107 protein-coding genes, 1 tRNA gene and 8 pseudogenes (1 of these 116 only partly in view) are annotated in these 112,890 nt (G+C 59.3%); 55 read left to right on the top strand and 61 right to left on the bottom strand.

Annotated elements, in window-relative coordinates:
• The 3 genes from selA to AC3CBN_RS15000 form a co-directional block, all read left to right on the top strand.
• Positions 1-771 carry the 3' portion of an L-seryl-tRNA(Sec) selenium transferase gene (selA, locus tag AC3CBN_RS15010; RefSeq protein ID WP_488633809.1) on the top strand. 663 nt of this gene lie to the left of the window's left edge, so only the last 771 of its 1,434 coding nucleotides appear in the window; its start codon lies beyond the left edge, outside the window; the stop codon is at positions 769-771.
• Positions 768-2,702, top strand: a complete 1,935-nt coding sequence (selB, locus tag AC3CBN_RS15005; protein ID WP_488633808.1) for a selenocysteine-specific translation elongation factor — start codon at positions 768-770, stop codon at positions 2,700-2,702. The genes selA and selB overlap by 4 nt, the downstream gene beginning before the upstream one ends.
• 11 nt (positions 2,703-2,713) lie before the next feature.
• Positions 2,714-2,809: transfer RNA gene (locus AC3CBN_RS15000), tRNA-Sec, on the top strand.
• A gap of 17 nt (positions 2,810-2,826) precedes the next feature.
• Here AC3CBN_RS15000 and selD read toward each other — a convergent pair.
• Positions 2,827-3,867 carry a selenide, water dikinase SelD gene (gene selD / locus AC3CBN_RS14995; protein ID WP_488633807.1) on the bottom strand — a complete coding sequence of 347 codons (1,041 nt, stop codon included), beginning with the start codon at positions 3,865-3,867 and terminating at the stop codon, positions 2,827-2,829.
• Positions 3,868-4,087: 220 nt separating this feature from the next.
• Here selD and AC3CBN_RS14990 point away from each other — a divergent pair.
• The 3 genes and pseudogenes from AC3CBN_RS14990 to AC3CBN_RS14980 form a co-directional block, all read left to right on the top strand.
• Positions 4,088-4,228: pseudogene (locus tag AC3CBN_RS14990) on the top strand (transposase); the annotation flags it as partial.
• A gap of 164 nt (positions 4,229-4,392) precedes the next feature.
• Positions 4,393-4,486: pseudogene (locus AC3CBN_RS14985) on the top strand (transposase); the annotation flags it as partial.
• Between the two features lie 524 nt (positions 4,487-5,010).
• Entirely contained in the window at positions 5,011-5,430 is a 420-nt protein-coding gene (locus AC3CBN_RS14980; protein ID WP_488633806.1) for a hypothetical protein, read from the top strand.
• Here the strand turns inward: AC3CBN_RS14980 and AC3CBN_RS14975 are convergent.
• Both AC3CBN_RS14975 and AC3CBN_RS14970 read right to left on the bottom strand, forming a co-directional pair.
• Positions 5,382-6,122: an SDR family oxidoreductase gene (locus AC3CBN_RS14975; protein WP_488633805.1), complete on the bottom strand. Its 741-nt coding sequence runs from the start codon at positions 6,120-6,122 to the stop codon at positions 5,382-5,384. The two genes, AC3CBN_RS14980 and AC3CBN_RS14975, sit on opposite strands and share 49 nt — an antisense overlap.
• A gap of 84 nt (positions 6,123-6,206) precedes the next feature.
• The gene (locus AC3CBN_RS14970) at positions 6,207-6,788 is read right to left on the bottom strand and encodes a TetR/AcrR family transcriptional regulator (protein WP_488633804.1); all 582 of its coding nucleotides are present in this window, start codon (positions 6,786-6,788) and stop codon (positions 6,207-6,209) included.
• Between the two features lie 343 nt (positions 6,789-7,131).
• On the opposite strand from AC3CBN_RS14970, the gene AC3CBN_RS14965 reads away from it, so the two are divergent.
• From AC3CBN_RS14965 to AC3CBN_RS14955, 3 genes are all read left to right on the top strand, one after another.
• Positions 7,132-8,240 (top strand): IS3 family transposase gene (locus AC3CBN_RS14965; protein ID WP_488633476.1). Its coding sequence is split into 2 segments (ribosomal slippage): positions 7,132-7,384 and positions 7,384-8,240, totalling 1,110 coding nucleotides; the frame shifts between segments, so codons are not numbered across the junction.
• A 181-nt stretch (positions 8,241-8,421) separates the two neighbouring features.
• Positions 8,422-9,327 carry a TolB-like translocation protein gene (locus AC3CBN_RS14960; RefSeq protein ID WP_488633803.1) on the top strand — a complete coding sequence of 302 codons (906 nt, stop codon included), beginning with the start codon at positions 8,422-8,424 and terminating at the stop codon, positions 9,325-9,327.
• A gap of 128 nt (positions 9,328-9,455) precedes the next feature.
• Positions 9,456-9,986 (top strand): DUF3455 domain-containing protein, encoded by a 531-nt coding sequence (locus AC3CBN_RS14955; RefSeq protein WP_488633802.1) that lies wholly within the window; start codon positions 9,456-9,458, stop codon positions 9,984-9,986.
• Positions 9,987-10,235: 249 nt separating this feature from the next.
• Here the strand turns inward: AC3CBN_RS14955 and AC3CBN_RS14950 are convergent, their stop codons facing one another.
• From AC3CBN_RS14950 to AC3CBN_RS14920, 7 genes are all read right to left on the bottom strand, one after another.
• Complete coding sequence (locus AC3CBN_RS14950) at positions 10,236-11,627, bottom strand: sugar porter family MFS transporter (protein WP_488633801.1); 1,392 nt, start codon at positions 11,625-11,627, stop codon at positions 10,236-10,238.
• Between the two features lie 66 nt (positions 11,628-11,693).
• Positions 11,694-12,602, bottom strand: coding sequence for an SMP-30/gluconolactonase/LRE family protein (locus tag AC3CBN_RS14945; RefSeq protein WP_488633800.1), 909 nt, complete (start codon positions 12,600-12,602; stop codon positions 11,694-11,696).
• A complete protein-coding gene (locus AC3CBN_RS14940) occupies positions 12,599-13,363 on the bottom strand; it encodes an SDR family NAD(P)-dependent oxidoreductase (protein WP_488633799.1) in 765 nt (254 codons plus the stop codon). The genes AC3CBN_RS14945 and AC3CBN_RS14940 overlap by 4 nt, the downstream gene beginning before the upstream one ends.
• 2 nt (positions 13,364-13,365) lie before the next feature.
• A complete protein-coding gene (gene dgoD / locus AC3CBN_RS14935; protein ID WP_488633798.1) occupies positions 13,366-14,514 on the bottom strand; it encodes a galactonate dehydratase in 1,149 nt (382 codons plus the stop codon).
• The gene (locus tag AC3CBN_RS14930) at positions 14,511-15,158 is read right to left on the bottom strand and encodes a 2-dehydro-3-deoxy-6-phosphogalactonate aldolase (RefSeq protein WP_488633797.1); all 648 of its coding nucleotides are present in this window, start codon (positions 15,156-15,158) and stop codon (positions 14,511-14,513) included. Before AC3CBN_RS14930 ends, dgoD begins: the two co-directional genes overlap by 4 nt.
• Positions 15,155-16,081: a 2-dehydro-3-deoxygalactonokinase gene (locus AC3CBN_RS14925; protein WP_488633796.1), complete on the bottom strand. Its 927-nt coding sequence runs from the start codon at positions 16,079-16,081 to the stop codon at positions 15,155-15,157. The genes AC3CBN_RS14930 and AC3CBN_RS14925 overlap by 4 nt, the downstream gene beginning before the upstream one ends.
• Entirely contained in the window at positions 16,078-16,803 is a 726-nt protein-coding gene (locus AC3CBN_RS14920) for a FadR/GntR family transcriptional regulator (protein ID WP_488633795.1), read from the bottom strand. Before AC3CBN_RS14920 ends, AC3CBN_RS14925 begins: the two co-directional genes overlap by 4 nt.
• A gap of 404 nt (positions 16,804-17,207) precedes the next feature.
• Between AC3CBN_RS14920 and AC3CBN_RS14915 the strand changes: the two genes are divergently transcribed.
• The 5 genes from AC3CBN_RS14915 (at position 17,208) to AC3CBN_RS14895 (ending at position 25,256) form a co-directional block, all read left to right on the top strand.
• Entirely contained in the window at positions 17,208-18,359 is a 1,152-nt protein-coding gene (locus AC3CBN_RS14915) for an aldose epimerase family protein (protein WP_488633794.1), read from the top strand.
• Positions 18,360-18,489: 130 nt separating this feature from the next.
• Positions 18,490-19,674 (top strand): cellulase family glycosylhydrolase, encoded by a 1,185-nt coding sequence (locus AC3CBN_RS14910; RefSeq protein ID WP_488633793.1) that lies wholly within the window; start codon positions 18,490-18,492, stop codon positions 19,672-19,674.
• A gap of 117 nt (positions 19,675-19,791) precedes the next feature.
• Entirely contained in the window at positions 19,792-22,584 is a 2,793-nt protein-coding gene (locus AC3CBN_RS14905; protein ID WP_488633792.1) for a TonB-dependent receptor, read from the top strand.
• Between the two features lie 96 nt (positions 22,585-22,680).
• Positions 22,681-24,294 carry an exo-alpha-sialidase gene (locus AC3CBN_RS14900; protein WP_488633791.1) on the top strand — a complete coding sequence of 538 codons (1,614 nt, stop codon included), beginning with the start codon at positions 22,681-22,683 and terminating at the stop codon, positions 24,292-24,294.
• Entirely contained in the window at positions 24,291-25,256 is a 966-nt protein-coding gene (locus AC3CBN_RS14895) for a glycoside hydrolase family 43 protein (RefSeq protein WP_488633790.1), read from the top strand. Before AC3CBN_RS14900 ends, AC3CBN_RS14895 begins: the two co-directional genes overlap by 4 nt.
• Before the next feature lie 201 nt (positions 25,257-25,457).
• Here AC3CBN_RS14895 and AC3CBN_RS14890 read toward each other — a convergent pair whose 3' ends face one another.
• Together AC3CBN_RS14890 and AC3CBN_RS14885 are read right to left on the bottom strand one after the other, a co-directional pair.
• Positions 25,458-25,628, bottom strand: coding sequence for a hypothetical protein (locus AC3CBN_RS14890; protein ID WP_488633789.1), 171 nt, complete (start codon positions 25,626-25,628; stop codon positions 25,458-25,460).
• A 443-nt stretch (positions 25,629-26,071) separates the two neighbouring features.
• Positions 26,072-27,988, bottom strand: a complete 1,917-nt coding sequence (locus tag AC3CBN_RS14885) for a dipeptidyl-peptidase 5 (RefSeq protein ID WP_488633788.1) — start codon at positions 27,986-27,988, stop codon at positions 26,072-26,074.
• Between the two features lie 448 nt (positions 27,989-28,436).
• Here AC3CBN_RS14885 and AC3CBN_RS14880 point away from each other — a divergent pair, with 448 nt between their 5' ends.
• Complete coding sequence (locus AC3CBN_RS14880; RefSeq protein ID WP_488633787.1) at positions 28,437-29,342, top strand: LysR family transcriptional regulator; 906 nt, start codon at positions 28,437-28,439, stop codon at positions 29,340-29,342.
• 620 nt (positions 29,343-29,962) lie between these two features.
• Positions 29,963-30,337 carry a hypothetical protein gene (locus AC3CBN_RS14875; protein ID WP_488633786.1) on the top strand — a complete coding sequence of 125 codons (375 nt, stop codon included), beginning with the start codon at positions 29,963-29,965 and terminating at the stop codon, positions 30,335-30,337.
• A gap of 10 nt (positions 30,338-30,347) precedes the next feature.
• Here AC3CBN_RS14875 and AC3CBN_RS14870 read toward each other — a convergent pair whose 3' ends face one another.
• Both AC3CBN_RS14870 and AC3CBN_RS14865 read right to left on the bottom strand, forming a co-directional pair.
• Positions 30,348-31,430 carry a pyridoxal-phosphate dependent enzyme gene (locus AC3CBN_RS14870; protein WP_488633785.1) on the bottom strand — a complete coding sequence of 361 codons (1,083 nt, stop codon included), beginning with the start codon at positions 31,428-31,430 and terminating at the stop codon, positions 30,348-30,350.
• A gap of 148 nt (positions 31,431-31,578) precedes the next feature.
• A complete protein-coding gene (locus tag AC3CBN_RS14865) occupies positions 31,579-32,055 on the bottom strand; it encodes an Lrp/AsnC family transcriptional regulator (RefSeq protein WP_488633784.1) in 477 nt (158 codons plus the stop codon).
• A 120-nt stretch (positions 32,056-32,175) separates the two neighbouring features.
• Between AC3CBN_RS14865 and AC3CBN_RS14860 the strand changes: the two genes are divergently transcribed.
• Both AC3CBN_RS14860 and AC3CBN_RS14855 read left to right on the top strand, forming a co-directional pair.
• The gene (locus tag AC3CBN_RS14860) at positions 32,176-33,612 is read left to right on the top strand and encodes a M20/M25/M40 family metallo-hydrolase (RefSeq protein WP_488633783.1); all 1,437 of its coding nucleotides are present in this window, start codon (positions 32,176-32,178) and stop codon (positions 33,610-33,612) included.
• Positions 33,613-33,674: 62 nt separating this feature from the next.
• Positions 33,675-34,292 carry a glutathione S-transferase family protein gene (locus AC3CBN_RS14855; RefSeq protein WP_488633782.1) on the top strand — a complete coding sequence of 206 codons (618 nt, stop codon included), beginning with the start codon at positions 33,675-33,677 and terminating at the stop codon, positions 34,290-34,292.
• A gap of 117 nt (positions 34,293-34,409) precedes the next feature.
• On the opposite strand, the gene AC3CBN_RS14850 is transcribed toward AC3CBN_RS14855, so the two are convergent.
• From AC3CBN_RS14850 to AC3CBN_RS14830, 5 genes and pseudogenes are all read right to left on the bottom strand, one after another.
• Positions 34,410-35,048, bottom strand: a complete 639-nt coding sequence (locus AC3CBN_RS14850) for an IS3 family transposase (RefSeq protein ID WP_488633781.1) — start codon at positions 35,046-35,048, stop codon at positions 34,410-34,412.
• Between the two features lie 183 nt (positions 35,049-35,231).
• Entirely contained in the window at positions 35,232-36,341 is a 1,110-nt protein-coding gene (locus AC3CBN_RS14845; protein ID WP_488633780.1) for a serine hydrolase domain-containing protein, read from the bottom strand.
• Between the two features lie 226 nt (positions 36,342-36,567).
• Positions 36,568-36,730: pseudogene (locus AC3CBN_RS14840) on the bottom strand (LysR family transcriptional regulator); the annotation flags it as partial.
• Positions 36,731-38,104 carry an aspartate aminotransferase type Ic gene (locus AC3CBN_RS14835; RefSeq protein ID WP_488633779.1) on the bottom strand — a complete coding sequence of 458 codons (1,374 nt, stop codon included), beginning with the start codon at positions 38,102-38,104 and terminating at the stop codon, positions 36,731-36,733.
• 64 nt (positions 38,105-38,168) lie between these two features.
• Entirely contained in the window at positions 38,169-39,575 is a 1,407-nt protein-coding gene (locus AC3CBN_RS14830; RefSeq protein ID WP_488636740.1) for an MFS transporter, read from the bottom strand.
• Positions 39,576-39,692: 117 nt separating this feature from the next.
• Here AC3CBN_RS14830 and AC3CBN_RS14825 point away from each other — a divergent pair, with 117 nt between their 5' ends.
• Together AC3CBN_RS14825 and AC3CBN_RS14820 are read left to right on the top strand one after the other, a co-directional pair.
• Positions 39,693-40,634, top strand: a complete 942-nt coding sequence (locus tag AC3CBN_RS14825; RefSeq protein ID WP_488633778.1) for a LysR family transcriptional regulator — start codon at positions 39,693-39,695, stop codon at positions 40,632-40,634.
• Positions 40,621-41,334, top strand: a complete 714-nt coding sequence (locus AC3CBN_RS14820; RefSeq protein WP_488633777.1) for an alpha/beta fold hydrolase — start codon at positions 40,621-40,623, stop codon at positions 41,332-41,334. The genes AC3CBN_RS14825 and AC3CBN_RS14820 overlap by 14 nt, the downstream gene beginning before the upstream one ends.
• A 22-nt stretch (positions 41,335-41,356) precedes the next feature.
• On the opposite strand, the gene AC3CBN_RS14815 is transcribed toward AC3CBN_RS14820, so the two are convergent.
• Together AC3CBN_RS14815 and AC3CBN_RS14810 are read right to left on the bottom strand one after the other, a co-directional pair.
• The gene (locus AC3CBN_RS14815) at positions 41,357-41,731 is read right to left on the bottom strand and encodes a DUF3363 domain-containing protein (protein WP_488633776.1); all 375 of its coding nucleotides are present in this window, start codon (positions 41,729-41,731) and stop codon (positions 41,357-41,359) included.
• A gap of 37 nt (positions 41,732-41,768) precedes the next feature.
• Positions 41,769-42,287 (bottom strand): lipocalin-like domain-containing protein, encoded by a 519-nt coding sequence (locus AC3CBN_RS14810; protein ID WP_488633775.1) that lies wholly within the window; start codon positions 42,285-42,287, stop codon positions 41,769-41,771.
• A 154-nt stretch (positions 42,288-42,441) separates the two neighbouring features.
• Between AC3CBN_RS14810 and AC3CBN_RS14805 the strand changes: the two genes are divergently transcribed.
• Together AC3CBN_RS14805 and AC3CBN_RS14800 are read left to right on the top strand one after the other, a co-directional pair.
• On the top strand, positions 42,442-42,783 hold the full coding sequence (locus AC3CBN_RS14805; protein ID WP_488633774.1) for a LysR family transcriptional regulator: 342 nt from the start codon (positions 42,442-42,444) through the stop codon (positions 42,781-42,783).
• A 48-nt stretch (positions 42,784-42,831) separates the two neighbouring features.
• Positions 42,832-42,972 (top strand): annotated as a pseudogene (locus tag AC3CBN_RS14800) (transposase); the annotation flags it as partial.
• A gap of 741 nt (positions 42,973-43,713) precedes the next feature.
• On the opposite strand, the pseudogene AC3CBN_RS14795 reads toward AC3CBN_RS14800, so the two are convergent.
• Together AC3CBN_RS14795 and AC3CBN_RS14790 are read right to left on the bottom strand one after the other, a co-directional pair.
• Positions 43,714-43,815 (bottom strand): annotated as a pseudogene (locus AC3CBN_RS14795) (IS110 family transposase); the annotation flags it as partial.
• Positions 43,816-44,118: 303 nt separating this feature from the next.
• On the bottom strand, positions 44,119-44,637 hold the full coding sequence (locus AC3CBN_RS14790) for a lipocalin-like domain-containing protein (RefSeq protein ID WP_488633773.1): 519 nt from the start codon (positions 44,635-44,637) through the stop codon (positions 44,119-44,121).
• Positions 44,638-44,761: 124 nt separating this feature from the next.
• Between AC3CBN_RS14790 and AC3CBN_RS14785 the strand changes: the two genes are divergently transcribed.
• Both AC3CBN_RS14785 and AC3CBN_RS14780 read left to right on the top strand, forming a co-directional pair.
• Positions 44,762-45,637 carry a LysR substrate-binding domain-containing protein gene (locus AC3CBN_RS14785; RefSeq protein WP_488633772.1) on the top strand — a complete coding sequence of 292 codons (876 nt, stop codon included), beginning with the start codon at positions 44,762-44,764 and terminating at the stop codon, positions 45,635-45,637.
• A 233-nt stretch (positions 45,638-45,870) separates the two neighbouring features.
• The gene (locus AC3CBN_RS14780) at positions 45,871-46,158 is read left to right on the top strand and encodes a hypothetical protein (RefSeq protein ID WP_488633771.1); all 288 of its coding nucleotides are present in this window, start codon (positions 45,871-45,873) and stop codon (positions 46,156-46,158) included.
• A gap of 646 nt (positions 46,159-46,804) precedes the next feature.
• Here AC3CBN_RS14780 and AC3CBN_RS14775 read toward each other — a convergent pair.
• From AC3CBN_RS14775 to AC3CBN_RS14740, 8 genes are all read right to left on the bottom strand, one after another.
• Entirely contained in the window at positions 46,805-47,611 is an 807-nt protein-coding gene (locus AC3CBN_RS14775) for an arginase family protein (protein ID WP_488633770.1), read from the bottom strand.
• Between the two features lie 404 nt (positions 47,612-48,015).
• Positions 48,016-48,747, bottom strand: a complete 732-nt coding sequence (locus tag AC3CBN_RS14770) for an aspartate/glutamate racemase family protein (protein WP_488633769.1) — start codon at positions 48,745-48,747, stop codon at positions 48,016-48,018.
• A 368-nt stretch (positions 48,748-49,115) separates the two neighbouring features.
• On the bottom strand, positions 49,116-50,105 hold the full coding sequence (locus tag AC3CBN_RS14765) for an alpha/beta hydrolase family protein (protein WP_488633768.1): 990 nt from the start codon (positions 50,103-50,105) through the stop codon (positions 49,116-49,118).
• A 423-nt stretch (positions 50,106-50,528) separates the two neighbouring features.
• Positions 50,529-51,167: a glutathione S-transferase family protein gene (locus AC3CBN_RS14760; protein WP_488633767.1), complete on the bottom strand. Its 639-nt coding sequence runs from the start codon at positions 51,165-51,167 to the stop codon at positions 50,529-50,531.
• Positions 51,168-51,479: 312 nt separating this feature from the next.
• Positions 51,480-51,845 (bottom strand): cupin domain-containing protein, encoded by a 366-nt coding sequence (locus tag AC3CBN_RS14755; RefSeq protein WP_488633766.1) that lies wholly within the window; start codon positions 51,843-51,845, stop codon positions 51,480-51,482.
• 368 nt (positions 51,846-52,213) lie between these two features.
• Positions 52,214-53,077 carry an MBL fold metallo-hydrolase gene (locus tag AC3CBN_RS14750; protein ID WP_488633765.1) on the bottom strand — a complete coding sequence of 288 codons (864 nt, stop codon included), beginning with the start codon at positions 53,075-53,077 and terminating at the stop codon, positions 52,214-52,216.
• A gap of 179 nt (positions 53,078-53,256) precedes the next feature.
• Positions 53,257-53,523: a hypothetical protein gene (locus AC3CBN_RS14745; RefSeq protein ID WP_488633764.1), complete on the bottom strand. Its 267-nt coding sequence runs from the start codon at positions 53,521-53,523 to the stop codon at positions 53,257-53,259.
• Positions 53,524-53,910: 387 nt separating this feature from the next.
• Positions 53,911-54,786, bottom strand: coding sequence for a LysR substrate-binding domain-containing protein (locus AC3CBN_RS14740; RefSeq protein WP_488633763.1), 876 nt, complete (start codon positions 54,784-54,786; stop codon positions 53,911-53,913).
• Between AC3CBN_RS14740 and AC3CBN_RS14735 the strand changes: the two genes are divergently transcribed.
• From AC3CBN_RS14735 to AC3CBN_RS14725, 3 genes are all read left to right on the top strand, one after another.
• Positions 54,785-54,919: a hypothetical protein gene (locus AC3CBN_RS14735; RefSeq protein WP_488633762.1), complete on the top strand. Its 135-nt coding sequence runs from the start codon at positions 54,785-54,787 to the stop codon at positions 54,917-54,919. The genes AC3CBN_RS14740 and AC3CBN_RS14735 overlap by 2 nt on opposite strands.
• A 54-nt stretch (positions 54,920-54,973) precedes the next feature.
• Positions 54,974-55,924, top strand: a complete 951-nt coding sequence (locus AC3CBN_RS14730) for an alpha/beta fold hydrolase (RefSeq protein ID WP_488633761.1) — start codon at positions 54,974-54,976, stop codon at positions 55,922-55,924.
• A gap of 91 nt (positions 55,925-56,015) precedes the next feature.
• Entirely contained in the window at positions 56,016-56,630 is a 615-nt protein-coding gene (locus AC3CBN_RS14725; RefSeq protein WP_488633760.1) for a glutathione S-transferase family protein, read from the top strand.
• A gap of 456 nt (positions 56,631-57,086) precedes the next feature.
• Here AC3CBN_RS14725 and AC3CBN_RS14720 read toward each other — a convergent pair whose 3' ends face one another.
• Complete coding sequence (locus AC3CBN_RS14720) at positions 57,087-57,617, bottom strand: hypothetical protein (RefSeq protein WP_488633759.1); 531 nt, start codon at positions 57,615-57,617, stop codon at positions 57,087-57,089.
• Positions 57,618-57,722: 105 nt separating this feature from the next.
• Here AC3CBN_RS14720 and AC3CBN_RS14715 point away from each other — a divergent pair, with 105 nt between their 5' ends.
• Positions 57,723-58,751, top strand: coding sequence for a GlxA family transcriptional regulator (locus AC3CBN_RS14715; RefSeq protein WP_488633758.1), 1,029 nt, complete (start codon positions 57,723-57,725; stop codon positions 58,749-58,751).
• 271 nt (positions 58,752-59,022) lie between these two features.
• On the opposite strand, the gene AC3CBN_RS14710 is transcribed toward AC3CBN_RS14715, so the two are convergent.
• The 4 genes from AC3CBN_RS14710 to pdxR form a co-directional block, all read right to left on the bottom strand.
• Positions 59,023-59,448 (bottom strand): hypothetical protein, encoded by a 426-nt coding sequence (locus AC3CBN_RS14710; RefSeq protein WP_488633757.1) that lies wholly within the window; start codon positions 59,446-59,448, stop codon positions 59,023-59,025.
• Positions 59,449-59,534: 86 nt separating this feature from the next.
• Positions 59,535-59,675, bottom strand: coding sequence for a hypothetical protein (locus tag AC3CBN_RS14705; protein WP_488633756.1), 141 nt, complete (start codon positions 59,673-59,675; stop codon positions 59,535-59,537).
• Complete coding sequence (locus AC3CBN_RS14700) at positions 59,672-60,193, bottom strand: hypothetical protein (RefSeq protein ID WP_488633755.1); 522 nt, start codon at positions 60,191-60,193, stop codon at positions 59,672-59,674. The genes AC3CBN_RS14705 and AC3CBN_RS14700 overlap by 4 nt, the downstream gene beginning before the upstream one ends.
• Before the next feature lie 327 nt (positions 60,194-60,520).
• Complete coding sequence (gene pdxR, locus AC3CBN_RS14695; protein ID WP_488633754.1) at positions 60,521-62,002, bottom strand: MocR-like pyridoxine biosynthesis transcription factor PdxR; 1,482 nt, start codon at positions 62,000-62,002, stop codon at positions 60,521-60,523.
• 249 nt (positions 62,003-62,251) lie between these two features.
• Here pdxR and AC3CBN_RS14690 point away from each other — a divergent pair, with 249 nt between their 5' ends.
• Positions 62,252-62,683: an HIT family protein gene (locus AC3CBN_RS14690; protein WP_488633753.1), complete on the top strand. Its 432-nt coding sequence runs from the start codon at positions 62,252-62,254 to the stop codon at positions 62,681-62,683.
• A 129-nt stretch (positions 62,684-62,812) separates the two neighbouring features.
• On the opposite strand, the gene AC3CBN_RS14685 is transcribed toward AC3CBN_RS14690, so the two are convergent.
• The 4 genes from AC3CBN_RS14685 to AC3CBN_RS14670 form a co-directional block, all read right to left on the bottom strand.
• Complete coding sequence (locus tag AC3CBN_RS14685; RefSeq protein WP_488633752.1) at positions 62,813-63,373, bottom strand: LysE family translocator; 561 nt, start codon at positions 63,371-63,373, stop codon at positions 62,813-62,815.
• 695 nt (positions 63,374-64,068) lie between these two features.
• Complete coding sequence (locus AC3CBN_RS14680; RefSeq protein WP_488633751.1) at positions 64,069-64,947, bottom strand: CPBP family intramembrane glutamic endopeptidase; 879 nt, start codon at positions 64,945-64,947, stop codon at positions 64,069-64,071.
• Positions 64,948-65,170: 223 nt separating this feature from the next.
• Positions 65,171-65,371, bottom strand: a complete 201-nt coding sequence (locus AC3CBN_RS14675) for a hypothetical protein (RefSeq protein WP_488633750.1) — start codon at positions 65,369-65,371, stop codon at positions 65,171-65,173.
• A gap of 72 nt (positions 65,372-65,443) precedes the next feature.
• Positions 65,444-66,094 (bottom strand): hypothetical protein, encoded by a 651-nt coding sequence (locus AC3CBN_RS14670; RefSeq protein WP_488633749.1) that lies wholly within the window; start codon positions 66,092-66,094, stop codon positions 65,444-65,446.
• 100 nt (positions 66,095-66,194) lie between these two features.
• Here AC3CBN_RS14670 and AC3CBN_RS14665 point away from each other — a divergent pair, with 100 nt between their 5' ends.
• Positions 66,195-66,596 (top strand): winged helix-turn-helix transcriptional regulator, encoded by a 402-nt coding sequence (locus AC3CBN_RS14665; protein WP_488633748.1) that lies wholly within the window; start codon positions 66,195-66,197, stop codon positions 66,594-66,596.
• Between the two features lie 578 nt (positions 66,597-67,174).
• On the opposite strand, the gene AC3CBN_RS14660 is transcribed toward AC3CBN_RS14665, so the two are convergent.
• Positions 67,175-67,618: a DP-EP family protein gene (locus AC3CBN_RS14660; protein ID WP_488633747.1), complete on the bottom strand. Its 444-nt coding sequence runs from the start codon at positions 67,616-67,618 to the stop codon at positions 67,175-67,177.
• A 22-nt stretch (positions 67,619-67,640) separates the two neighbouring features.
• The gene (locus tag AC3CBN_RS14655; protein ID WP_488633746.1) at positions 67,641-71,123 is read right to left on the bottom strand and encodes an nSTAND1 domain-containing NTPase; all 3,483 of its coding nucleotides are present in this window, start codon (positions 71,121-71,123) and stop codon (positions 67,641-67,643) included.
• A gap of 78 nt (positions 71,124-71,201) precedes the next feature.
• Here AC3CBN_RS14655 and AC3CBN_RS14650 point away from each other — a divergent pair, with 78 nt between their 5' ends.
• The 8 genes and pseudogenes from AC3CBN_RS14650 to AC3CBN_RS14615 all read left to right on the top strand — a co-directional run.
• The gene (locus AC3CBN_RS14650; protein ID WP_488633745.1) at positions 71,202-71,879 is read left to right on the top strand and encodes a LuxR C-terminal-related transcriptional regulator; all 678 of its coding nucleotides are present in this window, start codon (positions 71,202-71,204) and stop codon (positions 71,877-71,879) included.
• 293 nt (positions 71,880-72,172) lie between these two features.
• Positions 72,173-72,724, top strand: coding sequence for a hypothetical protein (locus tag AC3CBN_RS14645; RefSeq protein WP_488633744.1), 552 nt, complete (start codon positions 72,173-72,175; stop codon positions 72,722-72,724).
• 86 nt (positions 72,725-72,810) lie between these two features.
• The gene (locus tag AC3CBN_RS14640; RefSeq protein WP_488633743.1) at positions 72,811-73,413 is read left to right on the top strand and encodes a hypothetical protein; all 603 of its coding nucleotides are present in this window, start codon (positions 72,811-72,813) and stop codon (positions 73,411-73,413) included.
• Positions 73,414-73,422: 9 nt separating this feature from the next.
• Complete coding sequence (locus AC3CBN_RS14635) at positions 73,423-76,404, top strand: hypothetical protein (protein WP_488633742.1); 2,982 nt, start codon at positions 73,423-73,425, stop codon at positions 76,402-76,404.
• On the top strand, positions 76,401-77,105 hold the full coding sequence (locus AC3CBN_RS14630) for a phage tail protein (protein ID WP_488633741.1): 705 nt from the start codon (positions 76,401-76,403) through the stop codon (positions 77,103-77,105). Before AC3CBN_RS14635 ends, AC3CBN_RS14630 begins: the two co-directional genes overlap by 4 nt.
• Positions 77,106-77,327: 222 nt before the next feature.
• Positions 77,328-78,281 carry an SRPBCC family protein gene (locus tag AC3CBN_RS14625; protein WP_488633740.1) on the top strand — a complete coding sequence of 318 codons (954 nt, stop codon included), beginning with the start codon at positions 77,328-77,330 and terminating at the stop codon, positions 78,279-78,281.
• Between the two features lie 904 nt (positions 78,282-79,185).
• Positions 79,186-80,739, top strand: coding sequence for a hypothetical protein (locus AC3CBN_RS14620; protein ID WP_488633739.1), 1,554 nt, complete (start codon positions 79,186-79,188; stop codon positions 80,737-80,739).
• A gap of 307 nt (positions 80,740-81,046) precedes the next feature.
• Positions 81,047-81,169: pseudogene (locus AC3CBN_RS14615) on the top strand (IS3 family transposase); the annotation flags it as partial.
• 225 nt (positions 81,170-81,394) lie between these two features.
• Here the strand turns inward: AC3CBN_RS14615 and AC3CBN_RS14610 are convergent.
• The 5 genes from AC3CBN_RS14610 to AC3CBN_RS14590 form a co-directional block, all read right to left on the bottom strand.
• Entirely contained in the window at positions 81,395-82,291 is an 897-nt protein-coding gene (locus AC3CBN_RS14610; protein ID WP_488633738.1) for an MFS transporter, read from the bottom strand.
• A 152-nt stretch (positions 82,292-82,443) separates the two neighbouring features.
• Positions 82,444-83,340: a haloalkane dehalogenase gene (locus AC3CBN_RS14605; protein WP_488633737.1), complete on the bottom strand. Its 897-nt coding sequence runs from the start codon at positions 83,338-83,340 to the stop codon at positions 82,444-82,446.
• A gap of 46 nt (positions 83,341-83,386) precedes the next feature.
• Positions 83,387-84,136, bottom strand: a complete 750-nt coding sequence (locus AC3CBN_RS14600; RefSeq protein WP_488633736.1) for an NAD-dependent epimerase/dehydratase family protein — start codon at positions 84,134-84,136, stop codon at positions 83,387-83,389.
• Positions 84,137-84,138: 2 nt separating this feature from the next.
• Positions 84,139-85,335: an MFS transporter gene (locus AC3CBN_RS14595; RefSeq protein ID WP_488633735.1), complete on the bottom strand. Its 1,197-nt coding sequence runs from the start codon at positions 85,333-85,335 to the stop codon at positions 84,139-84,141.
• Positions 85,326-85,814, bottom strand: a complete 489-nt coding sequence (locus AC3CBN_RS14590) for an isochorismatase family protein (RefSeq protein ID WP_488633734.1) — start codon at positions 85,812-85,814, stop codon at positions 85,326-85,328. Before AC3CBN_RS14590 ends, AC3CBN_RS14595 begins: the two co-directional genes overlap by 10 nt.
• Before the next feature lie 112 nt (positions 85,815-85,926).
• Here AC3CBN_RS14590 and AC3CBN_RS14585 point away from each other — a divergent pair, with 112 nt between their 5' ends.
• From AC3CBN_RS14585 to AC3CBN_RS14570, 4 genes are all read left to right on the top strand, one after another.
• Entirely contained in the window at positions 85,927-86,679 is a 753-nt protein-coding gene (locus AC3CBN_RS14585; RefSeq protein WP_488633733.1) for a helix-turn-helix transcriptional regulator, read from the top strand.
• A 174-nt stretch (positions 86,680-86,853) separates the two neighbouring features.
• The gene (locus tag AC3CBN_RS14580; protein ID WP_488633732.1) at positions 86,854-87,804 is read left to right on the top strand and encodes a hypothetical protein; all 951 of its coding nucleotides are present in this window, start codon (positions 86,854-86,856) and stop codon (positions 87,802-87,804) included.
• 460 nt (positions 87,805-88,264) lie between these two features.
• Entirely contained in the window at positions 88,265-89,092 is an 828-nt protein-coding gene (locus AC3CBN_RS14575; RefSeq protein ID WP_488633731.1) for a PhzF family phenazine biosynthesis protein, read from the top strand.
• 370 nt (positions 89,093-89,462) lie between these two features.
• Positions 89,463-91,163, top strand: a complete 1,701-nt coding sequence (locus AC3CBN_RS14570) for a M28 family peptidase (protein WP_488633730.1) — start codon at positions 89,463-89,465, stop codon at positions 91,161-91,163.
• Between the two features lie 295 nt (positions 91,164-91,458).
• On the opposite strand, the gene AC3CBN_RS14565 is transcribed toward AC3CBN_RS14570, so the two are convergent.
• The 9 genes from AC3CBN_RS14565 to AC3CBN_RS14525 form a co-directional block, all read right to left on the bottom strand.
• Positions 91,459-92,661 (bottom strand): hypothetical protein, encoded by a 1,203-nt coding sequence (locus AC3CBN_RS14565; protein WP_488633729.1) that lies wholly within the window; start codon positions 92,659-92,661, stop codon positions 91,459-91,461.
• Positions 92,662-92,848: 187 nt separating this feature from the next.
• Complete coding sequence (locus tag AC3CBN_RS14560) at positions 92,849-93,703, bottom strand: sigma-70 family RNA polymerase sigma factor (protein WP_488633728.1); 855 nt, start codon at positions 93,701-93,703, stop codon at positions 92,849-92,851.
• 2 nt (positions 93,704-93,705) lie between these two features.
• A complete protein-coding gene (locus AC3CBN_RS14555; protein ID WP_488633727.1) occupies positions 93,706-94,179 on the bottom strand; it encodes a carboxymuconolactone decarboxylase family protein in 474 nt (157 codons plus the stop codon).
• Positions 94,180-94,484: 305 nt separating this feature from the next.
• On the bottom strand, positions 94,485-94,619 hold the full coding sequence (locus tag AC3CBN_RS14550) for a hypothetical protein (protein ID WP_488633726.1): 135 nt from the start codon (positions 94,617-94,619) through the stop codon (positions 94,485-94,487).
• A gap of 233 nt (positions 94,620-94,852) precedes the next feature.
• A complete protein-coding gene (locus AC3CBN_RS14545) occupies positions 94,853-95,218 on the bottom strand; it encodes a hypothetical protein (protein WP_488633725.1) in 366 nt (121 codons plus the stop codon).
• Positions 95,219-95,436: 218 nt separating this feature from the next.
• The gene (locus AC3CBN_RS14540) at positions 95,437-96,708 is read right to left on the bottom strand and encodes an amidohydrolase family protein (protein ID WP_488633724.1); all 1,272 of its coding nucleotides are present in this window, start codon (positions 96,706-96,708) and stop codon (positions 95,437-95,439) included.
• Positions 96,705-97,280 carry a TetR/AcrR family transcriptional regulator gene (locus AC3CBN_RS14535; RefSeq protein ID WP_488633723.1) on the bottom strand — a complete coding sequence of 192 codons (576 nt, stop codon included), beginning with the start codon at positions 97,278-97,280 and terminating at the stop codon, positions 96,705-96,707. Before AC3CBN_RS14535 ends, AC3CBN_RS14540 begins: the two co-directional genes overlap by 4 nt.
• Positions 97,281-97,636: 356 nt before the next feature.
• Complete coding sequence (locus AC3CBN_RS14530; protein WP_488633722.1) at positions 97,637-97,798, bottom strand: hypothetical protein; 162 nt, start codon at positions 97,796-97,798, stop codon at positions 97,637-97,639.
• An 840-nt stretch (positions 97,799-98,638) separates the two neighbouring features.
• Entirely contained in the window at positions 98,639-99,007 is a 369-nt protein-coding gene (locus AC3CBN_RS14525) for a nuclear transport factor 2 family protein (protein ID WP_488633721.1), read from the bottom strand.
• A 183-nt stretch (positions 99,008-99,190) separates the two neighbouring features.
• On the opposite strand from AC3CBN_RS14525, the pseudogene AC3CBN_RS14520 reads away from it, so the two are divergent.
• A pseudogene (locus AC3CBN_RS14520) lies at positions 99,191-99,319 on the top strand (LysR family transcriptional regulator); the annotation flags it as partial.
• 165 nt (positions 99,320-99,484) lie between these two features.
• A complete protein-coding gene (locus AC3CBN_RS14515) occupies positions 99,485-100,072 on the top strand; it encodes a LysR substrate-binding domain-containing protein (RefSeq protein WP_488636739.1) in 588 nt (195 codons plus the stop codon).
• A 293-nt stretch (positions 100,073-100,365) separates the two neighbouring features.
• On the opposite strand, the gene AC3CBN_RS14510 is transcribed toward AC3CBN_RS14515, so the two are convergent.
• Positions 100,366-101,295 carry a LysR family transcriptional regulator gene (locus AC3CBN_RS14510; RefSeq protein WP_488633720.1) on the bottom strand — a complete coding sequence of 310 codons (930 nt, stop codon included), beginning with the start codon at positions 101,293-101,295 and terminating at the stop codon, positions 100,366-100,368.
• Here AC3CBN_RS14510 and AC3CBN_RS14505 point away from each other — a divergent pair.
• On the top strand, positions 101,290-102,207 hold the full coding sequence (locus AC3CBN_RS14505; RefSeq protein WP_488633719.1) for an NAD(P)H-binding protein: 918 nt from the start codon (positions 101,290-101,292) through the stop codon (positions 102,205-102,207). The two genes, AC3CBN_RS14510 and AC3CBN_RS14505, sit on opposite strands and share 6 nt — an antisense overlap.
• 353 nt (positions 102,208-102,560) lie before the next feature.
• Positions 102,561-102,974, top strand: coding sequence for a VOC family protein (locus AC3CBN_RS14500; RefSeq protein ID WP_488633718.1), 414 nt, complete (start codon positions 102,561-102,563; stop codon positions 102,972-102,974).
• Positions 102,975-103,095: 121 nt separating this feature from the next.
• Here the strand turns inward: AC3CBN_RS14500 and AC3CBN_RS14495 are convergent, their stop codons facing one another.
• A complete protein-coding gene (locus tag AC3CBN_RS14495) occupies positions 103,096-103,257 on the bottom strand; it encodes a hypothetical protein (RefSeq protein ID WP_488633717.1) in 162 nt (53 codons plus the stop codon).
• A gap of 492 nt (positions 103,258-103,749) precedes the next feature.
• On the opposite strand from AC3CBN_RS14495, the pseudogene AC3CBN_RS14490 reads away from it, so the two are divergent.
• Positions 103,750-104,009, top strand: a pseudogene (locus AC3CBN_RS14490) (helix-turn-helix domain-containing protein); the annotation flags it as partial.
• Between the two features lie 188 nt (positions 104,010-104,197).
• On the opposite strand, the gene AC3CBN_RS14485 reads toward AC3CBN_RS14490, so the two are convergent.
• Entirely contained in the window at positions 104,198-104,812 is a 615-nt protein-coding gene (locus AC3CBN_RS14485; protein WP_488633716.1) for a LysE family translocator, read from the bottom strand.
• Positions 104,813-104,925: 113 nt separating this feature from the next.
• Here AC3CBN_RS14485 and AC3CBN_RS14480 point away from each other — a divergent pair, with 113 nt between their 5' ends.
• Positions 104,926-105,384 (top strand): Lrp/AsnC family transcriptional regulator, encoded by a 459-nt coding sequence (locus tag AC3CBN_RS14480; protein WP_488633715.1) that lies wholly within the window; start codon positions 104,926-104,928, stop codon positions 105,382-105,384.
• A gap of 88 nt (positions 105,385-105,472) precedes the next feature.
• Here the strand turns inward: AC3CBN_RS14480 and AC3CBN_RS14475 are convergent, their stop codons facing one another.
• Complete coding sequence (locus AC3CBN_RS14475) at positions 105,473-106,066, bottom strand: TetR/AcrR family transcriptional regulator (RefSeq protein WP_488633714.1); 594 nt, start codon at positions 106,064-106,066, stop codon at positions 105,473-105,475.
• Positions 106,067-106,237: 171 nt separating this feature from the next.
• On the opposite strand from AC3CBN_RS14475, the gene AC3CBN_RS14470 reads away from it, so the two are divergent.
• The 4 genes from AC3CBN_RS14470 (at position 106,238) to AC3CBN_RS14455 (ending at position 108,321) form a co-directional block, all read left to right on the top strand.
• Entirely contained in the window at positions 106,238-106,864 is a 627-nt protein-coding gene (locus AC3CBN_RS14470) for a peroxiredoxin-like family protein (RefSeq protein WP_488633713.1), read from the top strand.
• Entirely contained in the window at positions 106,857-107,336 is a 480-nt protein-coding gene (locus AC3CBN_RS14465) for a hypothetical protein (protein ID WP_488633712.1), read from the top strand. Before AC3CBN_RS14470 ends, AC3CBN_RS14465 begins: the two co-directional genes overlap by 8 nt.
• A 245-nt stretch (positions 107,337-107,581) precedes the next feature.
• A complete protein-coding gene (locus AC3CBN_RS14460; protein WP_488633711.1) occupies positions 107,582-107,872 on the top strand; it encodes a hypothetical protein in 291 nt (96 codons plus the stop codon).
• 164 nt (positions 107,873-108,036) lie between these two features.
• Positions 108,037-108,321: a carboxymuconolactone decarboxylase family protein gene (locus AC3CBN_RS14455; protein WP_488636738.1), complete on the top strand. Its 285-nt coding sequence runs from the start codon at positions 108,037-108,039 to the stop codon at positions 108,319-108,321.
• A 34-nt stretch (positions 108,322-108,355) separates the two neighbouring features.
• Here the strand turns inward: AC3CBN_RS14455 and AC3CBN_RS14450 are convergent, their stop codons facing one another.
• Entirely contained in the window at positions 108,356-109,396 is a 1,041-nt protein-coding gene (locus tag AC3CBN_RS14450; RefSeq protein WP_488633710.1) for a patatin-like phospholipase family protein, read from the bottom strand.
• A 614-nt stretch (positions 109,397-110,010) separates the two neighbouring features.
• On the opposite strand from AC3CBN_RS14450, the gene AC3CBN_RS14445 reads away from it, so the two are divergent.
• Genes AC3CBN_RS14445 through AC3CBN_RS14435 form a run of 3 tightly spaced genes read left to right on the top strand, consistent with a single transcriptional unit; the run spans position 110,011 to position 112,120 of the window.
• Positions 110,011-110,379: a nuclear transport factor 2 family protein gene (locus AC3CBN_RS14445; protein WP_488633709.1), complete on the top strand. Its 369-nt coding sequence runs from the start codon at positions 110,011-110,013 to the stop codon at positions 110,377-110,379.
• Between the two features lie 51 nt (positions 110,380-110,430).
• Positions 110,431-111,246: an alpha/beta fold hydrolase gene (locus AC3CBN_RS14440; RefSeq protein ID WP_488633708.1), complete on the top strand. Its 816-nt coding sequence runs from the start codon at positions 110,431-110,433 to the stop codon at positions 111,244-111,246.
• A 34-nt stretch (positions 111,247-111,280) separates the two neighbouring features.
• Positions 111,281-112,120 (top strand): helix-turn-helix domain-containing protein, encoded by an 840-nt coding sequence (locus tag AC3CBN_RS14435; RefSeq protein WP_488636737.1) that lies wholly within the window; start codon positions 111,281-111,283, stop codon positions 112,118-112,120.
• Positions 112,121-112,890 lie beyond the last annotated feature (770 nt).

Here is a 112,890-nt window from a genome sequence, read left to right as displayed (position 1 = left end):
GGCATCGTGCTCAAGGTGCATACCTCGAACTACCGCATCCAGGGTTTTACCGCGGAAGTGGGTGCGCGCGAACTGGCGGCCATTGCCGATGCCGCCGGCGTGCCGCTGCTGAACGATCTCGGTTCCGGCAGTCTGGTCGATCTGTCGCGCTACGGTCTCGCCAGGGAACCCACCGTGCGCGAAGCGGTGGGCGAGGGCGCGCAGCTCGTCACCTTCTCTGGCGACAAATTGCTGGGCGGCCCGCAGGCCGGATTCATCGTCGGTCATCGTTCTCTCATCCAACAGATCAATCGCAATCCACTGAAGCGCTCGCTGCGCGTGGACAAGCTTCGCCTGGCTGCCATCGAGGCCACCCTGAATCTGTATCGCGATCCCGATCGTCTTGCCGAGCGGCTGCCGACCCTGCGATTCCTGGCGCGCAGCAAGAGCGATATCCAAGCGCAGGCGCAACGCTTGCAACCCGTTGCGGCCGAGCGCTTCGGCGATGCCTTTGTGGTTGAGGTGGGTGACTGCGTCAGCCAGGTTGGCTCCGGCGCATTACCGCTGGATACGCTTGCCAGTGCCGCCCTGGTGATCCGTGCGCGCGGGAGCCAGGGCGCGTTGGAACACTTGGCTGGCGCGCTACGCAAGTTGCCACGTCCGATCATCGGCCGCGTTGCCGACGGGGCGCTGCGCCTGGACCTGCGCTGCCTGACCGAAGCCGATGAATCCTTGTTTCTGGCGGCACTTGCCCAGCTCAACACCGACGACCCCGCCGTGCACGCTCCATGATCGTTGGCACGGCGGGCCATATCGACCACGGCAAGACCGCGCTAGTAAGGGCCTTGACCGGTGTCGATGGCGATCGCCTGAAAGAGGAAAAAGTCCGCGGCATCACCATCGACCTGGGCTTTGCTTTTCTTCCGTTGCAAGACGGCAGCATCCTCGGCTTCATCGATGTGCCCGGTCATGAGCGGTTTGTACGCACCATGGTGGCCGGTGCCAGTGGCATCGATATCGCTCTGCTGGTGGTAGCAGCCGACGACGGCGTGATGCCACAGACCCTGGAACATCTGGCGATTTTGGACCTGCTGCACATCGAGCACGGCGTCATTGCGCTCACCAAGGCCGACCTGGTCACGCCCGAACAACTCGCCAATGTGAGCGCGCAAATTCGCCAAGCGACCGCTGGCACCGTGCTCGCAGGGGTGGACATTGTGTCGGTCTCATCGGTCACCGGCCTCGGCATCGAAACGCTGCGCCATCGACTCGCCGCCGACGCGCACGCGCTGGACCAGCGTGCCAGCGAAGGCCTTTTTCGCCTGGCCGTCGACCGAGTGTTTACGTTGCCTGGCATCGGCGTGGTGGTGACCGGCACCGTGTTGTCCGGCATGGTGCAGGTCAAGGATCAGGTACGGATCAGCCCTTCAGGGCAGGCCGCGCGAGTGCGCTCGGTGCACGCGCAGAACCGTGAAGTGGAGCGCGCGACCGCCGGTGACCGTTGTGCGCTTAACCTCGCTGGCGATGGCATCGCTAAGGATGCGATTCATCGCGGCGACATGGTCGTCGACCCTTTCCTTCATGCGCCTACCGACCGCATCGACGCGCGCCTGAAACTCTTGCCCGGCGAACCCAAGCCCATCGGCCAGTGGTTTCCCGTGCGCCTGCATCATTGTGCTGTCGAGGTCGGTGCACGCGTCGTCTTGCTTGAAGGCGAGCATCTGTTGCCCGGTGGCACGACAGACGTCCAATTGGTATTGAGCCGACCCATCGCCGCCGCTGCGCTTGATCGCTTCGTGCTGCGCGACGTATCCGCCCAGCGCACGATAGGCGGCGGCCAGTTCCTCGATCTGCGCGCACCTTCGCGCCAGCGACGCACCGCGGAACGCGAAACCCAGCGCGCGGCGCTGGCCATGGCCGACCCGCGAGAGGCCTTCGCCGCCTTGCTCCAGGCACCTCCGTTCGCATGGGATCTCTCGGCCTTCGCCCGGGATCGCGCGCTGTCTGTGGCCAGGTGCAGTGACATCGCCGCCGTGCTCTCGCCAGTGGTATTCCCGGTCAGCGAGGTGCGCATCGCCATCAGCCAGGCACAGTGGCAGCGCTTCGTTGCTGCCCTGGTCGAATGTCTGCAGACCTTCCATGCGACGCATCCCGATGTGCAGGGCCTGGGAAGGGAGAAACTGCGGTTGGCACTGCAACCCAGGCTGCCGGCGGCCGCCTTCGCACAGGCCCTTCAGCATGCAGATTTTGCTGGCCGCGTGGTTCGCGCTGGCGCCTTCGTGCGGATGGCCGACCATTCCCTGCAGTTGAGTCCGGCACGTGCAGCGTTATGGCAAACGATCGCCCCGTTGCTGGGTGGAGAGGTCCGTTTTCGCCCGCCACGGGTGCGCGACATCGCTGGAACGCTTGCGCGTCCGGAGCAGGACATCCGACAGCTGATGATATTCGCAGCGCGGTTGGGCCTGGTCGACGAAGTGGCGCACGACCATTTCTTCCTTCGCGCCGCGGTGCATGAAATGGTGCTGATCGCCGCGGACATCGCCGCACATGCGACTGACGGGCGGTTTACTGCGGCGCAGTTTCGCGACCGCATCGACAGCGGTCGAAAAGTCGCCATCCAGATATTGGAGTTTTTCGACCGGCACGGCGTTACGCTCAATCACAGCACCCTGCGTAGGATGCAGGTACGGTATCTCGACCTGTTCGGACCTGCCCCGATGTAACCGTGCCAAATGGAAGAGAATCGTCTCCGGTGGGACGTCCGGACTTCAAATCCGGGTGAGGCAGCCAGACTGTCTCGGGTGGGTTCGACTCCCACTCTCTTCCGCCAACCCATTCGTGGCTTTGTCAGATGACCTGGATGCCCGGAGTGCCCGCCGCTACCGCGCCCATGATGCTCACGCGCGGATAGCCAGCGGCCTCGATCATCGCGCGGATTGCCTCAGCTCGCTCCGCCTTACACGCGACCAACAGGCCACCCGAGGTCTGTGGATCGGTCAATAGCGCGCGGCGCCATTCCGGCAGGTCCGGGGGCAGGGTGACGCCATCGCCGTAGCTATTCCAGTTTCGCTGGGAAGCGCCCGTCACATAGCCCGCTTGCGCCAAAGCCTCGGCCTGGGTAAGAAAGGGAATGCGTGCTTGTTCAATCCTGAGTTGCAATCCGCTGGCAACAGCCATTTCCAGGCCGTGCCCCAGCAAGCCGAAGCCGGTGACATCAGTGATTGCATGCACGTCCTCATCCTTGGCCAGCTCGCGCCCGATGCGGTTGAGCAACGTGGTCGAGGCGAGCATCTCTGCGTACGCATGGGCCGGCAGGGCCAGCTTCTTGAATGCAGCCGAATAGATGCCGACGCCAATACCCTTGGTGAGGATAAGGGCGTCGCCCGGTTGCGCGCCGGAATTTCGGCGCACGTTGGCGGGCTCGCACAGCCCAATCGCCGCGAGACCGTAAATGGGCTCGGCCGAATCGATCGAGTGTCCGCCGGCAATGGGGATGCCGGCCTCCGCGCAGATCGCTTCGCCTCCAGCAAGAATCGCGCGCACCGTCGACACGTCTATTTTGTTCAGCGGCATCCCCAGAATGGCCAATGCCATGATCGGGTTGCCACCCATTGCGTACACATCGGACAGCGCATTGGCCGCGGCGATACGGCCGAAATCGTAGGGGTCGTCGACCACCGGCATGAAGAAATCGGTCGTGGCGATTACGCAGGTGCGCTCGTCCACCTGCCAAACGGCTGCATCGTCGCTGGACTCGGTACCCACCAGGAGCTGAGCGAACGGCATCGCAGCAGGCTTGTTGGCAAGCAATTCCTGAAGCACGGAAGGTGCGAGCTTGCAGCCACAGCCGCCACCATGGGCGAGGTCGGTCAAACGAACGGAGGTCATATAGATCCTACGAAAGTTCGGATGGCGCGAAATCCAAGTGCCGCCAAGCATAGCGAAAAGCCAAAGAACTTAAAGCATGCGAGGGGCTGCTCTATGTCGGCACCGTTCCAGGGCTGGCCGTCTCTGCCTCGACCACCTGACTATTGCCCTAATCCGTCGCCCAGTGGTGCGCCCCAGTTCCGTAGACAACGGATAGTGTCTTTTGAGAATCGGAGGATCTATGACCAACAAGCGTTTTACCGACGAGTTCAAAGCCGAGGCGGCGAAGCAAGTCAGTGAGCGCGGCCATCCGATGGCCGAAGCCGCCGAGCGACTCGGTGTGTCGTCGCACAGCCTCTATTCATGGCTTCGTGAGCGCGGCGTCAGCGCGATGCACGCAGGGCCCAGAAGGAAGTCGACCTGCTGCTTTATGAAGGCACGGATTGGCGAGTATTTGAGAAACCTTGTCAGGACAAATTCAAGCAAATGAATGACCGACGCGATCATCAATCGGAAGACACGGTTTGAAATTCGCGACTCCGAGACTCGGTCGCTGAAGTCGCTGCCCGCCTCGGCGTGTCGACCCACAGCCTGTATCAATGGGTTAAGGCCGTGAAGCCCGACAAGACCGAGCAGCAAACTGCCGAGTTGACCGAGGCAAAGAGTGGACTGCCCCGGACTGACTCAGCGCTTCGGAGCCCCACTGGAGGTCAGCACGCAGGCGGCACCGTCGTGAACTCCCTTCGATCGGAGGCGAATAAGCGGGCAATCGTGCAACAACTGAGCGAGCAGATACGAGTGATTCGCCCTTCCGAAGCCGCGCAGACATTTTGAACAGGGGCTAATAGACACGGCGTTAACCGACGGCGTTGTATTCAGGCGGGACGGTACGCTTCTCTGCGGGTCATGGGGTTGCCTTTTGGCAGCGCCTGATAGGGCAGCTACCGGCCTTCGCGTCATCGCGGGTCGGAGATCCGTTATCTATGTTTCGTGAGCCAGTGGTGCACGGGCTAGGTCCGCGGATGCAGGCGGAGTGTCAATCCCCATCGGCTCGGGGGCGTAGTGGCAGGATACATACGGTGTCCGCGATGAGCGCTTTTCGCACCACTCGTTGGAGCCTGATCCCTGGCGACGAGTTCACCTTCTCTCCAGGCGCAGTCCCGCGTGTTCAAGGTTCATGCCTGGATCGTCGGCGATTACACAAGCGAGGCAGGAGAAAGCCAGGATCACTTTGTGCTACGCGTTGCTGAAGCATTGAAGCAATGGACGGATGACACCGGCACTGAAGCATGTGGACCAATATTGCGCGCAACCGACGGCTCGCTTCGCGTCCAGCTGACGACCGAGAAGGCACAGACGGTCTGCCTGCTCTCGGTGAAGGCGCTAGCCGGTTACATGCTCACCGGAAACAGCATCCATAGCCACCCCCACACGCGCGCAGGCTCAGTGCGACTGACCGCCGAGGATGAAGCCGCCCTGTCAGCGCTAGGCGAGGAGAAGATGCTCAATGACCTGCTTTCGACCGCGAGCATGAGTCAAAGCGTCATGCCACCATCGATGGTGAGGCTTGAACCGGTCATGTAGCGGGACGACGCACCGGCCAGGTAGGAAACGAGTTCGGCAATGTCTTCGGTCTGGCCCACCTGTCCCAGCGGCACTATGCCCTTGATGTGCTCGATATGCTCAGCGGTCATGTCTGTTTCGATGGGACCGGGTTGGATGTTGTTGACGCGGATGCCGCGGGGAGCCAGATCCAGAGCGAGGCCTTTGACCATGGCGGCCACCGCAGCCTTGCTCATGCCGTAAACCGTCCCGATCGGGGTCAGTGGCCGTACGGCACTATTGCTGCCGATGGTGATGACTCGTCCGTTGTCGCCCATGTGCGCCACCGCCGCCTGGATCGCCACGTAAACACCGCGCACGTTCACTTGAAGCACCTCGTCGAGATCCGTAAGGGAGAAGGCGTCGACCAAGCCTAGACGCAGGATGCCGGCGTTGACCACCACGACGTCGAGGCGGCCGAAATGCGCCAGCACCGTTTCAACGGCCGCCCGGATCGCGGTTGCATCGGCGCTGTCTGCTTGCACGGCGAGGGCCCGGCCACCATCGGCCACGACGGCGTCCACGACGTGCTGCGCGCTGTCGGGACGTGACACGTAGGTGAGGCCGACGGAGAAGCCGTCGCGCGACAATCGGCGCACGGCGGCCGCACCGATACCTCGTGATCCGCCGAAAACAAGGGCGACTTTCTCGTTGTTACTGGCATCAGTGTTCATGGATATCCTAGTTATGGAATGATCGATCAATAATTTGTGATAAAAAAGCGCCGTGCAAGACGACGCCATCCAGGAAAGCGGTGACTACGCGAGCAGGCGATCGACTGCAAAGCGGGCAAGGCGGCGCAGCTCCGCCACCTTCGCACCGCTACGAGCGGCAAGCTGAATGCCCGTCATGCTCATCATTAGATAGTCGGCCGTCTCCCTCGCGCTCAAAGTTGGGTCGATCTCACCTGCTGTCTGTCCTTCGCGAATCCGCTTGACCAGTCGCGAGTGCAGGTAAGTCGATCCTTTCGCGCGCAGCTCCGACAATTGCGGCTCGGCCGATCCAAATTCGCACGCGGAGACAACGCCCATGCAGCCCAGCGCTCGCATCGCATCGTCATCAACCGCCAGGCCTTCGAGCATGTCTCGGAAGCCTTGTAGAGCAGACGCGGGAGCCTGCAAACGCTGCGCGTGAGATGACGTCGTACGTTGCTGGTAGTCGGTAAGGGCTTCCACATACAACTGCCATTTGTCGCCAAAGGTGTTGTACAGGCTCTGGCGTCCGATGCCCATGGCCTTCACCAGTTCGTCAGTGGACGTGCCGGCGTAGCCCTTGCTCCAAAAAACGAGCCGGGCTTGCTCAAGGGCGGTTTCACGATCGAATTCGCGTGGTCTAGCCATGGGTCTATGGTGAACGTTATGGACTGATGTGTCAATAACATGCCTGCGATATCGAACTTTGGCGTCAGTCGAGACCGAGGCGGCGATTGCAAGGTCTCAAGTGGAGCGCCTATAGGCCGCTTGATACAGGCCTATGGAGTGGCGCGCAGTGGGAGCCAACCACGTATTCACCACTGAATTGGACCAATTCAGAAGTCGCGGGGCAGCGTAGGGAGGTTTACCAAGAGCAGGTGACTTCCGGCAGGCGAAGCTTTCTTGGACTGACCCACCCCCGGAAAACTGGGCCATCGTAAAGTAGAGACTTCGCCACCATGGGCCCCCGTAGCCAACGAGGAGTCAGGCAGTGAAGAAGTCACGGTTTACCGAAGAGCAGATCGCCTACGCGCTCAAGCAGGCCGAGCTGGGGATGACGGTTGGCGAGATCTGCCGGAAGATGGGCGTGGCCGAGGCCACGTTCTATGTCTGGCGCAAGAAGTACGGCGGATTGGGGCCGTCAGAGCTGAAACGGCTACGCTTGCTGGAAGAGGAAAATCGCAAGCTCAAGCAGCTGGTCGCCGACCTGAGTCTGGACAAGGCAATGTTGCAGGAGGTGGTGACAAAAAAGCTCTGAGGCCTGCCCAGAAGCGCACCTGGATAGGCCGGTTGTGTGAGCGCTTCGGCGTCAGCGAACGATGCGCATTGCGGCTCATGTCGATGTCGCGTTCGAGCTTTTCCTACAAGGCCAAAGCGCGTGACTGCAGCGTCATCCGCATGCGAATGCGCGAGATCGCGTTGAACCGTGTCCACTACGGCTGTGAGCGGGTGTTTGTCATGCTGCGGCGTGAGGGATGGCGCGACAACCACAAACGGGTTCATCGCATTTACAAGGAAGAAGGCCTTTCCCTGCGGCATTGCCGGCCTCGTCGCAGCCGTAGTGCCCGTCGTCGGCAACCGATCAAGGTAGCTACAGCACCCAACGCGCTGTGGGGAATGGACTTCGTCAGTGATGCCCTGTTCGATGGGCGTCGTTTTCGATCGCTGACGGTGGTGGATCACTTCACCCACGAGTGCCTGGACATCGTGGTGGATCAGTCACTGCGTGGCGAGCACGTGGCGCAGGCGATGGTCAGGCTGGTGGCACAACGTGGCAAGCCTGCGGCGATTAAGGTGGACAACGGAAGCGAGTTCGCCGGGAAGGTGATGGATCGCTGGGCCTACGAGAATGGCGTGGAGCTGGACTTCTCCCGACGCGGTACGCCGACCGACAACGCGTTGGTAGAAAGCTTCAATGGACGGCTTCGGCAGGAGTGCTTGAACGAGCACTGGTTCTTGTCGCTGGAGGATGCACGGAGCAAAATCGCAGCATGGCGGCGCTTCTATAACGAGGATCGTCCCCACTCTGCACTGGCATGGAAAACACCTGCCGAATTCGCCCGAGAACACGGGTCCCAAGCGAATTCACAGGAGCCGTAACAGGTCGGATTCTCTACCGACTGTTGGCCTAGAAAACGGGGGTGGGTCAGGACGAGCCCTAGTCTGCCTGCCGGGTGTTCGATCAAAGGGGGTGACGGGTTGCCGTCCTTGGGATGTCACGATCGTCACTTCGACCCGTTGTACCGATGCGTTTTCACGCTCATTCGCGAGGTTATGACCTATGAAAGGCATGCCGGCGATTATCTGCTCGCTGTGTGTTGCCGTCAGTGCGCTAGGGATCACGCCTCTCGCTTCCACGGCAGCTCCCGCGAATGCAACGCCTGAGCTGATCACACTGGGAGGCATCATTCATTCCGACAGCGATGACACGCTCGCTTTCACTCCCGATGGAAACACGGTGTTCTTTGATCGCAGCAACGGGCCTCACAAGACGATCATGGTGTCACACAAAGTGAACGGCTCGTGGTCGACGCCGCAGGTCGCAAGCTTTTCCGGTCACTGGTTCGACCAAGATCCGCTCGTCGCGCCGGATGGAAGCTATCTATTGTTCGATTCCAATCGGCCAGTTACTCCGGGTGGAAAGTCATTGGTGCAGAATTACTTCAACGGAGGCAAGTCCGCGCCGGGAGCCAACATCTGGAAGGTCGAACGGAAGGGTGACGGATGGGGCGCTCCCGTATGGCTCGGCCCCGTCGTCAATAACGATGTGTTTATCGATTTCGCGGGTGTTGCTTCCGACGGAACCTTGTACTTCATCCGTTGGGACGCGAACGAAAAGATCATGCACATGTGGCGATCAATCTATCGCGATGGACACTATCTTGCGCCGGTGAGCGTAGGAGTAGGAGACTCCACCGTTTCCATACACGACCCTGCCATCGCACCGGATCAATCATTCATCCTGTTCGATTACGGCAAGGTGAAGGGAGGCCTCGGTCGCCTATCCATCGCGTTTCGTGAGGGAGACCATTGGGGCAGGCCCATCGACATGGGCGATGTCATAAACAAAGACATTCCATGGGGAGCGCATCTCGCACCTGATGGCCGCACGGTCTATTACACCGGGCAGTCGGGTATCTGGAAGCTATCGCTCTCCCGGTGGTTACAAGAACCTGGTCGCCAATGACGTGCTGAGGTCTCCACTTTGGAGAGCGGCTGACGTCGCTAGGCAATGTCTTTCTCTTGCCCACGGATACTCCGTAGCGGGCATTTCGTATACACCAAGAACTTCGCACTGTTGGACAGGACACTTCGATGACTGAGAAAAAAATCTTTGCCTTTGTCACAGCGGCCATCTTGCTCTTTACGGGAGCAGAGGCTTTGCGAGCGGCCGAAGCGGTGCCGGCCGCATTGCAGCCACCCGCCGGATACACCGTCGCTTTCACGGCCAAGGCCGTGGGGGTCCAAATCTATACGAGCACGGCCGATGCCGGCACAGTACCCAAATGGACCTTCGAGGCCCCTCTGGCTGAGTTGGCCGGGAAAAACGGCACGATCCATCACTACGCGGGACCTGCTTGGGAAGCATCCGATGGCAGCAAAATTACGCGTGATATCGATACGCCGGTAACAACGGTGCCTGCGCAACAGTCTTTGACTGACATTCCCTGGCTTCTTGTGAAAGTTGTGGCCGATCCCGCGGCGGGCGTGTTGAGTAAGGTCGGTTTTGTTCAGCGGATCTCGACGCAAGGCGGCGTTGCACCCGCTAAACCGCCTGTGCGAGTGGGCACAAAAGTGGGGGTGCCTTACACCGCGACCTACGTGTTTTACAGCAAGTCAGGCTAAAGGCCCGGGATACGTGTTCGCAGGTCCGTGGAGAAGACGGACCACGCGCGGGTAGAGCGTACTGCCCTGTAATACCGTTCCGGTCGTCGCCTGCGCCAGGCTCATGCAGGCGACGAATACCAGGAACAAGAGAGAAACCAACCGCCGATACGACCAGAAGCGAAAGCACCGCATACAGACCTCTCTTGCCGCGCGAGGCGGCCACAGAAATAGGAAATGGGTACTACGTCGGTGAAGCGATGGAGCGGATTACCTGCCGATGTCGCGCAACCGCTTGCCGCTGAACAGGTTGCGTTCGATCTGTTCCAGCGTGATGCCCCTGGTTTCCGGCACCAGCCAGAACGTGAGCGCGATGAACACGAGGTTGAGCGCGGCGTAGAGCCAGAACGTGGCGGCGTTGCCGATGCCGTTGAGCAGGCTCAGGAAAGTGAAGCCAACGATCATGTTGCCGATCCAGTTGGTGAACGTGGAGCAGCCGATGCCGAAGTCGCGCCCCTTGAGCGGCTGGATCTCCGAGCACAGCGTCCACACCAGCGGACCGGCGGACATGGCGAAGCCCACGATGAACACCAGCAGCATCCCCACCGTAAAGATCTGCGCGCCGTGGCTGCTGATACCGCCATGCATCATGCTGCCAACCACGCCTAGACCCACGGCCATCACGGTGAAGCCGGTGTAGAGGATGGGCTTGCGGCCCCAACGATCGATCAGCGCGATGGCGATGAAGGTGGCCAGCACGTTTGTGAGACCCACCAGTGCGGTAAACCACATCTGCGCGGCAGTGTCGTAGCCCATGTTCTGAAAAATGCGCGGCGCGTAGTACATCACCACGTTCATGCCGGTGAACTGCTGCATCAACTGCAACAGCACGCCCAGCCACACGGAGCGGCGGAAATTGCGGTTCTCCAGGAACAGGTGCCAGCCACGCTGAGGCGTCTTGAGCTGTTCCTCGATGTCGGCCGCTTCGCGAGCGACGATGACCGCGTCACCGCGCAGGCGATGCAGCACGTTGATCGCTTCGTCGCGTCGGCCGCGCATCATCAGCCAGCGCGGGCTGTCGGGCAGCAGCAGCACACCGAGCAGAAACAGCGCACCGGGAATCGCAATGACACCCAGCATCCAGCGCCAGGCGCCGTTGTAGCTCAATGCAGTGTCAGACAGGAAAGCCACCAGGATGCCGATGGTGATCATCAGCTGGTAGGTGGAAATCATCGCGCCGCGGATATGCTCGGGTGCTACTTCGGCCAGATACAGCGGCGCAGTGAAAGTGGCCACGCCGATGGCGAGACCGAGCACCAGGCGTGCGGCGATCAGTGTCTCCGGCGACCAGGCCAGGCCTGACAGCAGCGAGCCCAACACGAACAGCACCGCACCCAGGATGAGCGAGCGCTTGCGCCCAAGCGAGGCCGACAGCCAGCTGGCGCCCACCGCACCCACTGCTGCACCGAACATCATGGCGCTGACGATCCACTCGATGGTGTGGTCACTGACCTTGAACTCGGCCTGGATGAACTGCGTGGCGCCCGAGATCACGCCGATGTCCAGGCCGAACATGAGTCCGGCCAGCGCGGCGAGTATGCAGGTGAAAATGACAGTTGCCCTGGATTGCACCGTGGGTGATGCGACGGCATTGGCGTTCATTGGTTGACTTCCCCCGCTTGCGATGATGGGTGCCCTTTGGGCTGTTGTGGGACGGCGCCGTGGCGCCTAGGCGGATGCGATGACGTGAGGTGGCGGGCCGGCGAACCGAGGTTCGGGCAGGCCGCCAATGTCCGAGTGCGCGGCGAACAGCGCACCGGCGAAAGGCTGTGCCGCCAACGCTGTGGTATCGAGTCCGTCGCGAGCACTGGTGATGTAGATCGTCGAAAGATCCGTGCCGCCGAAGGCGACTCGGGTGGGTTGCGAGGCAGGCACGTCGATGCAACGGTCCATGCGTCCTTCGGCCGTGTACCGGACGATGCGGCCCAGTCCCCACTGGGCATTCCACAGGCCACCTTCACTATCTACGGCCGAGCCGTCGGGTTCACCGCGCGGATCGTCGAGTTGCACGAAGGTGAGCGATGGACCGCAATGGTCGCCGTAGTCGCAGCACTGGATGGTGCGCGTGGTGGAGTCGCAGTAATAGAGCGTGTCGCCGTCGGGACTGAACGCCACGCTGTTGCTGATCGCCACGCCGGCCAGCGGCAGGCGTTCCAGCGAGAGATCCGCATTAAGGCGATAGAAGTTGCCCAGCGGCTGCTTGCTGCCACCACCCGGCGGTTCGTGCAGCGTGCCGAACACGAAGCGGCCATCGCGATCGCAGGCACCATCGTTGAGACGTGTCGGCAAGTCGGCTTCCACATCGGTGACGGGCACCAGCGTGTGGCTTGCGAGATGAAAGAATGCCAGCCGTGTGGCGAGTCCCAGCAGCAGCCAGCCGTCGGCTTCGCACAAAGCAAAGCACGCCAACCGCTCGGGCAGCTCCCACTGGTGCAGCGCACCGTCGTGCGGGCAGTAGCGCCACAACGTGGATGCCTGGATGTCGGTCCAGTACAGCGCCTGCTCGCGATCGCACCACACGATGCCTTCGCCGAGTGTGTTGTGCACCTGCATGGCGACGGTGGCGCGCGCGTTCATACCCAGCCGCCATCCACGATGAAATCTTGCCCCGTGCACATGCGGCTGTCGTCGGCACCGAGGAAGAGCGCGGCACGAGCTAGATCGTCCGCCATCAGGTAACCGGGCAGGCATTGCACACGCGCAATCTCCGCCTCGCCGTCAGCGTCCAGCCACAAGCGCCGCTGCTTCTCGGTGATGACCCAGCCGGGTACCAGCGCGTTGATGCGGATGCGGTCGCGCCCCAGCTCGCGCGCCAAGCCGTTGACCAGGCCATGCACGGCGGCCTTCGCCATGGCGTACATGGGGTAGCCCGCGTTCTTCTTCATCCACCCGGTGGAGCCGAGGCAGATCACCGAGCCGCCGCCCAGTGCGCGCATGTCCTCGCGCACGGCCTGCGTGGCGAAGTACTGGTGACGCAGGTTGATGGCGATGTTGCGGTCGAACTCTGCGGCTGTGGTGGTGCCGAAGCTGTGGCGCACATCGTTGGCCGCATTGTTCACCAGTACGCCAATAGGGCCATGTGTCTCTCGCGCGGCTGCGATGGAGGCCTGCAGGGCATCGAGATCGGTGACATCGCAAGGCAGGAATAGCGGACGATGGCGTTCGCCCGCAAGGCTCTCCGCAAGCTGTACACCGTGCGTCTGATCGATATCGATGAACGACACGCGGCTACCCTGGCGTGCAAAGTGCTCCACGAACGCTGCGCCGATACCGGTGGCGCCACCGGAAACAAACACGTGGCGATCGCCAAGGCTGGGATATTGCGCAAACGCCGACATGCTCACCACTCCGCCACGCTTCCGTCACTATGGCGCCACACCGGATTACGCCAACGGTGGCCCACAGCCGCGCGTTCGGCCACGTAGTTTTCGTTCACCGAAATGCCGAGGCCCGGGCCACCGGGGATCGCCACGAAGCCGTCCTGATAGGCAAACACGCTACGGTCGTTGACGTAATCGAGCAGGTCGTTCGCACCGTTGTAGTGAATGCCCAGGCTCTGCTCCTGGATGAAGGCGTTGTGGCATACCGCGTCGAGCTGCAGGTTCGCCGCCAGCGCAATCGGACCCAGCGGGCAGTGCAGCGCAATGGCCACGTCATACGCTTCGGCCATCGCGGCAATCTTGCGAGTTTCGGTGATGCCGCCCGCATGCGAGGGATCGGGCTGCAGGATGTCCACGCCGCCGATGGCAAGCACACGCTTGAAGTCGAAGCGTGTGTAAAGACGCTCGCCCAACGCGATGGGCGCGGGGGAGATGGCAGCGAGCTCGGGCAGGGATTCCAGATGTTCGGAAAGCACGGGCTCCTCGATGAACATCAGCTTGAAGGGTGCCAACTCGCGCATCAGCACCTTGGCCATCGGCTTGTGCACGCGGCCGTGGAAGTCGAGCCCGATGCCAATGTGCGGGCCGACCGCATCGCGGATCGCCTGCACGTTCGCCAGCACCTGCTCGACCTTGTCGTAGCTGTCGACGTACTGCATTTCCTCGGTGGCATTCATCTTCACCGCGGTAAAGCCGCGCGACACGGCTTCCTTCGCTGCGCGTGCGGTGTCCGCCGGGCGATCGCCGCCAATCCACGAATACACGCGGATGCGATCGCGCACTGGCCCACCGAGCAGTGCATGCACGGGCTGGCCCAGGTCTTTGCCCTTGATGTCCCACAAGGCCTGGTCGATGCCGGCGATGGCGCTCATCAACACCGGGCCGCCGCGATAGAAGCCGCTGCGATACATCACGTTCCACAGGTCTTCGATGTGTCGCGGGTCCTTGCCGATCAGGTAGTCGGACAATTCGTCCACTGCGGCGGCGACGGTATGTGCACGGCCCTCGACGATCGGCTCGCCCCAACCGCACACGCCGGTATCGGTATCGATACGCAGGAATAGCCAGCGCGGTGGAACAACGAACGTAGTGAGGCGAGTGATCTTCATGCAACAGGTCCTTTCGAAACGTGGTGGCCCTGCCAGGCATCAGCGAACGCGCGGGCGCGCGCCGCGACGTCGTTGGCCGGGCGGCCAGGTGCATAGAGTGATGAGCCGATACCGAAACCGGCTGCGCCCGCGGCGAGCCATGGCGCCATGGTGTCCGGTGCGATGCCACCCACGGGCAGCACGGCGGTACCAGTGGGCAGCACGGAGCGCCATGCCTTGAGAACGGTGGGGCTGGACTGTTCGGCGGGAAAAAGCTTCAGCGCGTCGGCGCCGGCAGCGAGTGCGGCAAACGCCTCGGTGGGCGTGGCCACGCCGGGCACGCAGTAGAGGCCCGCTTCTTTCGCAGCGCGGATCACCGCCACGTCCGCATGCGGCATCACGATCAATCGCCCACCAGCGGCGGCGACGTCTTTCACCCAGGCCGGATCGAGCACGGTGCCCGCGCCGATGAGATGGCCGTCGCCGAGTGCGTCGACCAGGCGGCGGATGCTGTCGAACGGTTTAGGCGAATTGAGCGGCACTTCGAGCATGCGAAAGCCCGCGCCGGTAATCGCGTGGCCGATGTCGACGGCTTCGTCGGGATGCAGGCCGCGCAGGATCGCGACCAGCGGTAGAGGTTCAAGCCAGTACTTCATGGTGTTCATGCCGTTGCGTGCGCGGGAACAAGACCAGCCTCGACGGCGATGCGCCAGAGTCCGCTTGCGGTGGTGGTGTCGGGTGCGTTGGTCAGGTGCAGGTCGAATGCTTTGGCGGCTTTCAGGTAGCGTGCGCACAGCACGCCATCGCCCACCATCAGCACGGGTTCAGTCGCGTCGACCCAGTTGGCCGCGAGCGCCATGCGCAGCTCATCACCGATGAGCAGGCCCGACAGATAGTCCGCGACCGATGAAGGTGCTAGCACGCCGTCGAGCATCAGGGTTCGCGCCGAAAACACACGCGAGAGCGCGCCTGCGGCACCGCTATCACGCGCGGTCGTGACACCACGCACGAAGGCATCGTCATCCGAGGTGGGCGCCTCAGCAAGCTGAGCGCCGAGGACTGAATGCTGGCGAAGCAGCCCATACAGCTCACCCGTCATCACGGTAGCGAAACCGGTGACGGCGCCATTGCGCACGCTCACCCACTTGCTATGGGTACCGGGCAACAACAGCTGTCCTCGCCGCGCTGCGTCGGGAAACTGTGCCAGCACGCCCGCCACCTGAGTTTCCTCGCCGCGCATCACGTCGGGTCGGCTTGGATCGCGCAGTCCAGGCACGAGATGCAGGGTGCGCCCGTCGGGCGTGGTGAGTGGCGTCAACGCGGCGGCAAGGCGATCCATGCCAACGGGTGTATCAAGGTAGGGCACCTCAAGCCAACCGTTGCGACTACCGACCATGCCGCAGGCCAGCATGGGCGTCACCGGCCAGCTCGCGACTGCCTGGGAGAATGCCTCGGCAAAACCGCCCGATGGAAGATGGCGTATGCCATAGGGCAGGGCACGCATATCCTCGACCCGGCCGTGCTCGTCAAAGCGGTACGCGCGCAGATGCGTACTGCCCCAATCGAGGCCGATCAACCGCGTGGTCACGCCTTGGCCTTCTTGCGGGCACGGCCGCGGCTGCGCTGCAGGTTGGCCTGCGAGTCGGCGATCATCGTCTGCATGGCTTTGCGTGCCACCTCGGGCTGCTTGCGCCGGATGGCTTCGAGCACCTTCTGGTGGTGCGGCAGCGAATACTTGAAGTTGCTTGCGTTGCGTGCAGACAGCGCGAAGAACGTGCCGAGCGAGCTTTCCACTACCGAGAACAAAGACTGCAGCAGTTCGTTGCAAGTGGCATGCAGCACGGCATCGTGGAAGAGCAGGTCCGCCTCGGTCCACTCTTCCAGCGTCTGCGCTGCATCCATTGCCTTGTAGGCTGCATCGATGGCGGCAAGTTGTGCGGTCGTGCGTCGACGGGCGGCGGCAGCGGCGGCAGCTGGCTCGATGATCTCGCGCATCTCCACCAGCTTGTCGACGAAATCGTCGGTGGGCATGGAGGCACAGCGCCAGGCAAGCACGTCGGCATCGAGCTGGTTCCAGTGACGTTCCTCCAGCACGCGCGCGCCCACGCCGGTACGCGACTCGATCAAACCCTTGGCGGATAGCACCTTGAGCGCTTCGCGCAAGGCGGTGCGGCTGACTTGCAGGCTTTCGGCGAGGGTCTCTTCACGCGGCAGCACGTCACCCGGCTTTACCTTGCCGCTGACGATGCGCTGCCCCAGTTCGTGCATGACATGCCCGTACAGGCTGCGAACTGCGATCGGCTTCTTCATGAAATCCTCTGCCCCCGGTCCTGGTGATGATCGATCCGTGCTCTATCAAGCCTTTGGCTGGCTCGATCCAATTGTCATACAAACCGACTATAAGCACTTTGTTCGTGTCCTGCCAAGGTGTTTTTTGTTGTCTTGAGAGTGTCATGCGACACCGCTACCGCCGTCCCCGCGCAACGCGCCATGACGCATTGCAGAAAGTTGCGCCCGTCACCGGATCGTGCGAGGCGTGTCGTCATGTCTCGCATCGCGCGACATGACGCCAATCGTGATTCACGAACCGCGTGCGTCGCTAGCAATGGCGCATTGCACAAAGAAATTTTTGGTGCCGAAGAACACTTGCACGATAATCATACAATGTGTTTGCATGCCCCATCCCGTGATACGGCAAAGGGGACAAGAGGGACATGCAGCGAGCAGGACTGATAGGTTCGATTCTTGGCCTGGCGACACTGTCGATGGCCGCGCATGCCACGACGGATGCGAAGCGCGAGACGTTTGGCAAACTGTCCGACGGCACGCATGTGGATGCCGTGGTGCTGGACAATGGGCATGGTATGACGGCGCGTATCATCGCGCTCGGTGCCAGCCTGCAATCGCTGACCGTACTCGACCGTGATGGCAAGCCGGCCAACGTAGTGCTTGGCTATGCGTCGTTGGACGGCTATCTGAAAAAGCCGCAGTACTTTGGTGCGACGGTAGGACGCTATGCCAACCGCATCGCAAAAGGTCACTTCATGCTCGATGGCCATGCTTACGACGTGCCCATCAACGACGGTGCCAATACGTTGCATGGCGGCACACGCGGCTTCGACAAGGTGCTGTGGACCATCGGCGAGGTGAAGCACGACACTGGCAAGGCGAGCGTCATGCTCACCTATGTGAGCCCCGACGGTGACATGGGTTATCCGGGCAAGCTCACCGTAACGGCGGTCTATACGCTCGACAGCGAGAACCGACTGTTGATCGACTATCGCGCTACGACCGACAAGCCGACCATTGTCAACCTTAGCAATCACGCGTACTGGAATCTCTCCGGCGAAGGCGCGGGCACGGTGATGGATCATCGCCTCACCATTGCGGGCGACGCTTACCTGCCGGTGGACGCTGGGTCGATTCCCACCGGCGAGATCCGCAAGGTGGACGGTACGCCGTTCGACTTCAGGCAAGGCAAACCGATCGGGCGTGACATCCGCACGAACGACACGCAGCTGCTCAACGGTCGCGGCTACGACCACAACTGGGTAATCAGTCGTTCGGAGGCTGCCGCGCCGCGCGTTGTCGCGCGCGTGGAAGATCCGGCATCCGGGCGCGTACTTACTCTGAAATCGGCGCAGCCCGGTCTGCAGTTCTACTCGGGCAACTTCCTCGATGGCACGACGGTCGGCACCGGCGGACACGTATACCGCCAGGGTGATGCTTTCGTGCTCGAACCACAGCTTTACCCGGACACGCCGAACCAGGCGTCCTTCGGTTCGGCACGGCTGGAGCCTGGCCATGTCTATCGCAACCTGATCGTTTACGAATTCACTAACGAGTCGGCGCGCAGCGCGCACTGACCCAGCGTGTTTCCGTTGCAAGGACGCCCTGCGAAGGGCGGCCACGGGGTCGCTTTGCCCAAGGCAGGCGCGACCATGCATCAATCAACGCGTCGCGGTCGTCATGCCGCGACCCCTGAGGGGAGAAGTCATGAAGTACGCACTACTGGCAATGGCGATGGGACTGGCGGCGACTTTCGCCACACCTGTCTCTGCGCGCGATGCCGATGCGCGCTGGACGCCCACTGAAGCCAAGGCTTGGTACGCGAAGCAGGCGTGGCCGCTGGGCAGTAACTATTTGCCCGCCAACGCCATCAACGAGCTGGAGATGTGGCAGGTCGACACCTTCGACGCCGAGCGCATCGACCGCGAGATGGGTTGGGCACAGCAGCTTGGCATGAACACCATGCGTGTGTTCCTGCACGATCTCCTGTGGCAGCAGGATGCCGCCGGCTTCAAACAGCGCATCGACCGCTTCCTCACCATCGCCAGCAAGCACGGGATCAAGCCGATCTTCGTGCTGTTCGATTCGTGCTGGGATCCGGAGCCGAAGCTCGGTCCGCAGCACCCTCCCATTCCGGGCGTGCACAACTCCGGCTGGATGCAGAGCCCGGGCGTGGCCATGGCCGACGCCACGCAGTACCCGCGCTTCGAGCAATACGTGAAGGACGTGGTGGGCAGCTTCGCCAAGGACCCGCGCGTGCTGGCCTGGGACGTGTGGAACGAACCGGACAATCCGGGCGGCGGCAACTACGATCCGAAGGAACCGAAAAACAAGGTGGAACTGGTGGCCAAGCTGTTGCCGCAGGTGTTCGCCTGGGCGCGCAGTGCGTCGCCCTCGCAGCCGCTCACCAGCGGCCTGTGGCATGACGATGACTGGTCCGATCCGTCGCGCCTCAACTCGGTGGAACGCACGCAGGTCGAACAGTCCGACGTGATCAGTTTCCACAACTACGGGTGGCCCGAGGAATTCGCCAGCCGTGTGCAACAGCTCAAAGGTTATGGACGTCCGCTGATCTGCACGGAGTACATGGCGCGCGGCGCTGGCTCGACCATCGACGGTGTGCTTCCGCTGGCCAAGAAGCTCGACGTAGGCATGGTGAACTGGGGCTTTGTGGAAGGTCGCTCACAAACCATCATGCCGTGGGACTCGTGGCTGCGACCGTACACGCAGCAGCCGCCGACGCTGTGGTTCCACGACCTGTTGCACGGTGACGGTAAGCCGTATCGCCAGCGCGAGGCCGAAATTCTGCGGGCGCTATCGCATGCACCGCGCGGTGTCGTACCCGCCGAGGCAGCGAGCTATCCCGCCCAGCTCACCAGCAAGACACATTGAATGTCCAGCAAACCCTTTCGATAACAACCCGCCGCGACCACAACGCGGCGCATCCAGCACAACGACAGCCGTCGGCTTGAGCCGGCAGGCAACGACCTCTGAGGGGAGGCTTTACCCATGAATCGCAATTGCATTCCCATGACACTCCTGGCGGCGATGATCGCCGCGTCCTTTGCGTCAGCGCACGCTGCCGATGCTCCGGCCCCACCGGCACCGGCCAGTGATCCGCAGCAGACGACCGACACGGCCACCGGCCAGCCGCAGGCTGCACCCGCCAAGAAGGCGGCGACCACCGGCGATGCTTCGCAGAAAGAGGCCGTGAATCTTTCGGGCGTGGTGGTGACGCCGTTGCGCGAGAGTTTGCAGGGCGCGCAGTCGATCAAACAGGACTCGCGCATGATCGTGGACTCGATCGTGGCCGAGGACATCGGCAAGCTGCCGGACAACAGCGTGGCCGATGCGCTCCAGCGCATCACGGGCGTGCAGGTAGCGCAAGGTTTTCAGGGCGAGACCAGCTCGGTGGTCATCCGCGGCCTGCCCAATGTAGTCACCACGCTGAACGGTCGCGAGATCTTCAGCGGCGTCGGTCGTGCATTTGCGTTTCAGAACCTGCCCGCCACGGCGGTGAAGACCGTGCAGGTCTACAAGACCAGCGAAGCGAGCCTGCCCGATGGCGGCATCGCCGGCATGGTCGACATGCAGCTGTATCGTCCTTTCGATTTCGACGGCCCCAAGGTGGCCGCGACACTTACCGGCACGCATAGCAAGTACGGCGACCATACCGATCCCAATGGCAGCCTGTTGCTCAGCGATCGCTGGAAAACCGATATCGGTGAATTCGGCGCCCTGATGAACGTGGGCTACGACCGCCAGCACTACGACTACAACGCGGTGTGGAATGACTTTCCGAAGGTGCTGACGGGCGCCAATGGTGACCCCGTCCGCACGTCGAGCGGCAACCTGATCTCGGCACCCAATGGCTTCGGCGCGGACTATAACATCGGCGATCGCAAGCGCCAGGAATTCAACTACGCGTTGCAGTGGAAGCCCAACGACAGCACCGAGGTTTACGTCGAAGGCCTGTACGATTGGGATTCGGACCAATACAACCAGCCGTTCTACTTCAGCTTCCCGGTCGGCTCGGTCAATCCGTCGTCGATATCGGCAAGCAACCACTGCTACGCCAACCAGCTCACCGGCTCGCCGTACGAAGGTCAGACCATCTGCGATGCGAGCAGCGGCAGCTGGACCGGCAACACGTACGCAGCCACCAGCACGCAGGCGCATCAGCAGTGGGGTCACGACATTCAGAACTCTATCGGCGCCAAGTGGCACGGCGATCGCCTGAATCTTTCCACCGACCTGTCGTTCAACTCCAGTTCGTTCCACGACCAGACCATCATCGTCGACACCTTTCTCAAGGCGCCGATCACCACGGTGTGGAGCGGTGGCAACAACTGGGCGCTTGCTGGCAACCCGGCGAACGATCCATCGGCCTACTACCTCAATGGCCTGTTCCAGACCTGGAACAACCAGCGCGGCACGCAGACGGCATGGCGCGGTGACGGCAATTACGACCTCAACGGCAGCTTCTTCCAGTACGTCGATTTCGGCCTGCGCTATTCCGACCACAAGGCCGAGTACACCGGCAGCATGGAAATCTCCACGCCGCCGCCGGGTGGCACGGGCGCCATCTCGGCCAACCCCAATCCTGCGAACCAGGTGATTGCGCGCTTCCCCAGCGGCTACTTCTGCAGCCAGCCGACCACGGACGCCATCCCGGCGACGTGGCTGAGCGGTTGCTACAACTACCTCGTCAACAATGCCGACGCGATCCGCCAGTTGTACGGCCTGCCCAGTGGTCTGGCCGCCGTGAACCCGGGCCGCTTCTACCAGATCGACGAGAAGTCGTACACCGGTTACGCGCAGCTTGGCTACGGCAACGAACTGTTTGGCTTGCCGTTCGACGGCCTGATGGGCATGCGCGTGGAGCGCGTAAAGCGCAACCTCGATGCGTTCTCCTATGACGCATCCACCAACGTCTATTCGCCGCTGTCGGACAACACCAGCTCGCCGGTCTATCTGCCCAACCTGAGCTTCAACCTGCACTTGCGTGACAATTTGCAGCTGCGCCTGGTGGCGGCGAAGACGCTGACCTATCCCGACTTCGGCCAACTCAATCCATCGCTGTCGCTCAACCCGGGCACCATCAACCGCGCGGGTGTCGCCAGCAGCGGCAATCCAGACCTCAAGCCGATTCGATCGAACAACTACGACGCGTCGCTGGAGTGGTACTTCGCACCGGCCGGCTATGTCAGTGGCGGCGTGTTCTATCGCGACATCAATGGCTACATCCAGAACTACGTGACGGATGTGACGATTGGTGGTCAGCCGTATCAGCTCAACTCGCCGCAGAGTGCGGGCTCCGGCCATCTGGCCGGTGCCGAGGTGGCCTATCAGCAATTCTTCGACTTCCTGCCGGAGCCGTTGAGCGGTTTTGGCGTGCAGTTCAACTACACCTACATCGATGGCTCCACCCGCTCGCCGCAGTTCATCGGTGGTCCGGTCGTTACCTCGCCGCTGCAGAACGTGTCCAAGAACAACGGCAACGCGGTGCTGATGTACGAGAAGTACGGCTGGTCCGCCCGAATGGCTTACAACTATCGCAGTCGCTTCATCGACGGCTTCAACCAGCCGACCGTGGCGGGCGTCAACGACGAGATCAAGCCGGCCAACCAGGTTGATTTCTCGCTTGCCTACGACATCAACAACTACTTCACCGTGGTGTTCAACGCGACCAACATCTTTGGCGCGAACCTGCACCAGTACTGGGGTGACGGCGATACCCGCCCGCGTGACGTCCGTTATCAGGACCGCACCGTCGGCCTGGGCGTGCGCTTCAAGATGTAACACCTCCCACTTGGCGGGCGGCGGTAGTGACATGCCGCCGTTCCGCCTATTTTTTTGAGGAGGCCACGTTTGCATGATGGGCTTGATGGAGTTTGCATGAATGGCTTGAAGACATCGGTATCTCTCCTGGGTCTGTGCATGGCTGCAGCATTTGCATCCATCGTCATCGCCGACGATGCGCCGGATCCCGTGGTTGGAACGCACATGGCCGACGGTGCTGGCTACGTATCAGTGACGCGCATCGAGCACGGTGAAGCGCAGGATCGCGGCCGACTGTTGATGGCCTTCGAACAGGAGGGCATGGCGGGCGTTGCGCTTTGGGAGAGCCGCGATGGTGGCGACCACTGGCGCTTCCTGATGAACGTCACCGATCAGTCGCATGCAAGCGATAAACGCTGGCAGCTGCGCTGGCAGCCGCACATCACTGAACTGCAGCGTGCCAGCGGCGATCTGCCGGCGGGCGCGTTGCTGCTGTCCGCCAACGCCACGGGCAACGACGCGAAAGGGCGCGTGATCACCGAAGACCTTCAGGTCTACGCCTCGCTCGACGGCGGCAAGACCTGGCGCTACCGCAGCTCCATCATCAAGGGCGGTGGGCGGCCCGAGGACAAGGACAACAAGGGCGTGTGGGAGTCCAACATCCATGTGCTCGACGACGGCCGCATGGTCGCCTACTACTCCAGCGAACAGCACAAGGCCGAGGGTTACAACCAGGTGCTGGCGCACAAGGTGTCCGACGATGGTGGCCGCCGTTGGGGCAAGGAGACCTTGGACGTGGCGATTCCCGGCGGCGTGCAGCGGCCCGGCATGGCCATCGTCACGCGCCTGCCGGACCATCGCTATGCGATGACCTACGAGAACATCGACGGCCAGCGCAACGGCCAGGTGTTCATCAAGTTCAGCCGCGACGGCCTCGACTGGGGCGATGCGCAGCGACACGGCGAGCCGGTGATGACACTCTCGGGCTTCTGGCCCGCAGCGTGCCCGGTGGTGCGCTGGTTCCCGCTGGGTGGTCCTGAAGGCGTGATTGTGGTGTCTGCCGAGCGTGCGGGCGGCGGTGGCGACGAAGGTGGTCGCGCACTGTATTGGAACAACGCCTCCGGTCGCGGCCCCTGGTGGGAGGTGCGTGCGCCGGTGCAGAAGCGCACGGGCAACATTCATGCAGGCTGGACGCAGGCATTGCTGCTGCGCGACGACGGCAAGTTGCTTCACGTCACGACCTCATCGTCGCCGGAGGCGCCGATGAGCGTGGGTCACAACGAAATTCTCTATCGCGCGGAGGCCCTGCGCTTTGACCGCTATGAAGCGGAAGACGCAGAGTTCACCGGCGCCGTAGCCGTGCCCGATCCTAAAGCTTCCAATCTTCGCAAGGCACGCCTGAGCGATGGCCCTCAAGGACGACTGCGTTTCGTCGTCAACAGTACCGGCGGTGCACACACGCTGCACGTGCGCTACGCCGATCTCGGCCTGGCCGCGCAGCCGTCACTTGTGGTGAATGGCGCCCACCAGCCGGCGCCGCAGGTCAGCGATGCGGAGAACGGCTGGCACGAAGTCACCATCTCTACGACCTTGCTTCCGGGCTTCAATGTCATCGACGTAGATGGCGGCGCCCATGTGCTCGATATCGACTATCTGCAGCTCGATGGTGATGTGGAAGGCGCGAAACACGGCGAAAGTGCGCCGCCAAGTAAGGAGAGCAATCACGCATGAAGCGATATGCCGTGCTGTTCCTATTGTCGATCTCCGGCCTGGTTCGCGCCGAGGCGCCCGTCGTGCGGCAGCCCTTGCTTCCGTCCGGCCCCGATCCGTGGGTCGCGCAGCGCGATGGTTTTTACTACTACACGAACACGCAGGGCGATCGTATTTCGCTGTGGAAGACGAAGGACATGGCGCGCCTTGCCGAGGCCAAGCCCGTAGTCGTGTGGCGGCCACCGGCTGAGGGCGGCAACTCTGCTTCCGTGTGGGCGCCCGAGTTGCACTTCCTCGACGGCAAGTGGTACCTGTACTACACCGCCGCAGACAAGACGCATAACGACGATGCGCATCGTCATGTGTACGTGCTGGAAAATGCCTCGCCTGATCCCACGCAAGGGCAATGGGTGGACAAGGGCATGCTCAAGACGCACTACACGGGCATCGACGGCACGGTGTTCGATCACCACGGCAAGCGCTACTTCGTTTACTCTGCTTATGTGGACGATCACAGCGACCTGGTGATCGCGCCCATGAGCAACCCGTGGACGCTCACCGAGCCGCAGGTGGATATCGCGCATCCCACGTACGCCTGGGAGATGCAGGGTGGGCGAAAGATTCTGGAGGCGCCGGAGTTTCTGGAGGGCCCGGGCGGCAAGGTATTTCTCAGCTATTCGGCCAGCGCCTGCTGGTCCGATGGGTACTCGCTGGGCCTGCTCAGCGCAAACAAGAATGCCGATCTGCTCGATCCATCGTCATGGAGCAAATCGGCAACACCCGTGCTGGCCAGCACGCCAGCCCAGGGCATTTTTGCACCGGGACACAACGGCTTCTTCAAATCGCTGGACGGCAAGCAAGACTGGATCATCTTTCACGCCAACGGCGGCGCCAACTGGAAATGCACCTCACGCAGGGCGCCTTACATCGAGCCATTCCACTGGAATGCGCAGAGCGAACCGGTCTTTGGTGGCGCGGATTGAATGGCCGATTTCTGGTTGTCCAACACCGGTTTGCTGTGAGTAAACCGCGTGCCGGCTGTCATTCTCATAGAGCAGAATATCGGAGCAACGAACTCCCTTCTCCAGACCCAGGTTAGGGCCATTGAAGGAGACGACAGCGACATTGCCTTGCAGGAGTACGTGAGTGCCGATGGGGTAGGTCTTCATCCACGCATCTACTTTCTACTTCTCAGTATCCGAGTCTTTGTTGTTCGCCGCGCCAGCAATGATCCATTCGAGCGAGTGCATGATTCCGTCGGCATCGATCGACCGAAAGCCCGGTAGCAGCTGCTGCTCCAGAAAGGCCGTATCGCCGCTCACTTCGGCACGCAACCAATGGTCCTCCGCTGCCATTGCGTCATCCTCTGCGGGCCCGCGTGTGGGACCACTGGCGGCCAAGCCGTTGCTGACACGGCAGCCAAACGCTATTTCAATGGACTAGGGATCGAACACGTTACGGTATAGGCATCTGCAACGATCTCGTCTAGTTTTCGATTTGGAAGCGGATCCGTATTCGGCTAAAGGCGCCAGCACCGCTCGTGAAAGGCAGATCATGGAATGTCTGCTTGCGCGTCTATCGTGTGTTGCGTCCACCGGCTGAAATCGCAACCCATAGTGGACATCTCAGAATTCGCACTTGGCCGCATGCGGATATTCGGGGCAGGGTGATTAGCCCGTGTTATCGGGGGTAGGGGAGGGGCTCGCTGTGGCTTTATGCGCTCCGATCCAGCCTTACGTTTTGGCCGGGCCCACGCGGCGCCAATAGATGCCGAGATGGAGCCCGAAGAGCAAAGTTTTCACCGTCCCGACCTCACCGAACGGACTGGCTGCGTTGCGCTCCCGTTGCCCTTGGATGTCCACTCGTCCATCCATTTGAAGACCTCGTCGTACCACTGAATGCTGTCTACTGCCTTTACTTCGTAATGGCCTTCGTCAGGGAATACGAGCAAGCGGGAGGGAATGTTTCGCTCCTGTAGCGCCGTAAACGCTGCCACGGCTTGTCCGGTCGGACTTCTGAAGTCCTTTTCGCCTGTGATCACGAGTTGAGGCGTCCACCAATTGGCAACAGCGTTGACAGGATTCCAGCGCTCGTATTCAGTGGGGTCGGCATAGTACGGCTTGTTTCCGAAGTCCCAGTGATCCTCGGCCAGTTCGTCCGTCTCGTAAGTCATACCACGCTCATCGAAGATGCCGTCATGCTGGACGATGCATTTGAATCGGCGTGGCCAATGACCTTCAATCCAGTTCATCATGTAGCCGCCATATGAGGCGCCGACGGCGCAGGCGTTATCCCCATCAAGGAAATCGAAGCGCTCGATCGCTGCCGCCAGACCAAGCTGGATGTCTTCAAGGGGCATGCCACCCCAGTCGCGATTGACCGAGTCGGTGAACGTCTGGCCGTGCCCCGTGCTTCCATGGAAGTCGATCGACACCACGCCATACCCATGTTCCGCGTAGAGAGCCAAATTCAACGGCCATCGCGAATACCAAATGTCGCCGAGAGTGGATTGCGGGCCGCCGTGAACAACAAGCGCGACGGGTGCCTTCTTGCCTCGTGCCAGCTTGGGTGGGCGTAGCGCCAAGCCCCAAACCTCGTCGCCCCCTGCGCCGACAAACTTGAACCGGGATACATGTGGCCAGTCCACGCCCGCCAGTTTTGTGGCGTTGACGTTCGTGAGTCTCTTGAGTTCTCCCTCAGCGCTGCGACGCCACAGATCCGGCGGCTCTGTCAGGCCATCCTTCTTGAGAATCAGCGACCCGTCGGGCTCGGCTGCAATCAGCGTGACATGCCCAGAAGCTGTCAGCCGCCGAACGATCCCATCTGCTGCACCAACGCTAAAGACAGGATGGTCCAGCGTGTCACTGGCAGTGGCATAGAGCGTTCTTGAATCGGGAGACCAAAGAATGGCGTCCGGAGATCGATCCCATGCTTGTGTGAGCGGGCGAACCAATCCCGTCGCCAAATCGCGAAGCCATATCACGCGCCTGTCATCGGCGTATCCCGGTCGCGAGGCCGCGAGCCACGCCAGCCACTGCCCGTTGGGCGACACCGTCGGCAACTCGTCCGCCGCTGCGTTCGCCGCGGTCAAGTCGATCGGACCATTCGAGCAGTCGGCGGACCCGGCGTAGATGTCCGAATTGGTCGACAGCGGCTCGATCCGACCCGCGACTCGCAGCGAGAAGTAGATCGTCTTTCCGTCCGGACCCCACGTCGTCTCCTCCTTTCCGCCGTTCGGTTTTGATGGAACGTCTCCGACGAGAGTGGGTGCGATCGCGCAACCTGGTCCATTTGCCTGTCCGTTGCGCAGGGGCACCAGGAACAACTGGGATCGGTTGCCATCCGCCCATTGATTCCAGTGCCTTATGGGGAGGTGATCGAAGATCCGCGCGCCGCCGGTGGCGTTGGAGGCTCCGCCCTTGTCATCGAGGAATCGCGCATGCGGCGGTCTATCCGCCCAGACAAGAACGCCATCGCTACGGGGAGAGATCCGAAATCCTGCGAGACCGTCGGCCGCCAACACCGCCGTTGGCCGAGTGTCGTCCATCGAGATCCGCAAGATCGCCGGAGTCGCCGACGGCCGTTCCGATAGGACGTACAGCGCACCGTCTGCCCCGAACTCGGGAGCAGACGGTGCGGCGTCATCGAGGAAGGTGACTCTCTCGGGCTCACCGCCGCTTCTTGCGAGATCAAGGCGCCACAGTGCGTGTTGCATTCGCTTCGTACGCGAGTCCTCCGAGGACTCGTCCCACACGAGCCACCTACCGTCGCTCGAGACGGTGACACCACCGATCTGAGTTAGGTAAGCCAGATCTGACTGAGTGAAGGTGCGGGCGAGGGCAGGGTTTGCTACCGCCATCATGAGCCCAAAGGCGAAGACGCATCTCTTCATTTTTTCCTCGCCAAAGTGATCTCTTCGATCTCGATCAGGCGCCATGGATTCAGCCGGTCATGGGGGTGTCGGGTATTTCCATCTATCCATCCGGTCGAAGTCGAGGGTCAAGCAGCAGGGTGCCTGTAGCGTGTCGAGCGACTGCCGCTCATTCGACGATCCGCAGCGACGGGTTGCTTTCGCTCACTACCAACCATCCACTCACATCATTGCAACTTCTGCGGGAAGCTACAATTAATGACGATGCGATCCTCTATTAAGGTTGAACTTAATGTTGAACTCGGATGACCTGGCGTTCTTTCTCGCAATCTCGAGATCTCGCTCACTCGCGGAGGCAGCTCGCAAGCTTGACATCACCCCGTCGGCAGTGACGCAGCGGCTGCGAACCCTGGAGGCGCGTGCGGGCGTGCGGCTGCTTGATCGCTCCAGTCGCCATTTGGCCATGACGGATGACGGCGCCATGGTCGCCGAGCACGGGGCCGCCGTCACTGGCGCGATCGAGACGCTCATGGAGGCGCTACGAGATAGAGCCAGCGTTGTGAGTGGACATCTCCGCGTCGTCGCACCGACCGGCTTCGGAAGAACGCACATCGCGCCGATCGCCGCCGAGTTCGCCCGGGTGCATCCCAAGGTGACGCTGACGCTCGATCTCTCGGACCATCCCAGTGCCCGCCTATTGGACGCCTACGACATCATCGTTCACATCGGTCCGTCTCCGGCCCCGAACGTAATTGTCACGACGCTCGCCGAGAACCGGCGCGTGCTGTGCGCAAGCCCCAACTACTTGCGGAACGCTCCGCCGATTCGCTCGCCAGAAGACCTTCTCGGCCACCCTTGCCTGGTGCTCCGCGAGAACGACGAGGACGTGACTCTCTGGCGCCTCAGCAAAGGCAAGCGGGCGACCTCGATCCGGATACGGCCCACGATGTCGACCAACGATGGCACGGTGATCCGCGACTGGGCTCGGGCGGGCCTTGGCGTCGCGATTCGCTCCGAGTGGGACGTTGCGAACGATCTGCGCCGCGGCGACCTTCAAATTGCCCTCGCAGGCTGGGAGCCGCCCTCGGCGAATGTCATTGCCATACCCGGTGTGCGCCTCGGACGCAGCGCGCGTACTTCTGCATTTCTCGCGATGATGCGATCGACCCTCTCGCCGCCCCCGTGGAGGCGAGGGTAACGAGGAGCGCACGGAGCAACTTACGACGTTGGAGTTGAGATCCCTGTCCGTACTGCCAGAGCTCCCGGTCAGCACGAATTGCGTAGGCCCCGGCGCGCCACTGCCGGGGCACTGAAAGTATGGCATTTAGTCCTGCGGGACCTGAGGCTCAGAAGGGCAGGCTTTGCAGGATTTCCATCCTGCCGCGCACCTGGCTGCAGCATCCGCTGAGTCTCCATATGACTCGAGCGGCCGCGTGCCCCGCTGGCGATTAGGGATCGTTATCGGGGGTAGGGCACGGGGTTCGGCAGGTAGTCATCCGGCTTGAACTCCCTTCGCATTCGCTGGGTGGCGAAATCGACAAAGGCGCGAAGTTTCGGCAATGACTGACTTCGGCTTGGATCCTGCGCCGCTGGAGAGTTGTCATTATCGTTACCGGCAAGATGGAACACGATTACCGGCAGGATGTCTCCATTCTTAGGGGATAAGGACAGACGACAACAGAGGCAAGGCGCGTGCCGAGGCTTCGCAGCCATCTTATGCAATTTGACATAATATACATTATGCGAACTTAAACGTGCCCGGAAATGGCTTGGCACAGCGCTCGCATGGCTGCGCTCCCTCACGCACGGAATGCGTTCATGCCTCGCCGCCGTACCCGTTTGAACTGGGTCTACCACGAAGATCGCCAAGAATTCACCACGCGAGCCGGCCGCATCATCTCAGTACATGAGATTGCGGCCATGCTGCACGACCAACTGACGTGTACCCATGATTTCGCCGGCCCCTGGTCGGGCTGGCGAATGCGTCAAAATCGGTTGATCGCCCCCGGTGCCAGCTTTCGCTCGATCGCCATCACTCCACAAACTCTGCGTGCATTCACTCGCTGGCTTGCGAGCTATCAGGGCGAACAGGCTCAGCTCGAATTGCACATCGTCGTGACACTCGCGCCATTCGTCCGGACGGCAAATCTGACGTCAGGCGTCGCACATTGGGTTGCTGTGAACAATCATTGAGCGGCAACGACTATGGGGGCGACAGCCGTTCCTGATCCATGCCAGTGAAGACACCTTCGGTGGCGACGAGCAGCACTGTGCTATCCGCATCAAGTTCGTGCGCTAGACGTAGCGCAGGCTCGGTCGCCACTTTAAGGAATCCAGCGAGACCCGCAGCACCAGAAGGTGTCGTGGCGGGGCCACCCGCATCACGCAATACGTCCACTGCGCTCTGTAGCTGTTCTTCGTTTACAACGACCGAACGAGCCTCGTGCCGCAGCAGTGTCCTCAACGCCGAAGCTGACACGAGACCGCATGCCAGCATCTCCGCGGATGTGTGTAGATCACCCCTGATGCGTTCTGGCCGCCCTATCGCCAGCGCATGACCTACGCATGCGGCTGAGGCCGGCTCGACAATGATGAGCTGTCCAGGACCCTCCATGAGGTCGCAAAGACCGTCCGCCATGGCTGCTGCCAGGCCACCCACCCCAGCTTGAACAAACAGGTGTGTGGGATAGCCGGCTAATTTCTCTTGAAATTGCGTGACAAGCTCTCTAGTGAGCAGTGCATATCCCGCCATGACATCGCTGACGACAATGTCTTCAGGGTCGGCGCTTGTGTCTGCTATGAGCAGGCCATCACCACGCAATGCTGCGTCCGTAGCTTCAATGACGGCGTCGTCATACGTTCCTTCAATCCAAATGATGTCGGCACCTTGAGCCTCGATCCGCTCCGCTCTGTATGGACTCGCGCTCATCGGAAGATAAATGGAAGCGCTCGCACCCGCGCGCCGCGCCGCCGCCGCTACGGCCAAGCCGTGATTGCCGTCGCTAGCGCAAATCAGCCGGGGCAACGTTTCCCGCCCGATTTGACTTAAGAGCAGTTCTTCTATGGACGTTGCGCCGACAGCACGCGCGAGTGCGCATAACCCGGCAATCATGCCGCCAAGCACCTTAAAATTGCCGAATGGGCGCCCTCCCTCCACCTTAACGACAACGCGCCCTACCTTAGCCTTGCGCGCAAGCGCCGGGAGGTCGATCAGTTGCGTAGGCCGGTAACTCCCCCACAAAAATGTGGCCGCCGCCGCGTCAGCATGCAATTGCGATTCGTTCATGCATTCAGTCTGCCGGAGTGCGTCGAAACTTGGCCGCAATATTGTCGGCGCTTTTGCAGAGAATAAGTGTGTTTGACAATGTCGACGCTTAAGAAACGCCAAATGCGCTCACATCCACGTGGAAGCTAAGGCCTGCTACGACCGCGGCCTAGTCATCGATCTGAAGCGGAACGGGTATCGCCAAACCACGCTTGACGATACCCAGAGCAACATTGGTCGTGAAGCGTTTCACATTCGGGTTTTCACTAACCAAGCGTGACATAAGCTCATCATAGACTTCCGTATCTGGCGCAGTAATGATCAGGACGAAATCTGCCTCGCCTGTTACGTAAAATGCTTGCTGGATATGCGCTTGGGCTGCCATCCAATTGCGAAGCTGCGAGAGCAGCTCTGGCCTCTCGCGCTCGACCTGCAGCGACACGACATAAAAGGTCGGCTTCCCAATTTTCTTGGGATCGACAATGGCTGCATCCCTGATGATCACGCCCTGCTCGCGCATGCGACGGAGTCGTCGCTGCACTGCCGATGGTGAAAGGAAGACCTGCTCGGCCAGACGCTCCGCCGTTAGCCCCGAATCCTCCTGAACTAGATTCAGGAGTTGACGATCGAATCTGTCCAGTTCCATTTACGACGGGTCCTTAGCGCTGACTGAAACGCAGAAAAAAAGCGAAGCAGATACAGATGTTGCCATGAATATGCGTTGTAGCGCCCCTAGGATCGTAACCTCATCACCTCGGCGCAATCCATGGACTTCGCAAAGTTACGTATCTGTATCGACCATATTTGGGAGGTAGACATCACGCCTGCCCTGCTTGCCTACGTTGCCATCCCCTGCCAGTCCCCCGCATTCGATAGCGCCTGGGCGGAAAATGGTCACATGGATCGCGCAGTGACTTTGTTGACGCATTGGGCTCGCGAACAACTCCGTGATGTGCCGAACGCCACGGTGGACGTCGTCACGCTGCCGGGGCGCACTCCGGTCATCTTCGTGAACGTCCCTGGGGAAGGAAGTTCACCCGTGCTCATCTATGGTCACCTCGACAAGCAGCCACCCATGGATGGCTGGATGCCCGGACGAAGTGCCTGGTCCCCCGTCATGGAAGGTGACCGCCTGTACGGGCGCGGCGGTGCGGACGACGGATATGCAATCTTCAGCGCGATCGCAGCCATTCGGTCACTACGGGAGCAAGGCCTCGAACATCCGCGATGCATGATCCTTATCGAAGCCTGTGAGGAATCGGGAAGCGAAGATTTACCGCACTACATCGAATCCCTCGCATCAGAAATCGGCGTGCCTTCGGTCATCATTGCGCTTGATGCCGGTTGTGCCAACTATGATCAGCTTTGGATGACAACGTCTCTTCGCGGCCAAGTGGCGGGCAAGCTGACAGTCCGCGTGCTCAACGAAGGTGTGCATTCAGGCGATGCATCAGGCGTGGTTCCATCGCCTTTTCGAATAGCCTGCCAATTGCTATCGCGTCTGGAAGATCCGGTCACCGGCAAGGTTGTCCCAGACTTCCATGTGAACATCCCCGATGACCGCCAGCAGCAAGCCGCTGATGCAGCAGCTGCACTGGGTTCCGCATTCTATGATTCATTGCCGCTACCCAAGGGCATGACGCCAATCTGCGACGATGTCTCAGAGCTGATGCTCAATCGTTCCTGGCGCCCGCAGTTGACCATCACGGGCCTCGATGGCCTCCCGGCGGTAATGAATGCTGCAGCGGTCATGCAGCCATTCATCACACTGAAGCTCAGTCTCCGCCTCCCTCCTCTGTTGGAGCCTGAGTCTGCGGCGCGGCGGATGAAGGCGATTCTCGAGTCCAATCCACCCTACCAATGCGAAGTAACGTTTCACATCGATATGGCTTCTAAGGGATGGCATGCACCAGCGACATCGCCATGGCTTCAGGCGAGCCTGGACAAGGCGTCGCATCGTTCCTTTGGGCTACCTGGAGCGCTGATGGGCGGAGGTGGCGGCATTCCATTTTTGGCAATGCTAGGTGACCGGTTTCCCGCGGCGCAATTCGTTGTCACTGGCGTGCTTGGGCCGCAATCCAATGCACACGGGCCAAATGAGTTTCTGCACGTACCAACTGCCAAGCGAATCACCGAAGTCGTCGCGCAAGTGCTAAGTGGTGCGCGCGACCAAAACTTCACGCTTGGGAAAGTTGAAATTTAGTGCGACAGCTGGATCTTCCAACCGAGCTCACTGTCCGGTTCCATCAACCACCATTGACGACGATGAAACTCCTCTATCAAACACATTCGCCTTATGCGCGAAAAGTTCTTGTATTTGCCTATGAAGCTGGCATCGCCGACCGGCTCGAAGTCATCCATCACGAAACTAGCCCCTTGCAACGCAATGAGCTTGTCTTTGCCGAAAATCCGCTTGGAAAGGTACCCGCCCTGATACGGCCCGGGCTGATGTCAATCTTCGACTCTGATGTCATCTGTGCCTACTTGGATACTTTGCATGACGGTCGCAAGCTGATTCCCGCCGATGAGGAGGCGAAGTGGCAGGCGTTGCGCGTTCAGGCCGTTGCACAGGGTCTTGCCGACGCCGGCATTGCCATCCGCTGGGAGACAACGCGAAGGCCCGAGGCGTTCCGATATGAATTGTTGCGTGACGGCTATATCCAGAAGCTAACAACCAGCTATGACTGGCTTGAACGCGAGTTAGATACGGCGTCACCGACTCACATCGGTCATATCGCCTTGGCCACGACGTTGAGCTGGATCGCGTTTCGGGAGCTACCTACGTTTCGCGAGGGCCATCCACGGCTCGCCTCCTGGTTTGATGAGTTTGAGAATAGGCCGTCGATGCGCGCTACACCGCTTTCGGGTGAAACGCACGACTAAGTAAAGTCCCCTGGGCATGCTCGCTGCGCGATGTCGCTTGGCGAGCACTGCCATTTACCTCCGAAGGGCGCATTGGCACTGACTTCGTCTCGATTGTTGAAGCATTTAAAACTGGAGCTAGGCCACTTCTGTGGCAGTGATCTGACCTCTTCGCGCGAATTCACTCGGGGTCAGTTTGCCGAGTGCGTCATGCGGACGGTGATGATTGTAATCCAGCCACCAATGGTCGATTCGTGTCTGCGCATCTTCCAGTGACACGAAGTCAAAGACGTTGAGATATTCGTCGCGCAGGCGACCGTTAGAGCTTTCGATAAACGCGTTTTCCGTGGGCTTTCCAGGCCGAATGAAGTCCAGCTTTACCCCTCGCTGATAGGCCCAAGCATCGAGTACCTTCGAGGTGAATCCGGTTCCATGATCAACCGTGATGGCCTTGGGAGGCGGTCGCGATCGGGACAACGTTTCCAAGACGTCGACGACGCTCTGTCCGGTCAACGCGAACTGGGTCTCCAGCAACACACTCTCGCGACTCCACTGATCGATTACGGTGAGCACCCAACACTTGCGGCCCGTCGCCAGCTGATCGTGCACGAAGTCCACCGACCAGTACTGGTTCGCGGCGATTGGCTTGGGCACGGCACCGCGATGCAGGCTTAGTCGTTTCGTTCGACGCGGGCGCATGCGGACCTGTAGGCCTTCCAGGCGGTAGAGCCGATGAACCCGGTTACGTCCGTCCTTCCACCCCTCCCGCCGGAGCATGATCCAAAGCCTGAGCGACGGTGGCGTTATCACGGGCCCAGTGAAGCAACGAGTTGATCTCGGCGAGCCTGGGTGACAGGAAACGGGCATCGCCACTTTCGGACCGAGTGGTAAACATATTGATGCTGTCAGTCGAAAGTGGAGTTGCCCGCGTGTTTTTCGGCGCTGTGCCGACCAGGCGCATCATTTATTGCAAGCGGGCTCCGCACCTTGAGCAGCGGCCTCGTGAAGATAGCGAGTGACGATCGCCTTAAGTCGCGGATAGTCGGATCGATCAGTTACGGCTCCGGCGATCGTTTGTCCAGAAATTGGCTCCTGAGCAACGATAGTGCCCCAAAAGCCCGAGTGCCCTATCGCTGCAACGCCTTCAAAATCGTATGCGAACACACCTGATCGATAAGGGCTGCCCTGCGGCAGGCCCTCACTCGACTTCATAAGCGCTAGTGTTTCTGGATGGCGAAAAATTCTCCCGCCGAGCAAGGCATTGAAGAAGGTCGTCAAATCCTTCGTCGAGGCCACAATGCCGCCGCCGCCATAGAGGTCCATGGTAGGACTCCAGTTGTAGGTGTCGATGCCCTCATACAGCTGATGCGCCCGCACACGCCCCTTTGCGGGCTCGTATTGTTCCCAATAGGTGCTTGGAACCCCGAGCTTGTCCAATGCTAGTTCCTTGCGCACCGCGCTAGGTAGACTCTCTCCGGTTACTCGTTCGACAATCGCACCCAGCAAAACATAGCCCGTATCAGAGTAAGAATACCGCTCGCCAGGAGCCCCCACTGGATGAGTCCATTCGATCAGACGCTGTATGTCCGAAGACCTCGACCATACTGTCTGCGGATCGGCCTTTATCGTCTCCATGAACTGAGGCGCTTGTGCGTGATCGGCCAACCCTGAGGTGTGGGTCAACAAATGGCGAACCGTAATCTTGCTCGGGTCATAGCCACCACGAACGAGCAACTCTAACCAATCTGCCGGCAACCATTGCGTTATCGGGGACTGAAGATCAATCCTGCCGTCCTCCCATAGCCTCAGCACGGTGGCTGCCACATATGTCTTGGTAATACTCGCAATCCGAAACCCTTCGGCCCCCGTAATCTTGCTCGCCCCGGGTGGCTTCGCCTGGAAGACCTCGGTATCCCGTCCTCCGAGACGCGAAAGCGTGGAGACAACGATCTGGGCATGGAGCTCTGAAATTTCGGGCGCGCTGCCGGTAGCCTTCATCAGGCAACGGTCCGCAGCGAAGGAAGGCACAACCCAGACGAGCAGCGCGCAAACACCGAGTGTTCTTTTCATATGATGATTCGTAGGCCAATGAAAATCGTAGAGAGGACCGGCGCCTGCAAGGCGGCCGACTGATCATGTCGCATGAACTGAGGAAGGATCGCGAAATAGACCATCCTTCCCTTGGGATTGAGGACGGCAGTTAGAAATCCCTTGCGGAACTGATTCGTTATCCGCCGAGCCGGCAGACGAACATCTCCGGGCTTCATGGCCGATTTGAGCAACGGTGGGGCCAGGCGGCACGAGTCAGGCGAGTGCTGCGAGTGGTGCGGGAAAAAAGCTGCGCTCCCAGTTCCTCCTCCAATTCCTTGATGGCACGCGACAGCGGCGATTGCTCGATATGCAACCGCTCGGCCGCACGAGCGAAGAGCCGGAAAGCAGCGTAGATGGCGAAACTCAATTCACCCTCCCGACACTAGGCGAGACGCGACGTTCTTCAGAGAGTGCTGTGGGCTGGCTTCGCCCATGAGTTCTAATTCTCCAATGATCGCGTCGGCGCCGGCCTTGAGAACGCATGCCGCGATAACTTCAACCGCAATCGAGAGATCATCCAGCGCTGGATACGAGGGGGCTATCCTCAGCTGCGCGTCCTGCGGATCCCTGCCGTAGGGAAAGCAAGCCCCTGGCTTGGCGAAGGTCACGCCAAGCGATTGGGCCAGACTGGCGACGTGCTTGGCGGTGCCAGGCACCACTTCCAGACTGATGAAGTAGCCACCGCCCGGCTCTGTCCAACGCGCAAGACCACTTGGGCGCAATTCACGTTCAAAGATTTCTTGCACACGGTCGAACTTTGGCCCGAGCAGACGCCGATGCTTTTCCATCAAAGTCTTGATCGTGTCCAAGTCCCTAAGGAACCGCGCCTGACGAAGCTGATTGAGCTTGTCGGGGCCTACGCTTCGCAGTGCCGCAGCCGCCAGCCACCATCGCACGTTGGCCGGAGACGCGCCCAGTATCGCGATGCCCGCGCCGGGATGGGTCATCTTCGAGGTCGATGTGAAGATCAGCGCGCGATCGGCATTTCCGTGGCGGACACACGCGCCGTACAGGTCGGCAACATTCTGGTCTGTCTCCGCCAAGGGATGCACCGCATAGGCGTTGTCCCAAAACAGCCTGAAATCGGGCGCGGCGGCTGGCATCGAGGCCAGGGCCTCGACGACGCTTTCCGAATACACCGTACCCGTCGGGTTACTGTATTTGGGCACGCACCACATGCCCTTGATCGTCGGGTCATTGGCAACCAGCCTGCGGGTGGCCTCAACGTCCGGTCCATCGTCCAGCATTTGGACGGGGAGCATGCGGATGCCGAAGTCCTCGCACATGGAGAAGTGCCGGTCATAACCCGGAACCACGCATATGAATGCCGCGCCACCCTCCTGCTCGGCCCAGGGTGCCTTGCCGCCGGGAACGCCTTTTCGCCATGCCAAAGCCAGACATTCGTACATGAACGAAAGACTGGAATTCCCATGCACAATCACCTGGTCTTCTGGAACGCAGACCAGCGGAGCGAACAGCCGTCTAACGTCCAGTATCCCTTTGTGTCCACCATAGTTGCGGCAATCTAGATCATCGGCGGACAGCGGGGGCTCGACCAACGCGGCGTCGAGTAGACCATCCGACAGGCACAGTTGCTCCGGGGAAGGCACGCCCCTGGACATGTCGATCCGCAGATTCAGCTTTCCCAGTTCCACGATGCGGCGCTCGGCCTTTGCTCTGATGGTCCGCAGGAAGTCCAGCGATCTTGTTTCGGCTATGGGGCTGTTGAGGGAGTGGGTCATGGCGGGTCCTTGGTGTAGAAAGCGAAAGCGGCCTATAAACAATGCAATGGGTGGAAGCGAGGCTTCATGGGCCGACGGCCCCGCTGCTGTCGTTCCCGTGCAAGCGCATCACACTGAACACGCTACCGAGAAGGGCGCAGCTGCCTCCAAGCCATAGCGCCATCACCGGCCCTGCGGCCTGCCACCAGTGGAAACACTGGGCGACCAGGGCGGCGCCACAGGTCTGCCCCATCAAACGTGAAATCGCCACCAAACCGCTGGCGCCGCCGCTTCGATTCGCGGGGGCCTTGCTCATAATTTCGCGCACGTTGGGAGCCTGAAAGAGGCCGAATCCGGCGCCGCACAGCGCCAGACGCAAAGCGACGCTGGCCTCTGTGGCGTCGTGAGGCATCGTCGCCAATGCCCACATTCCAACTGTCAGAGCAAGGAGGCCGACGCTGCACAACACGCCCGGCGAGAGCCGGCCTCGGTCACTCAACGGGGCCGCAATCAGCGCCATGAGCGCGACGACGAACGGCCAAGCGGCAAGGAGAAATCCTGTCCCGACCACCGACACACCCAGCGACCGCTGAAGGAAGAACGGCAAGGAAACCAGCGCGAGCGACTGCGTGGTGAATGCGCAGATCGAGGTGAGCGACGAGAGCCGGACAACTCGGATGCTCATCAGGTCCACGGCCAGCATTGGTGCTTGATGGCCTCGTTGCTTGCGCAGCAGCAACGCAAGACAGAGGCCGGCCAAGGCCACCGAGCCTATCGCGAAGCCTGCTCCTCCCCCGTTCTCGACCGAGCACAACCCCAGGGTGAACACGGTCAGGAATGCGGCGCATAGCGCGGCAGACACTGCATCGAACCGATGCCGGCTGCCTGCGGCATCTGGCAAGTGCCGCAAGGACAGCGCGATGGATAGGGCCGCAATAGGCAGATTGATAAAGAACAACCAGTGCCAACTGGCGACCGTCAGCACCGCCGAGGTGATAACGGGTCCCAGAGTGAAGCCGATCGCGACGAACAGCGCGTTCATTCCAACCCCTCGGCCCAGCATGTGAGGGGGATAGATATGGCGAATGAAGGCGGTAATGACGCTCATGATGGCCGCCGCGCCGATCCCCTGCATTGCTCGGCCGCCGACGAGCAGTGGCAGTGTCGAAGCTGCTCCGCAGATCGCCGATGCAGCCGCAAAGACGATGAGGCCCCCGACAAATACTTTCCGGTAGCCAATGGATTCACCCAGCGCAGCAAACGGCAACAAGGCCGCGATCATTGCGATCTGGTACGCATTGGCGACCCAGATGATGGTTGCCTCGCTGGATCGGAGGTTCGCCGCGATCTGAGGTAAGGCCGTGTTGGCGATGGTGGTATCGAGCGCAGCCATGATTGCTGCGCTCATCAGCGCGACCGTGCACAGGATGCGCTCGCGCGCGGGATCTGGCTGGTCTGCGATCACTGCCAAACGGGGTGGAGACGTGGTCACGATAGCCAAGGATTTCGGGTCACCCAGTTCTTGAGAACTTGATGATTCCAGAGCCACTATTATCTGTACAATGAATATTGATGATATTCACATTCATAGTACGGATGAAGTATCCAGATGAACCTTCGACGGGTAGATCTGAACCTCTTGGTCGCACTCAATGCTCTGCTAACGGAGCGACATGTCACTCGTGCTGCTTCGCAAATCGGGCTTAGCCAGCCCGCGATGAGCAATGCGCTGCGCAGGTTGCGTCATGTGATGAAGGACGAGCTTTTGATCCGAACGCCTTTCGGCATGGAGCCCACGTCGCGGGCACTCGAACTCGTTGAGCCAGTTCGCCAAATCCTGCGGCAAGCCGAGCGGGTTCTTGAGTCACCCAGCCATTTCGATCCGGGGACATCCACCACGCGGTTCCGGGTTCGCATGTCGGATGTTCTTGGCTACCTTCTCATGCCAGGACTTCTTTGCTCGATACAGCGCGAAGCCCCAGGCGTCATGCTCGACGTGGTTCATCTTCCCCCCGTTGATACGGTCAGCGCGCTGGAGTCCAACGACATCGACCTGGCCGTGAGCATGGACCTTGAGCTGCCCTCCTCCATCCGCAGCAACGCATTGCTCCATGACAGGATGGTGTGCGTCATGTCGGAGCATCATCCGCTAGCTCGAAAGCGCCTCACACTGTCGAAGTTTCTGGAGCAGGATCACATCAAGGTTTCGATCAGTCCCCTCGATGGCCGGTACGTGGACAGCGCACTGGCGAAAATGGGGAAGGCCCGGAGAGTTGCCGTGAATGTTCCGCACTGGTTGCTTGTCCCTCATCTCTTGAGAAGTTCGACCATGATATCGGTGCTGTCCGAACGTCTTGCCGAGCGCGCCGGCGCAGGCTTGGCGCGCTGTGACCTGCCGTTCTCCAGCGACAATTTCAGTTGGTCCTTGTATTGGCACAGGCGCAATGACGTGGCGCCGGCCCAACGCTGGCTCCGGACAAAGTTCACCGAGACGGCTACGGAATTGGCCGACACCAAGTTCGCCCCAGGCAACTCGCATGGTTCTCTCTAAATCATTCATCCCTCTAGTGTTGCTCCCGGGCTTCATGTTGGACGAATCGCTATGGGACGACATGGCTGCCCGGCTCGGACAAGATGCACCGATCCATCGCCCTCGCTTGGCGCCGGGGGCGACGATCCAGGCGATCGCGGAAGGCGTCGCAAGGGCGGCACCCGAGCGATTCGTTCTGGTCGGATTCTCCTTGGGGGGATACATCGCCCGAAAAGTGGCGGAGCTGTACCCAAACCGAGTCGCCGCATTGATCCTGATTGCCACGTCTTTGCGGGTCGATAGCGACGAGCAAGCAAAACCCAAGCACGATGCCGTCGCCTCCCTCAACGCCACCAGCTTTCGTGGATTGAGTGCGGCGTCGATTGGCAAGTCGCTGCATCCGGACAGGCGCGGTGACAAGGCGTTGGTGGACAGGATCAAAGCGATGGGCGCGCGTCTCGGCTATGAGTCACTGGCCATTCAAACGAACCTAAGGCGTGATCGAATCGCCGCCGCATCGTTGACGTGTCCCACCCTGGTGATCGCAGCTGCTCAGGACGCGTTGCGGACTCAAGAGGAAGCCAACGAACTTGCCGAAACGATCCCGAACGCGACCCTCAGATTCATAGACCAGTCCGGCCACATGCTTCCGCTGGAGCAGCCCGAGGCGCTGGCCTGCGAAATTGAGCAGTGGCTCAAGTCGCTAAAAGGTCTTTCATAGTCGGGGATTGCTAGCGTCCGCTTTATCCGACGGCTGGTCCACGTTGCCGCCCGATCTCCCATGACACTCCACCGCCGCGCACCGTCGCGGCGATCTGTTGACCTAGCCGCTGTTCGATCACCGACCGCCACGGCACCAGGCCGAATCCCATGCCGTCATCGAGCATGGCGTAGCGCCCGCTGGCGAGCATGATGCTACGCCGGTAGATGCCGGCCACGCGCTGCTCGTCGGCCACGGGCCGATGTTCCTGGCCGGTTTCCGCAGCGATCTTCTGCGCGGCCTGCACAAGCTCGAGCCCGCGCAGCGTTGTCAGCAGGTTTGGGGTGCGGGAGAGGTGTTGATGCCATGGCTTTATCCGGTCACCGCCCGGGCAAGCACCACGCTGCGGACTTCTCATCCAGAGCGGGTGCGTGCAACCGGTCGGTTCGTCGCTTTTACTCGACCTTCCGCCAAACCGAGATCGGCACATCGCCGTTGGGGCGTGGCGCCACGCGATAGCTGAGGATGCTGCCCTTGAGCTCGTACTGCCTACGTTGGTCTTGCCCCTCCGAATTGGGGAACGATGCGCCCTGGATGTGAATGACGATAACGTCGGGATCCTGTTCGATGCTGAGCGTGCCGAAGCTGGTGCTTGAACCCATCACGGCTGATTTGTACTCATCGGGCGTTCCCTTCGCTTTGTCCCCCGAACGGAAGGCTGGCCGCTCGGCCTTGAAGATCTGCAATGAGTAGTGTCCCTGGTTGTCGACCAGCAGCAGACCTTTGGGCTGGGCGCCGTAGTCGGCTACGCGCGAACCATCAGGGTGCTGGACGTCGGCTGCCACCAAGGTCCAGGTGCCAGCCAGCGACGGCACCTCGCGGGCCGAGCCCGCTAAGGTGGCAGAGCTCCAGAGCGCACATGCCGAGAGGAGCGCTACGATGATGCGACCGGTGTTTGCTGTACGAAAGTTCATGCGTGAATCCCGAGGTTGGGGGGCGCCGTGGCGAATGGCCTGCCAGGGCTACTGGATGCTAGGCTCGGGATACGCTTAAGAAAATCTGATAATTCGAAATCGACCCATCGAAAAAGCGAAAGTAATGTCCCTGCCGAACCTGGATATGGACGCCATGCGAACGCTCGTTGCGATTCTGCAATCGGGTAGCCTGGGACGCGCGGCGGAAAGGGTCGGCCGTTCGCAATCGGCGGCGAGCCAACAGATCAAAAAGCTGGAAAGCCAACTGGGCCAGCCCCTGTTTCGCAAGCAAGGGCGAAGCATGGTGCTGACGGAAACCGGAGAGCTGGTGCACTCCTATGCGCGTCGCATCCTTGAGCTCAATGACGAAGCTGCCCGTAGCGTGGCCGGCATATCGGTGGAAGGTGTCGTGCGCTTTGGCCTGCCCGGCGATTTTGCGGAGACATGGCTACCTGCAGCGTTGGGGCAGTTCAAGGGTAATCCCCCCTCAGATTAGCTGACGCCAAAAGTGGAATTTCCTCGTAGGTTTTCCCGAGGAGGTTCCATGAAGAAGTCCCTTTTCACCGACAGCCAGATCCTAGCCGTGCTTAAGCAAGCCGAGTCCGGCACGCCGGTGCCACAGCTGTGCCGCGAGCACGGCATCAGTTCGGCAACGTTCTACAAGTTGCGCAGCAAGTTCGGCGGACGAGTTCGGCTGCAACGCGAATAAGGTGGAGGGGTGGTCGCGGTCGAGGCGAGGGGGACTTTAGGCGCGCGACCGCCCCTCCGAAACTTTTGAGCGTTAGCCAGGGTGGCTGATGTATGGAAGCGCTGTCATGGAGCCCCGATACTTTGAGGTGCAAGCCGGATCATAGTGGTCGTACTGCCTCGTCGCCGAGGACGCGTGGCGAGCTGCGATTCCAAATCTTTATGCGTTGACTGCCGCTACAAATCGTCGGCAGCGGAGATCACCAATGTGCAGATGTGGTGTTGGCCGAGAGACTCGAGAGCATGCTGACGTTTCACAAATCGCCAACCCCGCACTAGACCATCCGGGCGTGCTACTCCGGTAGGTCTATGCTGACTTCAAAGAGTAAGAGCGCCTCCGGCGCACGCCCAATACTCATGCCGTTGCCCAGCTATTTGCCGAACGAGCGTCCTTGGGGATAGTCGAATGGATTGCAACTTCGTCCTTTCTCACTTGCGACGCTCGACACCTTTCGACTGAAAATCGCGGCGCCTCCGAGGAACAAAATGGCCGTGACTAAATTCCATCCGAGGATCATCGCGGTAGCATCGAGTGGATGAAACATTGATAGAGCGGTTGCGGTGATCGCTGAAACTGCGAGGCTCCCCATCAGGATGATCGATGTGGGCCCGAGTGCAGCATCCTGGCTCTGCGGCCTCGCTGACCGCCTGTCTCGCTGACCGCCTGTAACCACCGCTCGCGTGGCAAACGGCGACGCCAAATAGCCGTCTCATGCCGATCAACACCGTAGACCTGGAAGACCTGCTTGGCCACGTCGCCCCCAATGCGCGTTAGCTTCATGGCGGACTCCTCCTCGCTGTGGACTGGTTGTGTCGCAACTCCAGTCTGGCACTCTTAGATGCCGAGGGCGGGAGGAGTCCATATACGGACACCCATAGATCAGCGGGCGATCCATATCGTTTGCTTCAGCACGCGTTTGGAGCGTGGCGCTACTCGTTGGCGAATCGCTACTCAGTAGCGCGGCGCTCCCTTGAGATGCGGGATAGGTGTTGACGCTATGGCTTTATCCGGTCACCGCCCGGGCGAGCACCAGACTGCGGCCTCTCATCCAGGGCGGACGTGCGATCGGTCGGTTCGTAGTTTCTACTCGACCTTCCGCCAAACCGAGATCGGCACATCGCCGTTGGGGCGTGGCGCCACGCGATAGCTGAGGATGCCACCCTTGAGCTCGTACGGCCTACGTTGGTCTTGCCCCTCCTGATTGGGGAAGGATGATCCCTGGATGTGGAAGTCGAGAACGTCATGATCCTGTTCGATACTGAGCGTGCCGAAATGGGTGCTTGTACCCATCACGGCTGATTCGTACTCGTCGGGCGTTCCCTTCGCTTTGTCCCCCGAACGGAAGGCTGGCCGCTCGGCTTTGAAGATCTGCAAAGAGTAGTGCCCCTGGTTGTCGACCAGCAGCAGACCTTTGGGCTGGGCGCCGTAGTCGGGCACGCGTGAACCATCAGGGTGCTGGACGTCGGCTGCCACCAAGGTCCATGTGCCAGCCAGCGACGACACCTCGCGAGCCGAGCCTGCGAAGGTGGCGGAGCTCCAGAGCGCACATGCCGAGAGGAGCGCTGCGATGATGCGACCGGTGTTTGCTGTACGAAAGTTCATGCGTGAATCCCGAGGTTGGAGGGCGCGCTGGCGAATGGCCTGCTAGGGCTACCGAATGCTAGTCTCGGAATACGCTTAAGAAAATCTGATAATTCGAAATCAACCCATCGGAAAAGCGAAAGTAATGTCCCTGCCGAACTTGGATATGGACGCCATGCGAACGCTCGTTGCGATTCTGCAATCGGGTAGCCTGGGACGCGCGGCGGAAAGGGTCGGCCGTTCGCAATCGGCGGCGAGCCAACAGATCAAAAAGCTGGAAAGCCAACTGGGCCAGCCCCTGTTTCGCAAGCAAGGGCGAAGCATGGTGCTGACGGAAACCGGAGAGCTGGTGCACTCCTATGCGCGTCGCATCCTTGAGCTCAATGACGAAGCTGCCCGTAGCGTGGCCGGCATATCGGTGGAAGGTGTCGTGCGCTTTGGCCTGCCCGGCGATTTTGCGGAGACATGGTTACCTGCAGCGTTGGGGCAGTTCAAGAAGGCCCACCCGGCGGCTCGAGTGGAAGTCGAAGTGGAGCGCAACGGGCTCTTACTAGAGCGCCTCGATCGAGGTGAATTCGATCTCGTCCTCGCCATGGGCTATGGCAGCCGCTTGGATGCCAGGCGCCTGGCCACGTTGCCCATGACGTGGATAGGGCCGGTAGGGTCGGAGGTGATCCTGAAACCCGGCGTCCCTCTGGATCTGGCGCTCTATAACTCACCCTGTTTCTTCCGCCGTGCAGGCATCGAGGCGCTCGACAAGATCTCCGTTCCCTGGCGACTGGCCTACGCCACGGCAAGTTTGCAGAGCCTATGGGCGGGAGTGGCGGCCGGCCTCGGCATCACGCTGAGAACAACGGCGGGTATACCGCCGTCTCTCATGCGGCTCGATGAAAGACACGGCTTGCCTCCACTTCCCGTCGTTGAACTGTGCTTGCACTCGGGGAAGAACACAGCAAACCCCGCGTTGAGCCAGCTCGAGCGCGTGGTGATCGACCATGCTGTCGGCAACCTTGGGTTGTAGTGGAACGCCGCCAGGTAACCACGGATGTCGGGCAATGTGGCCCTCGATATCTGTGTGATTTGCTTGGCTGCCTGCGTGTGGAAGGTACGTTTGACTTGGGCGTGTTCGCCAATGCCACACCCAAGAGCAGCACAAGTACCGCGTGGATGATCATAGGCATGGTCGGCCAGGCCATATTCTCCGCTCGATTCGTCTTGTAACGGATCCATAGCGAGTATCGACGCGAAAGCACGATGCCCAAGTCGTTCTGGTACTCGAGCATCGTTGGCGGGGCGACGCTGTTTGCCCATGCCGTGTATCGACGGCCTCCTAGGCATCAGCCCGCCCTCACCGCCACTGCGAAGGTGGCTGGAACAACATGGCACACGGGCAAACTGGCGTCCTTTTTCAGAAGAGCGCGACACTGGCGAGTCACTTCACGCCAAGGCAAACGCCATACGAGCAGATCTGTTGGTGATGGGCGCTTGGAGGTGGCCACGAATGAGCGAGCTGGTGTTGGGCGCCACGCGCTGGCTGCTTAACCATGCCTCCATCCCGCTGTTCCTGGCGCACTGATGCGCGAAGCAGACCATGCACCGGCACGTGCGGCGGAGACACGTACGCCTCTCAGATCATCTCATTGCTTCGGGTCAAAAGCGGACGTGCCACGAGTGTGGTTGGCGTGCAAGGTATCGCATAGGGGCACCACCCTGCCCTCGCCCCCTGGATGCTCCGCACCCCCGACTAGGGTCCACGCGGTGCAACGAGTGCCACAAGGCAATCCTCCACCGAAAGCTTTCCTGCAATGTGACTGCTGCGGCGACCGTTTGGTTGTGGCCGAGCAGAGCCCGCTGTCGTTATGCCGCTCGGCGAAACCTACTGGTCTATGGACATTGTCCGGCTCAGGCTGTGTGAAAATCCCAGGCAACGTTGGCTCATTGGCCCCATACGCAATTTTTCGACGATTCGTCGAGCGCGAGTCTCTGAAATCGAACGCTCGCCGAGCGTATTGCTCATATTCTGCCGGGCAGAAAAGCGACCTTTGAGCCTCCCATGCTCGGGGCCCAATGCGGTCATCAAATTCAGAAGGATGCCCAGGCGCGCGCAAACATTGCCACCATGCATCCCATTCCATCAACCTCTTCGCCCGGCACGAGTATCCGTTCATACAAGTCGTCGTTCCAGACTTCATGAATCGATGGCTGCCTCGCAGAGTCTCGCAATAACCCTGCTACCTTCGCGGGCCTCATCTTCACTGGAGGGAGCGAATTCGGTCAGTGTGAGACCGACCACGTCGGCTTGACGTGCGATACGGCTGACCAAGGCGATCGCGTCTTCAACTTTGAGCGCGCCGTCGGGATATGCGACGTAAGGAAATTCGCGCGGATCGAGCACATCCAAATCGAAATGGATATGGACAGGCCCGCTGACGGATACCTGCGAATCCAGCATTTTTAGATCCAAATCCCGTTGCAGCGCCCAGTCGCCGTCGTCACCAACCTGGATGCCGAAGTAATGGAAGCGGCCCGGGTCAACTGGCACGCCAAGAAATGGTTGCATCGGCTCCGGCGCGCGCCCGAGGATCGCGCTCACCGGCATACCGTGAAAGTTGCCACTGGGAGAAGTCGCGGGCGTATTGGCATCGAGATGGGCATCAACCCAGATCACGTGGAGGCTTGGATGTATGCCATTCAGATAATCGATCACGGCAACATCGACTGCGCAATCGCCACCGGCGGTTAGCACGCGCCTCGCTCCGGAGCGCGCGAGAATGGCCTGTGCGCCACGGAACTGCGCAAAGATCGCATCCCAGCGCCGGACGCCGTGAGCATCATCCGCATCGTGGTCCCAGAGCGGCACGTGGACTAGCGGCGCGTATTGTCCACAAACCGCGGCTGCCGCTGCAGCACCGCGCGGAAGGTTCTCATGGCGGCCCGATCCTTGCCATTGCGAGTAGGCGAGGCTGAGGTCGAAAGGTATCCGCGACGATTGCATCTGCTTCGTTCCCCGTTCCGATCTGTCATTTCTCGATAATGCCACGCCCTCCAGCTCCGCTGTCGTGCTCAGTTTTGGCCGGATGCAGGCAGTCCGATCCGCTGATCAGTACACCTGTGACCGCTGGTGATGGCGAGCAATCCCGAGAACGAAAATGGGCAAGGCGCTGGGGACGATGAACAGAGTGATCGCTGGCTTTTGGTCAGTTTCACCGACGACGCCGGCCAACTGTTGCGGCGAAGGCGAGCGGGAGGGGCAAGAGTGTTCGTGGGCTCCCAACCCATCGCTGCCTGTGGCGATCGCCCGCCTTGCGGTAAGCGGAAAAGCGGCCAACCCAGGTCACGGGCGGCAGCCGACGGGAGGCGAACCTCGTTGTTAAATGTCGGCTGGACGGGGCATGGGTGTCATGTTGGCGAAAGCGCCCATTCGGCAGCCCCACGTGCGTGAATACTCGTCGTGTCAAACAGGGGAACGTCCGAATCTTGCTGCCCAACCAACAGCGAGATCTCGGTACAGCCAAGAATGATCGCCTCTGCTCCTTGGGCCACCAAATCGGAAATGATTCTGCGGCACGCAGAGCGAGACTCGGGAAGAACGCTTCCGAGGCACAGCTCTTCGTAGATGATCCGGTGTACAACTTCGCGACCCTCTTGCTCTGGCACTAGCACGCGAAGTCCGTGGCATTCAGAAAGCCGGTCTTTATAAAACTGCTGTTCCATGGTGAAGCGGGTACCGAGCAATCCAACCGTTGAAATGTGAGCTCTCTTGATCTCAACGGCCGTAGTGTCAGCGATGTGGAGCAATGGAATGCGAACGGCCGATTCGATCGCCGGCACCACGTTGTGCATCGTGTTCGTGCAAAGCACCAAGAAATCAGCGCCCGCCGACTCAAGTACACCAGCAGCCGCGCCAAGCACTCCGCCGGCAGCCGCCCAGTCTCCGGAATGCTGCATGCGCTCGATGTCATGGAAGTCGACGCTGTAGAGCACGATCTTTGCGGAATGAAGGCCACCCAAGCGCTCCTTGATCGCTTCGTTGATTTGACGATAGTAAGAAGCCGTCGACTCCCAGCTCATACCTCCGATCAGACCAATAACTTTCACAGCAACCTCCTGATGGCGCTTGGTGGCAGCCATCGTTCAACATCGGCCCCGGCTGGCGGGGAGTCGTACCATTCGATGGCCTGATCATGAACCTACCGCCAAGTAGAGAATCTAATAAACATTCAATAGCACTCAGATGGCGACTGAGCAGGCCCCTGCAGTTCCGACGTCCCCCAAATATCGCAAGCACGCGCTGGACCCACATAGTGTTTCGACTGAGGCAACGGCGACAATAGATGCGAGGCACTACACGTTACATAGCCACTTCGACTGGATGACGTGATACCACTTCGCATGACCATCAGGTCTGCCACGGCCTCGTTGGAAGCACCGCCAATTGCCGATGACGGTGACCTCATCCCCGCCATGTGATCGCCTTGACGGTACCGGACCTAAACGCCCTATCTGTGAAGAAACCAGTCCGAAAGAGATCTGTGGACGTTTTCCAATGCTTGCTTGTCGGCGGCCCAGTTATGAGGCATGCCGGCCAACTGCTCAAATTTGATTCTTTGCTCAGCTTGCCTCTTCCGATAGTACGGTAGCAGGGTCTCATACAGCGCCAACGCGTTCATCGACGCGATCACGGAGTCATCGCTCCCGTGTAACAAGAGAATGGCGGGAGGTGCCTTTCCCTGCACGATGTCGGCTGCATGCCTGGTGGCATCCGTTTTCTCGGCCAGGCTTCGAGATTCCGACGACCAAGCATATGGCTTACCAGTGACGTTCTCCATTGCCTCTATCGACGCGCTCAGGCCTGTCGAGGCGTTGATCAGCGCCGCTGTGCCGACGGAGACCTTTCGTTGGGACATGGCGTAAAGGGCCGCAGCACCACCGGCAGAAAAACCGACCAAACCGATCTTCGCCTCCGGCTCCATGCAGCCACGTCGCTTCAACGCGTCCACAACGAGTGGCAGCTCGTCCCCTGCCCCGACCACCGTTGGCTTAAAGACCAGAAGTCCGAAGTCTTGCCCCTGAAGACGAGCAAGCTCCTTAAGGCCTCCTGCAGGAGCGCGATCACCGAAGAGAGGCAGTCCAAGATAGACCTTGACCGAAGGAACGTCGTCGAGTGGGAGCGCTTCCATCATTGCGCGCTCGCTCGCCGGCGGCCCGTAGCCGTGCCAGAGGACAATCGGCGGCCTGGTCGCGGTTCGTGGTACGCGAAGCATCGCCGGAACGCCGGCAAGCGTCGTTTGCACGGTGGTAACTTCGGCCCCGGTTCTCTGAATTGCGTTACAGGTAACCGTCTCATCCACTTTGACGACATCCCGAACGGCGACCACTTCCTGGTCTGCCGATACGGAGTACGAGAAAAAAGTAGCAATGAACGCGATTGCGATCATTGAAAAGCGCTGAGAGCGACACGTCGACATCGGTAACAGCCAGTTCTGCATCAATTTTCCTTTGCCCTTTGACGGAATTGGCGGCACCCTGTGCGCCGCATCTATTCGCCATCGATGATTCGCAACCGTTGTTACGTTGCCTGCCGAATAAGCTCCCGCTCTGTCGCCGCTATGCGCCAAAGTATTCGCCCCTTCTCGGCCATGACCGACTGCACCGGCAGACAGACCCACGATAAGTTCTAGCTCTTGAACGTCTGCCTGTATTCCCTGAAACAGCTCTGGGAATTCACGAGACTAGGCAGCAAATGGATACAAACCGCATAGCAAGACAAGTCAATTTCTTGATGGGACTAAACCTCCCGCAGGTTCGACTCATAGCGTCAGTCTCAAGGCCACCATAGCCATGCATGCATATGCAGAAACAGCGAACATTGCCCGAGCCAGAGCTACGTTCCCCATGGCTTAACCGGACTCTCACGGCGGAGGAGTGGTCACCGCAAGGCTTGGACGCACGGAATGCTGCTCCAAGTACTGCAGCAAGTTCGGCGCCGCTTCGATCGCGGCGGCCCCTTCCGGCAATCTCCGAACGGGGATAAGTGTGGAGAGCAAGAGCGCGTCGGCGAACGTGAATCTGCCTGCGGCAAGAAACCCGCTTATGGCAACCCTTGAGTCCAGCATCGTGATCAATCGCTCCATCTTCGGTAGCGTCTCCTCAACCGCCGCACGATTGACGGACCCGTCAGGCGTGCCTGGAAAGCGGTAGGCGTAAACGTAACCCCTCACCATGATCGGATCGACCGATGTCGCTACGATCGATACCCATTGCTCGATTTCAGCGGTGAGCGCGATCGTATCGGCTTTGATCATCGGTGTGTCAGGGTAGAGTCTGTCGAGATAGGCGACGATAGGCCAAGCCTCAGCGAGCGTAAGATCGCCATGGCGCATGACCGGAACCTTGCCCAGCGGATGGATTGCTGCGACGAGGGGCGAGTGAGGCGGTACCGGATGGTAGTCATACTCGATCTGCTTTTCCTCGCATGCGATCCTGACCGCTCGCACAAAATTGCTGCGGTACATTCCGAAGATTTCGATGTTGCGATGGTCGATTTCCACGATGCTTTCCTTTTTTGTAGATAGGATGGGATGCGATCGCGCGGCCAGTTTTTCTCATCATACGAGCCGCAGCCTGGCGTCCTAGGTGACGCCCACTTTTTGGTTGCGGCAGCGAGCATCGGTGGCGTTACCCACTAGGCTTTGCCCGTCGGTTGCCGGTGTAATAGACAAGTTTTCCATCAGTACAGATGCGCTTACCAGAGAAGCAGACCAGTAGGTTCCTACAGAAGGTAGAGGCCTGGGTCGACGTGAAGGAACCGTGCCGCAAACGCCACGCTTTGGGCAATCATCTAAAGCAGTTTGTTAGCTGACCTATATCCAGACGTCGCTTTCGGTCGTTCGCTCGCCAACGTCATCCACGGTGTTGAGGACTCGTCGCGGCTCGATGAGAAGAAGTTTTACCTCGTTCGCCGCATAAGGCTTATGTTCGACGCCCTTCGGGACGACGTACATCTCTCCTTGAGAGAGATGTACCAGGCCGTCTCGGAAATCGATGCGCAAGTCACCCTCAAGAACGATAAATGTCTCATCTGTGTGATAATTCTGGTGCCAAATAAAGTCGCCCTCGGTCCTGACTATCTTGAACTGGTAATCGTTCATTTCGGCGACGACTTTTCGTTTCCACCGCTCTTTGAACAGTGCAAACTCTTCAGCGAAATTTATTGCGGCACGACTCATCCAGCTTCCTCCTTCCGACTTACGCTAAGTAGAGACGGTTCCCAGGCATCGCATGGAATCACTAGTCACGCCCGACAGCCTAGCTGCCGCGTGGCTCGATCAACTTACCCATCACTGCCACCCTGCAGAAACCGGCCACGAATCCTGCCGCACCTGCCATATCAACAACGACACGATCGCTACTACGAGACCAGTCACGCGAGCAAGCACACGGCGGACGGCGGCAGCTGCGGCTCCGTTTGGCGCGATTGACTCCTTAAGACCGGTGTATGCACATGGCTTATGCCCACGGCGACGATGGGGTTTTTCATAAGCTTCGTCTTGGAACGGAATATCAATGCACAACGTGCCTTTAGGTGCACAACGATTTAACCGTGAAGCGATGGTAGCCGTTGCGCCTCAGCCAGCGAAAAGAGCTGCCGATCCTGGATAATTTCGAGATTGCGACCGTGCCATTCACGCTCAAATGCAGTCGGCCAGATACCTTCGGCGAGGCAATCTTCGATTTGAATATTACGAATGCTGATCTTGGGTTCGTTAGATTGGCGCGCATTGCCTACCCGGTCACGTAGACGATCGAGATAATGGCGAGCATCGTCGAACGCGTGGCCTTCGAGAACGCCGATATGGCCGGGAATAATCCTTCCACGGCGCAAACGCTGGAACCGGATCAGAGCCTCGTTGATCATCTCCGGAGCTGAGGATCCCAGGTAAACCGTGTGGCCTACGATGGCATCGCCGCAAAGCACGAGGTCGTAACTTGGTATGTCGACTCCGACCGCGCACATCGTTTTCCCGGGATTGTGGAACACCTCGATGGCGTGCGATCCCCACTCGAACATGAACGTACCGGTAAAAGTGATCGTCGGGCGAACGAACTGCGCGTTCTCCTCGTCGCGACGCACACGCTGGGACAGAAATGTATGCATGAAATGCTGATGGGCGATTATCTGCGCCTCTGGGAAAAGGCTCAGTCCGGCCATGTGATCGCTCATGTAATGCGTCATGACGACAAGTTGCACGCGTGCGCCGAGGCTGTTTTCGATGTGCCGGCGCATGGCTTCAGCATCAGCGACGCTGGCTAGCGTATCGATCAGTAGTGCCCGGCCACGATGCAGAATGGCGGTAGCCACGGACTCTAGAGTATCGCCATGAAAGACGACGACGTTCGGTTCGAGATGCTCGATGCGCATACCATGAGCCGTGCGGATACCAGGCTGCGCAGTATTCATGGCGCGACGGGTGGAGTGAAGCGATGATTTTTCAAAGTACGATGAACACGATTCATCTGTGCGAGATCTGTCGGCGACAGGCTCATCTCTGAAATATGCGTTAGGGCGAGCTTGTTAACTCGCTTGATCGGTTACTTTTTCGCCTTCTCGGCCCCCAGCGCTTTCGGACTAACAGGACATCACCACAACGCCTGAGACCGCGCGGCGGTCTCGCTTGCAAAACTTCCGGGGGCGTTCGCACGAGCGATCCGGCCCGGCGTGGACTTTTTTGACTGCCATTTAGGCAACATGTCACCCACAGCAAACATCATCTGATACCTGGTTTCGAGCGCCAATACATGCCGGGCGACACCTTTGTCCTGCTCGCTGGCACACCACAGGTCGGGTTGGCGGTCTGCAAGCACATGGATTTCCACCATAGCGGCCATGCTTATGCAGAACGCCATGCGCAGCTACTACTCGCGCCCGCGCAGAATCTCAGCGTAGACGGAAGGCTTCATAGCCGCATGGCAATCATGCGCGGCGTGGAAAGTGGCTGCGCCATCGCACGTACGGCTCGTTCCGACCGTCTTACTTAAGTGACGACCGTGGCCGCATCGTGGTAGAGACATCAAGCGAAGAGCATGACGCTGAACTGGTGGGCAATCTCCCGCTGCGCGACACGCACACTCTGTATGCGCGCCTGGGGGACTGGTTCGCCTGGCTCACCTTGATTGCCTTGGCTGCATGGCTAGCGCCGACCTTCCTGCCTTGCCGTGCATAACGATAGATTGAAGCCCCCGCTCGAAGTATTCGCGACTTTCCGCCCCGGGTCGAAAGCGGACACTGGTCGCCTATCTGTTTGCAGCAGACATCAGCCACGCTCGAAATGACTCCCCGGCAGGGGTGCGTTGGGCTGTAGCCGATTGCACCAGATAGTAGGCCCCAACAGCTTTCAGGGCTCGCGATCCGATTCGTACAAGAGTCTTCGCAACCAACGCATCTTCGACCAGCACGCTCCGTCCGAGGGCAATTCCTTGGCCCGCTTCAGCAGCTTGCAGTAGCAGCGACGAATCACCATAAACCGGACCCGAGGCTTTCGCATTTGAGCTCGTGTCAGTTCGCCTTAGCCAATCGTCCCAGTTAAAAAAATCGTCCCGCAATAGTACGCCGCTCTCAAGATCCTTCAGGTCATGGATACCGGATCCCTTCAGATAAGCGACTGACGCCACGGGAAATACTTCTTCGTCAAACAGCTTTTCGCCATACAGACCTGGCCAGTCCCCATTCCCGTAACGAACCGCGAAATCGACGTCTTCGGCATCGAGGTCGATGAGCTCTGGCGTCGCGTGCAGTTTGAAGTCCACCTCCGGGTGGGCCCCAAGAAATATCCCCAATCGGGGCATCAGCCAGCGACTCACGAATGAAGGTGGCGCGCTGAGCGACAAGCGATTGTGATGCTCGCAACGCAGCGATCGTCCGACGACAGCCAGCTTTCCGAGAAACTCTTCGACCACATTTCGAAGCATCTCGCCCGCCCTCGTAAGCGAAACATCGCGATGGTTTCGCCGAAGCAGCTTCGTGCCATAAAACGTCTCGATGGCTCGAATTTGATGACTGACTGCGCTCACAGTCAGGTGCAGCTCTTCCGCAGCCTCGGTGAAGCTACGCAAACGGCCAACGCATTCAAACGTCCTCAATGTATGCATCGGCGGCAAGACGTATCGCATGACCATCCTCAAAGTTGAAGCACTTTCAACGATGCATGAAGAAATATCGCTTCACGCCAGATCGGGCCGTTTGAATACTAAAGACCTGCCGGACGCAATAGCCAATCAGGCCGCCTTACTGCACACCAACTAAACGCTTAGCGCTTGGACTGGTATCTGCACCCTAAACGTTCCGTTCGGAGAATATATGCGATTTCTCATCCCTCTATCGCTACTAATGGTGTTAATGGTGTGCGCACTGGTTCGTCCGGCACGTGCCGAAGCCCTCCATGAGGGCTGGCAAACCGTCGATGGATTACACATTTTCTATCGCGAGGGCGGTGATCCAGCGGATCCAACTGTGGTTTTTCTCCATGGCAATCCTCTTTCGTCACTGATGTACGTGAAGGTGATGGAGTCGCTGGCATCCGGTCAACACCTGCATGTCATTGCCATGGACTACCCTTCATTCGGCTATTCGGATGCACCAGGACATCTCGCCTATGCATACACGTTTGACCATCTGGCACAGACGGTGGATGACTTTCTGAAGCTACGCGGCATATCCCGATACAGTCTTTATATGCAAGATTACGGCGTGCCCGTCGGCTTCCGACTGATGACGCTTCACCCTGAAGCTGTTGCATCGGTCATGGTGCAAAACGGCGTCATTCACCTCCAAGGATTCCCTTCCGCCCAAGACCCCGATGGCGAACTCAGGCAGCATTGGGAGCACCGAAACTCCGCGGTGGATCGGCGTCGCGCGGCTTATGTGCTAACACTCGCCTACCCGAGGGCCAACACCTGGGAAGATGAAGATCACGCGGGCCCGGACGCGACGATGCAGATGATTGCCGCTGCACAAAGACCGGGAATCATCGATGCCCGAAACGATCTGTGGTTTGACTACGGAACTAACGTCAAACGCTATCCGGACTGGCAGTCACTGCTTTCGCATCTCAATGTGCCAGTACTTGTCCTCTGGGGCAGTCAGGACAAGTTTTTCACCACGCCAGGCGCCTTCGCCTATCTGAAGGATGCGCCTGAGGCAGAGATCCACATCCTCGACTCCACGCATTTCGCGACTCTTGACGCCCCCGATGCCGTGTCTGAATTTGTCGGTAACTTTCTGGCTCGGCATCGACAAGCTTTGAAGTGAGCACTTGCTGGCCACTCTCACCAATCAGTGTCCGCCATGGCGCGATGGTGATGAAAAATTTGCCTCCAAAATATTAAGTTGACGATCGACCATGCTTGCACTTTATCACTCACCTGACTCGCGCTCCTCTCGTTTCATTTGGTTGCTGGAAGAGCTTGGCGTGGAATATCGACTTGTCTATTGCGGCATTCCTCGTCGTAGAGGCAACGGCGCACCCGATTCTTCCAATCCGCATCCGGACAAACGCGTTCCAGCTTTGGTGCACGATGGCGCATTGATAACCGAGTCGGCAGCTATAGCGCTTTACCTTACGGACCTTTACCCGGAGCGGGGGCTTGGTTGGTCTCAAGGCGAGCCAAATAGAGGTGTATACCTTTCATGGCTTGCGTATTACGCGGGTGAGATAGAGCCCGCGCTTGCAGCCAAACTTTCCGGGCAAACCGACAACGATCCCTTTGCTGCCAAGGCTTATGATCGCGTCATTGCGCGTGTGTATTCAGCACTTAAGGCAGACGCATTTCTTCTTGGTGACAACTTTAGCGCTGCCGATGTGCTTGTATCGAGTATCTTCGAGTGGTTTTGGGACATCGTCCCACCGTGCGCTGAGCTCGACGACTGGCTTGAAAGACTGGCAGCTCGGCCAGCTGCAAGGCGAGCGTGGGAAAAGGATGATCGCCCTCGGCTTGCTGAGCGTATCGGACCATAGGCAGCGTCCAGGGCAGAGTCCCGGACTCTGCTTCTTGAACGCAACCAGGGTTCTCCGAGTACCTAAACATCGTTGATCCGCAAGTTACTGACGAAATAGATGGCTTCCACATCGATGATTACGAGCTTGATCAAGACAATCGGGTTGATGGGTGCGTAACGATGATTGGCAATCAAGAATACGACGAACTGTAGTGTCCGCTTTCGACCCAACCCTCCACGACAGCGACGGCGTATCGCCCTGTCATATGTGTATATGTCAGTAACTTTCAATGACTGCTGCTGACCGATTGCGTTGAAAAGCCCCGTCTTAACGAATGGACGGCCGAGGGTTTGTTCACGACGTCGACGCTAATTCGATTCTGCGTAATTCTGCGCACTAAGGCCGCCAGAATGTGTTTGTTGCGGCGATTTTTCCAGTTGCAAACGGCCCATACATGCTGAAATGTTTCGTAAATCAAGGCTTTTTGACGCCTTCGCCTTGAGCCATGGTGATCCAATGTACATTGTCGGAGGTTAGCTCAATGAGCACGCTAACCTGCGTCGGTGATGTGTAATGGTAGATGACGCGATAGGTCTTTTTGTTCGACTTTCCATAGTTGGTCCACGTGTTTTTCGCAATGGTCATGCGTGAAATAAATGGATCGGCGCCGCTTCCATCGGAATCGAACATTTCGTAGTGCCAATAGCTTTTGTCTTTGTAATTGTAAGTGCTTACCGCCTGCGATTTAACGACCCCGTCGGACCAGTCCATAGTGAAGCTACACGTCATGAACGCCCGGTTCGCCGACCAGCCGCACTCCTCAAGCCATGTCCATTTGCTCGCCTTCTGATCAGCTACCGCCTTGGTCTCACCGTGGTAAAGCCACGTACCCGCAGCTATGTCCAAAGGCTCAAGTTCCGGACGAAGCGGGGGCGTGCCGCCGGCCAGTGCGGGTGTCGTCACGGCCAGCGCAGCCAGAGCCGCAAAACTAGATAGGTAGTTCATGGATCTCTCCCTCAAAAAGTCCTTGTTGCACTCACTGCCACCGATCTGTGGCAGTTCTTCGGATGGGCGAAATCAGCGCCTACTTAAACTTTGACGGCTGCCATCTTGAGGCACAACGTTAATCAACCCTCCTTTCCTGCCAAGCCAATGCCTGCTCCGAAGATCATTGCGTTCGTATTGTTTGACGATGTGCTTGCTCTGAACATCGCCGGGCCTGCTGAGGTATTCGGCAGCGCCAATCGGCTATCGGGTAAAGCCACCACCCTTTACGATGTCGTTTATCTATCCACAAAAGGTGGCTTGGTGAGGACGTCATCCGGCGTGTCGATGCAGACTCAATCGATTGCATCGATCGATCTTCATCAACTGGATACGGTCATTGTCGGCGGCGGCATCACGGTCGCCGAAGCCATGCGAGATGACGCGCTCATCGCCTGGCTTGCCTGCGCATCTACCGTCGTACGGCGAATCTGCAGCGTCTGTACAGGCGCTTTTATATTGGCTGCGGCGCATCTTCTAGATGGACGTCGCGCCGTTACGCACTGGGCATCCATCAATGACCTGCGCGTTCAGTTCCCTGCCGTGCAGGTGCAGATCGATCCTATTTATGTCAATGACGGAAACATCTGGACATCAGCCGGTATCTCGGCCGGCATCGACCTCGCGCTGACGCTGGTGGAGACCGATCATGATCGGCGTCTCTGCCTTGCTGTTGCCAAGGATCTCGTTGTCTTTCTGCATCGCCCTGGCGGACAAGCACAATTCAGCCGCACCTTGGCAGCTCAGGTGAGTGTTGGGGCACGCAACGTTCAGTTCCGGATGGAAGCTCTACATAGCTGGATCACTGAACACCTTGATAAGGATCTCAGCATCGAGCGTGTCGCCGAGCAAATGGGAATGACATCCCGTACGTTTGCCCGCAAGTTTGTCGACTGGTACGGACGCACCCCGGCCAAACTGATCGAGGATCTTCGGCTGGAAGCGGCTTGTCGATATCTCGAAGAAAACCATATCCCCATCAAGCAGATTGCCCATCAATGTGGATTTGGTGATGAGGAACGCATGAGGCGCGTATTTCTGCGGCGCTTGCGTGTGCAACCGGTGAGTTATCGGGAGCAGTTTGCGGTCGCGTGACGTCATAGCCGTAGAGCTAGTCACACTAGGGCCAAAAACGGGGTCCATAAAATCCCCGGTGGCACCATTTCACCGCCGGAGTCCATGGACGCGCACTTGCTCTTCCTCGGCCACGCCGAAGAATAGGTGCCGGTCTTGTCGCTGACCACGAGCCGTTGTGTTTCATGCTGCGCCAAGATCTCGCCCGTCACCGTTCTTGTTTGGGCCGCGCCAGCGGTCCTCGTTGCTTGCCAAGCATTGTTCGGTCATCGCAGATCCCGGCCGGTGCGCATCATGCGCAGCACTGAGTCTCGGGCCCAAGGACCACCCCTTGATGGCTCGATCGCATGTGGTCCTGCGTCCAACACGGATGCCGACGGTCGCGGCCTTCCAGAGTGACTGGCTCAGAGCCAAACCCCAGTTTCGGCCTGCGACCGTCAGCGTCACTAACCGAAGCGTAGTCGCTCACCGAGGCGAAGCGCTCGATCGCGCCGCTCTCGAGCCGGATGGTCATGCCCAGGACTGGGCAAATGCCCGGCACGCTCTGCAGACGCACCAGCAGAGCCGGCCGCAACAGATCCTTGCCGATCCAGCGCTCCAGCACAGTCATCTGATCTTGCAACGTCCGCCACAACTTGAACTGCATCAGCACGCCGCAGCTGGTCGACAGCAGCTGGTCGGTGCCGCGACTGACGTTGGATTGGATCGATAGCTTCAATCGTACGGCCTGCCGCACCAGGCTGAAGCGACGACGCAGCAAATTGTGTGTGCCGCGCTTTTCGCGTGCAGCCCAAGCCGCATCAGTTAAGCCAGATGCAAGGCGTTGCTATCGTCGTCGCCGTGCTTGAGTCCGTCGTACTGCGGTATCGCCGTGGTGTCGACCAGATGCACGGCATGGCCGTGATCCGTCAGGCCACCCTCCAGCAAGAGCTCAAATGTGATCACTTAAGTCGCGTCAAGTAAGCTTTGAACGCAGTTGCCCAGGTTTTGCCGCCGTCCCGGGAGTAGGAAATCTCATAGCGATCAGAATTGGCCTTGATGTCAGACCAAACTCCACGAACCAGAACCGTGCGGCCCTCATAAACGGTCGTGCCGAACAGCTCGCCCCGGCCGTCTTTGAAACCTCCGATAGTTGGGGCCTCAATCTCTCCCGAAGCGCTGTCAATGTAAGTTTGGCTCCATTGTCCTTTTTTTGAGTTATAGACGAACAGCGACGCGCCTTCCCAATGTCCACTTGGGCCGTCGGCCTCGATTTCCTCAAGCCACGCGTGACCACCCCAAATCGGCCGCACTGTCTTGGTACCGTCCATGGTCACCGTGTGGGTCCCGCCATCGAACGGGTCGAGTACTTGCGTAACATGGGTATGCCAATCCCCGCGAGCGAAGTCGAAATCATGAGAGCCGTCCCGAGGCGACGCAGCCCTTGTATTCAAGGACGAGCATGCAAGAACACCGGCAATCATGACTCCACGTAACAGCTGTCTCCACATCGGCGCGCGCTCCGTATAACCAACAAACCCAAGGCAAGACTTTAGTGAAAACCCGCAGCACCAGAAGGGCCAATCGGAGAAATTAAGGGTGGTCCACTTCGCTGGACGCGATGTTGTAAGGCACCAATGACGATGCAGGCATAGGCCATCACGCCAGATGCGGCGAAGGGCTGGCGAATGCGGTTTCATTGCGGCCGCCGGTGACGATGATGTGGGCGTCGATGGTGACACTCCATGTGATGGCGCTGAATGCTGCAAAGCCAGCACCCCTCCTATCCACGCATCAGGTGTCTTCCGCGACTAGAGCACACACCGTAACGCCTTCAAACCCTGCTCGATTGCCTTGAGGTCAGCGGCCCCGTAGCCGAAAACCAAGCCTTCCGATGTTGGCGCACCAAAAAAATAGCGCTCGAATGAATGCAAATGCACGTTCAACTCCAACAGTCTGGCGGTGGCGCGTTCAAGGCGCTTGGGTAGAGCCGAGAACGCCGCCACATGCATGCCGTAATGCGACTGCATCGGTGACAGTTCTCCTGAGAAGTCAGACCGCAGTATCTCCCCTATGAGATCTCGTCGCTTCCTGTATACGTCACGAAGCTTGCGCACATGCCGCGCCAGATGCCCATCCGCGATGAAACGGGCAACTGCCATTTGCGTCAACGTCGGGCAATGCCAATCGAGACAGTTCTTCGCCGTAATCAGCGTCGGCATAGCCCACTGTGGTGCCACTACGAACCCCAGTCGCAGTGCGGGGAACATACACTTGGAGAAGGTGCCGACGTAAAACACGTCATCCGCGGTCGCCGTGGACCGTAACGCCTGCAATGGTGTGCCGTCGAAGCGGAATTCTCCGTCGTAATCGTCCTCAACGATGACCGCTCCATGCTTGCGAGCAAAATTGAGCAGTGCTGCCCGCCGCTGCGTGGACATGGATACGCCGAACGGAAACTGGTGTGAAGGACAGACGCAGACGATCTGTACAGGGATTGGCAGGGCGTCGACTACCAGCCCTTGCGTGTCGACCGGTACCGGCACAATCTTGGCGCCGGCCGCGAGAAATGCGGCGCGCATCGGTGGGTAGCCTGGATCTTCAATGGCGACCGTCGTAACCCCAGGGGTTACCAGTACACGGGCGAGAATATCGAAAGCCTGCTGCGCTCCGGCAGTAACCAGTACATCGTCGGGCTCGCACACGACCGCGCGCGAGATGCCGATGTGCGTCGCGATAGCCGTCCGCAGTGGGAAGTGACCCTGATTGCCCTGCGGACTCTTGAAGGCAGGAGGCTTTAATTCCATTCGCCGGAGCTGCTGGGCACTGACCCGACGAAATATTTCGAACGGGAATAACCGCGGATCGACCAAGGCGGGCCGAAAGTCCAAAAATGGGGTCGCCCCTGACGCCGTTATGCGTTGACTGTCATGCCAGAAGTTAAGTGCCTGGGGAAGCTCGGGCCGCGACCACAGCGAGTTCAGGCGTGGGTCGGGCGTTCTCGGCGTCGGGGAGCGTTCGCGCGGCGTACGTTTTTGCTTCGGCGCCACATACGTTCCCGACCCTTGCCGGGACCGTACCAACCCTTCGATCGCCAGCTTCGCATAAGCCCGAGCAACCGTGTTTCTCGATACGCCGAAAAAGACAGCCGACTGACGCTCCCCCGGGAGTTTAGACCCCGGAACCAACCGACCATCAAGAATTGCGGCGCGCAACTGCGCGTAGACGGACTCCGCAGATCGGCGGCTTCCTCTAGGCGGTGGATCAAAAGCAATTTCGAACAGATTACTCATACCCTATACGTCACTTGTCACGACTTTCCTCCTCCAAATTGGCTCAACAGCGTGAGGATATGAAGAAGGTATCTGCAGTTTTAAGCAATTTCATTGACGGTGTCCCGAGGTAGTCCCTTTGCTTTCAGCGGTCGCGGTATCGCACCATCGTCGCCTCGCAGCGTTTCGCCGCTCTGTTGCGGGCATGGCGGATGTTAGGCTGCGAATGGTTTTTTCTACAGCCACGTTAGGCATCGAGGAGGGTTGGTGATGAGTTTCTGGGAGCCCTGCTGGGCATGCCGTGCAATGCGCGGCGAGATTGCGGCCGGCGTTGTGACAGAGACGCCCGAAGTTGTTGTGGTGATCAACCCGTTCCCCTTGACGGACGGCCACGCTCTTGTGCTACCTCGTAGGCATGTGGCCAATCTGTATGTGATGCCAGATGAACTTGCTGGACCAGTGCTTGCCATGGCTTCGCGGATAGCTCGGGGCGCAAAGCTGGCCTTTGCAGCCGAGGGCATAACCTTGCGGCAGAACAACGATGCGGCAAGCGACCAGCATCTGTTTCATTTCCACCTACACGCGATTCCGCGCTTTGAAGGAGATTCCGCCAGCTTCAATCGGGTGCCCGAATGGATAACGGAAAGCGAGCAGCGCGCTATGGCTGGTAAGCTCTCTCAGGCACTGTCGCGTGTCATCTAACAGTTCCGCAAGAGACTTTCCGTAAACACCACGCGCTTGATGCTTTTGCCCTGAGCTTTCGAGCCGATGCTGGTCAGTGTGTTGTCCTCTGTCTGGGCAGCCGAAATAAACACAGCAGACGGAATCTATTCAGCGCCGGGCTTCGGTTGCCATCCGCATTGCAAGTCCCGCCAGCACCGTACCCATCATCCAGCGCTGCGCGGTGAGCCATATCGGCCGACCGGCGAGGAAGCCGGCGATAGTGCCGGCCATGATCGCGATCACTGCGTTGACCGACAGACTGATTCCGATCTGGGTAAACCCGAGCACCAGCGACTGGCCAAGCACGTCGCCGCGCTCTGGACTGATAAATTGCGGCAACAACGACATGTACAACACCGCCGCCTTTGGATTCAGCAGATTGGTCAGGAAGCCCATGATTACGAGCTGCTTCGTACTATCGGCCGGCAGGTCGCGCACCTGGAACGGTGACCGCCCACCAGGCTTAACCGCCTGCCAGGCGAGATACAACAGATATAGCGCGCCACCGAAGCGTAAGGCGTCATAAGCCAGCGGCACGGTCATGAGCAAGGCGGTAATGCCGAAGGCGGCAAACAGCATGTAGACGATAAAGCCGAGCAATACGCCCACGAGGGAAACAAGCCCTGCCTTGCGGCCCTGGGAAATCGAGCGGGAAATCAGGTAAAGCATGTTCGGACCGGGTGTTAGCACGAGGCCGAGTGCAACCAGGGCGAAAGCAAACCAGTGATGAAATTCGGGCACGGCACCACTCCATATGTGAAGTTAAATCGGACCGCGATGGGCGGTCGCGAGTTTTACTGATCGGTCCGGCTGCCGGGACTCCCCAATTCAGCGACGCAACACGCTGTCGACCAGATCCAGCGCACACGTGACCTGAGAGACCGTAGGGCCCAGCTTGACGTCCCGTGCCACGGTCTGACTCCTTAACCCGCCGGTAAAACGTCGGCGTAGATGTAATGGCATCAGAAACCTCCTGAGACGAACCATACGTCTCGTGGTGGGTATCCATCAAACTTTGGAAAGCCCAAATCCAGGTTAGACAAAATTCTGCACACTCCCACCCCGTGGACCAAGCTGGTAGCGACGCTCCGCTCCACCGGTGACGAAATGGTAAGAGCCTCAATCGGCGCCAGTTCGACTGGCGTGGCGCAACCCGGCGTTGTATCAGTGACGAGGCCGCCCTGCCCGCCTTGCCACGATCCGCTGCCCCATCATTCATTGCGACACCACTCCTTGTTGGTGTCGCAGCCGAATACCACAATCGCTAGGCGCGCTCCACGAGGTTTGAGTGTCTATTCGAGTGTATTGCAGCTACACCACAGACCTGCTTACGGTGGTTTGCGGGAATGAGCATCCACTGGTTGTCACCGCAATGATGAACGAGGTGGCGCGAGCCCCCAGAGCACATCGGCGGAGAAAATGATCAGCGCCGCGAAGATCCAGAGCCGCCCAGTTGAAATATTCTCGGGCGACGGGGCTAAGGCGATGATGCTGTAGGCCATGTTCGACGCGGTGTGGAACAGCATGTTCGAGAGAATGCTGCGCCCCCCTCGATGATAGGCCCAGGAGAACAGGAAACGCATGGGGACGGTGACAATCAGGAAAACGCAGAACGGCGTGTAGCCCTGGATGGCTCCCGGCGTGACGATGAAAAACAACGGCAAGTGCCACAGAGCCCAGATGACGCCGAGGACGAAGGTCGAGGGCACGAGTGAAAAAACGCGGTCGAGCTTGTCCGATAGCAGTGACCAGCCAAACTCCTCTGCCAAGGTCCCGCCGACGATAAACAGGAACAGATAGTTCAGCGGCGCCTCGCTCAGGGTCATGGTGAAGTGCGGTGCCCCATGGACGAGCTTCGCATGTACCAGTTCCACAATGACAGCGAAGATCGGCAGCAGAAAAAAGGAGACCAGGAACACCGTCCAGCCCATGCGGGCATCGAAAATCCGGGCAAAGAAACGCACCGCATTTCGCGGGCCACCGTCCGCCAAGGTCGTAACCAAGGCGCCGACTAAAGGCCCGAAAGAGCCAATCACCAAAACCGGAAAGATCGGCAGCGAAATCCTGTGCTGGGTGATCAGCCACCCGACCAGCCACAGCACCCAAGCCACGCCAAACGCCACCACCAGATAGAGCCCCGCCGACTGCAGGCTCCGTTTGCAGACCGCATCGTGATCTAACTCCGTTGCAGCGTTCCCGTTTGGTCGCCCCACACTCTCGCCTTGATGTTCATCGATGTTCATCAGCTTGCTCTGGAATTGACTGCAACAAGGTGCCCCCAAGCAAAGCCAGGGACTTTACTTATGTGTACCGCTCGAAGCGGCTTGGGCGGGGTCGCTATCGTGTCTTTTCTGGTTGGGCCACCCTGCGGTGGCCCGCCCAATTCAGTAACTGCAACTACTCCAGACGTCGTACTTTTGCCTCTTGATTACGAACGTACGCTCGGATCACCCGCTCGTCCGGTGCTCATCGATTGCCGAGTCCGGTGTGCTGCGAATACAGCGCACGCCAGCGCCCGTCAACATGGACGAAGACATCCGAAGAAGAGATCTTGCCCACGTTCGCCGGCGCCGCACTCGGGAAGCTAATAGTCGTGGCATCCCCTTGCATCGTCACCTTCTTCTCCGTCGGATGCGCCTGCTGCCACGCTGCCGCCTCCTGCTTCATCGCCTGCGAGCTCGTGTTCTTCTTGGCATGGGATACGACGGAAGGCCTTCGGTGAGAACGTACCTGCGACGCCTACCGACTCTGCCGGCTCTGCATCAGTGCCGCTATGTGCAGAAGGAGAAACAACGGCACTTGAAATACTGGAATCAGCAGCAGCGGCAGGGCTGCCATTGGCGCGGTGCTGATTTCGCCCGGAACTCCTCCGGCTAGCATGGCACTCAAGGTGCCAATACAGACGGCTATGACCAGATCGAGTATGCCGAGAATATTCCAACGGACGAATGCGGCGCTCGTGGCGAATCCAGGCTGACGTATAAGTCCAAGAATCATCCACGGCGCGACAAAACCGACTGCCATGTCTCCGAGTCCCGCTGTTAGCGCGAACCCGGCAGGCAGCACGTGGTTGGCGTACAAGGCAAGGAAACCGAAACCCTCCCACCGCCATGCCTGCATACCCGTGATGAGACGCAAATCTAGCGAAAGAATGAATTCGCGGAACGATCGCGAGAGTCGCACCCATGCAAAGAAGAGCAGCAAGGGAGCGCTGACACCTATCGCAATGGCAACGGGTGGTTTTCCTGGAGGGCCAACGAAAGCTCCGTTTGCGCCGAGCGATACAACCAGCAAAAGCCAGACGGACAAGGCGAGGATGACGCTTACGCGAACGCTACCGAGCCCCGCGGAAGGTGAGTTGGCCGGGCGTTGAAAGGTGGTGGTTTCCATGGGCTTCCCAGTGTCTTGCATTTTGCAAGTGTGTGCCCAACGTAGCACCATGACTTGCACTCTGCAAGTAATCTGTCCTTTGGGCCACGGAGTCCGACAAATGAGTACCCAAAAGCCCTTTCTGCGCTCCTCCTGTGCCGTTGCCAATTCGCTCGACGTTGTTGGCGACAAGTGGTCGCTGCTCGTGGTGCGTGACTTGCTGCACGGTAAGCACACTTACGGGGAGCTAGCAGCTTCACCAGAAGGTATTCCAACCAACATCCTCGCTGATCGTCTCAAGCGCCTCGAAAGTGCCGGCATCCTTGTCAAGACCCCATATCAAGAACGTCCCATCCGGCACTCCTATACGCTTACGCAGAAAGGAAAGGATCTAGGCGGGGTGCTGCTCGCATTTGTGCGATGGGGTAAACAGCACATCCCGGGTACGGTGGTACTGAGCGAAGGCCGAGCGAGTAACGGAGCTATTGCGTCGGCAAAGACCTCACGCCGCACACCCGGATAAAGGGATCAAGTAGCACTCTCGCCACATCTATCTGCCAGCCAAAAATTGGCCGTGGACCATTGATTCGATAGCATCGCTGCAGGCCGACGAAGGGCATCTGGTCAGCCGCCGTCGGCCAAATGCATGACGCCAAACTCTGCGTCACCGTTGGAGCGGAACAGCTGACGTCGTCCCGAAATTTCGTAGTCGCTCAAAAGTAGAGGTAAGGTCGCTTTGAGGTATCCCGGAAGGTGTCAAGACCGCCCAGCAGGCGCAGCTGCTGGAAGAACAGGGCCGCGCACAGGTTCAAGGGCTTCTCTTCAGTGAGGCCGTAAGCTCACTCGACGCACGCCAACTGGTGATGCGAAACGCAAATGAGGGTGCCCTTGGCTAATCTCTGACTTCAGTGTGGAGGCTTGCATGCGTGCCGGGATTTCCGTCCACAAAACGGCCTTCGCGTTATCGCGCGATCATCGTTTCGCCAACTAGGTGCAGCGTCACGAACAAGCTGCGGCAACTCGGGCAATGCTTCCAACCAGGACGACTGGAAGCACGTTGGAACAAGCGGGCCCTCAAGACCGCGACGCCCTGACGTTGGATTATCCGTGTACCTCCAGTGCAGGATCCGGGTCGTTGGTGACTTGTGGGTCAATGCTCATGACCGATCGCTCCTCAATGTTGGTGACTTGCAGCGCCACGTTGATCAACACGGGGGTCTTGTTCTTGTGGCATAGCTCGACGTACCGCTCGCCCATTTTCCCAATCTTGGTCACCTGCGAAAGCTGGGGCTTATAAAGAGAGTCGGAAGTGTAGATGCCGGTGAATCGAAATTCGGGGCCTGTCTGCGTCGTCAGCTCATATTTTATGATCGTGTCCTGCCGGGTAACGTGCACAACTTCGGGGAAGCAGGTGTACTGATAACTGCCGCCGCTGGCATTTCCGCCCTCGCCCACAAAACTCACGCTGACCGCCACCGTCACAGGATCCTGTTGAGCGACAACGACGCCACGTGCGGTGTTGCTTTCATGTACTTGCGAATTCATCGCCAAAGACTCCGTAGTTTGGTTAATGGTGTAACGGTGGATCGACCGGCTCCCGGTAACCCCAGGATTGCAGTCGATTAATGAAAGGCGCGGCGAGGTCGTCGCGGTGCAGGCATATTTGAACCTGCACCCATGGCACGAGGATTCTCGGATCAGTGCTGTTGGGCGCGAGACCGGTCAGAATTCCGAGCGCGCGATGCCAGGAGTCTGCGGCCGCATCGTTATCGCCGGCGGCCTGCTCGATCTTGCCGAGCACAATCAACGCCTGGGCGAGGCCGATGCGAGTAACCGGATCGTCATCCGCCACCAGTGCAATGCTCTCCATAATGCCGATAGCGTGAAGTGCCTCCTCGCGCGCGGCTTTTACCTGTCCCAACTGGGCTCGCGCCGTGGCAAGCACCCGATGTGCCAGTGCGAGTTGACGCTTCCGGCTGACAACCGAGGCATCGAGTTGCACTAGATGTTCCATCGTTGGAATGGCGTCGGCCAAAAGAGCTTGGGTAGCGTCCGGTTGGTGTGTCAATAAATGGAGTTCGCCCAATTCGATCTCCAGTACCGCGAGGCTTCCTTGCCATGAACGGTTGTCCGGCTGCTTACTCACGATGTCCGTGAGTATGTCGCGGGCAGCTTCATAGTGAGTCTGCGCCAGGACGAAGTCACCGGTCTGTACTGCGAGGTTGGCGATATGGCTGTGCGCATTGGCTTCGCGGAACCGCCATACGGCGGCAGTCGGGTCGACAATCCGAGCCTGTCTGAGCAGATCGAACTCCTGTTGATAGTATTTGCCGGCGTCAAGCAGCCTGCCCTCGTGCTCGAGGCTGGTGCCCACCCAGGAAAGACTGTCGGCCAGCTCCACCACCACATCGTCGTTAGTCGGCTGCACCTCCAGCACCTGTCGCTTGAGTTCGATCGATTTCTGAAAGCTGACAACCGCCTCGTCTTTCAATCCCACGCTCGATTTAAGCGTGCCGAGATTGTTATACGCATAGGAAAGTTCGAGCATCGCATCGACGCTACCTGGATCCAGCGTCATGCGTTGCTCGGCGTATTCGCGATAATGCCGCCACGCCTCTTCGGCATGCGGCATATCGCGCTGCCTATAACGAATGTAGCCGAGCCAGTAACTGGCCTTGCCCAGTTCCCCAAGCACATCAGTATCCCTAGGCGAGCGGCCGTGCAGGTGTTGCAGCACGCTCATGGCACCGGAAAACGCCAACTGGGCCTGCTCCTGGTCCGCTCGAGCCAGGCGAATGCCACCCAACTGCAGCAACGCCTTGGCACGATACAAATCTGCATCGCTGCCAACATTACTAGCGTCTCTTGGTCGTTTCGTTTCCTTCGTGGCATCGTCAGCCAGATAACGCAGGGCTTCACTGCTGACCCGGTCAAGCAGGTCGAGCCTTCCAAGCGGCTTTAGATGCTCACTCAGATCACCGAGCATGAAGCCGATGAGATTCTCAGCAGCCGCACGACGCCTGTCTGCTTCCTGCTTGGCGCGGCTGGCCAGCCCGGCCGCAACTGCAGCGGCTATGCCGAGTATTGCCACAAGCGAAATCATGGACATGCGCGCACGCCGGGCCCACTGGGCCTGGCGACTGGATTGTTCAATGAATACAAGCTCTTCGTCGGTGAGCGAAACCACCGGATTTCCGAGCAAGGCCCGCGCCTCTTCCAGCAGGCGCCCTTGCGGCAAAAGCAGGTCACGCCGCCGGGTTTCACGCTGCCAACGCTTTGCCAGCACCGATAGCCGGGTTCGCGTCTGCAGCGCGGCGCGATTGCCGTCGATCCAATCCACCACGCGCGGCCAGTGCCGCAACAGGGCTTCATGTGCCGCAGAAACCACCGGTTCGCCGAATGCCAGTTCGCTCACCAGCAAGCGTGCGTCGACCAGGGATTGGACCAGCTGCCGTTGACCGCCGGTACCGGCCTGCGACCACGCCATCCGCCGCCCCGTGATGCCCTCTTCGTCGGCGTGAACCAGAACAAGATGCTGCAGCAGCCATGTCAGCTCGCATTGGGCTTCCTGCCCCATCTGCTGAAAAATCGCTTCTGCCCGAGTGCCCAGCGCTCCCTCGAGACCGCCGATCGCGTGATAGGCCCCGAAGCTCAGTTCGCCGGCGTCGCTGCGCCGGATGTATAGCTCCTGCAGCGTGTACTGCAGCAACGGCAAGGCCTCGGGATGCCGTGCGGCTGCATCGCGTATGACATCGTCTAGCGTCTCCATGCTGTGACTGTCGCGGGCGTAGGTCAGCGCTGCGGCGCGCGCCGGTCGCCGAATCATTTGCGCGATTTCCCCGCGCGTCATCGGCTTGACGTCATACAGCCCGCTGCCCTGCTTGAGGTCGATCAGCACCGGCTGCTTAACCAGGCGAGGGTAGAAATCGTTGCGGCACGTTGCAAGAACCAGCACGCTGCCGCAGCGTGCCAATGCGTCGAGCGCCAGCGTGAATGTTTGTCTGTCGCGCTCGTCGAAATGGACGTCGGCCAACATCTGTTCCAGCGCGTCCACCACCAGCACGAGCATCGCATCCATGCCAAGGTCGCTCTGCAAAGACAACCGGTGCGCGGAAAGTGTCTCGGTCACGCGGGCCGCCACAAGCCCGGGATCGGCACGAAGCTCGGCAGCTAGTGGAGCTAGCTCGCCGGGCACGAATATCGGCCAACCATCGATGCGCCAGGTCAGCATGGCGTAAGCCAGAGCGACCATCAGGTCCTTGCCCATGGACGACATCTCGGCAACCGAGCAAGCGAACATCCCGTCGAAGCCACCTTGTTGCGTGAGCAGCGGCAGCACGCCAGCGCGAATCAACGAGGTCTTGCCGCAACCACTTGGCCCCATGCACAGCAAGAACGAACATCCGGCCTCGCGTTGCTGCCGCAGCGCTTGGAGAATCTGTGCGGTTGCGCTACTGCGACCGAAGAAGACTGCTGCGTGCGATGCGTCGAACGGCTGCAGTCCGCGAAAAGGTGAGCCCTCTGCCCAGGTTTCCACCGCGCCGGGAGCCATGGCACCGGGCTGCATGACGCGTGCCCCGCCGTCGGTGAAATGGTCCGGAAAACTTACGGGCGCAATCAAGCGATAGCCGCGCTTCCGAATGGTCACGATATAAGTGGGTGACTGCGCCTGGTCCCCGAGATGCTTGCGCAGCTCAGCGATCGCCTTGTGGACCGGATTGTCGCCATAGAAGGTGCCGCGCCAACACTCGATAAGTAGTTGTTCGACACTGACCACCTGGCCCGCGTACTCGGCCAGGTGCACGAGCACGTCCATGGCCTTGGCGCTGATCTCCAGCCATTGACCGCCACGCTCCAGAGCCCGTCGCTCTGGCTTGACGATCCATTCGCCCAGGCGAAAGTAATCGGTCCTTGTGGTGACCTGTCTTGCCACAAACCGATTCCCCTGTCGCTTGCCAGGAGGCAAGCGAGCTGCAATGTCATTTTGGGCTTGCGCAAACCATTGTTCCTGAAGGCTGCGCCAAGAAAGAAGGTTTACGGAAGGTTTCACTCCCCCCGTGCGTCCAGCATGTCGCCAGGACATGGCCGACAACGGCCGCGCCCAAGCGAGCTATCTTACGGAGTGAGCATGTTGTCCAGCAACGTGACCCCTGCCCTTGCCTCTGAATATGGCTGCATCCGGATTGCCCTGCACGGCATCCCCGCGCTGTTGCGTTACGCCCTTGGCAAGGCGATCGGTGAATTCGGCGAAGCCCGGCGATTGGTGCTGAATGACGACGCGCCTGCCCTTGGGGAAGATGGCGCGGAAGCTGCGCATGTGGTCATCGTCCTGGCAAGCCACCATGCAGAAAGCAATACGCTGGAACTCAAGCGTGTCTTGCGCCGCGCTCCCCGCGCTCATGTTCTCATCATGGCCTTACGGCACGATGACAACGAGGCCGCCCGGCTGATTCGTTCCGGCGCACGGGGATACATGGCCTTGAACGAGCCGGCGTCGGAGTGGGCTACGGCGATCGCCGAGCTTGCCGAAGGCCGGCTGTTCGTACCGCGCAGTCTGCAGCAGTCGTTCGCCATCCGCTATCTCAACCCCGTCGCCGATGCGCCGGAAGACCGACTCAGCGTGCGAGAGCTTTCCGTGCTGCGCCTGTTGGCCGAAGGCATGCGCAATGACGAAATTGCCGCCAGCTTGTTCATCAGCGTCAAGACCGTGGACACGCATCGCATGAACCTCATGCGCAAGCTTGCGCTGAGAACGAATGTCGACATCGTCCGATTTGCGATCCGCCGTGGCCTAGTTGAATTGTGAAGCCAGCCGGTCGATTACCTGTCCAGCAAGCAGCTGACCGCAAATGCACGGGGGTCGCCCACTAAGAAATTTACCGAGCGCTGCCAAGCAAATAGCTTAGCCGTCTCATGCCCTGGCGTAGAGCGAATCAGGATTTCACCGGATACCGAGAAGGCAATCCCGGGCGTAACGTTTGTGCACGTCCTGCATCGCTAGCCACGCCAGCGGTGACGGACGAAGAGTCTCGGCTGCCGGACTCGCTAGAGCGGAGCCGTCGACTACACCTTTTTTCATCACGCCAAGGATCCCACCTCATGTCCAGCATCACGATCCGCAACACCGCCTCTATTCCCGGTCTCGTCATCATCACGCGCTCGGGCACCCTCACCGGCCGCCTGCCAGTCAATGCGCGCGGCACCGTCACCATGCCCACGTCCAACTCCTACACGGTCGAGGCGAGTGTGACGATGGACGACGGCAACACTTTCACCAGCGGCCCAGTCAGCTTTACCAACAATTCGCAGGACCTCACGGCCGAGGTCACGCAAGAGAACGGCACGTTTGTGTTCCGTCTCGTGCAGGCCGCCGGCACCAACCCGTCCGGTATTACCTTGCACAACCACACTAAGTATCCGGTGACGTTCGCTGCCTCGATGGACAACAACCCGTTGAGCTCGGTCACCGTGGTGGATGCCTACAACCGTGGCTTCATGAGCACCCGCCAGCACTACAGCTTCAAGTCGATTGTAGACGGCGTGACCTCGCAGCTGATCGAGACCACCAACGTAGACGCCGTCGTGGAGGTCTACCAGGACAACGAGCAGGTTGCAGACTTCGCCGGCTACAGCCTGCGATTTGCCAACTGATACCGGACATCCGGACGTAGGCCCTTTCGAGCCGACTGCCACGATTCGGGTCGGCTCTTTCCATCTTGAGTAGAGGAGAGACTCATATGAGCGATCCTGCAGCTGTTGCTTTGGCCAACGAAGCATCCGGTGAATTGCCGGGCCTTGACGGTGGCACACGATATTTCGAAGGCGAGACCGGCCTTGTCATCCGATGGTGGATCGATGAAAAGCCGGCGTGGCCCCATTTGGTTTGCTCTCTCTTCACGCACCCCGCGGGTGAGCCGCTTGATTTCACCGTGCCCGGCATCGGCACCCGCATGGTCAACCTCGACCCATGGAGCGGTCCGCAATACTTCGAAGTAGAGCGTGCACAGGCGAGCAGCGAAGGCGTGCGCATAAACCTGCCGGAGGCGCGGGCGTGCGGACAGATCTATCTTGGCGGCATTGCGGCCACGCCCGATACACGCCCGCCGGATTGGACGCGAGAATCAGCCGCCACCATCGAGCCGGTATATCTGCATGTACATTGCCGCCTGGACGCAGCGCGCTGGTTTCGCGCCAAGATTGCCAGAGGCACTCATGCGTTGTTCTTCCCTGCTCAGGAAGGACGAGCGGCGGACAGTGCACCTGAGGTGCCATCGGGCAAGTCGCGCACGCATGCAGCGGCCGAGGGCAAGTCGCGCCACACGTCCAAGCGCAAGCGCTGACTCGCCACCATGTCGTCGACGATTCGCCAGCACACACGCCAACTCGGAGGGCCAGCCCAGCTATCGATACGCTGGGATTGGCACGACGCCCCGGAAGTGACCGTTTGGCTCTACGCACAGGCGCGCGCCCAGGAACCGTTGCTGCATACGTGCCGCCTTTCGATGGGTGACGCGCCCTTGTGCCGGTTTCGCATGCCCGCTCGCATCGTTGGTGCGCAGGAGCGGTTTGTCGAGATCCAGCTGGAATACGACGCCGATGATCACCTGCAACTGCGTGCCGACATTCCACTCGATACCAACAAGTGGTTCCGCGACGTGCTGGGCACCTGGACAGACCCCAACGAGCCGGATTTGCCGATAGATCCCGACGGTCCCGATGCGCCAGACTCGCCGGGCTGGAGCCCGTTCCATGAACCGCAGCCGGCTCGTGGCTTCAGCATTGCCAATCCGCGCAATCGCTATCGGTTGTTCGAGTTTCTTTGGCTTCGGCCCGGCAGCGAAAGCACCTCACCTGGCGACCAGGAGAGCTTGTCGCACTTCATCCAGGTTGCGAAGGCATCCGGGCTGCCTACCCTGCCCGTGCTGACCGCGCTGGACGCGGACGCAACGTGGACCGCCAAGTACGTCACCGCCAATGCCTATGTGACCAGCGGCAAGGCCAGGATCAAGGACGCCGCGACCTATCCGTTCGTGGGTTCACTGTCCGAGCTGGACGAAACTTGGCGTTCGTTCCCGACGCTGCGTCACCGGCTCCTGCAACTGCGAGGTGAGGTATCGCTGGATGAGTTGGACAGGGTCGTGGCGGAATGTGGTGTATCGCCATCGCAAGTCGTCGATGCGAAAGGCTTTCAGCGCGCCTGGATAAGAGTCTGGCAGAGCGTGATCGCACTGATACTGGTCGCTGGCGACGCTGCTTATGCGGGAAGCCTGATCGACGTGCTCAGGACGGCCGCGTTCCTTCTTGACCTGCACAAGCGCGAACAGGCACTGACGCGGCAGCGCGAGCGTCAGGTACGCCTGATGGCTGCGCTGGTCGTACCGACTTGTGCTGTGCCACCCGACGACGCTTTCGATGCCGAGAAAGGCGGCGCTCTGCGAGTACTCGGCATCGGCGAGCTACAGGCGATCTACAAGGATCGCGAATCCTACGTAGAGGGTCCCATATCTCGTACCTCGACCATACTTCGCGGCGAACGCTGGCGCACAAGCATGCTAGAGGAGAACACCAGCATCGATCACATCGAGGAGCATGCCGCCCAGGCAACCACCACGGAGCAGCGCGCGGACCATCACCACGCGAGCGATATTGAGGATGCCTTGCGGGCCACCATCGAATCGGGCTGCCACGAGCGCGACTTCAACGACCTCAAGATCGTCTATAACGATATCTACATGCCGCAAAGCATCAGCGGCGACTGGTCGGACAGCGGCACGGAAAAGCTTCGGGATCAGGCCCGTGTCGCCCGGCTTGCACAGGAGATCACGCGACGTGCCACGCGACGGATTGCCGAGCGCGTCGATCACGCGCGCAGCGCCCTGCTAACGCAGCGACGGCAATCTGAGGTGTCACAGGATGTCGACAATCGTGATGCGGACATGCATCTCAATGGCCTGTATCGCTGGCTGATCAAACGCTCGCGTCTGGTACTACAGGATGAAGGGAGGCGCCTGGTGCTTGAATTCCTCATTTCCGACCCGGCTTCCGAACTGATGGATGCCGCAAATCAGCCCGCCGGCGTCGCCGTGCAAGCACCGGAAACGCTGGATGCACGAGGAATCAAGTCGCCTGCCGACATCAAGCCCGAAAACTATATTGCCATCGCTGGCGCGTACGGTATCTCCTGCCCGCCACCGCCCGTACCCTATCGCCGACTGACCCTTACGCTTTCCGGCCAGACCAGCGAAGCACAGGGCACGATTCATCTCCCCGACGGGTTCCTTCCCTCGAACGCACAGCAATCCTCGGCGGACGGCACTGTCACCGCAACGCTGAGCTATCTCATCGCAAACCAGGCTGATCCCCTGGTCTGCGTCGTTGGCGAATACGCATCCACGTATGGTGGTTCTGGCAAATCACCAGCGCCCGCTGCGCCCGCGCCGGCACCATCAGCGTCCTGCGCCATGATCGATCCGTTCCAGCCGCCGTCGCCGCTTCCTCCTGCTACTCCTTGTGTTGGCATTGACTCCACGGTGAAGATCGATCCGGCGGCCACAGAAATACATGTCTGCGCGTTTTCCAATGCTTCGTCCTTTCGCGTCACCTTGTCATTCATGGCCAGGGATAGCCGCCATGACGAACGCCTGCAGTCCTGGCAGCAGGCAATCTATGACCAATTGCGCGACGGCTGCATCGAGCAGCGGCAACGGTTCAAGCGGGATTTGATGGCACGCGTACAGCAGCTACTTCAGCCCTCCGAACGCGAATCGCTGGTCAACGAACTTCAACGCAAGGCGATCAACCTGCTTGTCTCGCGCTACCACCAGCCGCCGGGAGTCGCCGCCAGCGCGCCGCCGCGGGTGCGCACGCACCTGGATGAAGCATTTCAGTGGCGGCAGATGGCCTACGCCTTTTTCCCCTGGGGCGCAGACGGCCAGCCAGGTCAAAGCGGACCGCATTGGCGCGGGCTAGACAGTGACACCTCGCCCGGAGCGACGCTGCTGCACGCCTTTCTGGCGGCAGGATCGGCCCGTGTGCTCGTACCTGTGATGCCAGGCTACGAGTTCAGCGTCCTCTACTATCTGCGATATGGCTGTCTTTGGCGCATGGATGGTGGGATCACCCCATTGCCCGAACCATTCCTTGGCACGGTCGCCAACCTGATCCATACCGAAACCCTGGCACGCCATCATTGGTGGATCGAAGAACCCACCGCGCTGGAAGTACTGCAGCACGACGACACGTTACCCGTGATCGACTGGCACCCTCCGATACCGCCCGGCGCTGCATCGTCCTTGCCACGTTCGAGCGGCATGCGTGAGGAGCCGACATGATCCATCCGCTTCAGCGGCCCGCCCGCCCTTCCGTCGCCCCGGCCGACGTGCCCATCGGCAGCGTCACGATGTATGCCGGACCCGTCGAGGATCTCGCATCGCGACCAGGCCCCGAGCGTATTCGCCTGATGAAATCCGGGTGGCTGGTCTGCGATGGCACCGCTTTGCCCCTGAGCAATTCCGACGGAAGCCAATCGGTCTACTGGCCGCTGTTCCAGGTCATTGGCAAAACCTATGGCGGCGATGGCAAGACGGGCTTCCATCTTCCCGACTACCGCGGTTATTTTTTCCGCGGACGCGACTTCGACAACGGCACGCAACCGTACAACCCTCGCGATCCGGACTGGAAGGATCGCAAAACGGTAGGTTCGACGCAGGACACGGTAGTGCAAACACATGGCCACGACTATCTGCACCTCAGTCCCGAGGGGCCGCCAACCTATGTGACCGGCGAGGGCGGGGAGCCTCTTGGCGCCCTTACGTCCTGCGCAACCGACTATGGCGCGCCGGAGCAATGGGTGGGCAAGCAGTTCACCGAAACCAGGCCAATCAATATCTCGGTCAATCTGCTGATCAAGTTTACGTCGCTGGTGGGCCACCCCGAAAACGCGCTCGCGCGGAAGCTAGGTCTACCCGCAACGCCTTGGTCCCTGCTCGGCTTTACGACCGGACCGCAAGCGTCACGACGACGGCGCGAGTAGCAGCTAGCCCCATCCGTTTCAAGAAAATCCGCACCGTTCTTTTCCAGGACGCGGCGCCACGGGCGCTGCGGAGGGAGCGCTTTACCGCCGACAAAACAGCCATCACCGCTCTCAAGGATGGCTCACGCAGTTGAACTGGCGGAGTCGGCGTTGATCCGGGGGCGTGCGTGGCGCGCCCGTCTTGCTCGTCACAACTCTCATTGATTTGTCGAAGGAGGTCATATGATAAAGATTGAAATCAGCTTCTCCGTACCAGCCTATCAAAGCGCCTTTGTTGCCCTGCCCCAGCAGACGCACACGGTTGCCTTCGAATTGAATAAGGGCACGAATGTCGCACAGTCGGGGCTCATCAATCTCGGCACGATCCATGGTTACGATGGAAAAGCGCTGCTAGGTCAATTCAGCTTCGAATACACCTACGAACCCGATCGCGACCTCATCACGGTCTCCGGTACCGATTTCGATTCGTCGGGCTCTATGTGCCTGACCACCGTGCCTGCAGGAACGCAAGAGTATTGCCGCCAACGCAGTGCCGGCGGCGGCTTCATGGCTGACGACTTGATGGCCAACCGGCATTGGAACTACGTCACCATGCTGACGCCAGGCCTGAAGGATCTTTTCCAGGCCGTAGTGAGAAACGTCAATGACGGCCTGATCGAGGCTCTGCATGACCGCCCGCAACTAAGCGTGCGAGTTCGCGAACAGCCACCCGAGCTGTCTTTCGAGGAGCAGCAGCCTTTCCTCTTGGTATATCGGCACGGTCAGTTTCATGGCCTCCATGCGGCAGATCACCAGTATGGGGCTGGTTACGAGGTCTTCACTATCCAGTCGGTATTCGGTGGCACGCAAACGTTCGCTAACAATGCAGCATTCGCCAACGTGATCGGTAGCACCCACGACCCGAAGGTCGACGGCGAAACATGGATTTCGCTGTGGCGGAAATATTTTGGCTCCGTATCGTCATGCACGTCGTACCAGTTCAATGGCTTCGATTGCAGCTCTCGGCTGCTCGGTGGGCACGTCATCATGGGGACAGTCGCATCCGAAGTCGATGAAGGCTCAAATGACGTGTACATCGCGCCCATCTGCCAGCCACACAACAACAATAACAAGGTCTACATGGAGGCACTGACGAACCAGCGAGTCATCTGGCTCAAGAACTATATGGGCAGTTGAACGGCCCGCCTGGTGAAGTGCCTTTCATGGTCTTCACCAGGCAACCGTGCCAAAGATTTCGCACGCAACAACCCTCGACCATGAACCCTCTGGTCGCATCCGCGGCGTCGCTCTTGACCTCGCCTTGTTCGGCGCCCTGCTCCTTCCAACGCAACATCGAAAACACGCGTGGGCACGCGACCATTCGCCTGCCGGGCAGGCCATGGGCCGTGGGTGCTCGGCGTTTGCGTCTTCGCCTCAGCGGCAATCATGTTCAAGCCGATCCAGCCTAAATGTCCGCTTTAGCTTGCGATCTCAACCGGTCGATGCAACACATTGCCGGAATCGTTCAGCCCCTGGATGCGGCACCTGCTATGCCCACGCTTTCGTATATGCCCACGCTTTCCCAGAAGCACGTCAGCGGCTCAGATTTGAGGCAGGGTCAAGGCCGCGCACAGCGTTTCAGGTCTCTTGCAGCTCAGTGATCAATAGATAGCAGCAATTTACTTTGTGCCGACGGCGCCAACGCCACAGAGCCTTGCAGACTTTGTCGGATTCATGACGACGCCAGCCGCTTACCTTCGCATCGGCAAGGCCAGTAATGGGCGTTGCCTAGTTCAAAGCGCATAGTGAACCGCCCTCAGTAAGGGCAATATTTCCGCTTGTCACATGTGCGACTCCATTGATCCCGCTAGCAATACCGTTCATCACAATTCAGATGACAGTCGTCCAGGGTGGCTGCACTCTAAGCTGGCTTTGCAGTCGCTGACGCCACGACGTCGGGCGCCGGAGCCATGTATTTGAATAAGCGGGGCGTTTCAGAGCGCCAGCAGCCCTACGGTAGTCGTGCAATCAATTGGCTAGCTCGCCCCGAGCATTCCATGGCTCGACGTGAATTCAATCCTTGAAAGAAATGAGGCCTTTTGTGCATCTATCGTTTCGCATTGCTGCTTGTCTTTCGGCTTCCTTCATCACGTCTGTATCAATCGCCAGCAGTACTCCTCCCGATGGCGCACACGACCTTGTGACTCGCACTATCGCGAATCTGAGCCAAAAACACGATCTGCGTGCAGTTCACTTTATTCGGTCGACCGCCCAGATAGTTCCGCACATCGTCGTCGAGAACGATCATCTCGGCGAACCGTACTTTATCTCCGGGGCATCACTGGCAAAGATTACCGATGACTTCCAGGGCGAACGCCGTCTTGTCGTAGAAAGGGCGTTGGGAGATATCGATTCGAAAGCATCGACCACCACGCACACGCTTTTTACCCCTGAGGACAAATACGTTGAATCCACCTCAGACGGAAATCTGGTGGTTGAGCCCGTCCAGCATGCCCCTCCGTCGTGGGAAACACGTGATCCGCTCCGTGCTCTTCTGCTCGCGGAACGCGCGAACGATCTCAGGACCGAGCCGGACGTTGTCATACACGAAGCAGCTCAGCATGTGATTGCGTTTCACCACGGTGCGTATCAGGTCCGCATCTACATCGACGCACTTTTGGGACTGCCGACTGCCACGGAAGCTACGATTGCCTTTCGCTACAATACGAGCAGTGACGTCGCATGGAATGCCTTGGGCGACGTGGTTGAACGCACCGAGTACCTCAACTGGGATATGGTCGACGGTGTCCGCTTTCCAACGCAATGGGACGTGCTACGGAATGGTGCAAATTTCTACACCATGACCTATTCGGACATCCAGATCGAACCGACCGTGGCCGCGGATGACTTCGCCATGCACGCACCACCCCAAGAGGATCCGATCGTCCTCATTGACGATGTGAAGCCAGGGCAGCTGGTCCACCAGGGACCAAACCCGAAGCGGCCGATCGAGGAGATCGCGCCAGGCATCGTGCAGATACCGAACTCCTGGTACACCACGCTGGTGCGGCAGAGCGATGGCATCGTCGTTATCGATGCGCCTATTTCGGCGGGCTATTCCGCGCAGATTTTAGCTGAAGCTGCGCGACGCTTCCCCCATGTGCCCGTCAAGGCGGTCATCACATCCACGGGCTTCTATTGGCATGTCGCTGGCATACGCGAGTACGCCGCCAAAGGCATTCCCATTTATGTCCGCGACCGCAACGAGCCTATCATCCGAAGCATTCTGAAAACCCCTCATACGCTTGTTCCAGACGACCTCGAACGCGCACCAAAAGAGCCCGTCATTCATAGCGTTTCTGATCGCACCGTCATCGGCACAGGAGCACACGCGATCGTCCTGATGCCCATTCGCTATGGTGAACAACCCATGCTGATGACATGGATAGCGGATGCCAAGCTCTTGCATACGGCCGAGATGGTTCAGCCCTTGGGTCCTCACGATTCCTTGCTTTTTCCCGAATCTCTGCTTGAGATCAAGAAATCGGTGAAAGAAGCCGGTATCAGCACTGACTCGCTACGCATCATCGGCATGCACATGAGTCCGACGCCTTGGGAAAAACTTGAGAAGACACTACACGCGGCGGGCGGATGACGGCGCGGAGAAACATTTGACGCAAGGTTGGGGTTGAGGACCGACAAAGCAACACAGCTCCAACACTGCAAGCGAAGAACGGCCCCATCGGCAACGCTTCGATCAGAAGGCTCAATGGGCGAAGCCGGGGACGCGGATCGCACACAAACGTGCAGCACACGACAAGTCCTATCGAACCCGGCTGGTGGAATGCCGCACCAGCAATGGCTATCGGTCCGGAGAACGACACTATCCGAGAACTGCGATGGGCCCGTCGGTTGGGAGAGCCTGTCTAACGACCGATTGGAACTCTGGATACGGGAAGAAGGAAACCCGTGATCTGACCCGCACCGATGTATTCGACTACATCGATGCCTTTTGCAATCGCTCCCGTGGCCACAGTCACCTGGGTGGTGTCAGCCCTGAAGCCTTTGAGCAGGCCTTAGCGTGAGCTTGGCGAGTGCCTTATTTCCCCAGGGCAGTCCACTCTCGCCCGATCGTAATTTCGACGAAGCGCCGTTCGCCCGTGAACACTGTTGTGATGGCCGTTTTGTCCTCCTCATCGTTGTCGGTCTCTAACAGCTCTTCCGTAAAAATCATGGTGCGGATGCCCTACTCCTGCGCACAACGAATGCACAACGCAGTCCATTTCGTCCGATGACAGGACGGCACACCATCAAAGCGCACGTGCGGCACTGGTTTTTCCAAAAACCAGAATGGCCGCTGACATGGCGAGAACCGCAAACCCACCGAGTGTCATGGCGGCGCCGATGCCGATATGGTCCACAACGACACCACCGGCAAGCGAGCCAACGGCCAATGACAACTGAAATGCCGAGACAAATACGGCGCCGCCGCTTTCCATGAGGTCGGGCGCAGCCTTGAACATCCAGGTCTGTAACGACACTGGTACTCCACCAAAGGCAAACCCCCAAGCTACGACCAAAGCAGTCGCTACAACGGGCGTGGTCCCCAGGATAGGTAGCAAAAGGATTGTGGCGCCAAGCATCAGGCCAAGGATAGTCAGGACGCCGCGGACGTGACGCTGCACGAGTTCGCCCGCGATCGTGTTCCCAATTAGACCGGCGATGCCATAGGCCAAAAGAGCGGCGGAGATCAGTACGCTGGAAACTGCCGCTCGCTCTGCAAGAAAGGGGGTGATGTAGGTATAGGCAGCGAAGTGACCCGCTATGACCAAGGCCACGGCCCCCAATCCAACCCGGGTAAGCCGCTTGCGGAAGAAGGCTGGCAGCGCACCCCACGTTGTGGCGGTGATCGGTGACAACCTCGGCAACAGGCTGAGCTGCACCACGAGACAGGCGGCACACAGTCCCGCCGACCCAACAAACGCAATCCGCCATCCAAATAAGCCGCCTAACAGAGATCCTGCCGGAAGCCCAATAACTGTCCCCGCCGAAGCTCCAGCGAAAACCAGCGCTGTGACACGACCGGCCCATTGAGGCAGCACTAGCCTACCGGCAGCGGCCGCGCCAATCGCCCAAAATCCGCCCGCACTGATGCCAAACAGAACTCGCCCCGCTATGAGGACTGCAAAATCATGTGCGCGTGGCACGGCCAGCCCGATCGGGCTGGCGAGCTATCTATGGATGTGTGGCCGACAGTCCGAGTTGTCCGCGGCAGTGCGTGAGATTCGCCCATCGCAGTTGAGCAACTGCCCCCGATAACACGGGCTAATCGCCCCGGTCGGTACTCGCCGGCAAACAGTTACGCGGGTGCCTTACTACGCAGCTCAATCTCCGATATGAATTCGGCAACTGACTGCGCGATCTGCTGTGGGTGATCTTCTTGTAGGTAGTGCTTGCCTTCGCCCAGGAATACAAATCGGCAGTCTGAGAGGGAGGCTGCGAAGGAACGCGCGAACTCAATCGAGACCAGAGCCCCGGGTTCCGCGGCGAAAAGGATCTTGGGGTAAGTCGATATTGCCAGCGCGCGATGCGCATCTTCCATCGTCGCGTATACATCCTTAGGCTCGCCCGCAATAGGCAGCTCATTAGGAAAACGCCATGTCGGGCGGCGCGAGGCGGGCGTTGGGAATGGCGCGCGGTAGACGTCCATCTCCTCATCGGAAAGCGTACGCACCGTGGCACCAGGAAGGACGAGTTCAACGAAGGCGTTCTCTTCCAGTATGAGCTTTTCACCCGCTCCAGGAGTCCTGAATTGCCGAAAGACCTCTCGCTCCGCGGAACTATTTAGAAACCGATCCCACGTTGGAGCCGGATGCGTGAACTCCATGAATGCCAGTCCACGAACGAAGTCTGGTCGGCGAGCGGCCAGGTGAAACGCCAGTGCCGTGCCCCAATCCTGAGCGACCAAGTAAGCTGAGTTAATGCCCATTATCGAAATGAACGCGTCGAGATAGCGAACGTGATCTTCGAATCGGTAGTCGATATCCGGCTTACCTGATTGACCAAAGCCGATGAGGTCCGGTGCCATGCAGAACGCGACATCGGACACGTCGGGCATGACGTTGCGCCAGATATAAGAGGATGTCGGATTGCCGTGCAAGAAGAGTGCAACGGGTGCGTCCCTAAGCCCCATGGTCCGATACGCCATATGCGACTGAAGTACGGGGACTTGATTCAGTTTGATATCAGTGCTCATTCGCTTGGATTCCTAAATACGGCTGCGAAAACGATAGGTAATTTCGTCACCCGGGTGGGATGCCTGCATGGCACGCGCGATATTCGGCATTCCAGCCAAGCACCGCCCGGGCTTTGTCCGTCGCAACGTGTTCGTTCGGCTCAGCGATATTGAACACGCCGGATGTGCTCGCTTCGACCGCAAGGAGTGCGGCGTAGGCCGCAGCATCCACATGAAGCGGAATCGAGCCCGTGGGTACGCTGGCGCCCGTTCCTGGGCCATAGAGTTGCCCATACCTAAGGATGGTTCCAGTAAGCCCGCGCGCGCGTAACACCCATTGCTCAAGTGCTGCCACTCCTCGCACGCTTACGGCGCGGAGCCCCTCCGCTTCCAGGTCCAGGCGATCGCCCTCTTCATATGGCTCCCTGCCTGCTGCGTAGGCCCAAGCGATACTTTGCGCCACCAGTCGACCGGCACCGGCGCGCGCGGAGGCCTCAACCAGATTGCGTGTTCCCTCATCGCGGATACGTGCGTTGTTCGTGATCGCTTCCACCATGCGGCTGGGGTCGAGATCAGGCGGTAGATCCGTCAACTGATGAATGACAACGTCCGGCCGCGCTGATCTCACCGCTTCCGACAGGCGTTCTGCGTCAAAGACATTCACCACCAGCGGTTCAATGCCCAGCTTACGTAGACTCGTCGCCCTCTCGGAGGATCGCGTTGTGCCCACGACATGGTGACCGGCTTCCAGCAACAGTGGGATGAGTCTTCGTCCCACTACGCCCGAAGCACCTGCTAGAAATATCCGATAGCTCATGGCTACAGCTCCTGCGAATACGGACGGACACGAGAACATGACGTCGACGAGTAACCGTGCGGTAGTAACCGGGCAACGACATGACTCCGCAACAGAATGAAGAATGCACTTCCGATGGTCGCTGCTGCAATGAGTGCAAACGGTGCCGCCACGCCCACTCGCCGCACAAGGGCACCGGCCACCAAGGGCCCTACGGTCCCGCCGATGCCGGTGACCAGAATGAAAAGCCCATTGGCCTCAACTCTCACTGCATCTGGAGTTATGGCGTTGACACAAGCTGACGCCAGCGGATAAAGCGTGAACGACACTGATCCGAACGCCGCCGCCATGGCAAGCAGAACTGCGTCGCCGCTGGAACTGGCCATGATCAGCGCCAAGGCGAGAATGCCGGCCAGCAATCCCCTGACAGCCACGCTGTCCCTGGCGCCGCGGCCCCCGGAAGCCTTGCCAGTCGCGAGCAGGCCAATCACGCCTCCGACCATGGCAGATGCCATGAACGGCCCGACGAGCGAGTGAGCCGCGAGTTTGGCCTGCGCGAAGACCGGCCCCAGACCGTAGAACGTGCCAAGCAGCATCCCCGCCGCAAAGCCGCACACATAACCTTCTGGCGCACACCTGAGCAGCGACATCGCGTTTGTGCATCCCGACATCCGCCGTCCTGTCGAAACAACAGGGAACCAGTTCCGAGCAAAGCCTGCGAGTAGCGCGAGTGCAACGGCGACGAGCAACGTCACCGCCCCAGTCGCGGGCCACCATGAAGCGAGACTGGAACCTAGCGCCTGTGCCAGGTACAGGACGATCATGTAGACAGTCAGGAGCCTGGCTCTGCCATGGATGGTAGCTATCCCATTCAATCTGCTCTCGATGAGCAGATAGATGCCCGAGATGGCCGAACCCGTCATGAGACGCCCGAGGCCAAGGAGCACGACCCGGCTGGTCAGCAGGAACACCGCGACGCCTGCGGCTAGAAAGCCGATGAAGGCAAGATAGCCCCACTGGCTGCCGATTTTGTGGACGACAGTGGGACCGACAAGTCCGCCGATCACGAACCCGCCATAGCCGAGGGCAGCCAGATTCGCAATCGCCTGCGCGGAGATTCCGGCATGACTCCATCGCAGCGGCAACCCCGTAGTGAGCATGCCGTTCGCGGTGAGCACGAGTACAACAACCGCGAACACAGGCAAGGCCTTCATCCACATCGGGACGCTCCTCGCGACTCGAAAGCATGGTACGCGGCGGCGCGGGTCGTTGCACTGACACACACATGCGTCGCAGAGCCCGCAAACATCAGCTCTCTGCGGCCCGTCTTCGGGATCAACATGTGCAGGTCGGTGCCGGCGAATCCGTTCGGCGGGAACTTGGTGACGACGGTCTCGCCACCGCACGGCGCCAGGGCCGGAATGCTCGCTGCCTGACGCCCGTTCGGATCGAATACGGCCTCCCCGCGCCGGCCGTGATGGATCACATGAAAATCAGGAATGCCCTGGCTGCACGCAAACTCCAGCAGCCCATGCGCTTCGCATACGGCAGATTCGATCTCCTTCAGCGGCAACCCGCCATCCACGTACTCGAGTTGCGCGTCGATCTGTACTGGCACGGAATCGCTTGGCGTGACCGGAACGATCGGCGCCCCCACCATCTCCAGCAGGGTCTTTAGACTGATGGGATAGGCGATCATGACGGATCTCCAGAGGCAGTCCGCTATTTCTAACAGCGCCCTCCTTCACCTGCGCACGGTTGAGTGCCAATCTATGTCGAGATAGTGCCAAACCTCCGCTCGCTCTACGACGATGAACCGCGCCCACATCTATGTGAACGATTTGCCGCCGGCCTCACGCTGGGAAAGTCACGCCCATGCGGACGAAGCCTTGCTGAGTTATGCCGTGGAAGGTTCATGCACGCAGTTCATTGCATCGCGCCTCTGGACCGTACTGCCCGCGCATGCCGTGTGGATGCCGCCAGGCATCGCGCATGCCACGCAGGCCGGACCGCGCGGTTGCCGGTTGCGCTCTGTGGCATTCCCCTCGCCGACCCCACCGGGGTTACCAGTCGAGCCCTGCGTTATCGAAGTCTCTCACTTCCTCGCCGCCCTGATCGAAGCATGGAGCGAAACAACTGACGCCGAAGCTGAGCGGCGTGATGCCATCCGCTATCTCCTTTATGACGCGATCCGACGCGCGACCCCGCTCGATCTCAGCCTGCCCCGCGTGTCCGATTCACGGCTGCAGCGGGTCGCCAGCGCGTTGCAAGCCGATCCATCCGATCGGCGAACTCTCAACGAGTGGTCCGACTATGCCGGCATGAGCAGACGCTCATTCATCCGTCACTTCCACCAGGAAACCGGCATGCAGTTCGGCAACTGGCAGCGACGCCTGCGTTTGCTGTCCGCGCGTCAGTTGCTTGCCGAAGGGGCCTCCGTAACGGAGGTTGCGCTGAGCCTGGGGTATCGAAGCCCCAGTGCGTTCAGCGCAATGGTGCGCCGCGAACTGGGTACAACGCCTGGCGACCTGATCAACGCGGCGGCGAGCCGTCGAACCCGCTGATTTGGTTGCGCACGTGTCATCACCAGGCCGAGAGGCGCGTTGGCACTATTCCGATGCAAGTTGGCACCAAACTGTGCGCAGATGAGGCATGGCAATGATAGATATGTCGCAATGTGAAACTCCGCGCGACCATCACGATCATCTGTCATTTGCCGCGCCCAGCCCGAGACCACCATGATCAGGACATTCCACTCATTCGTCGCGTTGCTGCTTCTCCTGACACCTGTCAGCGTTTTGGCCCGGTCAGGTTGCGAGATCGTCGATCTGATGCCCGCTTTCGAAGCAGTGCTCAAGTCGAGCGGCAGCATCGATCAATACCGAAAGACCCTCACGGATGGGCACCCGGAGATCTACAATCGCGATTACGTCAATGCTTTGCTCAAGCCCGATTTCACGGAGAGCGAAGCCAAAAGTCTGACGTGGGCGCGCGATCATCTCGCCGAGGTCGAGGCCAGTCATCAGATGCTGTTGAAGGAAGTGCCAGGGCGCCTGTCCCGATTTGGCGAGTTGTTTCCAAGGTTTCAATGCAACTTCACTTTCTATATCGCTCCAAGTTTTGGCCACATGGATGGGTCCGCCGCAACGATCAACGGACGGCCGATGATGGTGTTTTCACCTGATGTGATTCCACGGCTACATGAACCCAAGATCGTGAGAGTGCTGATCGATCACGAAACTTTTCATGTCTATCATTCGCAGGTGAGCCACGGGGCTTTTGGCTCCTTCGGTGTCGGCGTACCCAAGACCTACCAATCGCTATGGAGCGAGGGGTTGGCGGTATACACCAGTTGGCAATTGAGCCCCACCGCATCCCTGGACGACGCATTGCTGGACCCCAACCTGCGGGCCGCGGCATCCCCAAATACGAAATCCCTGGCCAGCGCTTTGCGCGATCACCTGGACGACGATGATCCGGATTTCTTCGCGAAGTACTTTACGGGAGGATCACATCCCCCATCCGGGCCATCACGGAGCGGGTATTACATCGGGCTGCTGGTCGCGCGCGAGCTGGCGATGCGATACCCGCTCTCGACTCTCGCCGAGCTGGATGACGCACGCGTACGCAAACTGTTGGGACAACAGCTCGACACCCTCTCGCCGCGGACAACGATCAAAGTCCATTGAATGCGCGGTGCCTCGGAACATCGAGAGGGAGACAGATGGCGCCCGACTATGTGGCGCCGTAGAGGCCTGCCCGCTCATTGCATTCCTTGGTGTACCGCGCGGCATCACTTGTCGAGCCTACGCCAAGAATGGGGCTGGGCTTAACCGCTCCAGTTCTGGTTTGATTTTACTCCTTCGCGTAGCTCCCCCAGGTATCGCCAGGTCAGCGCTTTTACGCTGCGCTGGCAAAGGGGCGGCTCTTTCCCGGGCCCGAGGGCGACACTACCGAAGAGATGTCGGTCCTGGGTCGGAAGCGGACGCTACATGGCGCAACGTTGATGACGCCCGACCTCTAGGCAAGTTGCTGAAGGCATCCTTCAATTCTTGCTGGTCCTGACCCTTGGATTCTGCGTAAATGCTGAAAGTCTGAGCAAGCTGATAAGGTCACCCTGTGCCTCGCTGTCTCTTCAAGCAAGTTGATGTGTTTGCCGATCAACCCTTCAGAGGAAACCCCGTTGCAGTGATTTTGGATGCGGGCGATCTCTCGGGGGATCAGATGGCGGCAATAGCCCGCTGGACGAATCTGAGCGAGACAGCCTTCGTGCTCAAGCCTAGCGATCCGAGGGCTGACTACCGCGTCCGGATCTTCTCGACATTGCATGAGTTGCCATTTGCGGGACACCCGACTTTGGGGGCCTGCCATGCCTGGCTGGAGGCGGGAGGAAAGCCCCGCGGTAACGAAATCATCCAGGAATGCGGCGTTGGGCTGGTGCGTGTCCGACAGGATGCCAACCGGCTGGCGTTTACCGCACCACCTTTGCTGCGCTCCGACCCGGTCGCAACCGAGCAGGCGGAAGCGGTACGTTGCGCCTTGAACATCGAAACACATGAAGTTCTGGATGCGCGATGGGTAGACAATGGCGCAGGCTGGCTAGCTTTGAAATTGACCAGCCCCGATGTTGTGTTGCGAATCAAACCCGATTTCGCCCGACTTGGAGACGTGCCCGTGGGAGTTTTCGCGCCATGGCCAGCAAGTGCTGAAAAAGGCGGCACAGAGTTCGAAGCCAGGGCCTTCATAGCGGGCGATGCCATGCCCGAGGACCCTGTCACCGGCAGTCTCGTCGCGGGCATCGCGCAGTGGCTCCGCAGTGATCGGCTGGCGCCAGACAGCTACCTGGTGAACCAGGGTCGCCTGCTTGGACGTGCTGGCAGGATCCACGTGATCCGGCATGGCGAGGACATCTGGGTGGGTGGAAACACCATGACGCTGGTTGATGGAGTTCTGGCCAGCGCCCCTGCCGCTGGGTAGATCATCAGACCTCTCTCTCCTGAGGCAGGCCGCATCCGGAAGCCAATCGAGTAGCGTCTTTAGTGACGCCTCCTTCCACCTGCGGCGTAATCGATATGGCAGCAGCGCTGGAACCGCCTACGAAAGCAGGTTCCTATCAGGTGTCACATTGTGACGCCCTCAATCGTCAATGGCTTTGACGCCCAAGAGAAAGGTGCCGAGACAGCCGTCGTGAAAGCGATGGTCATGTCACCCACCTGGCCGACTCTGAGTTGCTTGAAGCTCCGGTTCGCGCCTATCGGCGGTCTTGCGCAGGCCAACAGAAACATACCGGGGATAAGCGATGACAAAGCTCTTTGCCAGTCCGTGCCGATGGGGTACGACCTTCTTGATGACTATCGGTTCGTTGTTGATGGTGTTCGGCGCCGCTCATGCCGGTGATTCGCCCCCAACGTTTTCGATTGACAACTTAAAGCGTGATACGCGGATCCTGAGTAGCGACTCATTCGAAGGCCGCGCACCGCTCAGTGCGGGGGAAGACAAGGCCGTTGCATATATCGTCTCTGCGATGAAGGAAGCCGGGCTAAGCGCGGGGGTTCACGGCAGCTATGTGCAACCTGTGCCGTTGGTCCAAACCGAGACGTTGGTGAGTCCAGCGCCACGTTTCCAGGTTAGTGGTGCTTCCAAAAACCTGGAGTTTTCCTATGGGGAGGATGTAACGCTTAACACTCGCCGAAACGTTTCCCAGGTGAACTTGAGAGAGACGGAAGTGATATTTGTTGGTTACGGAGTAAATGCACCCGAGCACCATTGGAACGATTACGAAGGTGCGGACGTTCGAGGCAAGACCGTGCTCATGCTTGTCAACGACCCTGACTGGCAAAGCCCTCTCGGCGTCGGTGCTTTCGGAGGGGCAGCCATGACGTATTACGGTCGCTGGACCTACAAGTACGAGGAAGCTGCCCGCCAGGGCGCCGCCGCAGCCATCCTTGTCCACAGTGATGCAGCAGCCGGCTACCCTTTTTCGGTACCCAGATCCAGCTTGAGCGGCGCGAGGGTTTCGCTCGATCACGCGAACGAGCCGCTTGTAGTAGAGGCCTGGATCACGCACACGGGAGCAGAACAATTGGTGGCACTAGCTGGCGAAAGTCTTGCCAAGTTGGAGAAGGATGCGGCGACACCCGGTTTCAAGGCCCGTCCATTGGCCATTGCCGCGAACTTTGACTTCAAAGTTAGGTCGCGACTGGGAGTCTCCCAAAATGTTGTGGGAATCCTTCCTGGCAATACGCATCCTGACGAATACGTACTTTACACGGCTCATTGGGACCACCTAGGTCACTGCCGCCCCGACCAGCAAGGCGATGACATCTGCAATGGCGCCATTGATAACGCCTCCGGAGTGGCCGGCCTTCTTGAACTTGCACGCACATTCAAACAAGCAAAGGCCACGAACCGATCGGTCATTTTCATGGCTACGACCGGAGAAGAATATGGGCTTCTTGGCTCAGAGTATTACGCGACCCATCCAATCTATCCGTTGGCTGACACGGTGGCCGACATCGACATCGATCCACTCAGTTACATGCTGGGTCCCACCGAGGACATTTCACTCGTCGCGGATCAAACTGAGTTGGCTGAAATTGTGCGCCAAGTTGCCGCAACTGAAGGAAGAAAGGTGACGCCAGATTCCTCGCCGGAGGCAGGCATGCGCTACCGCTCAGACACTCTGAGCTTTTCGCGTGCAGGCGTGCCCGTCGTCGTATTGGGAAATGGCGTGAACGTAGTCGGTAAGCCACCCGGCTGGGGAAGCAGGCAGTTGGACGACTATTTCAATCATCGCTACCACCAGCCTTCAGATGCTTACGACTCTCATTGGGATTGGTCGGGGGCTGTACAGGATTTAGGCTTGTATTTTGGCATTGGCTCGCAACTGGCTAATGGACAAAATTGGCCAAACTGGTTCGTCAACGACGAATTTCGGGCCGCCCGCGACACCGTGTTGAAAGCAGTCTGTATCGCAGAAAATAAGGAGAAGAGTATTTCTTCTCGATACGGGACCACTTCTCAGTCGGGGCGGTGCAAATCGCCTTAAGCGTCACGCCGGCGCGCCGAATCCGTGCGCGGTACACTCGTAAGTCCGCACGAAGAGCTAGCGGTTGAACTCCGCACTTTGCTGGAGGAGAGTGCAACGCGACAGCTCCCTTAACCGCATATCGCCTGCGCATGAGCAGCAATAGCGCGTATCAAGCGCGCTACTGCCCTTGTCTTCGATGAACGGCCATAGGGAGTACGTACGCACCGCTATGTATTTTAGGCGCTGCGATCGATGGGCAATGCAGTGTAACGCGGTCGCTTGCGTGCGAGAGGCCCCTGCCCGCCGCCGCGCCTCAGTTGGCAAAGTCCTCGGCGTGGCTCAGGTTGTCGGTTGGCCACCAATAGCGGCCGTGATCCGTCGTCGTGTACGAGCGGTTCTCATCGCCTTCTCGCACCTGATAGACATTGTTTCGCCAAAGCGATCCGCGTGCCATGCCACCCCACAGGTTGCCGTACAAAGGCCCCCACATTTCCGTTAACTCCGCCGAGAACACGTTGCCGGTCACGGTGAGGTTAGTCGCATTGTTCTCAACACCGAAGCTGAGCGCATATCCATAGCCGGACACGTAGTTATTGGTGAACGCGATGTGGTCGTAGACGCCGTCGCCCTGCAATGCGAGCCCGTTGGTATTGCCTAGTGATGCGATTGTGTTGTGGTCGATGACCATCGGCCCGCCATCGCCCTCGCTTTGCGGCCCAATGCCATCGTGGTGGTAGGCGATGTGCGATGTATCCGCCGCGTCATGGATGTAGTTGTTGGTCCACACCGACGGCCGTCCAGGGAACCCAGTAGTCATCTCAAGGCCCGCGTTTCCCCAGATGTCGTTATGGTCCATGGTGGCCACGGCGTCCATCATCGTCGTCGCCAACTGCCAGGACTTGTTGAACGGCGTGCCAGGTGTGGAGTGAGACGACGAAACACTGCCATCGTTGCCGGGCGGCATGACGTACGCGCTCGGCTTGAACGTCGAGTAGCGGAACGTGATGCTGGTCGGTGCGTAGATCTGAACGAGGTTGTCGTTGGGGTCCTTGCCCTCGAACAGGCAACCGACAAACGTGAGGTTGTCGCCGTAAATGACGACCTTGGAGGCGAGGAAGTGGGTAAAGGCGATGACGCTGTTGTCCGGATAAGTGACGAAGATTGGCTTGCTGACGCTCATTCCTCCCGCATATTCCTTCAGCGTTCCTGGATAGGCATCCAGTCCGAGATCACCAGTGTTGATGGGCGTACTGGCATAGCCTGTGTTTGAAAAGTCGGGCCAGTAGCCTGATCCGTCATTGGGCCGGGCGCTCAGCGCGATCATGGCCACCGCATGGCGGGAAAGCGGGTCGGCGATGATCGCCGCGGCGGAATTCTTCGCGCCATGGGCGTCCATCGATCGCGGCGCATGCGATGAATCATTTGGGTGGATGCCTGCATACGAAACCACGGGAACCGCAGCGAGCAGAAGCGACGAGCAGATCGAAATGCCGAGTCCGGGGCGGGCCTTGTGCATGGTTACTCTCCAATAAGGTTCGAAAAGAGCACTGCTTAGTGGGACGACATTGATCGAACGCGGAAATGCCTGCGCTCGATGTTGGACTGCGCAAACAATTGATTTCGTCGAAACCGAACTTCCACCGCGACGCTCGTCGTGACGTAAGGGACGAGGACGGTATCCGAGGTCAGGATGGCAAAGCCGCTCAGTGCAAATGTTTCAATTTGTCCGGATTGCGCACCACATAGATGGCAACGATCCTCCCCGCATAGATGTCGGTCGCGGTCGTCTGATATTCACCGTCAGCCTCCAGCGTGACGAAACCGGGCAATCCATTGATGAAGGCCGCGCGGATGAACGTGGACCGATTCTCGCGGAACACCGCCGCCAGGCGCCCTTGCATCTTCATCACGGCCTCGATCCCTGCCACGACTTCCGGTGCGGTCGGCCGCTTGCCGCCGCCATCGGCGTGCAAGCTCACATCGGCCGCCAGGAGTGTCCTCAGCGTCGCCAGGTCGCCGTCGCGCGATGCCATGAAGAACGCTTCGGCGATCTGCAGGCCGCGCTGCTTTTCGACCTTGAACCGAGGCCTCGCTTCACGGACATGCGAGCGGGCCCGCACAGCGAGTTGACGGCAGGTCGCGGCATCCCGGTCGAGCACCACAGCAACTTCCTCAAACTCCACGCCAAAGACATCGTGAAGAAGAAAGGCCGCACGCTCCAGCGGAGAAAGTCGTTCTAGCGCCAGCATCAGCGGCAGCGTGATGTCATCCCGGTAGTCGTCCTCCACGAGCGGCTCGGGAAGCCATGTTCCGACGTAACACTCGCGTTGGTGCCGCGCAGACTTGAGCCGATCAAGGCACAGACGTGTAACCGTGCAGCGCATGAACGCCTCAGGTTCGCGCACGTTGCACCGATCGACCGAAATCCAGCGGATGAAGGCGTCCTGCACGACATCCTCAGCGTCGCCGATCGAACCAAGCATCCGATAGGCGACGTGCATGAGCTTAGGTCGCAGCGCAATAAAATCCAACGCCGAGCCGTGTGATGTGGCGCTCATCGTTACGCGGCCGCCCTAGCCGCCTTGATGACGGCCGGATCGACCCACAAACCGAAGCCAACTGCAATTCGGTTCCAGCTGTTGATGATGTTGATGGTCAGGGTAAGCTTGACCTGTTCTTCTTCGGTGAATTGCGCCTTTAGCGCCTGATAGGCAAGCGCGTGATCGCGCCCCTCGGACAGGCGCGTCATGGCCTCCGTCCATTCAAGCGCTGCCCGTTCTCGATCGGAGTAGCAAGGCGCTTCCCGCCAGGCCGGCAGCAGGGCGATGCGTTGCGCGGTCTCGCCGTTGTCCATTGCCTCGACGATATGAAGGTTGATGCAATTTGCGCAACCATTGATCTGAGATGCGCGCAGGCACACCAGCTCGCGGAGACTTACTTCGAGGTTTGATGCCTTCGCGAGGGCGATCATGGCCTTTTGCCACTCGTGCATCAGCGTGGGCGCGGCAGCGATGATATTGATCTTGTCAGACACGATAGGACCCTCTTGTTGGCTCGTACCAACATGACGAGCGAGAGGGCATCGATGTGACATCCATGTCAGAGATGTTCAGGCAGGCCCTGATCAAGCGGCATGAGGGTTGCTGCTCGCTTCCGTTGAGCTGATGAGGCAAAAGCCGCCAGGGGCCTGGGCGTCATTGAGACGTCGATCAGCACCTGCTTCGAATCAGCGCATCTAAATGGACGATCGACCATCAACGAGCCTGGGTCTAGCTGTCGAACCGCCGATGCCCGGCAAACTCCCGGACCTAGCAAGAGTTGCGGCGACAATTGCTGGACCTATGCGGCGACCGGGTCTTTTCTTTTGGCGCCCTCAGGAAGGGGGAGCACAGCACGAACTTCGTCGGCATCGTTGAACGTCAAGCGGTTCAGTGCAGCAGTGATCATCGCCGCCCGTTTGGCGTTGGCTACCATGTTTGCTGATTCCGGTGTTCGTCCCGGCACTATCCTGATGCGATTGTCATTCGTCATTTTGTGCCCCCATCCCCGCGGGCCACGGTATTGGAATGATCTCGCAATGTGCGGATTCCGGTGCGCGCTGAACAGCATTCCGGCCGGGTCTGAACCTGACGCTGGTGTTAGGCGCCTCGCTGCTGTTGCCCGATTTAGCCCAGTCCGAAAGGTCCGCTCTGGGTCGGAAGCGGACATCACGCTTCCATGCCTTGCTGGCCGACATGAGCCGACTGCAATGCAGGGTTAGCAGCCTCTTTACTCTGTCGCAGCCACAGATACTTGCCTCGAAGAACGGTGATAAACAACAGCGCCAGTAGAGGAGTCGCATTGGGCCCGCAGTCGAGTACGACGACTTCTCCAGGCTGAACACTGATCTTCAGCGGACTTGACCTACACCAGTCGATTTTCAGTTGTACTACGCGCTCACCCGGCTCAATCGCGAATTGCACCTGCTTGCCATTGGCGACTTGCGCAACCTCAACGCCGTCAACATGTACGCGATAGCTCCGAATGAGGTCCTGCCACAACGCCTTCTGTCTCCGCACAATCAGTTCAGACATTTTCGACTCCTTGTACCTGGATTACGCGTGCGCCTCCCGACATCTGTCGCGCACAAACTTTCTCTTATGGCGTCCGGAACATGTCCGCTTCGGGTGGCGGCCTCAACCGGTCGATGCAACAGCTTGTTGGAATCGTTCGGCCGGTGTTTCAAAGCCTAACGTCTCTCGAGGCCGCTCGTTCAATTCTCTTGTGACAGCATTGAGCTTCGCCTAGGTGATCACCGATCTATCCCCCAGATCACCAGTCCACCGCGTATGGTGTCGCGCACACGAGCGAAGGCGGTTGGATCGTTAGCCGGATCGCCATCGAGGAGCACGAAATCAGCGTCCATGCCCGGAGCGATGCGCCCCTTATGCGCGGCATAGCCAAAGCGAGAGGCTGGCGTGGTGGTCAACGAGGCTAATATCTGGCGCCAATCGAGAGCGCCCGACATCAGGCGATATTCCTCGGTGGTGTCGTAGGCGTCGGTGTAACCGACGTCGGTGCCGAACAGGATCTCGCCGCCGGCGGCGGAAAAATCCTTCACTTCGGAGGTGATCAGTTTGATCGTCTGCGCCAGAATCTCCGGCTTCTGGTGGACTTTCTCCGACTCCCACTCGAATAGCGTCATGGTGGGGGTCAAGGCCATGTTGTGGGCGCGCATGCGCGTGATCAGCGCGGGCGTCCAACCATAAGGATCGTGGCTGCCGTTTTCCGTCGCCGTGGTGTGCGCCAGGATGTCTACGCCGGAGTCGATCGCCACGTTTATGCCGGCATAGTTGGAAGGATGCGCGAAAGCAGGTTTGCCACGCTTATGCGCTTCGGCCACCACGGCCTTGGCGATGTCCAGGCGCATGGGCAGCACGCCAATGTCGCCGCCCACGATGGCGCCAGCGAATATCTTCACCGCGTCTGTGCCGCGGTCGAGCTGTCGAACCGCGCGATCGGCGGCTCCTTCGGGCGTCGAGACTTCCTCGTTGGTCCAGCCGTGATCAGCCAGGTATTGCCGCACGTAGATCGGCGTACCGCCTTCGGGAAAGAACGGATCGCCGCAAGTAAGAATCATGGGGCCGACGATCTCTCCGGACGCGATGCGCTCACGCAATGCCAAAGTGTTTTCGGTCGAGGATCCCAGATCGAAGACAGTGGTGAAGCCCCAGCGCGTCAGCATCGCCTGGATACCGCCCTCGAGCGTCGCCACCGTGGCTGTCTTCGCGCTCATAAGGTCTGAGGGCATGATATGAACATGGCTGTTCCAGAAGCCGGCAGTGAGAACAGCGCCGTGCGCGTCAATCACGCGGGCGGCTCTGGGAACGGAAACCTCTGACCGGGTGCCGACTTTGACGATCTTGCCGTCCTGCACGAGGACTACACCGTCACGTATCTGGGGAGCGTTGGGCGACGGATAGATCTCGGCATTCACGATAGCGAGCGGCTTGGCAATGGCTTCCCCCGATAGAGCGAAGGTGGCGGCTAGCATCGCGGCCGCGACTTTTGCGATTGCACTCATTTAGTTTTCCTTGAGGAAAAGGATTGAAGACAATGGTGGAGCTGGGCGCGAAAGAGCGTCCGGAACTGCTTGTCGCTGGAAAATCGGTTGGCGCGCTGCATGGAGACCAGCCCCTGCGCCATGCTTGCGAGCGCCAATGCGATATCAACCGCCGGCGTGCCGCCGAGACGGCCGTCCGCTTTAGCCTGATCGATCCTGATCACAATCATCGCTATGACCGGCGAACGGCCCGCTACGAAGTCATCGGGATAGCGCCGTGCCTCAGCGGCCGGAAGGAAGAAGGCGGCATCGAACCTATACGGTTGGGTGAGCGCGAATTTGAGAAAAGCCTCGATCACAGCCTCCAGCCACTCCATCGGATCTTCGGCCCGGATGGCGCGGACGACCTTCTCCCAAGCGGCGAGCCCGTCATCCATCAGCGCGTTCAAGAGGGCGTCCTTGTCAGCGAAGTGCCGATACATCGCCATGGTCGAGACGCCGGCGCGTGTGGCGACTTTGCGCACCGAAAGCCCCTCGATCCCCTCGTGGTCGAGAATGGCCCTGGCGGCAGCGAAGATGCGATCCTTACTCATGTGTACAGCGTACGCCTGTAAGCGTACGCAGTACACTGCAATTCAGCAATTTTTTCAGGATGCATAAGGGAGGAAGATAGGCCGCCTAGTCGGAACAGCTTTGCTCCGCGATGCGATATCAGAAGGAGGCCGAGCGTGACGGCATATCCTCCCGGCTTTGGACACTGACTCCTACCGCCAAAGGGGTCACAGCCATCGCTGGCAAATAGCACAGATTACGCTCCGCTCTCAGTGGCGGGAGCATTTTTGGGTCAATGATTCATGCTCTTCCCTGGGGCAAAGAGCGCCGGGCCATAGGCTCAGCTTGACCTCGCCTTAGTGGCCCACGAAAGGTCTGCTATGGGTCGACAGCGGACTTAAGAACCTACGGCAACCGCCGAGGTGGTAACACTCGTCTGACTGGCGACGACGTTCGATGCGGATGCCGGTGTAGCGGTGATCATTGCGCCGATCGTAAGAACGCAAATAGCAAAGCAGGCGGCGAACAGGCTGTGCAGGACTAGGTTTTCGAATTTCATGGCTACTCTCCTGGGAGGTTGGTTTTGCTCTCGCTGTAAACGGAGCAATCACCGTGCCAAGCCCGAAACCACTGAAAGGTCGCGCTACTAAGCCGTTCTAACGGAAGTCCGCCTTTTGCGAACACTGTCCGCGGACGGTGTCCGGACAGATGCGCTGCCTACGAACGTGACCGAAAAAGCAGCGCGAACCGTCACTGGTCTAACTCGGAGTGTCTGTATATGGACTCCTCCCCGTTGCCAAACATCCCGTATATGGACTCCTCCCCGTTGCCAAACATCCCGTAGTTCTGGCGCCCGTGTCGACTGCACACGACTATCCGGCCTCTAACTGCCACACCGCTTGGCGGTGCTGGGCCATGATGGGCTAGTCGCGCGTCGGCTCCCCATTGCTTCGTCGTGCTCTTGGCACAGGGACACTTCAGGGTTTCTCCGAGGCCAGTCCGACCGTTTCGCCATCGTGCGGGGTGCTTCGCAATCGTGGATAGCACGTATTTCGGACGTCTCGCTCAGGCATCTTCGATGGCCTATCCCTGTCTGGAGTAGTAGACGATCGCGCCGTGGTCATTTCGGGGATAGACATGGCCACTCTCTGCGCTCGCAGCTCGTGGCAATGCTTGTGGGTAGTAACGGGCCATCGACAAAAAGCCACACCCACAGCAAATCGCGAGGACGCCAAATATGCCCGCGACACGTCTCGTAGTGGCGAATATCATGTCCAGGGGCCGTAGAACGCAAAAAACCAACTGACAGCCCCTATCAAGAACGCTGTAAGAAGTCTTTTGGCATAGGGACGGGCTGGATCATCACGGTTGCCGAGAATCTTCGGGAGCGAAGGCATGGTTACGTGTTCGAAGTCATAACTTTCTGGACGATCTTCCACGTTCCATGAACCTTCAAGCATGACAGCATGTCGGTGAAGACACGCGGCGGGACCTGCAATTTCACCTGCAGGACCGCGAGCCCCTTCTCAACATCTATGGATAGGATCTGGTCATCGCGCTCGAAGCCCTGCTCTTTCGGAGCTCTCGTGTTGCGTACAGCTGCTAGCCACGTGGCAATCGGCGTCACACTTACGTTGTCGTCTTCGCCGATCTTTGTCACGGAACTCGATGGATGAAATAAGGATGCAAATTTCTCCGCGTCCATTTCATAGGCGGCGTCGAAATAGGTCTGAGCGATCGATCGCAAAGCTGAAATATCGGAATCCATAGCTGCCCTTGAAAGTTGATACGTCGAGCCGATTCATGCGGCCCAGCAATTCCGTGCCAAGCGTCAAGCGCCTATTCAGCGGCTGAAAGTCTTGGCGTTACGTACTGATCAAGGCTAGGTCAGAGCCGCTTATGAAACTAGGCCTATTGCGAAGGAAAGTGCTATGAGCAATATTCATGAATAATGAGAACCGAACTGAACGAACTTGCTACTTTCGCGATGGTCGCCCAAGAACGAAGCTTTACTCGAGCTGCGGCAAAGCTAGGGGTGTCTCAGTCTGCGCTTAGCCATACGATTCGCGGGCTCGAACAGCGGCTCGAGTTACAGCTACTGGCTCGAACAACGAAGAGCGTTGCACCAACCTCTGCAGGGGCCGCTCTCTTGAAAGATTTGTCTCCGGCGCTTGAGCAAATCGCTCAGGCCCTAGACAGAGCGCGAAGCGTCCGGCGCTGCCCTGCGGGCCGCCTCCGAATTGTGATGTCACGCTCGGCCGCCGTCATGGTGTTGCTCCCACGGCTAACAGCATTCGCTGAGGCCTATCCCGACATCGTTCTCGACGTAGTCACGGTGACAGGCCCTGTAGACCTCGTTGCGGGCGAGTTCGATGCCGGTATTCAGCTCGGCGAGTACATTCAGAAGGACATGATCGCAGTGCGCGTCACGCCGGAGTTGCGACTGGCTGTAGTGGGATCGCCCGGCTATTTTTCGTCGCGAAGCATTCCGCAAAAACCGAAGGATCTCAGTGATCATCGATGCATAACATTGCGTCTTCCGGGCGGCCCCTATCGATGGGAGTTCGAGCGCGGACGAAAATCAGTCACGATCGCGGTGAACGGTCCACTCATCATCGACGATACTCACTTGGTGATTCAGGCGGCGCTTGCTGGAGCCGGCCTCGGCCTCGCCTATGAAGAGCAGGTCGCAAAGGAAATCGCTGAGCGTCGGCTTATCCGTGTCCTGGAGGATTGGACGCCACCAATTCCCGGCTTCTTCATGTACTACCCCAGTCGTCAACATCAGCCTTCTGCACTGGCTTCGCTAGTGAACGCGCTGCGACTCCCGTGACATGGGTCAAGAGCGCGTCCGTCCTGCGGACAGCAAGAACCGATGGCGATATCCGCATCGTGTCGAAAGTGGGGCTTAGTCGGGGAAAAAAACCGACTCGTACGCCGTCTCTATCTCTGGAGCAGATCGATTTTGATCAGTGCGGAAGGTCGACCGCAGCCAGATCGACGCGAGGACTTTTTGCCTTAGGCTCCATGGGTGAAACGGGTCGGGGCTTGGCTAGTGCTCTTTCTAAACTCTTGCGCTGCCCGCGGTGAATTGCGACCACTCAAGGGGGCAAATGATGGGCGCACTCACTCCGTGCTTTCTCGTAGAAACTCCACCAGTGCGCGCACCTTCGGCGACGAATTCAACCTTGCCGGATATACCGCGAATAGCTCGACGGGCTCCGGCTCCCACGCTGGCAACAACCGTACTAGCCGGCGCTTGGCCAACTCCTTCTCTGCCGACTTTTGCGACAGCACGCCCACACCCACGCCGTCCAGCGTGAGTTGCAGATTTATGCTCGGGTCCGGAACGGAAATGCGCGCCTCCACTCGTACCTCTTGCACTTCGCGGCCACGCTGCAGCCGCCATGTGGTGCTCTCCGCCGGCAGTCCATGCGAGCCGCATTGCGTGACAATGCCATCAAGCGGACGTAAATCGGCTGGCACTTTCGGCAGCTTGCGCCCCTTGAGATACGCCGGGCTGGCATACACGCCAAGGCGAATTGTGGCGAGCGGTCGCGCGAGCAACGCGGAATCCTCCAGCGGACCGGGGCGGATCAGCACATCGAGGTTGGCCTGCTGCGGCGAGCGCTCGTTGCCGGTGAGTTGCACCTGCACGCGCAGTTCCGGATAGCGTCGCGTGAATTCGGGTAGGCGTGGCGCAAGCATGAAACGCGCAAACGCCACAGGGGCGCCGACGCGAAGGCGGCCGCGTGGCACGGTTTGCATGGCGCCGATAGAGAGGTCGGCCAGTTCTGCCTCCTCCATGACGCGCTGGCAGCGATCGAGATAGATCTCCCCAGCTTCGGTCAGCGCAACGCTGCGCGTGGTGCGTTCAATGAGTCGTACGCCCAACCGACGTTCCAGTCCCGCGATCGCACGGCTCACACTGGATTTGGGCACACTGAAATGATTCGCCGCGGCAGTGAAGCTGCGCGCGCGCGATACCTGCACGAAGTATTGGAGCTCGTTGAGGTCGATCATCGATTGTTCCCACACTGCAACATAACGTTGCATGGCAGCGGATTGTTTCATTATAGACGCGCCCTTATCGTCCTTGCACCCCACCCCACAGACGAGGTTACGAACATGTATCTGGTGACTGGCGCAAGCGGCAATGTTGGCGGTCAGGTGATACGGCAATTGCTGGAAGCAGGAGAACAGGTGCGAGCCTTTGTCCGCGATCCTGCCAAGCTCGCCATCCTGGATGATCGCATCGAAGTGGCGACCGGCGACTTCAGCCAACCCGACACGCTGGGTGCGGCCGCCCTTGGGACCCGGGCGATATTCCTCAACCTCGGCCCCCATCGTCCGAACCTGGATGCGCTCATCGCGGCGCTAAAGGCGAACGGCGCACGCCGCGTCGTGTTCCTCTCCACCATCCTCGCCGACGAGCCGGGCTTTCGCATTGGCGAGATGCATAAGGCGAGCGAGAACGGAATCAAGGGCGCTGGCCTACGCGCCACAGTCCTGCGCTGCGGCGGCTTCATGTCGAACGCGCTCGGTTGGGCAGATTCGATCAGAGCCAACGGCACGGTTTACAACCCGATGGGCACGGGCAAATCGGCACCAATTGCACCGGAGGACATCGCAGCTGTCGCCGTGCGATCGCTAGTGTCGCCAGATTCGCTGGATAAGGTCATCGAGCTCACCGGCGGCGAACTGCTCAGCGTGCCAGAGCAGGTGGAAATCCTGTCGAACGTGTTGGGCCGTCCATTGCGCAGCGTGGACATTCCGTTGGAGATGGCGATTCAAAGGATGATTGGCTCAGGCGTGCCGGAAACGATTGCACATGGCGTCGCGCAGTCGCTGGAGGCAATACGCGACGGACGCATCAAGACAATGTCGAGCGCCGTGCAACGCATCTTGGGCCGTCCGCCGAAGACGTTTTTCGATTGGGCGCGTGAAAATGCGGCTGCGTTCGCCTGAGGGCTTGCGGGCGATGTGCGAAGACGCAAAGCGACCCTATTCCTTCCAGGGTGAAATCCGAAGAGAGTCCACTGAGGACGTCGGACCGTCGAGGAATGGTGAATGTCAGTAGTGCTATGCAGGGTTGTAGAGACAGGCACCCTCCCCTTGCAAGCACATGAAAGTAGAAGGTATCAAGGACTTGCAAAGCCGCCAGTTTGGTTCGGTACCGGCCCTGGCCATTGTTGCGATAACTGAAGAAGCGCCGGCAAGACGTTTTTATTGTGCGTCTTGTCGATTTTCTCTCAGCTCATTCGTCTCTAGGATGTCGCAGCAAACGTGCTGTGACTCCCTTCTGAAGGAAAATATGGACCATGAGTAAGCTCATCTTCGTTAACCTGCCGGTGACTGATCTTCAGCGATCGAAGAAGTTCTACGAGGCTGTTGGCGCGGTCAACAACCCCGCATTTAGTGACGATACCGCAACGTGCATGGTGTTCTCCGAAACAATTCACGCGATGCTGTTGACGCATGACAAATGGCGCCAGTTCACGAGCAAGCCGATCGTTGATGCGCACGTGGGCGCGCAGGTGCTGCTGTGTATGTCAGCGGATAGTCGCGATGAGGTCTCCGACCTAGTCGATAAGGCGTGCAACGCTGGTGGTAAGGCCAACCCCACGCCTGTTCAGGACTTTGGTTTCATGTACGGCCGCAGCTTCGAGGATCCGGATGGTCACATTTGGGAAGTGATGTGGATGGATCCCAACGCTGTCCCGCCACAAAGCTGAGCGTTATTGCATACGATGATTCGATTCGGATCATGCTATCCAATGCGTAAGCTGAAGAAGCCCCGTGAAGAGGCTTTTTCAGTGCGTACATGTAAATGTCCACTTCGGGTCGACAGCGAATTTAAGAACCTACGGCAACCGCCGAGGTGGTAACACTCGTCTGACTGGCGGCGACGTTCGATGCGGATGCCGGTGTAGCGGTGATCATTGCGCCGATCGTAAGAACGCAAATAGCAAAGCAGGCGGCGAACAGGCTGTGCAGGATTAGGTTTTCGAATTTCATGGCTGCTCTCCTGGGAGGTTGGTTTTGCTCTCGCTGTAAACGGAGCAAGCACCGTGCCAAGCCCGAAACCACTGAAAGGTCGCGCTACTAAGCCGATCTAACGTAAGTCCGCCTTTTGCGAACACTGTCCGCGGACGGTGTCCGGACAGATGCGCTGCCTACGAACGTGACGGAAAGAGCATCGCGAACCGTCACTGGTGGTCTACCTCGGAGTGTCCCATTGCTTCGGGTCGGAAGCGGATGTAGTCGGCACCCACGATATCACTGGCTAATCGCCCTTCCCTTCGCCGATATGAGAGCAGTGCCGCATCAGTGCAGCGTGTTCGCCCTACTTCGAGCCGGCTCTGAAACATGATTACCGGTGTCACGCGTAAATACACAAGGGAAATCCGGCAGCAGGTAAAACCGCTGCTCTGTTTCCCCAATCTCTCGCGCATCGGTTGCATGGAGGTTGATGCAATTGGCGCCGCCGTTGATCTGAGAGGCACAAAGCTGTTTGACCGCCACCAGTCGTCGGTGCGCAGATATTGGCCGAGACCGGCGGCATACGACCGTTATCCCGTCGCCTTGCCAAGCGCGCTTTGACGCCCGCCCAGCGCGAAGAGATCACGCGAGCCACGGTGGCCAGTCGATCGATCCGCTCGATCGCCTTGCAACTGCAGCGAGCACCTTTGACCATCGGCCGCAAAATCCAGCGTGGCGGCGATCGGGACGGTTACCGTGCCAATCAGGCAGGCCAGCAAGCCTGGGACGGATTAGTCCGTGCACTCACAGGCCCAAGCTCAATGCCGTAGTGCGGGAGTTGAACGGACGTCCGAAAAAGACCTTGAACTTCGAGACGCCGGCCGAACGATTTCATCAATCTGTTTCGATGCCCGGTTGAATCCGCAGTCGGAAGCGGACATTCCCAGCTCCGACTGCCCTCACCTTTGCGCGCTTCTCAGTTGTTTGCGAGCCTTGCCGCCGCAGCAATGAGGACTCCTCCCGACAGGCCCTCAATGCACCGTCTACGACGATCGCTAAAGGCGCCAGCTTTGCTGCCAGTGGCGGCCAAGACAACGCTGAGAACACTGTATGCAAGGCCGCACAGGCCAATGAAAATCGTGGAGAGAACCAGCGCCTGCAAGGCGGCCGACTGATCATGTCGCATGAACTGAGGAAGGATCGCGAAATAGATCATCATTCCCTTGGGATTGAGGACCGCAGTCAGGAATCCTCTGCGGAACTGATTCGGTATCCGCTGAGTCGGCAGACGAACACTTCCAGGCTTCATGGCCGACTTGAGCAACTGTAGGGCCAGGTAGATCAAGTAGGCCACGCCGGTCCAGCGCAATGCTTCGAAGACCACCGGCGATGCGGCGATGACTGCAGCCAGACCAAGCGCCACCAGTACCGAATGGACTATGTAGCCGGCGCAGACACCTGCGGTCGAGCGCAACCCAGCCGCGACGTCACCCGAAACCGCCTGAGAGGTGATGAAGAGCATGTCCGGGCCCGGTACACAGATCAGCGGGAGAACAGTCATGACAAAGAGCAGCAGTGTGTGCGTATTCATGCCAAACAGGCTACGCCCCTGATCACGCCATTTGGGATCAATTATTCCAAGAAAACAATAGTTATTTGGCATATTATGCCAATTACTGTGGCTATAACTTTGCACCTATGCCAATGAAGCTGGACGCGATTGATAAACGGATTCTGCGTGCTCTCCAAGAAGATGCCCGCTTGCAGAACACTGACCTCGCACGCGAGGTTGGTTTATCGCCGTCGCCATGCCTGCGGAGGGTTCGCTTACTGGAAGAAGCGGGTGTCATTGATCGCTATGTGACGATTCTCAACCCGGCGATGGTGGGCGCAGGCTTAACGCTATTTGCCCGCGTATGGCTCACAGCTCAGGACGCCGAAACCATCGAACACTTCATTGGCGCAATGAGGCTGCTGCCCCAAGTGATGGAGTGCTACATCATGCTCGGAGATAGTGATGCTTTATTGCGCATTGTCGTGCCGGACCTGGATACCTATCGACACTTTCAGTCCACCCACCTCACCCGCACGAATGGCATCCAGAACGTAAAGACGGACCTGCCAAGCCAGGTCGTCAAGCAGACTTATGCGCTACCTCTGTGATTTCCGCTGATCCGTAATATGCCGACGAAGACAACTCCCTAACCCTCGATAGATCTACTCCGGCACTTCCGTCGTCGAGCAGGTCTATCTACGTCGATGAAGCGGCAGCGTGCATCGCCGGTCCAACTAGTTGCCTGAAACTGTGGTCAATGTCTTCCGGCGACAGACGTGGCTTTTCGTCTAGCCACCAGGTCAGCAGGCCAAAGAGTGCCCCGGCAACAAACCGCACCAGCGGCTCATGCTGCACCGACTTGGCTCCCGACGATTGCTTGGCAATCGATACGTCGTCGCGCACCAGTTCGATCAAGAGACTTTGAATGCGAGACTGGACGGCTTTTTCGCTGCGCTCGCCAACCATCGCCTGGAACACATCACGATAGTCGTTGACATGCTCAAACATCTCTCGACTGAAGCCGAACAACCACTCATTTTGCGCTCCCAGTTTGGCGCGCGCCTCACGCTTGCGTTGCTTGAGCTGTTCACGCAATTCGTCGAAGCCGTACAGCAAAAGCTCCTGCTTATCGCTGAAGTGCGCATAGAACGTCGTGCGCCCGACATTTGCGCGGTCGGCGATCTCCTGTACCGACAATCTCTCGAAGCCCTTCTCCTTCACCAGTTCCAGTAGCGATGCGCGCAGGAGTTGCCGTGTGCGCTGGATCCTGCGGTCTTCATGTGCAGTCATGGATTGCCTCCGGTTTCCGAACAATGCGTCATGCGGTGTTCGCTATGAAACACATCGGTCGCAGCTGTACTGGTCCGCACGGCCGGCCAAGGACATCATGGTCTGACGGATCATTTATCCGATCAAGAGCAACCCTTCCATGGTCACTACCTGCCACCTCCCATGTTAAACATGTTTACAAAGCACGAACCCGTCGAGACCGTACGTATCCAGTCCGGTGCCCGCCTCTCGCAGTACGAGTTGATCACGATTCAAGGTCAACGCGTCCGCATCCCCGACTCGCATCACATAGTGCACCTGCAGTTCCGGCGATTCGCTGGATGTCCGATCTGCGCGCTTCACTTGCGCTCGATTGCACAACGCCACGACGAATTGATCAAGGCCAATATTCTTGAAGTAGCGGTGTTCCACTCTTCGGTCGAGACTATGCGACGCCACGACCACGCGCTGCCGTTTGCCGTTGTTGCCGATCCAGACAAGCGGCTGTATCGCGAATTCGGCGTCGAGACATCTTTTCGGTCGGTTCTCGATCCACGCGCCTGGGGGGCTATCGCTCGCGGGCTCGCCACATTCGGCGCGGGGCGCGAAGCCGGCGAATCGGCGCTGGGGATGCCGGCGGACTTTCTGATCTGTCCAGGCGGTGAGGTGCTGGCGTGCAAGTACGGCAAGCACGCGGACGATCACTGGTCTGTCGACGAGATTATCGAGTGCTCCTGGGCCATGACATGGGACGTGCCGTCGCCAGCCACTACTTATACCGATCTGGTGGTCATGGGGCGCGGCAGCTCAGATGCATGATGTTATACGCGACTCGCCTCAATCATCGCTTTCGCGCGCCCTTAAAGCAGCGCTGGCGATCCTGCTACTGACCAGCGTCCATCACGCCTATGGCGCCATGGTTTACGGCACACTCTGGCGGCTTCACGTCCTCATATTTGCCGGTCTGACCGCCGTGGCGCTCTGGGCTGCAGCTCGCCTTGTTGAGCATCATCCGGTACGGCTGGTCAGGGGCATCGCAATGGCAACGTTCTGCTTGGTTGACTTGGTCTTGCCGGTGGCGGGCATCGGGTTCTTCGAAGGTGGCTACAACCATGTCCTGAAGAACGTAATGTATTTCGGAGGCTCCTCTCCACAACTTGTGACCCGCTTGTTTCCGCCGCCGACTTACGAGCTTCCTAACGACTGGTTCTTCGAAGGTACCGGGATATTGCAGTTCGGCCTTGGCATCTTTGCGGCCTATCAACTCAATGGCCTCCTTCGCCGTGGATGATGCGAGCGAGGAGGCGCTTTAACAGGTCTTCTTTGTCTGATGTGTCCGCTTTGGGTTGAAGGCGAGCTCCTCCTGCGTCAAACGCACAATGACCCTGTTGCCGGCGATGTCGCCGCCTCGATATGAGCGCGGTTACGAGGGGATCTGGCCCGACCTTGCACGCGATTCATCCTGGCGCAAGGAAATGCAAGGCACACTCGCGCTTGCAATGATCCCGGCCTCGCGCCTCGTACGGAGATAGAACCATGCGCAATTCTGCCCTGCTCTTAGCTGCTTCTCTCGGGCTTATTCTGAGCTCGCACGCTGTTGCTTCCGACCGACCCGACCCGGGCAAATTGACGACCCGCTGCCTGGATGCTGCAGCGAAGAAATTTGACGTGAAGAACGACTACATCCAACTGCAGCCGGTTCAGGCCGCCGACGCCGGCTACACGATCACCGGTACCGCCGACGCGGGCATGGATGGCAAGAAGAATTTCAGCTGCCAATTCGACAAGAAGGGCAAGTTGGCCAACCTCGTTCCCGAGGGCAAGTAAGTAGGAGATAGGTGCCGCGCGCAGGGAGCAGTCACCGATCGGGCAATGGGCCAGTTTCAGATGCCCTAACGGAGGTACCAACGATAACGGGTGTAATCACCCTGCCCCAGCGCTCGCCGGTGGCTAAGCATCGTCAGCGAAGTTCGCTTTGAGTCAAGGCGAACATTGCAGCGCGGACCAGCCACGTCTCTTTCGCTGTCGAAGCAAATATCCCTTGGGTTCGAAAGCCGACATTCCCCATATCCATAGCGAGCCACGCTCATGGCTATCTGCCGGCACCGACCCGTGAGCGTATCGCTCTAGCCATTGCAGAGATCAATGGCTGCAGCCATGGCCTCTCTGCGCATACCTATCCAGGTAAGAACCTCGACCTTGGGCGCAGCGAAAAAAGGAAAAGCCCGGCGAATGATCGCCGGGCCTTCAAAGATGAAACTCTCAACGTCGCGTGATGGAATATTGCCGCACTTTCGACGCGAACACTGCTTAAGCCGTCTCCAGTTGAAGCCAATTCTGTTGGACCCAATTGCGCACGTCTTGCCATGGCTGCGTGTTCATGTATTTTTTCGTCGCGTCCACCAGCACATTGATATTCTGCCAGTCATCTAATGCGAAAGGCTGACTCAGGGAAACGTTCCCGCGTTGGTAGGCTGCTCCCAATACTTGGTTTGCCTGAATTGCAGCTAGCTCAGCCGTCGCGTCCAGGGTCAAATTGAGAAGAGCCATGGCGGGAATGACTCCCTGGGGACCACTCTTCCATGGATAAAGCCAACTGGACGCCCCCCAATTCAACGGATCCCCGATCGCTCCGGACGGAATGCCTTGCGGACTGTTTCCGGTGCCGAGCGAAAGCATTCGAATGGTCGCCAAATTTGGCACGACTTTCTGGTGCAGCAGTTCAGCCACCGCCGTCATCGAAGGGTTGTTGGCAAAAACGCCACCATCCGCAAAATAGCCAAAATCGTAGCCGGCACTCGCCACTCGATACGGCGGAAAATAGGTAGGCGCGGCTGATGTGGCGAGCGCTGCATCAACCATCGAAATCTTGCGATAGGCATTCGCGTAGCCATTGGAAATCGTGCAAGGCGCCCAGCCTTTATTGCCCTTATCCCAAAGACATGCAGAATTGACCGCCACAAATTTCTTCGCTGACGCGACCAGCGCATCACCCAACAATTCCTGAGCGACCTTCTTCAAACCCGTATTGACATACTGGCAAGAAAAAAAGCCCGGCCCGCTTTCCAATTCGACCGAGGATGCACCGAGCGGTTTTTCTTGATGCTTGTCCTCCAACAACCATCCGTTCGGCGTAAACACCGTCGAACCTTGGTTCATGTAGACATCCACGATTTTTGCGATCGAAACGCCGTTTGCCAACCCCAAGGCCAACAAGCCACCCGTCGAAGTTCCGACGAAGCCATCGGCGTTGGCGACGATCCCGAACTTTGTGTCGAGGTCCTGGATGAGCAGCGCCGTGATCAGCCCACGGATTCCACCACCATCGCAACTGAGTATCTGGAAAGCCATAGCATCACTCCTCTAATGAATGGACTTGCAGAGAGAAAGGTGCGATCACTTCCTCCGTCATGCCTGAAATGCGACACCATAGCGAACGCTAGTCGAGCAATGCCGCGCGGCTCGCATCGCGTGCGAGTGGCCACATCGAAACATGACCTCATGCGCCACGCGTGGAGATCAGCGATTGAACAAACATCCACGTTGAAACGCGGCTAAGGCGGCAGGCGCCTCGATTTCTGCGTTATCTGCATCCCCGTTCCTGTGATGACACCCATCACCTCCCGGTTTTGCGCACGGGAAGTCGGCGAAATGTGCGCCAGGGTGTGTGACTTCGACGTCTTTTCCTGGTTACCCAGGCATTACGAAGTGACTACTGTGACCGATTGGAACGTCCGACCTTCACGTGATGCGCAAATACCCGGGCGTGTGAAGTTCAGGACGAAAATAACCTAAATACAAAGTCCGCAGCGACTTGTTGAAGCCTTCCATTGGTCGCGCCGAATTGGAAGTAGAGCGCCTGACCGGGGGAGCCATATTGCTTATGACACTCCATTACCTGCCAGGTAATCGATTGCAGGACAGCGCGCGGCCAGACTCTCTCCACCACCACTGGGAGAGACACCATGAGCGACGCAACCTCTATTGTTAAACGTTACATCGATAGCTGGAATGAAACCGATCCAGTACGTCGCCGGAAGCTCATAGAAGAGCTCTACACGCAAGACGTCGTCTATACGGATCCCATGGCCCAGGCGACGGGCTGGAACGGCATCGATTCAACGATTTCCGCTGTCCAATCCATGTTTCCACAGCATGTCTTTCGCCTTGGTGGCCCTGTCGACGCGCATCACGAGACGATCCGATTCCAGTGGCACCTGGCGACGCAGGAAGCGAAGGAACCCCTGGTTATCGGCTTTGACGTCGCCGCCCTGGAAGGTGGTCGCATTCGACAGGTGTTCGGCTTCTTGGACAAGGTTCCCCAGGCTTCCTAACTCTTTGCCATGGGGCGGCTCGGACGCCCCACCCTTCTATGGAGTTTCAACATGCCCACATTTCAAAGCAGCGACGGCGTTCAGTTGTTCTACCAAGACTGGGGCCGTGGCGAACCGATTGTGTTCGTACATTCCTGGGCCCTGGATTCTCAGATGTGGGCACCGCATATGCTGCACTTCAACAAACTAGGCAAGCGGACTGTAGCCATGGATCGTCGCGGCCACGGGCGCTCAGATCAGCCCGGCTCAGGATACAACTACGACCGATTGGCGGATGACCTGGCCGAGTTGCTCGAGCAACTGGATCTGCGCGACGTGACACTTGTAGCCCATTCCATGGGCGCAGGCGAATGTACACGTCTGCTGACACGCCACGGAAGGCATCGCATCGCGCGAGCAATCTATCTGGCCCCCCCGGCACCACGGCGACTCGCTGCCGACGGGCAAGAGGTCGTTGCCGCCATGGTAGAGCCCGAACTCGAAGCCATCCGCCGAGATTTCCCCCACTGGCTGGAGCAAGGTGCGGATGGCTTCTATCTTCCAAGCGAAACGGGCACAACGGATGGCACCATCCGTCGCACGATCGACACCATGCTGAACGCATCACTACATGCAGTGATTGCCTGCTTCCTTACGCGTGTTTGCGAAGACTTTCGCGACGAGTTGCGCCAGTTCAATGTGCCTTTGTTGATACTGCATGGAGACCGCGACGAGAGCGAGCCGATTGAGCATGGCCGCGCGACTGCGCGAATTGTGCCGGGCTCACGAATTGTGGAATACGTCGATGCGCCGCACGGCATGTACCACACGCACCGAACTCAGGTGCTCGCCGACGTGCGAAGCTTTATGGATGAGGCAGCTGCATGACGACTGACCTGTGTCACAGGTCATCACGCGTGGGATGATCAACCTTGCGCGTTTCTCAGGCCATCTCATGCATCGTTCCGCTGCCACCACCCATCGTCCTGTTGGTGACCTTCTACGTGAGTGGCGTCGCCATCGGCGACTCAGCCAGTTGGAGCTGGCCGCGGAGGCTGAGATCTCTACACGGCACCTGAGCTTTGTGGAGTCCGGTCGCTCACAGCCCAGTCGCGACATGATCATTCATTTGTCCGAGTACCTCGACGTGCCGCTGCGAGAGCGTAATGCCCTATTGGTCGCCGCCGGGTTTGCCCCTGCTTATGTCGAACGAGTCATGGACGACCCCGCTCTTGACGCGGTGCGACATACCATCGATCTACTGTTGAGGGGCATGGAACCCTACCCCGCTTTGGTCGTTGATCGACATTGGAATCTCGTAACCAGCAATCAAGCTACATTCCGATTGATGGATGGGGTGGACGAAAGTCTGTTGCGGCCACCAATCAACGTGCTCCGTCTCAGCCTTCACCCGGCGGGCCTCGCATCGCGTATTCGCAATCTTGCGCAGTGGCGCACGCACCTGCTCGAGCGCCTTCGTCGTCAAATCGAAGCCTGTCAGGACCCAGAACTGATCAAGTTGATGCGCGAACTGCAATCGTATCCGCTGCCGCCGAGCCAATCGCCAGAAGTGCTCGATGAGCATGGGCAAATTGCCGTCCCCATACAAATTGAGGTCAACGGCGCTGTACTGTCCCTGCTCAGCACCACTACAGTTTTTGGCACACCCACTGACATCACGCTTGCCGAGCTCGCCCTTGAAGCCTTTGTACCAGCTGACGAGGCGACTGGCGCGCGCCTTCATGATCTGGCGAAGGAATGAGCGCCATCCGCCCGTAGCATGTCACCGATAAGTAGGCTTGAGACAAATCCCTCGCTGAAGTGGACTACCCACTCAACCGGATGCGCGAATGACTAGTCACTCGCTCTGATCTTCACCAAAGCGATGGTTCGCCTGAATATTGCCCGGTAAAATTTGGCCGCCTTACAGGCCGTCACCAATGGCGACTTGGTATGCGATAAGAACAACAACGGAGGCGACCTAAGCGGCGATGCCTCCAAGAGTCGCGTTTTTGTCAATGAAGTCTTCATTAGAATTTCGACCCACTTCTTCAGAGTTTTTAGCTCTGGTTACTCCAGGATCAGCTAGTTGCCGAACACCGCATCCTCATCAAAGAGGCCTAGCGCTCCGAAAAGTCGCACGGTGATTCGTTACTCTTGGAATGTGCATAACAGCCCTGTTGTATCCATGCTGAGAAGACGCATGCAATATGCCGGATGTCACGTCGCAACTCATTGACGCCTCAATCTTGTCGATCGTCTCTGCGACCCGCCACCTTGAGTTGTTGTGGTGCCTCACTATTTTTAAAAAGATGACCTGATAGGAGGTTTTGCTCGCGCCGGGCCTCCCTGAGGTACATGGCCAACCCCGCGCTATCGATCACATTCATTCAAGATCGATTCGGATATTTGCGCAACGCTTGCAGCATGACCGCTCTGCTGCTTGCCGCTACCCTGGCTGGTTCCCCCGATTTCGCCACCCCATCCGAAGCCACGCAACGCATCAGGGGCCAAGCGTCGTTCAACGCAACT

Source organism: Dyella sp. OK584, from assembly GCF_057787755.1.
Note: the sequence above shows the minus strand (reverse complement) of the source record. Positions and strands in the feature narration are given on the sequence as shown.

Excerpts from the sequence above, each read along its gene's own strand:
- selB (WP_488633808.1), top strand. The coding sequence starts at position 768 with ATGATCGTTGGCACGGCGGGCCATATCGACCACGGCAAGACCGCGCTA.
- selD (WP_488633807.1), bottom strand. The coding sequence starts at position 3,867 with ATGACCTCCGTTCGTTTGACCGACCTCGCCCATGGTGGCGGCTGTGGC.
- AC3CBN_RS14975 (WP_488633805.1), bottom strand. The coding sequence starts at position 6,122 with ATGAACACTGATGCCAGTAACAACGAGAAAGTCGCCCTTGTTTTCGGC.
- AC3CBN_RS14970 (WP_488633804.1), bottom strand. The coding sequence starts at position 6,788 with ATGGCTAGACCACGCGAATTCGATCGTGAAACCGCCCTTGAGCAAGCC.
- AC3CBN_RS14960 (WP_488633803.1), top strand. The coding sequence starts at position 8,422 with ATGAAAGGCATGCCGGCGATTATCTGCTCGCTGTGTGTTGCCGTCAGT.
- AC3CBN_RS14955 (WP_488633802.1), top strand. The coding sequence starts at position 9,456 with ATGACTGAGAAAAAAATCTTTGCCTTTGTCACAGCGGCCATCTTGCTC.
- AC3CBN_RS14950 (WP_488633801.1), bottom strand. The coding sequence starts at position 11,627 with ATGAACGCCAATGCCGTCGCATCACCCACGGTGCAATCCAGGGCAACT.
- AC3CBN_RS14945 (WP_488633800.1), bottom strand. The coding sequence starts at position 12,602 with ATGAACGCGCGCGCCACCGTCGCCATGCAGGTGCACAACACACTCGGC.
- AC3CBN_RS14940 (WP_488633799.1), bottom strand. The coding sequence starts at position 13,363 with ATGTCGGCGTTTGCGCAATATCCCAGCCTTGGCGATCGCCACGTGTTT.
- dgoD (WP_488633798.1), bottom strand. The coding sequence starts at position 14,514 with ATGAAGATCACTCGCCTCACTACGTTCGTTGTTCCACCGCGCTGGCTA.
- AC3CBN_RS14930 (WP_488633797.1), bottom strand. The coding sequence starts at position 15,158 with ATGAACACCATGAAGTACTGGCTTGAACCTCTACCGCTGGTCGCGATC.
- AC3CBN_RS14920 (WP_488633795.1), bottom strand. The coding sequence starts at position 16,803 with ATGAAGAAGCCGATCGCAGTTCGCAGCCTGTACGGGCATGTCATGCAC.
- AC3CBN_RS14915 (WP_488633794.1), top strand. The coding sequence starts at position 17,208 with ATGCAGCGAGCAGGACTGATAGGTTCGATTCTTGGCCTGGCGACACTG.
- AC3CBN_RS14910 (WP_488633793.1), top strand. The coding sequence starts at position 18,490 with ATGAAGTACGCACTACTGGCAATGGCGATGGGACTGGCGGCGACTTTC.
- AC3CBN_RS14905 (WP_488633792.1), top strand. The coding sequence starts at position 19,792 with ATGAATCGCAATTGCATTCCCATGACACTCCTGGCGGCGATGATCGCC.
- AC3CBN_RS14900 (WP_488633791.1), top strand. The coding sequence starts at position 22,681 with ATGAATGGCTTGAAGACATCGGTATCTCTCCTGGGTCTGTGCATGGCT.
- AC3CBN_RS14895 (WP_488633790.1), top strand. The coding sequence starts at position 24,291 with ATGAAGCGATATGCCGTGCTGTTCCTATTGTCGATCTCCGGCCTGGTT.
- AC3CBN_RS14890 (WP_488633789.1), bottom strand. The coding sequence starts at position 25,628 with ATGGCAGCGGAGGACCATTGGTTGCGTGCCGAAGTGAGCGGCGATACG.
- AC3CBN_RS14885 (WP_488633788.1), bottom strand. The coding sequence starts at position 27,988 with ATGCAACACGCACTGTGGCGCCTTGATCTCGCAAGAAGCGGCGGTGAG.
- AC3CBN_RS14880 (WP_488633787.1), top strand. The coding sequence starts at position 28,437 with ATGTTGAACTCGGATGACCTGGCGTTCTTTCTCGCAATCTCGAGATCT.
- AC3CBN_RS14875 (WP_488633786.1), top strand. The coding sequence starts at position 29,963 with ATGCCTCGCCGCCGTACCCGTTTGAACTGGGTCTACCACGAAGATCGC.
- AC3CBN_RS14870 (WP_488633785.1), bottom strand. The coding sequence starts at position 31,430 with ATGAACGAATCGCAATTGCATGCTGACGCGGCGGCGGCCACATTTTTG.
- AC3CBN_RS14865 (WP_488633784.1), bottom strand. The coding sequence starts at position 32,055 with ATGGAACTGGACAGATTCGATCGTCAACTCCTGAATCTAGTTCAGGAG.
- AC3CBN_RS14860 (WP_488633783.1), top strand. The coding sequence starts at position 32,176 with ATGGACTTCGCAAAGTTACGTATCTGTATCGACCATATTTGGGAGGTA.
- AC3CBN_RS14855 (WP_488633782.1), top strand. The coding sequence starts at position 33,675 with ATGAAACTCCTCTATCAAACACATTCGCCTTATGCGCGAAAAGTTCTT.
- AC3CBN_RS14850 (WP_488633781.1), bottom strand. The coding sequence starts at position 35,048 with ATGCTCCGGCGGGAGGGGTGGAAGGACGGACGTAACCGGGTTCATCGG.
- AC3CBN_RS14845 (WP_488633780.1), bottom strand. The coding sequence starts at position 36,341 with ATGAAAAGAACACTCGGTGTTTGCGCGCTGCTCGTCTGGGTTGTGCCT.
- AC3CBN_RS14835 (WP_488633779.1), bottom strand. The coding sequence starts at position 38,104 with ATGACCCACTCCCTCAACAGCCCCATAGCCGAAACAAGATCGCTGGAC.
- AC3CBN_RS14825 (WP_488633778.1), top strand. The coding sequence starts at position 39,693 with ATGAACCTTCGACGGGTAGATCTGAACCTCTTGGTCGCACTCAATGCT.
- AC3CBN_RS14820 (WP_488633777.1), top strand. The coding sequence starts at position 40,621 with ATGGTTCTCTCTAAATCATTCATCCCTCTAGTGTTGCTCCCGGGCTTC.
- AC3CBN_RS14815 (WP_488633776.1), bottom strand. The coding sequence starts at position 41,731 with ATGAGAAGTCCGCAGCGTGGTGCTTGCCCGGGCGGTGACCGGATAAAG.
- AC3CBN_RS14810 (WP_488633775.1), bottom strand. The coding sequence starts at position 42,287 with ATGAACTTTCGTACAGCAAACACCGGTCGCATCATCGTAGCGCTCCTC.
- AC3CBN_RS14805 (WP_488633774.1), top strand. The coding sequence starts at position 42,442 with ATGCGAACGCTCGTTGCGATTCTGCAATCGGGTAGCCTGGGACGCGCG.
- AC3CBN_RS14790 (WP_488633773.1), bottom strand. The coding sequence starts at position 44,637 with ATGAACTTTCGTACAGCAAACACCGGTCGCATCATCGCAGCGCTCCTC.
- AC3CBN_RS14785 (WP_488633772.1), top strand. The coding sequence starts at position 44,762 with ATGTCCCTGCCGAACTTGGATATGGACGCCATGCGAACGCTCGTTGCG.
- AC3CBN_RS14780 (WP_488633771.1), top strand. The coding sequence starts at position 45,871 with ATGCCCAAGTCGTTCTGGTACTCGAGCATCGTTGGCGGGGCGACGCTG.
- AC3CBN_RS14775 (WP_488633770.1), bottom strand. The coding sequence starts at position 47,611 with ATGCAATCGTCGCGGATACCTTTCGACCTCAGCCTCGCCTACTCGCAA.
- AC3CBN_RS14770 (WP_488633769.1), bottom strand. The coding sequence starts at position 48,747 with ATGGCTGCCACCAAGCGCCATCAGGAGGTTGCTGTGAAAGTTATTGGT.
- AC3CBN_RS14765 (WP_488633768.1), bottom strand. The coding sequence starts at position 50,105 with ATGCAGAACTGGCTGTTACCGATGTCGACGTGTCGCTCTCAGCGCTTT.
- AC3CBN_RS14755 (WP_488633766.1), bottom strand. The coding sequence starts at position 51,845 with ATGAGTCGTGCCGCAATAAATTTCGCTGAAGAGTTTGCACTGTTCAAA.
- AC3CBN_RS14750 (WP_488633765.1), bottom strand. The coding sequence starts at position 53,077 with ATGAATACTGCGCAGCCTGGTATCCGCACGGCTCATGGTATGCGCATC.
- AC3CBN_RS14745 (WP_488633764.1), bottom strand. The coding sequence starts at position 53,523 with ATGGCGTTCTGCATAAGCATGGCCGCTATGGTGGAAATCCATGTGCTT.
- AC3CBN_RS14735 (WP_488633762.1), top strand. The coding sequence starts at position 54,785 with ATGACCATCCTCAAAGTTGAAGCACTTTCAACGATGCATGAAGAAATA.
- AC3CBN_RS14740 (WP_488633763.1), bottom strand. The coding sequence starts at position 54,786 with ATGCGATACGTCTTGCCGCCGATGCATACATTGAGGACGTTTGAATGC.
- AC3CBN_RS14730 (WP_488633761.1), top strand. The coding sequence starts at position 54,974 with ATGCGATTTCTCATCCCTCTATCGCTACTAATGGTGTTAATGGTGTGC.
- AC3CBN_RS14725 (WP_488633760.1), top strand. The coding sequence starts at position 56,016 with ATGCTTGCACTTTATCACTCACCTGACTCGCGCTCCTCTCGTTTCATT.
- AC3CBN_RS14720 (WP_488633759.1), bottom strand. The coding sequence starts at position 57,617 with ATGAACTACCTATCTAGTTTTGCGGCTCTGGCTGCGCTGGCCGTGACG.
- AC3CBN_RS14700 (WP_488633755.1), bottom strand. The coding sequence starts at position 60,193 with ATGATTGCCGGTGTTCTTGCATGCTCGTCCTTGAATACAAGGGCTGCG.
- pdxR (WP_488633754.1), bottom strand. The coding sequence starts at position 62,002 with ATGAGTAATCTGTTCGAAATTGCTTTTGATCCACCGCCTAGAGGAAGC.
- AC3CBN_RS14690 (WP_488633753.1), top strand. The coding sequence starts at position 62,252 with ATGAGTTTCTGGGAGCCCTGCTGGGCATGCCGTGCAATGCGCGGCGAG.
- AC3CBN_RS14685 (WP_488633752.1), bottom strand. The coding sequence starts at position 63,373 with ATGCTTTACCTGATTTCCCGCTCGATTTCCCAGGGCCGCAAGGCAGGG.
- AC3CBN_RS14680 (WP_488633751.1), bottom strand. The coding sequence starts at position 64,947 with ATGAACATCGATGAACATCAAGGCGAGAGTGTGGGGCGACCAAACGGG.
- AC3CBN_RS14675 (WP_488633750.1), bottom strand. The coding sequence starts at position 65,371 with ATGAAGCAGGAGGCGGCAGCGTGGCAGCAGGCGCATCCGACGGAGAAG.
- AC3CBN_RS14670 (WP_488633749.1), bottom strand. The coding sequence starts at position 66,094 with ATGGAAACCACCACCTTTCAACGCCCGGCCAACTCACCTTCCGCGGGG.
- AC3CBN_RS14665 (WP_488633748.1), top strand. The coding sequence starts at position 66,195 with ATGAGTACCCAAAAGCCCTTTCTGCGCTCCTCCTGTGCCGTTGCCAAT.
- AC3CBN_RS14660 (WP_488633747.1), bottom strand. The coding sequence starts at position 67,618 with ATGAATTCGCAAGTACATGAAAGCAACACCGCACGTGGCGTCGTTGTC.
- AC3CBN_RS14650 (WP_488633745.1), top strand. The coding sequence starts at position 71,202 with ATGTTGTCCAGCAACGTGACCCCTGCCCTTGCCTCTGAATATGGCTGC.
- AC3CBN_RS14645 (WP_488633744.1), top strand. The coding sequence starts at position 72,173 with ATGTCCAGCATCACGATCCGCAACACCGCCTCTATTCCCGGTCTCGTC.
- AC3CBN_RS14640 (WP_488633743.1), top strand. The coding sequence starts at position 72,811 with ATGAGCGATCCTGCAGCTGTTGCTTTGGCCAACGAAGCATCCGGTGAA.
- AC3CBN_RS14635 (WP_488633742.1), top strand. The coding sequence starts at position 73,423 with ATGTCGTCGACGATTCGCCAGCACACACGCCAACTCGGAGGGCCAGCC.
- AC3CBN_RS14630 (WP_488633741.1), top strand. The coding sequence starts at position 76,401 with ATGATCCATCCGCTTCAGCGGCCCGCCCGCCCTTCCGTCGCCCCGGCC.
- AC3CBN_RS14625 (WP_488633740.1), top strand. The coding sequence starts at position 77,328 with ATGATAAAGATTGAAATCAGCTTCTCCGTACCAGCCTATCAAAGCGCC.
- AC3CBN_RS14605 (WP_488633737.1), bottom strand. The coding sequence starts at position 83,340 with ATGAGCACTGATATCAAACTGAATCAAGTCCCCGTACTTCAGTCGCAT.
- AC3CBN_RS14600 (WP_488633736.1), bottom strand. The coding sequence starts at position 84,136 with ATGAGCTATCGGATATTTCTAGCAGGTGCTTCGGGCGTAGTGGGACGA.
- AC3CBN_RS14595 (WP_488633735.1), bottom strand. The coding sequence starts at position 85,335 with ATGTGGATGAAGGCCTTGCCTGTGTTCGCGGTTGTTGTACTCGTGCTC.
- AC3CBN_RS14590 (WP_488633734.1), bottom strand. The coding sequence starts at position 85,814 with ATGATCGCCTATCCCATCAGTCTAAAGACCCTGCTGGAGATGGTGGGG.
- AC3CBN_RS14585 (WP_488633733.1), top strand. The coding sequence starts at position 85,927 with ATGAACCGCGCCCACATCTATGTGAACGATTTGCCGCCGGCCTCACGC.
- AC3CBN_RS14580 (WP_488633732.1), top strand. The coding sequence starts at position 86,854 with ATGATCAGGACATTCCACTCATTCGTCGCGTTGCTGCTTCTCCTGACA.
- AC3CBN_RS14570 (WP_488633730.1), top strand. The coding sequence starts at position 89,463 with ATGACTATCGGTTCGTTGTTGATGGTGTTCGGCGCCGCTCATGCCGGT.
- AC3CBN_RS14565 (WP_488633729.1), bottom strand. The coding sequence starts at position 92,661 with ATGCACAAGGCCCGCCCCGGACTCGGCATTTCGATCTGCTCGTCGCTT.
- AC3CBN_RS14560 (WP_488633728.1), bottom strand. The coding sequence starts at position 93,703 with ATGAGCGCCACATCACACGGCTCGGCGTTGGATTTTATTGCGCTGCGA.
- AC3CBN_RS14550 (WP_488633726.1), bottom strand. The coding sequence starts at position 94,619 with ATGGTAGCCAACGCCAAACGGGCGGCGATGATCACTGCTGCACTGAAC.
- AC3CBN_RS14545 (WP_488633725.1), bottom strand. The coding sequence starts at position 95,218 with ATGTCTGAACTGATTGTGCGGAGACAGAAGGCGTTGTGGCAGGACCTC.
- AC3CBN_RS14540 (WP_488633724.1), bottom strand. The coding sequence starts at position 96,708 with ATGAGTGCAATCGCAAAAGTCGCGGCCGCGATGCTAGCCGCCACCTTC.
- AC3CBN_RS14535 (WP_488633723.1), bottom strand. The coding sequence starts at position 97,280 with ATGAGTAAGGATCGCATCTTCGCTGCCGCCAGGGCCATTCTCGACCAC.
- AC3CBN_RS14530 (WP_488633722.1), bottom strand. The coding sequence starts at position 97,798 with ATGAAATTCGAAAACCTAGTCCTGCACAGCCTGTTCGCCGCCTGCTTT.
- AC3CBN_RS14525 (WP_488633721.1), bottom strand. The coding sequence starts at position 99,007 with ATGGATTCCGATATTTCAGCTTTGCGATCGATCGCTCAGACCTATTTC.
- AC3CBN_RS14515 (WP_488636739.1), top strand. The coding sequence starts at position 99,485 with ATGTCACGCTCGGCCGCCGTCATGGTGTTGCTCCCACGGCTAACAGCA.
- AC3CBN_RS14510 (WP_488633720.1), bottom strand. The coding sequence starts at position 101,295 with ATGCAACGTTATGTTGCAGTGTGGGAACAATCGATGATCGACCTCAAC.
- AC3CBN_RS14500 (WP_488633718.1), top strand. The coding sequence starts at position 102,561 with ATGAGTAAGCTCATCTTCGTTAACCTGCCGGTGACTGATCTTCAGCGA.
- AC3CBN_RS14495 (WP_488633717.1), bottom strand. The coding sequence starts at position 103,257 with ATGAAATTCGAAAACCTAATCCTGCACAGCCTGTTCGCCGCCTGCTTT.
- AC3CBN_RS14485 (WP_488633716.1), bottom strand. The coding sequence starts at position 104,812 with ATGAATACGCACACACTGCTGCTCTTTGTCATGACTGTTCTCCCGCTG.
- AC3CBN_RS14480 (WP_488633715.1), top strand. The coding sequence starts at position 104,926 with ATGAAGCTGGACGCGATTGATAAACGGATTCTGCGTGCTCTCCAAGAA.
- AC3CBN_RS14475 (WP_488633714.1), bottom strand. The coding sequence starts at position 106,066 with ATGACTGCACATGAAGACCGCAGGATCCAGCGCACACGGCAACTCCTG.
- AC3CBN_RS14470 (WP_488633713.1), top strand. The coding sequence starts at position 106,238 with ATGTTTACAAAGCACGAACCCGTCGAGACCGTACGTATCCAGTCCGGT.
- AC3CBN_RS14465 (WP_488633712.1), top strand. The coding sequence starts at position 106,857 with ATGCATGATGTTATACGCGACTCGCCTCAATCATCGCTTTCGCGCGCC.
- AC3CBN_RS14460 (WP_488633711.1), top strand. The coding sequence starts at position 107,582 with ATGCGCAATTCTGCCCTGCTCTTAGCTGCTTCTCTCGGGCTTATTCTG.
- AC3CBN_RS14450 (WP_488633710.1), bottom strand. The coding sequence starts at position 109,396 with ATGGCTTTCCAGATACTCAGTTGCGATGGTGGTGGAATCCGTGGGCTG.
- AC3CBN_RS14445 (WP_488633709.1), top strand. The coding sequence starts at position 110,011 with ATGAGCGACGCAACCTCTATTGTTAAACGTTACATCGATAGCTGGAAT.
- AC3CBN_RS14440 (WP_488633708.1), top strand. The coding sequence starts at position 110,431 with ATGCCCACATTTCAAAGCAGCGACGGCGTTCAGTTGTTCTACCAAGAC.
- AC3CBN_RS14435 (WP_488636737.1), top strand. The coding sequence starts at position 111,281 with ATGATCAACCTTGCGCGTTTCTCAGGCCATCTCATGCATCGTTCCGCT.